Source organism: Mycobacterium sp. NS-7484 (genome assembly GCF_001953975.1).
Lineage (GTDB): Bacteria > Actinomycetota > Actinomycetes > Mycobacteriales > Mycobacteriaceae > Mycobacterium.
Window position 1 is genome coordinate 55,376 of record NZ_MBEJ01000127.1, and the last position, 114,978, is coordinate 170,353.

The window sequence follows — 114,978 nt, forward strand, 5'->3', positions numbered from 1 at the left end:
GGCGTACCGGCGAACCGGTCGAGCATGACCTCGGCGGCGAACCGGGTGGCCGCCACACCCAGCCCGGTGAACCCGGCGGCGTATCCGATGCGACCTCCGCACGCCGAGCCGAAGAACGCACAGAAACGCGTCGAGGTGTCGATCATGCCTGCCCAACGGTGGGTGAACCGGATGTCCTCCAATTGCGGGAACGTCGTGAAGAAGTGGCCGGCAAGGCGGCGGTACGTGACGTCGCGGTCCTCGTACTGCGGGCGGATCTGGCCGCCGAAGTGATAGACGGCGTCATACCCACCCCACAGGATGCGGTTGTCCTTCGACAGCCGGTAATAGTGGAACTGGTTCGACATGTCGCTGATGCCCTGGCGGTTGCCCCAGCCGATACTTGCCAGCTGGGCGTCGGTCAGCGGCTCGGTCATCAACGCGTAGTCGTACACCGGCACCGTGTGGTAGCGGTAGCGCTTCAACAGCGATGGAAATCCGTTGGTGGCCAGGATTACTCGATCCGCGCGCAGCGCCGCGCGCTCGGTACGTACGGTCAGTGCTCCACGCCGACGGTCGGGGCGGACACCGAGCACCTTGCTGTGCTCGTAGATCTCCACACCGAGTTCCACTGCGGCTCGGCCGAGTTCGCTGACCAGCTTGGCGGGGTGCACGAGCGCAGCACTGTCCTTCGACCAGAGGCCGGCCAGATACGTGGGAGAGTCGACCTGGGCCCGAACGGCCTGCCCGTCGAGGTAGACGCGCCCCGGCCTGGCGGGGGCGGCGGCCAGTTCGGCGGCCTGATAGGCCTCGAGTGCCACCGCGATGGTCCCGGTCCGTTCGAAGTCGCAATCCAGACCGAGGGCACCGACCGTGTTCTCGATGGCGTCGAGGTTCTCCATCCCGAGCCGGTCGATGATGTCGATCTCATCGGGCCACCGACTGCGCCCGTTGTCCTCACCGTGGGTCAGGGAGGCTTCGACGAATCCGCCGTTGCGCCCCGAGGCGGCCCACCCAAGGGTCTGTCCCTCGAGCAGGGCGACTCGGATACCTGGATCCCGTTGCTTGGCCAGGAGCGCCGACCACAAGCCGGTGTACCCGCCGCCGACCACCACGAGGTCGTAGGGCGACGGCCGGGTCAGAGCTGGGTAGCTGGGCTGAGCCGGCAGGTCGTCGAGCCAGAAAGGTTGCAGGACGGCGGTGGCCAACGATCGATCGACGAGGCTGCTGGCCGGGGCGGTGCGTTCGAAGACAGTTTGCACGAGTTCTTCCTGGGTGGCTGGGGACCAACTCAGTAAGACGCATCGGCAGTACTACCTCAAGGGTGTTGACGTAAGGAGCCGCGGCACCAAAATCCGGGTGTCAGGAACGAAAGACCACTCCGGATCGGCCAGGTGCCGTGCAAGTTCGTCGTCGGTCCACCACCACCCGTCGGCGACCTCCTCGGGCTGGTGACGGATGGGCCCGTCCCAACGGGCCTCGAATGCGAACAGGTGACAACGCATGGGCTTGCCGGCCCATTGCCCGTCCCACGGCGCAGATGCCAGCGGCGCCAGCGTCACTCCGGTGACGCCGAGTTCCTCGGCAAGCTCACGAGTCGCGGTCTGTAGGGGTGTCTCCCCCGGGTCGACGACGCCGCCGGCCAGGCAGTCGTGCATTCCGGCGAACACCGCTTTGGTCAGCGTTCGGCGATGCACATAGAGGCGGGAGCCATCAATGGACCGCAACAACACCCCGGAACTGGCGTGCCACAGCCCTTCTGCGTAAACCCGGGAACGGGACGCGGTTCCGATGGTGTTGCCCTCGGCGTCGTACACCGCCACCTGTTCGTCAGCCACAGCTCGACACTATCGGCCGGCGAACGTATGGCCTTTACGGAGTGACGATGTTGAACCAGAACGGGAATGTGTCCAACATGCCCACGAAGTCGTCCACCGCCTGGCGGTTGCCGTCGAGAGTGACCTTGTTCTGGTCGATGCCGTCGTTAAGTTTCAGCTTGCCCAGCTGAATCTGGTTCATCGTGTCCTTGGTCAGTTTGAGATTCGCGTTGGCATTCGGGATCGGCGCCGTCGTGTAGTTGAGCACCCCGTTTTCGACCCGCAGGCCGTACTGCTTCTTGAGGTCGGTGAAGTCCACGTTCATCGTGATGTTCTTGCCTGCGGCCTTCTGTCCGTTGAGCCGCACGGCCAGATAGTCGAACATCATCTCCGGCGGCATGGCATTGATGGTGTCCGGACTGGCGGTATCTGTGCCACCGGCATTCGGCACCCCGTTGCGCAACTCATAGGCACCCTGCAGGTACACCGACCGCCACGGCCCGGATTCGGCCTGATAACCCATCTGCTCGAAGCTGTCGGCCAGCAGGTTCTTGGCATCGGTGTTGTTCGGATTGGCGAACACCACGTGCTTGAGCACCATCGCCGTCCAGCGGTAGTTGCCTTCGTCGAAGTCCTTCTTGGCCTTCTGCAGAATGGCGTCCTCACCGCCCATGTACTCGACGTACTTCTTGCCGGCCGGCTCCGGTGGCAGGTCGTCGAGGTCGGCCGGGTTGCCGTCATACCAACCCATGTAGCGCTGATAGACCGCGCGTGAATTGTGTTTGAGCGTGCCGTAATAGCCGCGGTCGGGCCAGAAGTTGTTGAGCTCCGGCGGCATCTGGATCTCTTCGGCGATCTCCGACCCGATGAGACCGTTGTTCAGCATCCGCACGGACTGGTCGTGAATGTACTTGTACATGTCACGCTGCTTTTTCCAGTAGTCGATGATCTTGTCGTGGCCCCACATCGGCCAGTGATGGCTCTGGAATTTCACCTCGGTATTCGGGCCGTAGCGGCGGATCGTCTCGTCGATGAACTTGGCCCAGATCCGTGCATCTCGCACCTGTGCACCACGCAACGTCAACAGGTTGTGCATGGTGTTGGTGGTGTTCTCGGCCATCCACATCGCTTTGAACTGCGGGAAGAATGTGTTCATCTCCGTGGGCGCCTCGGTGCCCGGGGTGAACTGGAACTCCATGTCCACCCCGTCGATGGTCATCTTCTGTCCGGTCTGGGTGATGATGTCGGTGGGTATGATCATGCCCGCGGTACCCGTCGAGTTGGTCTGCCCCAGACCGGCATTCACGCCACCTTGCGCGTTGCGTGGCAGCAGAGCCCCGAACATGTAGATCGAACGGCGGCTCATCGCGTTACCGGCGATCACGTTCTCGCTGACGACGTCTTCGACGAAGTTGGCCGGGGCGATGATTTTCACCTTGCCCGAGTCGACGTCCGCCTGATCGACGACACCGCGCACGCCTCCGTAATGGTCGACATGGGAGTGACTATGGATGACCGCCACGACCGGACGCGCCCCGAGCTTCTCGTTCGCCAGATCCAAGGCGGCCTTGGCCGTCTCGGCCGAGACCATCGTGTCGACGAGGGTCCAACCGGTGTCACCCTTGACCAGGGTCAGGTTCGACAAGTCATACCCACGGACTTGGTAGATACGGTCGGGTACCACCTCGAACAAGCCGTATTGCATGTTCAGTTGGGCATTACGCCAAAGACTCGGGTTCACGGTATCCGGCGCCGGCTTGTCCTCGGAGATGTACTTCTTGTATTCCTCGAGGTCCCAGACCACATCGCCGTTGGCGTTCTTGATGGTCAGGGTTTCGGGGCGCTCGATCAACCCCCGTTTGGCGTCCTCGAAATCCGATTTGTCGTTGAACGGCAGCGAGTCGGCGACTTTTCGGTTGGCCGCCTTGGTGGCCTCGGTCGCGCCTTTGACACCGCTGTCGGTCTTGACTCCGTCACCGCCGGACGATGATCCACCGTTGGTCTCGTCGTTGCAGGCGGCGATCAGTGTGGTGGCGACACCCGCCACGGCCAGCCCGCCCAACACCCGGCGCCGCGGGAACTGCGCACGCGATTCGTGCAGCTTTTCGGCTTGATACGACTTCGCATTCGGATCCATGTGCGCAAATTATGCCGCCGGCCGCGGTGATCTGCGGGCAAAACACCGTAACGGCGGCGCGAAGATCGGATAACGTCACCGCCGGCATTTCCACACCGAGAATTCCGGCAGCAGAAGACCTCAAACGGTCCACCAACTCACGTCGTCGGAAATCACATCCACGGATGCGCGGTCTACCAGCAAGAATTCCGGCTCGCCGTCGATGAGCTGGCCGGCCTGAGCGTGCATTCTCACATCGGCACCGGAGTTGTTCTTGACCGTGTATCGCGAAAGGTTGTTGCGCGCAGTGGGAAATACGACCGTTGAGGCACCGGTATCGAGCAGATAGACGTAATCCACGCCGGGCGCGTTGCCGACCGTCGCCGGACCGGACAGTGTGACGACCGAACGCTGCGGCCCGGCCCGGTTTCCCGACGTATTTCCGGCGACACCCACGTTGCGTCCCTCGGCCCGGACCGGCGCCACACTGTATCCGTTGTTGTCCCATTGATTTCCGGAGATCGCGAGGTCATCGACGTACTGCGCGTCGACGGCGTAACTCCATCCGGCGCCATCGTCGGTGTTGGCGATGAAGTTTCCGGTGATGCTGAAGCCTTTGGTCCGATGCTCGGCGTCGACCGAGTAAATGCCGATGGCCGGATACGTGTTCGACGCACCCTTACCGCCATTGGTGATGTTGTTGCCGACGATCGCCACTTGTTCGTGATCGGATGTCATCCACGACGGCATGGTGAACACGATTGCCTCGCGGCGGGCGCCCTCACAGATGTTGCCGATGATCGTGAGCTGTTTGTTGCCGCGCAGCTCGATGTTGTGCTGCGGAGCTCCGTCGAGGTGGTTGGCGATGATGCGCACCGGCCCGGCCTCGATCGACAGGTTGGGGCCCGTCGAGCCGATGTTGTTGTTGACGATCCACGAGTCGTAGAAGCGATACGTGGTGTGGATGCCGTAGCCGGAGCACTGTTCGACGAAATTGTCGTCGATCCAGTTCAACAGGCCTTCGACCGCGTGGTTCAACCGCATGCCGTATCCGGTCCAGCCCAGGACCCAGCAGTGCCTGAGGTAACTCTTGTCAAGGTCGACGTCGAATCCCGGCGCACCCGCAGAGTTTGCGTCGATGACGAGATTTTCGATACGACATTCGGTCCACCGGCCGCTGATCGGTGCGACATTCGTCGTCACCCGCAGCCGAGCCGCGTGTTCACCGGCACCGAGCAGACACACATGAGCGAATCCGTCGGAACCGTTTCCGATGGTGTCCGACAATGCATATTCGCCCGCGGGGAAGAAGACGGTGCCGCCGCCGGCAGCGTCGGCCTGCCGGACCGCGCTCATCACGGCGGCGTGGTCATCGGTTGCTCCGTCGCCGACGGCACCGTGCGCCATCACATCGATCACAGCCATGGTGCCCAATGCTATTTATGTCCCCTCCTGCCGCGGTGACGATGAGAGGATGACAGTCTCAACAACCAGCCATGGATCACTGTCCAGGGGAGGTTCGATGGTTCGAGTCATCGTTCTGCTCACCGTCGCTCTCACCGTGCTGTCGGCGTGCGGCGGATCGTCAGAACCGGCCCCGGCACAGGACGCGGACGACGCGGGCCACGTCCTGTCCCAATCACCGTTGGACAACCTGGTTCCGGCACTGCGGGACGCCAGTTCCGAAGCCAAGGTGATGACGTACGCGTCGCGCAACGGGGTCAACGACGCGGTGTCGCACGTGACGGGGACGGTGTTCGTGCCCAAGGCCGATCCGCCGAAAGATGGCTTTCCGATCGTCGCCCTCGGTCATCGCACCGCGGGCACCGCAGCGGACTGCGCGCCGTCGTTGTCGCCGGACCTGCGCGGCGAGGCCGCCACGGTGGTGGCCCTGCTGAATGCCGGCTATGTGGTCACCGTGCCCGACTACCAGGGCCTGGGAAAGCCGAGTACACCCGACGACTACGACTTTCACCCCTACCTCGACTCGACCACCGCCGCATACAACATGATCGACGCCGTCCGGGCGGCGCGGACAGTCGTGCCCACCACATCCACGTCGTGGGCGGCGCTGGGCGCCCAGGAGGGCGGCCAAGCCGCCTGGGCGGCAAACGAACTCGTCGACAACTACGGCCATGGCCTCAACCTGGTGGCCACCGCGGCCTTGGCCCCCATGGCCGACATCGACGGCCTCGCCGACGCTGCCGCGGCCGGCACCTTGACCACCGGCCAGAAACTCGCGTATGTCGGCTATCTCGCGGCGTTGAAAGACCAGTACTACTACGATTTCGAGCTCGACGACTATCGGCGGGGGGCCGCCCAACAACACTGGGACGCCCTGCTCAGTTGCACCGATCCGGCGCAGCGGACAGCGTTGGCCGAGCAGATCAGTGCCGACGACCTGCGCCCGGCCACCCCCGAGGCAATGCAGGCCTTGCAGGGATATCTCCAGAAAACGAATCTTCCACAGGGGCCCACACAGGCGCCGATGTACGTCATCTACGGCGGCCGAGACGACGTGATCCCGGCGGTGTGGACAGATCGCGCGCTGGCCGACGCGTGCACGATGGGCGACGGTATCCAAATCGCTTTCTGGCCGGACAAGACACGTGAGCAGATCGAGCCCGTCGCAGCGTTGGGCTGGCTCACCGAGCGCATGAAGTCGATTCCGGCGGCAAACGATTGCCCGGCATTCCTCGCCGGCCACCACCGATGACCGACGACCGCGGAGGAACCGATGTCACTGACCAGTGGTTGGCTGCCGATCACGCTCCAGGTACTCGCGCTCGCGGCCTTGGTGTTCGCGATCGGGAGACCCCCGCGGTCGTCGCTGCTGCGATGGGCGACCACCGCGCTGCTGGCGGGTGTGCTGTTCGCGGTGATCGTGCGGGCGGTGGTGAAATACCAGGGCTGGTCGGAGCGAGCCGCCTCGGTGGGCACCGTGATCTGGGTGGTGATCATCGGATTCGCCACAGCCACGATGATTCTGGCCTGGCGGCAGAACGCGTGGAGACGGCGCATCGTCTCGGTGCTGGCCATCGCGCTCGCGGTGCTGTGCGCGTTCGCCCACCTGAACATCGCCACCGGGTATTTCCCCACCGTGCAGGCACTCTGGCAGCGCGCGACGGGATCGGAACCGCCCCAATGGATCGACGAGGCCGAGTTGGCCGCGATGCGCCAGGGCGGCGAGCAGCCGACCCGCGGAACCATCACGTGGGTGGACATCCCTAGAGATGCCTCAGGTTTCGGCCACCGCCGCGAATTGGTATACCTGCCACCGGCCTGGTTCCGCTCCGATCCCCCACCGCAACTGCCTGCCGTGATGGCGATCGGAGCGGAGTTCAGCCACCCCTCCGACTGGCCGGAGTCCGGCAGCGCCCTCAAAACCCTCGACCAGTTCGCCGCGTTCCACCACGGATACGCCCCGGTGGTGGTGTTCCCGGATGCCACCGGCGCCTTCAACAACGACACCGAATGCGTCAACGGACCGCGCGGCAACGCCGCCGATCACCTCACCGAGGACGTTCGTCCGTACGTGATCTCCCACTTCGGTGTGAGTCCCGACCCGGCGCGCTGGGGCCTGACCGGCTGGTCGTCCGGCGGCACGTGCGCCTTGATGCTGGCGGTCAAACACCCCGAGTTGTTCAGCGCGTTCGTCGCCCTCGACGGTCAACTCGGCCCCAACAGCGGGACGAAAGACCAGACGATCGCACGGCTCTTCGGCGGCGATGCCGCGGCATGGGCGGCATTCGATCCCAGGACGATCATCGAAAAGCACGGACGCTACGACAACATGTCTGCCTGGCTGGGGGTTTCGGAGAAAACCCCGACGATCCACCGTGCCGCAGGTGAAACCCTGGATGATCCGGGCGCCATCGCCGACTGGGACCAGTACTCCGAGGACCACGCAGCCAACGCCAACAAGCTGTGTGTGCTGTTGAGCGCGCACCACGCGCAATGCTCGGTGGTCGGTTATCCGGGCTCGCACACGTTCGACGCGGCCGGTGTCGGGTTCGCCAACGCACTGCCCTGGCTGGCCGGGCAACTCGGCACCCCGAACGTCGAGAAAATCCCGCTGCCCGGCTAACGCCGAACCGGCTCGTTCACCCGGTACAACCGCCAATCCGGCTGGCCGTCACCATCGTTGGGAATCTCCAACTCCAGTGTGGCAACCTCGGCACCGGTGTCGTAGAGCGTCGGATACCGCACGTTGAGGGCGTCGGCCGTGCCGCGCCCGGTCGCCGGCACCGCCAGCAGATACTTGATGCCGTTGCCGGTCGGGTCATTCAGCAGCTCGGTGAAATCGGGATCCGAGGGGATCACGAAGACCCGGGGCCGGCTCGACGCGGCCAGCACCCCGAACCCGTAGACCGTGTCGGTGATCACCGAACTGTCCGGCAGGTCCAGGTTTTCCAGATAGGCCGCGATCTTTCGTTCGGTTCCGAACGTGCGGGCGATCTGGTGCTCGATCGCCTTACGGTCGGTGACGTTGTACGGGTCCGGTGTGAGCACCGCGCCGAGCCCGTATTCCTGTGGCGCGTAATCCGGTTGGGCCATACCGAACACCGTCACCGGGATACCGACCGCCACGGTCAGGGCCACCGCCACATACCGCGTCGCAGATCGTGGCGGCGACGGATCGGGAACCACGGCCGGTGCATATCTCCCGCGCCGGGTGGGCTTGGCGAGCACGCCGTCGGGTACCGCGAGCATCGCCAGACAGGCGGTCATCGGGATCGCCGTGATGAAGAACCGCAGGAACGGGAACGTCGACCCCGAGGCGTAGCTGTATGCCTGGAATGCCAGCACGGCACCGAACATGGTCAGCGGCACGACAAGTACCTGCCAATTCGGCCGGCCCCACCGCTGGATCGCCACCCACACTGCCAGCGGAACCAGCGTCGGCGCCAACAACATGATGCAGATCAGGGAGAATTCCAGCCCGTGGGCGAAATTCGGCGCACTCTTGCCGGATTGCTCGATGATCGCGGTATTGCCGTACTGCGAAGTGAATTGGGCGAATGCCTCGCCCGTGATCAACCAACCCGCTGCGGCCCAACCGAGGAAGGCCAGCACACCCGGCCCGCTCACGATCAGCATGTCCAAGATGGCACGCCGCAACCGAGGTGGCGGTTTGGCGCGCAGATACGTCGTCACCCCGACCAGCAGCCCCGCGGAGCCGACCGAGGCCAGCGCGTCATAACGGGTCAGGTAGGCCAGACCCATCGCGATGCCGCCGGCCGCGACGAGGTGATGCACGTCGTCGTCGACCATCCACATGATGATCCGGCGCACCGCCCATGACATGAAGAAGATGAACGGTGCCTCGCTCATCCCGTTCGAGCCGTAGAACACGATCATCGGGTTCAGCGCGAACAGCAGCGTGATGGTCACCGAATAGCCGCGTGGCAGACCACGATCGGTGCCCATGCTCAAGATCTGCACCACCGCACCCGCCATGAACGCCGACGACATGATGGTGCCGGCGAAGGCCCGGACCGCCATGTCGGGCCAGAGCGGGCTCAGCGCGACCGCCGGGATCTGCACCATCGCCGCCACCGGGGTGAAGATGAACCCCAAGGCCGCCAGATGCGGATCCCGGCTGAACAGCACCGACTGGGTGGCGACCACGCGCGACAACGTGTCGCCCATGATGAAGCCGTTGCGAATCTGCAGCCAGTACCCGACGGCGAGGTAGAGCACCAGGGTGGCGAAGAAGATGGTGAGCTTCAGCCGTCGGTCCGAGCCGCCGAGGACGGTGTTCGTCATGCGGCGGCCGGTTCCCCCGAGGCGTCCTCAGGACGCGCGGCCAATCCGTGAAATGTCTTCTCCCAGTACGACGGCTGCCGAATCATCTGGTAGACGCCCTTGGCCGCGGCGACACTCATCATCAGCCAGAACAACGGCACACTCAGAGCGGCCAACAGCAGATCGGACCGGTCGTCCTCCCGCAACGCCAGCATGTTCAGATACATGACGGTGACGTTGCCGATGATCATCGCGATCAAAGCCGGGAAGTAGATGAGTGCCGGGAACACCGAGGCCACCACCGCGGGCTGGCCGAGGAACCACAGCACGGTGATGAACCAGAACAGCAGATTGAGGACCGCGATGACCGGGGTGCCCGCCAGCACCAGGGTGAAGCGGATGAAGCTTCGTAAACCCAACGTGCGGTACAACTTCAGTGGCTCACGAATGTGCACCAGCCAGGTCTGCAGGTAGCCCTTGTACCAGCGCGACCGCTGACGCACCCAGTTGATCGGATCGCTGTTGGCTTCTTCCAAGGTGTAGGAATCGATCACCGCGGTGCGATATCCGTTGGACGCGATCCGCAGACCGAGATCGGCGTCTTCGGTGACGTTGAACGGATCCCACGCCCCGATTCTGCGAAGAATGTCACGGCGGAGATGATTCGAGGTGCCGCCCAAGGGTATCGGCGACGAACTGACCATCATGCCCGGCAGCAGGTAGCCGAACCACAGGGCGTACTCGGCGGTGAACCAGGCGGTGAGCAGATTCTGGTGGCCGTTGTGGTACACCAATTTCGCCTGCACGCAGGCCACCTCGTCGGGCAGGTCGCGAAATGCCGCCACCACCCGCCGCAGCTGCAGCGGCTCGGGCAGATCCTCCGCATCGAAAATCGTCACGATCTCGCCGGTGGCGAAGTGCAGACCGTAGTTGCACGCCTTGGGTTTGGTCCGCGGATCGGCGGGCGGCACCAGCAGGATCGTGATGACGTCCGATTCGCCGCACTCTTTCGCGGCCTCGATGGTCACGTCGTCGTCCGCCTCGAGCAGCAGCAGCACCTGCAGTCGGTCCCGTGGATAGTCCAGGGCATCCATGGCCGAGATGAGGTCGGCCACCACTTCCGGCTCGTTATATGCCGGCACCAAGATGGTGTACGGCGGTAGTTCTTCGTCGGGGATGGCCCTGGCCACCTCGTCGGGGATGACGATGGGACGCGACGCCAACCCGCGCTTGAAGATCAACACCCGGTCGCCGAGGGTCAACAGATAAGCCAGGGTGCACAACCCGATCAGCACGACTGTGGTGTCCAGCGGTCGCCAGATGCCCAGTGCCACGACGACGGCCAGCAGCCCCCACAGCACCGGCTTCTGCCAGCCCATCAACGGTTGGGATGCCGAATGCAGCGGCTCGTCCTCACGCAGACCGTTGATCGCACGGTCCAGGGCATACGCGCGCTGTTGCTCGGTCGCGGCTTCCGGATCGAAGGTCTGCTCGCCGGTCATCGTGCGGCTCCGGTGTTCTCGAACTGGGCGGTGACGAACGCCCGGCCGAATTCCAGCAGCAGCTCTTCGTCTTTGAACGACGGCCGGCTCTGGATGAGCACCGCGTTCCCGCGGAACAGCACGGTCAACAGATTGCGAAGGGTCGCGGCCAGGCCACGCTGCGGATCCGGGAAGGGCGCGTCGGGCCGATGGTTGTCCACCGCGAAGATGTCGATGATCTGTTCACGTTCTTTGTCGCCCCAGGCGAACCGCAGCAGATCCCAGGTGACCAACAATCGGTCGTCGACCGCCGATATCAGCTTCGCGGTCACCCCGTGGCCGAGGTCGACCAGGCGAGGGGCGCTGAGCCGGGCTGCGGTGGTGTCGTAGAGCACCTGGCCCGGATACGCATCGAAGGAGAACGGCAATTCACTGACGATGCTGTCCACCATGAGAGTGCGCGGTGCCGCGAGTTTGTCGAACCGCGGATCACCGATGTCAGCGGTCATCCGCTGACGCACGAGCCGCGCGTCGTCACCGTAGTAGCGGCTCACGCCGACCGCGGTGTGCTCGTCGGTGATGGACCAACCCGGCGGCGCCACCAGCGCCCGCCCCGGCACCAGATCGAACGGTGCGGCGCGGCTGATCTTGGTGGTGGTGGTCAAGGCGGGCAGGGGCATCAGCGCCAGCGCGACACCGACCGCGATCACCAGCGGCACCGCCGCCCAGATCTGGCGGGCGGCAAGAGGTTCGACGAGCCGGGCGAACAATCCTTTCGTCTCATGCCGGCGCCTGCTGTACCCGTACGCCGCCCCGAGGACCATGACGAGCGACAGCAGTGAGGGGATCATCTGATAGGCGAACACGGGCGCCTCGCGAGCCACCACGGCCATGACGCCGACGATCACCAGGCCGAGCACGAAGGTGGCGCCTGCCCCGAATATCGCCCTCCTGCGCGGGCGGCCCATGGCGATCGCGGCCGCGGCCGCGGCGATCACCAGCGTCGCGGCGGCCGCGGCGAACCTGCCACCGCCCAACACGATCACCACCACCTGATACGGCAGCGCCGATGACAAGCCGAACAACAGCCACACCCAACCGAACCGCGCCACCGGCCGTATCCCGAACAACACCAGGGCACTGCTGAGGATGAACACCCCCATCGCGAAGATGTCAAGGCGCAGCAGATAGAAGAAATCCGAGTATCTCTTGAGCAGCACTCCCTGGACCATGAGCGCCAGGCCGAGACCGATGATTCCGACGATCACATCGGTCTGCCGGTCGTGGATGGGCAATTCCGCCCGGCCGCGGTAGACAATTCCGAGAGCGGCCAGGGCGGCAGCAATCGGGACCGACCACATATAGCCGATCAGGCCGCCGGCCAACGTGGTCTGCCACAGGTTGACCAGGCTGTCCCAGAACGCCACGGCGGTGAGCACGACGATCAGCGCCCAGCGGGCCCCGAGCCGGACCCCGTGGCTGAGCGAAAACCACCACTCGGCCAGCCGGGACCACTCGTCGCGGACGCCCTGCGCCGTGGTCGTCGTCACGACTGGCCCCGGGACCGCCCACGCCACGCGACCAGTCCGGCACCGAGCGCCGCGAGCACCACCACTCCGGCACCGACCCACAGCCGAAGCGACTTCTGGTGTGGGGCTGACGTTTCCACCGGAGCTACCGCTGTGGACAGCGTGAAGGGGTCGCGTCCGGGCATCGCGATCGCGGCGTTGCCGGACAAGTCAGACCATCGCGCCGTGTCGGCGTCCAACCAGCCCAACAGCCGGTCCAGTTCTCCGGATGCACCGGTCGAGGTGGCGACCAGCACGGTCCGCCCTCCGGTGTACACCGTCTGCAGTGAGCCGAAGCCCACCGACGGATCGAGCGTCACAGTCGACGAATTGCCGGACCCGTCGACGTTTTCGACGGTGATCACACCGTCGGCGCTCATCGCGACCGGCAGGGTGATCCGATCGTCGTTCCAGCCGTCGGCGCTGATCAGCAGCGCGGGGTTGGGAGAGGCGACGGCCTCGGACACCGCACGCACCTCGGCGTCGAAGGGCCGCGAACTCAGGCGCTGCAGGCCGGTCAAGATCTGGATCGCGCGCCGCAGATTGACCAGGCCGGAATCGATCCCGACCTCGATCCGCGGCATCATCGCCTGGGGCAACGACTGGAAGCCTTGCGGAACAGGAGGTTTCGCCTCTTTGCTTTCCACCGGCGTCTCGCCGTCGATCGTCAGGGTGATCGGTTGGAACTCACCGCACCGGCCGGTGTTGCCGGCGGCTTCGATCGCGATGTCGACGTTGGTGTAACGCTGCAGGCGCGAATTCGGCACGTCAATCCACCGGTCGATCCGGCCACTGGCCTCGGCCGGCCAACGGTCGATGGTCTGACCGGCGATGCTCACCACCACCTGGCCCGCGATACTGGCGGGCAGCGGGGTGTACGAGCCCTGCAGATGAACCCGCACATCGTGGACCGCTCTGCCCAGCCGCGTCTGGTCCAGCGGAACTGTCACCCTGGGATTGACCAAGGCGGTGGAGTTCACCCCGGGCTGACCCAGCTGACGGATCGTGGTGTGGTCACCGGCAAGCGCGGGCGTGTTGGACAGCGGCCCCACCACGGCCTTTGACTCCACGGCAAGCTTCGAGATGTCGCTGGACAGCAGGCGCGCCTGGTTGGTCACCTCTCCGGGCGGTCCGGAGATCAGCAGGGCCGGAACGGCATTGGGCCCCTGCAGACTCAACCCGGATTCCGACCCCTCCCGCACGATGACCTGGCGTTCCAGGGGCTGCGGCGGGGCGACCGGGCCGTCGCCGACGGCGACGACCTCGACGGCCGGATGCTGGAACCCATACCGCGCCACCACGGCCGTGGCCACCCGGATGGCCGCGTCGGATTCGGACTGCGACGGATCCGGCGGAACGAATACCGTGAGCTTGTCCAGGACGGGCGGCAGGAAATCCGCGATCGCCGTCGGCGGCATCTCCACGCCGGTGAAGCGAACGCCACCGTTGATCAGCCGCAGCGGGTTGGTCGGGTCATACGTGCAGTAGCCGTCCGGCATCGTCAGGTAACTGGTCAACTGCACGGTCACCGCGTTGTCGACCACTCTCGCCCCGGCCAGCGGTATGACGATCGGCGCCTGTTCGGCAGGCAACGGTGTACGTGACAGGACCCGCTGATCCTGGGTCACCTCGAGAGTGCCGCCACGGGTGTTGACCGGAACCTGCACCGTGGCAGTCAACTCCGCCGGAGCCAGCCCCCGTGGCACCGGGATCGTCAGTGTTTGCGAACCCTGTATGCCGTAGAGCGCGATGTCGCCGTTGACGCCGAGCGTGCGCAAATCGAGAACAGGAGAACTGACCAGCGACGGTTGATCTTCTGGCGCGGCCACAGCAACACCGGGCAACGCGGTTCCAACGGCGACGATCGCGGCGGCGAACACCGGAAGTATTCGGGCGGTCATCTGTCGAAGACTAGGCCGCACCAGCGGCGGGCACCCGCCTTCGCCGAAAAATTCATGCGTATCGCCGGCCATAGACCTTCACTTTCTCGGTGACGATGGGGCGGACTCCCCCGTGGGTGAGTCCCCTGAGGGGAACTGGGCGGCGACGAGTCCGCGGCCGAATCTGGTCAGAAGCTCTTCGTCCTTGAACACCCCGGCACCGGCGTCGAGCACCGCGTTACCGCGGAACAGCAACGTGATCAACGTGCGAAGATTCGAGGCGATGCTGAGCGACGGACCCGGAAACGGTGCGTCGGCATCGTGGTTGTCCACGGCCAGGATCGTGACCCGCTGCGCCAATCGCGAATCGCCCCAGGCGAATTGCAGGGAATTCCAGGTGACCAGCAACTCGTCGTCGACCACGGACAGCAGCAGTCCGTCCACCCCGAAACCCAGGTCGACGTGACGCAACCTGCTCAACCGTACGCTGGTCAGACCGTAGAGCACGCGGGCCGGATACACCCCGAACGTGAACGGGCGCCCACTGACGATACTGTCCACCACCACCGTTCTGGGCCGGGACAGCTTGTCCCACCGCTGATTTCCGAAGTTGGCCCGCAGGTACTGACGAACCAGCACCGCGTTGTCACCGTAGAGACGATTGACGGGATAGTCCTCGCGGGCGGTCTCCGACCAGCCTCGCGGCGCGGTCAGCTCGGAGTCGAATGCCAGCGCGGTCGGGCTCGGCCGGCTGATGGGAGCGGTGGTGACCACAGTGGGCAACGGGCACAAGGACAAGGCCACCGCGGCCACCGTCACCAACGGCACACCGGCCCAGACCTGTTTTGCCGCAAGTGGTTCGAATTTGCGGTCGAGAAGGCGTTTCGGACTGCCCCGACGCGAGCGCAGATACATGGTGAGCCCCACCAGGCAGATCGCCGACAGGGCAGGCACCTGCTGGAAAGCCAACAGCGGCAGGCCGGGCGCAAGCTGGCTCATCGCGATCAGCACGGCGAACCCCACCACCCAGGCCCCGAGCGAGCCGATCACTCCTCGTCGGAACGTCCGACCGACGGCGATGCCGGTGCCCACAGCCGCGATGAGCAGTGTCGCCGCGCCGGCTGCGAACTTCCCGCCGCCGAGCAGCACCACCGTCAGGTAGTAGGGCAGGGAGAAGACCATCGCCGAGAGCAGCCACACCCAGAAGAACCGCGTCACCGGACGGAGACCGAAAAGAACTATGCAACAGCACAAGACGAACAGCCAGGCGGCAACCAGATCCAGCCGCAGCAGGTGGAAGTACAAGGCGTACCGGTCGAGCAGCGCGGCCTGGACCATCAGCGCAAAACCCAAACCGATGATGCCGACGATGATGTCGGTCTGCCGGTCATGAATCGGCAGCTCGGTCCGGTTGCGCCGGGCCACTCCCAACGCCACCAGGGTGGCGGCGACCGGCACCGTCCAGACATATCCGCCGATGCCGCCTTCGACGGTCGTGATGACCAGGCTTTTGAAGCTGTTGTGAAATGCGAACGCCGTCAGACCGATGATCAGGGCCCATCGGATGACCAGCCGGAAAGTCGGATGGACGTCGTAGTACCAGGTGAGGAATGCGGTCAGCCCGGAAGGCGACGACGACGTGGCAGTCATCGGATCTAGATACCCCGGGCCGCCGTTAACGTATCAGTTAATAATATGGTTCGATATCCGCCACCGGGAAGCGACCGAATACCACGCCACACCTGCGCCGACATGAGCGCGATGGTATTGGACGGCCCCCGGTGAGCAAACCCATAATTGGATTCAAAGCGCAAATTGCGCGCGGACTGACGAAGGTGGCAAATCAAGCCCACACGACGTCACGCCCACTTCCCGACGGCTTTCGACCCACCGGTCAGAATGGGCGAATCTCACACCGGCCGCCGCGACAATTTCGACACGCCCCCGTCAGCAGGCCACGCTGTTGTGCGATCTTCGCCGCCGTCGTCCTCACGCCAACGAAAGCCGCGCCACCATGTCCCCCGTCGGCTGCGGCGACCCGCCCTCGGGTTCCATGGTGAACGCCAGCGCGGTCGAATCTCCGAGACCGCGCACCATGGCGGTGATCGAAGGCGTCGAGGGTGTGCCGGCCCCCATCGTCCCCGCCGACTCCGGCCCCTGATCGGTCATCAGCCACATCTGATAGACCATCCCGGGCGGTGGCGGCGCCGCGTTGTTCATCACGACGACACCGCTCCGCTCGTCGCGCGAGTACACGAACGTCGCGGTGCCCCCGGCACTGAGCTGTGCAGTCGCCGTGCGGACATCGCCTGCCGCCATCACCTGCTCGGCGGTGGTCGGCGCACTCGCCGGGCGCAGGGCCAGCCCCGCACCGAAGCCCGCTGCGGCGATCAACACCGCGGCGGCGGCACTCGACAGCCCTGTGCGCCAACGCGATCGGCCGCGATGTCCTTCGCGGGAAACCGCCAGCGCACGTTCACGCAGGGACACCGGCGGGGGCACGGCGACCGTCGACGACGCCTTCGCCATCGTCTCGCGGACCACCCGCACCTCGCCGCGGAATGCCCGCGCGGTCTCAGCGCCGGCCGCGGCCAGCCGCCGTTCGATGTCGGTACGCTCGGCGTCGGAAACCGCGTCCAACGAGTACGCGGTCGCCAGATCCGGCAGCTCCGAATCTTCTGTCATGTCACCCCCAGACAGTCACGGAGCCTGCGCAGTCCGTCGCGCATCCGGGTTTTCACCGTGCCCAGGCTCGTCGACAGTCGTTCGGACACCTGCGGATACGTCAGACCGTCGTAGTAGGCGAGCTCGATCGCCTGGCGTTGCAGGTCGGTCAGTGACCCCAGACAGTCGGCCACCTGTCGCTGCTCGTCAGAGCGGATCGCCGAGTCGGCGACCACGTCGCTGTCAGGTTCGGTGCTCACCGCGGTGTAGTGGGCCTCGCGCCGACTGGAGGCCACCTCGGACCGGACCCGGTCCACCGCGCGGCGATGGGCCAGCGTCATGAGCCAGGACAGCGCTGACCCCTGCTGCGGGTCGTAGTCCGCCGCGCGCCGCCACACCTGGGCGTAGACCTCCTGCGTGGTCTCCTCGCTGTAGCCGGGATCGCGCAGGATACGCAGAATCAACCCGTACACCCGGGCACTGGTGGCGTCATACAGCCCGGCGAACGCCTCGGCGTCGCCGCGGGCAACCCGGCGCAGTTGGGCGTCGAGCACGTTGCTCACGTCCGGCATACCTGCCATCGATGGGTAGCCTAGCGCCGAGTCGACGGTGCTCATCGCCGGTCACCCGTAGGTGAACGAAAATGCCTGGAGCCCTTGGCTCAATCGGACTTCTATCTGGCCCCGATGCACAGCGCGGTCGCTGACGATCTGCCGCAGCGTGGGCGGCCCGCCGACTGGCACGGTCGTGGTCTCACCACCCCGCACCACGGTCACGGTGCCGGTGCCACCCACGACCAGATAGACGTTCTTGGCCTGGTAGTCGAGTTTGATGGCCGAATCCGCCCCTCGGGCGGTCGCGCCCTGGTAGTCCAGATGCCAAGGCCCGTGCAGGGCGAACGAGTCCGCGGGCAGGTTCGCGGGATAGTCGAACCTCGCGTCGCCCTCGTCGTATGCGCCGCCGCCGGCGTAGTTGATCTCCTTACCGACGCCCAGATAGGTCTCGGGGGTGAGGGCCGACGTCGGCGTGACGTCCGGCGCATTCACCGGCGCCGGTAAGGGGGCGCCCTTCGCGTCCACGAGCAACTCGCGGATCAGCCGTTCGGTCACGTCGTAGCCGCCCTCACCGAACTTCACGTGCCGTACGACACCGTTCGCATCGATCAGGTACTCGGCCGGCCAGTACCGGTTCTCGTAGTTCGTCCATGTGGAGTACGAATTGTCCAGGGCCACCGGGTAAGTGATGCCCAGGTCGGCCGCACCGGCGGCGACGTTGCCGGGCACCCGCTCGAACGCATACTCCGGTGTGTGCACGCCGATCACCGTCAGGCCGGAATCCTGGTAGCGGTCATACCAGTCGACGACGTGGGGAATCGCGCGTTGGCAGTTGATGCACGAGTAGGCCCAGAAGTCGATCAGTACCACTTTGCCGCGCAGGTCTTTCAGGGCCACTGGTGCTCCGCCGGGGGCGTTGAGCCATTGGGTGATTCCGGTGATCTCCGGCGCCGGCCCGCAGTTCTGGAGTTCCTCTGCGCCCTCGGCGCATTGCGACAACGCTCCGCTACCGGTCGGGCTCAACCGGTCCGCCACCTCACCGGCGGTCGCCACCCGGTCCTGCAGTCCACTGGTGTAATCCGGAATTGCCCGCTGCAGTTTCGCCGGCACGTCGGCGGCCAGCGCCACGGCGAACACCAGCATCACCACCCCACCGATCAACCGGATCTTGCGCTGTTGCCGACGGAATGCATTGACCCGCTCGACAACTCGGCGCCCGGCGAGCGCGAAGGCGAGGAGCGGCAGCGCGGCACCGATGGCGAACGACAGGGTCAGTGCGACGGTGTTCACGCCGATCGAACCGGTCGCGCCCGCGACGACGATCGCCGCGAGCACCGGTCCCGCGCACGGCACATAGAGCACACCGAGCGCCAACCCCAAGCCGAAACCGCCACTCCCAGAGCCGAACTGCTTCTGCGGAATCCGGCTGAACGGCTTCTCCAGCAGCAACTCGACGCGTGGGAAGATCAGGCCGAGACCGATCAGTGTCAGTCCTAGCAGGCCCGCCCAGCGGAGCGCGTCCTGAGGCAGGTGCAACAACTGCAGCAAGGCCGAGCCGGCCAGCGTCACGACACTGAAGCTCAGCACCAGCCCGGCGATCACGCGATAAGGACGGGAGGTGGTGACCAATGTCGGTTTCACCGCGACGATCGTCGCGCCGTCCGACTCGGTGACGCGAGCACTCTGCGCACCGGAGAAGAAGATGACGGGCAGTACCGGCAGGATGCACGGCGAGATGCCCGTGATGAGGCCGCCGAGAAATCCGATGAGCACCAGGGTGTACATGGCCGGTATTCGGCGCCGACGGACTATCGGATTGGTCAGGATCCGAACCCATCTGCGCCGACCCCCGCACCGAATACCCACTGACCGAGAAAGTGACGGCGGTCACCGTCAATCACCCATAGGGAGTCGGAAAATGTTGAACCTTCAGTACAAGACGGCCGCGGCCGCGGCAATGGCAGCCACGGCAATGTTCGCGTTGCCGTCCTGCTCGAATGACACCGCGCAGTCCGCACCCGGCACGCCAGAGGTCACCAGTGCGTCGGCCGCTCCCATGGCCGCCGACCCGGCGGCAGACCTGGTGGGGCCGGGCTGTAAGTCCTACGCGGAAAAGGTGCCGTCCGGTCCCGGTTCGGTGGTCGGGATGGCGCAGGATCCCGTCACCGTCGCCGCGTCGAACAACCCCATGCTGACGACGCTGACCGCCGCCATCTCCGGAAAGCTGAATCCGAACGTGAACCTGGTGGACACCCTCAACGGCGGTGAGTTCACCGTATTCGCTCCCACCGACGACGCGTTCGCCAAGATCGATCCGGCCACCATGGAGGTGCTCAAGACGGATTCGGCGATGCTGACAAAGATCCTGACCTACCACGTCGTGCCCGGTCAGGCCAGTCCCGCCAAGGTCGTCGGCACCCGGCCGACCGTGCAGGGCGCATCTGTGACGGTCACCGGTTCGGGTGACGCGCTGAAGGTCAACGACGCATCGGTGGTGTGCGGCGGCGTCCACACCGCCAACGCCACCGTCTATCTCATCGACACCGTGCTCATGCCGCCTAGCTGAGAGCACCGGGCAGTCGAAGTCGCGGGCGCCCCGTCATTTTCGACATGAGGGTCGTGGCGCGGCGCAGATGCCAACCCCCATGTCGAAAACGGCGCGAGCGCGGTTGTCGAGCAGACGCAAAGTGCCCCAAACCCGACGGGTTTGGGGCACTTTCTACTACTCGCGTTGAGAAAGAAGAAGCCTTCGCTACTTCGCCTTCTCGAGAACCTCGACCAGGCGCCACCGCTTGGAGGCGGACATCGGCCGGGTCTCCATCAGCGAGACGCGGTCGCCGATACCGGCGTCGCCGTTCTCGTCATGCGCCTTGACCTTCTTGGTGGTCCGGATGATCTTGCCGTAGAGCGGGTGGCTCTTACGATCTTCCAGCTCGACCACGATGGTCTTCTGCATCTTGTCGCTCACCACGTAGCCGATGGCGGTCTTGCGACGGCCACGGGTCTCTTCGGTGCGCGGAGTGTGCCGAGGACCGGGCTGGGTGCCCTTGTCGTTTGCCATCTTTAGCTTTCCTCACCTCCGGGCCCGGAAGCCAGACCCAACTCACGTTCACGCAGCACGGTGTACACCCGTGCAATCTCCTGGCGCACGGTGCGCAGCCGACGGTTGTTGGACAGCTGACCGGTAGCCATCTGGAAGCGCAGGTTGAACAGCTCTTCCTTCGACTCGCGCAGCTTGTCCGTCAACTCGGTGTCGGTCAGTTCGCGCAGTTCACCAGGCGTAGTTCCCACTGCCATCAGAACTGCTCCTCTCGAGTCACGATGCGTGCCTTGATCGGCAACTTGTGGATCGCGCGGGTCAGCGCGTCCCGGGCGATCTTCTCGTCCGGGTAGCTGAGCTCGAAGAGCACGCGACCGGGCTTGACGTTGGCAACCCACCACTCCGGCGAACCCTTACCGGAACCCATGCGGGTCTCGGCGGGCTTCTTGGTCAGCGGACGGTCCGGGAAGATGTTGATCCACACCTTGCCGCCACGCTTGATGTGCCGGTTGATGGCGATACGAGCGGACTCGATCTGCCGGTTGGTGATGTAGGCGTGCTCCAGTGCCTGGATGCCGTAGTCACCGAAGCTCACCGACGTGCCGCCGCTGGCAATGCCACGCTGACGCGGGTGATGCTGCTTGCGGTGCTTGACCTTACGGGGAATCAGCATGGTTTAGCTCTCCGTGCTCTCAGCGGCCGGCGCTGCCTCGACAGCAGCGGCCTGCGGAGTAGTGCCTGCAGCGGCGTCGTCTCCGCCCGTCGCAGCGCGGCCGGCTTCGGTGCTCGTCGCCGTGGTGCCCGAGGAACCGCTGCGACGCGGCCGGGTGCCCGACGGACGCTCACGACGCGGCCGATCGCTGGCCGGCGCGGCAGCGGCGAGCTCACGCTTGCCACCGACGATGTCGCCCTTGTAAATCCAGACCTTCACGCCGATCCGGCCGAAGGTGGTCTTGGCCTCGTACAGGCCGTAGTCGATGTCCGCGCGCAGCGTGTGCAGCGGAACGCGACCCTCGCGGTAGAACTCCGAGCGGCTCATCTCAGCACCGCCGAGGCGACCCGAGCACTGCACCCGGATGCCCTTGACGTTCGGCTGACGCATGGCCGACTGGATCGCCTTGCGCATCGCGCGGCGGAACGCCACACGGTTGCTCAGCTGCTCGGCAACACCCTGGGCGACGAGCTGAGCCTGCGACTCAGGGTTCTTCACCTCGAGGATGTTGAGCTGAACCTGCTTGCCGGTCAGCTTCTCCAGGTCGGCACGGATGCGGTCGGCCTCGGTGCCGCGGCGACCGATGACGATGCCGGGACGCGCGGTGTGGATGTCAACGCGAACCCGATCACGGGTGCGCTCGATCTCCACGTCGGCGATGCCGGCCCGCTCCAGACCCGTGGCCAGCAGACGCCGGATGGCGACGTCTTCCTTCACGTAGTCCTTGTACTGCTTGTCGGCGTACCACCGGGACTTCCACTCGGTCGTGATACCGAGCCGGAAGCCGTGGGGATTGATCTTCTGGCCCACTACTCCGAGCCTCCCTTCGTCTCGGCAGACTTCTTCGTGGCGGTCGCGGCCTTGCTGCCCTGCGCCCGACGGCTACGAGCGGAAGTAGATGCACCCGCGCCTCCGTTGCTCTTGGGCGGACGGCTTTCGACGATCACCGTGATGTGGCTGGTGCGCTTCCGAATCCGGAACGCACGCCCCTGGGCACGCGGACGGATGCGCTTGGCGGTCGGACCCTCATCGGCGTAGACGGTGGCGACCACCAGGGTCGTCGGGTCCAGGCCCTCGTTGTTCTGCGCGTTGGCGGCAGCGCTGGCGATCACCTTGGCGACCGGCTCGCTGGCAGCCTGCGGCGCCCACCGCAAGATGTCGAGGGCTTCCTCGACGCTCTTGCCGCGGACCAGATCGATGACGCGGCGGGCCTTGCTGGCCGAGACGCGCACGAAGCGCGCCTTCGCCTGTGCAGACGGATATTCAGTGACAGTGCTCATCGACGCTTGCTCTTCCGGTCGTCCTTGATGTGACCCTTGAAGGTGCGCGTCGGGGCGAACTCGCCGAGCTTGTGCCCGACCATTGCCTCGGTGACGAACACCGGGACATGCTTGCGGCCGTCATGCACCGCAAAGGTGTGCCCGATGAAGTCGGGGAGGATGGTCGACCGACGCGACCAGGTCTTGATGACCTGCTTGGTGTTCTTCTCGTTCTGAACGTCGACCTTCTTGAGCAGATGGTCGTCGACGAACGGACCCTTTTTGAGACTACGAGGCATCGCTGCTACTCCTTCCGCGGCCTAGCGCTTCTTGCCGGTGCGCCGGCGACGGACGATGAGCTTGTCGCTCGGCTTGTTGGGCTTGCGGGTGCGGCCCTCGGGCTTGCCCCACGGGCTGACCGGGTGACGGCCACCGGAGGTCTTGCCTTCACCACCACCGTGCGGGTGGTCAACCGGGTTCATCACGACACCACGGACAGTCGGGCGCTTGCCCTTCCACCGCATACGGCCGGCCTTGCCCCAGTTGATGTTCGCCTGCTCGGCGTTGCCCACCTCGCCGACGGTGGCGCGGCAGCGCACGTCGACGCGACGGATCTCACCCGAGGGCATACGCAGCGAGGCGTAGGTGCCTTCCTTACCGAGCAACTGGATGCTCACACCGGCCGAGCGGGCCAGCTTGGCACCGCCACCGGGCCGCAGCTCCACAGCGTGGATCACGGTGCCGGCGGGGATGTTGCGCAGCGGCAGGTTGTTGCCGGGCTTGATGTCGGCGTTGGCACCGGACTCGATCACGTCACCCTGCTTCAGCCCCTGCGGCGCGATGATGTAGCGCTTCTCGCCGTCGAGGAAGTGGAGCAGCGCGATGTTCGCGGTGCGGTTGGGGTCGTACTCGATGTGCGCGACCTTGGCGTTGACGCCGTCCTTGTCGTGGCGACGGAAGTCGATGACGCGGTAGGCGCGCTTGTGGCCACCACCCTTGTGCCGAGTGGTGATGCGGCCGTGGGCGTTACGACCACCCTTGCCGTGCAGCGGGCGAACCAGCGACTTCTCCGGAGTCGAACGAGTGATCTCGGCGAAATCGGAGACGCTGGCACCGCGACGACCCGGGGTCGTCGGCTTGTACTTGCGAATTCCCATATCAGTTAAATCCTCTTAGTTCCCGGCGGGTTAGGCCGGTGCTCCGAACAGGTCGATGGGCTTGCTGCCCTCGGCCAGGGTCACGATCGCGCGCTTGGTGTCCTTGCGCTTGCCGAAGCCCGAGCGGGTGCGCTTGCGCTTGCCCTGCCGGTTGGCGGTGTTCACCGAGCTCACCTTGACGTCGAAGATCTTCTCGATCGCGATCTTGATCTGCGTCTTGTTCGAGTCCGGGTGCACGATGAACGTGTACACGTTGTCCTCGATCAGCCCGTACGACTTCTCCGAGATGACCGGGGCCAGGATGATGTCGCGGGGGTCTGTAATTGTTGCCATCAGACCGACGCTCCTTCTTTGTGGTCTTTGGTGCCTGCCTCGATGTAGGCGTTCAGAGCCTCGACCGAGAACACCACGTCGTCAGCGTTGAGCACGTCGTAGGTGTTCAGCTGATCCGGCGAGATCACGTGCACACCAGGCAGGTTGCGGACGCTGCGGGCGCCGACCTCGTCGGTGCGGCCGATGACGACCAGGACCTTCTTGTTCTCCGTCAAGGTGGCCAGGAACGCCTTGGCGCTCTTGGTCGACGGGGTCTGGCCCTCGATCAGTTCGGTGATCGCGTGGATGCGCTCGTTGCGGGCCCGGTCCGAGAGCGCACCGCGCAGGGCGGCGGCGATCATCTTCTTCGGGGTCCGCTGGCTGTAGTCGCGCGGCTGCGGGCCGTGGACGATGCCACCACCGGTGAACTGCGGTGCGCGGGTCGAACCCTGACGCGCCCGGCCGGTGCCCTTCTGCCGGTACGGCTTCTTGCCGCCACCGGAGACCTCACCGCGGGTCTTCGTCGAGTGGGTGCCCTGGCGCTTGGCGGCCAACTGAGCGTTGACGACCTGGTGCATCAGAGCGATGTTGGGCTCGACGTCGAACAGCGCGGCGGGCAGCTCGACGGAACCGTCCGTCTTACCGGCCGGAGTCTTGACGTCAATTTTCAAAGTCATTACTTCTCGCCTCGCTTGATTGCGCTGCGGACAACCACCAGACCACCGTTGCGTCCGGGGATGGCGCCCTTGATCAACAGCACGCCGTTCTCGGCATCGACCTTGTGAACCTTGAGGTTCTGCGTGGTCACCCGGTCGTTGCCCATACGGCCCGACATCCGGGTGCCCTTGAACACGCGGCCCGGGGTGGCACAGCCACCGATGGAGCCGGGGCGGCGGTGCACTGCCTGGGCACCGTGCGCGGCGCCCTGGCCGCGGAAGCCGTGGCGCTTCATGGTGCCGGCGAAGCCCTTGCCCTTGCTGGTGCCGGTCACGTCGACGTATGCCCCGTCGGCGAAGATCTCGGCCGTCAGCTCCTGGCCGACCTCGTACTCGGCGGCGGCAGCCTCATCGAGCCGCAGCTCGGCGAGGTGGCGGCGCGGGTTCACACCGGCGGCGGCGTACTGGCCGGCGACGGGCTTGTTCACCTTGCGCGGGCTGATCTCGCCGTAGGCGAGCTGCACGGCGCTGTAGCCGTCGCGCTCGGTGGTGCGGATGCGGGTCACCACGTTGGGTCCGGCCTTGACGACCGTCACCGGGACGACTTTGTTGTTCTCGTCGAACACCTGCGTCATGCCCAGCTTGGTGCCCAGGATGCCTTTTCTTGCCATCTCTTCTGGTCTCCTACTGGATGTTGACGTCGACACTGGCCGGCAGATCGATACGCATGAGCGCGTCAACCGTCTTCGGCGTCGGGTCGAGGATGTCGATCAGTCGCTTGTGGGTGCGCATTTCGAAATGCTCCCGCGAGTCCTTGTACTTGTGCGGCGACCGAATGACGCAGTACACGTTCTTCTCGGTCGGCAGCGGCACGGGGCCCACCACGCTGGCACCGGTACGGGTGACCGTTTCGACGATCTTGCGCGCCGAGGCATCAATGGCCTCATGGTCGTAGGCCTTGAGCCTGATGCGGATCTTCTGTCCCGCCACGCTTCTCCTACCTCTACTTCGTTCATCGGCCGGCCGTACCGGGAACTCGATGAAAAAACCATCGAGCCCGTCGGGCCTGGTGCCCCGGCGCGGATGCGCCGAGTATTGCCGCCGCTGTTTACCTGTCTGTGGTCCACCGATCCCCGCGGTCGGGCGTGTCGCCCTCGCGCACACATTCTCGCCTGGATATTTCCGTGCGATCTGTGTTTGGAACCGGATGCGCCCGAGGGCGCCGGTCGTATGCCCGGCCAGGTGCGTACCCGGCGCAAGGCAACCCGAACAGTATGCCCCAGATCTGGGCGTGCTCCAAATCCAGGATCAAGCAGCTCGGGATGCCTCCCGCTCACCCTCGCCGAGATTGCACGCAGGGACAAATCCGGCGCCGATTTTGTCCCTGGCTTCAATCTCGTGCGACCACCAGCGCAGCGGCCCCGAGATCGGACCTTACTGATGAGTAAGGTAGGTCGCATGACGCAGCCCAGCGCCACATACCGTGCCTGGAAGAAGATGTCCGCGCTGCCCGGCGGCACGCGGCTGTTCTCCGCCGCCGCCGTCGCGCGCGTGCCCTATTTCGCCTCGATCGTGCCGCATGTGGTGCGCATGGAACCCGGGCTGGCCGAGGTGACGGTGCCCAAATGGTTCTTCATCTACAACCACCTGCACACCGTGCACGCCATCGCGTCGTGCAATGCCGCGGAGATGGCGATGGGCATGCTCATGGAGGCCACCGTGCCGACCACGCACCGCTGGATCCCGAAAGCAATGAACGTGCAATACCTGGCCAAGGCGACGACCTCGCTGCGGGCAACCGCGCAACTCACCCCGCCGGACTTCTCCGTCATCACCGAGGGCACCGACCTCGTGGTCCCGGTCAGCATCACCGACCGCGACGGCGTCGAAGTGGTGCACGCCGACATCACCACCTGGGTGACGCCGGTCTAGAGCACCGAGCGTGCACTCAGATCGCGGTTTTCGCCGAAACCACGATCTGAGTGCACCATCGGCGCTAGTCCAAGTACGTTCCGTGCCCCTCGCGCACAAGTGAGCCGTCGAACAACAACACCTCGTTGACCAGCCCGCCGTTTTGATTGCGGTAGTGGATCACCAACGCCGATTCGCCGCGATAGGTGGCGAGCACCTCGAAGTGAAGATCCGGCATGCCCGCCAGCGCCGTCGTCCAGTAGTGGCGCAGGGAGTCCTTGCCACGCACCACTCCCCCGATCTCGGGAAAGATGCGCGCGGCGACCGGAGAACTGAACACCACGTCGTCGTGGAAATGGGCGAGCACCGCCTCCACGTCGTGCGCGTTCCACGCGCTCACCCATTCCTCGGCGAAGGCCTGCGGATCCGGTGTCGCCATCGAGTTCACTTCTCCTTCAACCCCGCCCAGAACGGGCATTGATGTTCCGACGGGTAGTCAGTGTCCACGTGGCTGCCGTCGGCCTGCAACGACATTCGTCCGCTGCCCACCTCTGGCCAATCCGGTTGACCTTCGACTGCCGGGTTGCCGTTACGCACGAAGGCGGCCCAGTAGTCGATCATCTGGTCTGAAAGTTGTTGCTGCGCCGGATTCATGGGCGGCGCCCCGCCGACGTCGAACAGGTAGCGCAGCTCCAGGGAGTGACTGGCCCCGACCGGGAACGGCAGCGTGCGCATCACCTCCGGCGCCGGTGCGGTGCGATCGTTGAACTCGTAGGCGTACACCGGACCGTCGCCGGCGAGCCCGGTGGCGATCCGATCCGACACACACGCAAACGCGCCATCGGTGACTGCCGCCGAATATGCCTGCGCCGCACCACCGTAACGCTCGATCGGATAGTGCGATCCGACCGCCGCCGCGTCCGGCCCGAACGTCTCGACCAGCAGCCGGGGATAGTCGGCCGCGGTGTAACGCTGCCCCTGCCTGAGGTATCGCAACGCCACGAAGAGCGTGAACTCGTCACGAGTGGTGCCGATCAGCACCGGCACCCGCTCGGCCCGGCCGGTGGCGAAGGCCGTCAGCGGCGCGCTGGGGATCGATGCCGACGCGGTGACCGGACCGGTCAGCTGGTCCCTGCCGATGTTGTAGTACCAGACGGGCGTCTGCAGCCGCCCGACCGGAAGCGCGCGCAGGCAGGCGGCCGCCGCGGCGGGATCCGGGCACCCCACCGCGGCCGCATAGTCCTGTGACCGACGGGCCGCCACGGCGAGATCGGCCTGGGCCTGACACGGTGCGCTCATCAGGATCGCGGCGTGGAACAAGCCCACCGATCCCGGTGACACGAGATGGTCACACACCGACATTCCACCCGCGGATTCACCGGCGACCGTGACCTTTTCGGGGTCGCCGCCGAAATCGGCGATGTTGTCCCGCACCCAGCGCAACGCCGCCTGCTGATCGGCCAACCCGTAGTTGCCGACGTCACCGCCAGGCCCCAGCGCCGGGTGCGCCAGGAACCCCAGCGCGCCCAACCGGTAGTTGATCGTCACCACCACGATGTCACCGCGCGCGGCGAGCCGTCCCGCGTCGTAGATGTCGCCGCTGCCGCCGATGAACGCTCCGCCGTGGATCCACACCATCACGGGGCGCTTCTCCTCCGAAACCGGCGGCGTCCAGACGTTCAGGCTCAGGCAGTCCTCGGCCGTGTTGGCGCCGTGTTCCGGGTCGGAATCGGGATCCTGAATGCACCGCGGGCCGGGGCGGGTGGCGTCGCGCTCCCCCGGCCATCCCGGCGCTGGAGCCGGCGGGGCGAATCGCAACGGACCAACCGGTGCGGCCGCGTACGGGATGCCGGCGAACAGCCGATGACCGGATGCCACTGTGCCGCGCAAGGTTCCGGCCGCGATCCGCACGAGCGCCGGATCCTGACTCTGCGGGTGACTCGATGCCGGTCCGGCCGGAACCGATTGGCCGTCACCGCGCGCACACCCTGCCAGCAGCGTCGCCAGCAGTGCCAGCAACACGACGACGCCACGCCCCGACCGCATGGCTGCGAGCGTACGGGGCGGATCGCGGCGAATCAGCCCTCTTGAGTGGCACCGATCACATAGGGTAAGAATTGACACCCGTCAAGAACGCGACCGGAGGAGACCGCATGAGCGCGCCGACGATGGATGAAGCCGCGAAGGTGCTGGCCGACCCGACGGCATACGCCGACGACGCACGCCTGCACGCCGCGCTGACCCACCTGCGCGCGAACAACCCGGTGGCCTGGGTGGATCAGCGGCCCTACCGGCCGTTCTGGGCGATCACCAAACACGCCGACATCATGGCCATCGAGCGGGACAACGAACTGTTCATCAGCGAGCCACGGCCGCTGCTGGCCACCGCGGCCGCCGACGATCTGGCCAAACAACAGCTGGAAGCGGGAATGGGTCTGCGCACCCTGATCCACATGGACGATCCGCACCACCGCAAGGTTCGCGCCATCGGCGCAGATTGGTTCCGGCCCAAGGCAATGCGTGCACTGAAGGTCCGGGTCGACGAGCTGGCCAAACGCTACGTCGACCAGATGCGCGACATCGGACCGGAGTGCGACTTCGTCACCGAGATCGCCGTGCACTTCCCGCTGTACGTCATCATGTCGCTCCTGGGCCTGCCCGAGGAGGACTACTCCCGGATGCACATGCTGACCCAGGAGATGTTCGGTGGTGACGACGACGAGTACAAGCGCGAGGGCGGCTCACTGCAGGACCAGCTCTCGGTGCTCCTCGACTTCTTCGCCTACTTCTCCACCCTGACCGCGGCGCGCCGCGCCAATCCGACCGAGGACCTGGCTTCGGCCATCGCCAACGGGACCATCGACGGTGAGCCCCTGTCGGATGTCGACACCGCGTCCTACTACGTCATCGTCGCCAGTGCCGGCCACGACACCACCAAGGACGCCATCTCCGGCGGGCTGCACGCCCTCATCGAAAACCCGGACCAGCTGGCCACATTGCAGGCCAATCCCGAGTTGATGGGCACCGCGGTGGAGGAGATGATCCGGTGGACAACACCGGTCAAGGAGTTCATGCGGACCGCCACGGCGGACACCACGGTGCGCGGGGTACCGATCGCCAAGGGTGAATCCGTCTATCTGGCCTATGTTTCCGGCAACCGCGACGAAGACGTGTTCGACAACCCGCACCGCTTCGACGTCAGCCGGGACCCCAACAAGCACCTGGCCTTCGGGTACGGGGTGCACTTCTGCCTGGGGGCCGCGCTGGCCCGGATGGAGATGAACAGCTTGTTCACCGAGCTGCTGGGCCGGCTGGAGTCGATCGAATTGGCCGGAAAGCCCGAGCTTTCGGCGACGACGTTCGTCGGCGGGCTCAAGCACCTGCCGGTTCGCTACTCGCTGCGCTGAGCCTGCTGAGCCTTCTCGGCCGCTGTCGGCCGGCGGTGGGTGGCCAGGAAGCCATCCACCGCGGCCCGTACGCAGGAGGTGTAGTCGAATTCGGTCAGCGTGCTCAGCTTGCCCAGCACGATCGGCCCCAACAGAAGTGCAGCGGCCTGCGTCCGATCCACCTCACCCAGTTCGGCGACGGCCTCAGGGCTGTCGAAGATCGCGTCGAACGGCAACGCGTAGTGTTCGGCCACCTGCTCCCGCAGGGTCCGCACCTCGGGGCTGTCGTCGGACCGCCAGGGCAGCTTCTCCATGTCCCCGCCCAGCGCCAGCCATGACATTGCGGTGACGCTGATCGGCGCCTCGGCGATCGAATCGGCCTGCGCCTGCACCAGGGCAATCAGCCGATCGCGCAGTGGGCCGTCCTCGGGCGGCATGGGCGCCACCGGCAGAAGCGCGCGAAATGCCGCCGCCAACAAGTCGTTTCCACTGGGAAAGTGCCGATACAACGTGGCCCGGGCCACGTTCGCGGCGCGCGTGACCGCGTCGACCGTGACCGCGCTCGGCCCGCCGGACCGCAGCAACGATGTCGCCGCCTCCAGGAGCCGGGCCCGGGAACGGGCCGGGCGCGGATCACCGCTTTCGGCCGCCATGCGTCATCACCTCCAGAAACCAGACTTACCGTCTTGCTACGAGACTGATAGTCTCAAAACTTCCCCCGACGTAGGAGCCGTGCATGTCGACCACCCTCGTCGAGTCCGGTCAGGATATCGACCCCGCGATGGCCGAACTGTCGATCCGGCGACGCTACTGGCTGTTGACGGTGGCGTGCATGGACGTCTCGATCGTCATCGCCTCGATGGTGGCCCTCAATGCCGCGCTGCCCGATATCGCCCGCCAGACCACGGCGACCCAGGCCCAACTCACGTGGGTCATCGACGGGTACACCCTGGCCCTGGCCTGCCTGCTCCTCCCGGCCGGCGCCATCGGCGACCGCTACGGCCGGCGCGGCGCGCTGTTGATCGGCCTGACGGTCTTCACCCTGGCCTCGGCCGCACCCCTGGTCTGGGACAGCCCCGTACAACTGATCGTGGCCCGGGCCATCGCCGGCGCCGGTGCCGCCTTCATCATGCCCGCCACCCTGTCCCTGCTCACCGCCGCCTTTCCGAAGTCCGAGCGCAACAAGGCAATTGGAATCTGGGCCGGCGTGGTCGGATCGGGGGCAGTTTTCGGTTTCCTGATCACCGGCGGGCTGCTGCATCTCTGGCCGTGGCAGTCCATCTTCGCCACCTTCGCCATCGCCGCGGTGGCCCTGTTCGCGCTGACCTGCACGGTGCCCTCCTCGCGCGACGAGACGTCCGCGCCCTTGGACTGGATCGGCGCGGTGTTGATCGGCGCCGCAGTGGCGGTGTTCGTGCTCGGCGTGGTCGAGGCGCCGGTGCGGGGCTGGACGCATCCCGCGGTGTGGGGCTGCCTGACGGCCGGTGTCGCGCTCGGTGCGGCGTTCACCGTGGCACAACTCAGGCATCCACACCCGCTGCTGGATGTCCGGCTGTTCGCCAAACCCGATTTCGCCACCGGCGCCGTCGGCGTGACGTTTCTGTTCTTCGCCAACTTCGGCTACTTCTTCGTCAGCATGCAGTACATCCAGCTGGTCATGGGCTACAGTCCGATCCAGACCGCATTCGCCCTGTGCCCGTTGATGATTCCGGTGCTGGCACTGGGGGCCACCACCCACCTGTACCTACCTCGGCTGGGTCTGCGAACATGCGTGTGCGCCGGCCTGCTGGTGATCGCGGTCGGCCTGCTGTGCATGCGATTGCTGGAGGTGGACTCAGGCTATCTCGACTACAGCTGGCCGTTGTTCATCATGAGCACGGGTATCGGATTGTGCACCGCACCAACCACATCGGCCATCATGGGCGCCGTACCGGATGAGAAGCAGGGAGTGGCCTCGGCGGTCAACGACACCGGCCGTGAAGTGGGCGCCGCACTGGGCATCGCGGTGGCCGGCTCGATCCTGGCCGCGCACTACCAGAACCAGCTCGCCGGAGCCCTCGACAGACTGCCCGACCTGCCCGCTGCACTGCGTGAACCGATCCTGGGTTCACTCGCCGAGGCTCTGGCCGTGGCGGGCCAACTCGGTCCGCAGGGGCCGGCGGTCGCCGAATTGGCCAAGCAGGCATTCCTGGAAGCAACCAACTCCGCGCTGCTGGTGATGGCCATCGTGTTGGGGGTGGCCGCGGTGTTCGTCGGGGTCTGGGCGCCGGGCGCCGACGGACGTCAGGCCGCGTTCGTCCGTCGGCTCAGAACGCGAGGAACTCCGCCGCCCGATGACCGATCATGGCAATGGTCGCGTGCGGGCCGCGGCTGGTGATGCTCGGCATGATCGACCCGTCCACCACCCACAGGTTCTCGACCCCCAGCACTCGGCAGGTGGGGTCGAGCACCGCGGCGGGCCCGGCTCCCATCGGCGCCGTCCCGGCCAGGTGTTGCGACGTCGACCACTGCGGCTCACCGACTTCGGCTGTGTGACAGACCAGTTCGCGCGCCAGCTCGGCGCCACGACGCAGCGCCTCGACATCCTCTGGCACTGTGTCGTAGCGGTGTTCGATGACCGGGGCCACCATCGGATCGGCCGAGACCAACCGCACGCGGCCGCGCGAGTGCGGGCGCATCAGCGCCACCCCGAGGTGCGGAAGCTCCGCGGGATCGTGCCCGGGGCCATGCACCATCGCCGAGAACCCGGCCGTGTACGGACGCACCTCGATGCCATCGGCCGTGGTGAGCACGGCCTCCAACGGTGGCAGGTCATGGGTGGGCGTCCAGGAGACGGGAAGCACCCACTCGGGGTGATCCACGGTATGCGTGCCGACCGGCAGGTCGACCACCACCGGCACACCCAGCCGCTCCAGTTCGGCTGCGGGTCCGACACCGGACAGCAACAACAGGTGAGCCGATCCGATTGCCCCGGAACACAACACGATCCGATCCGCGGTCAGGATGGAGTTGTTGTCGCAGCGCACCCCGACCGCACGGTTGGCCTGGAACTGCACCCGGTGGGCCCTGGTATCGGTCAGCAGCTTGAGGTTCGGCCGGTCCAACGCCGGTTGCAGATAGGCACCACCGGGGCCAACCCTGGTGCCACCGTTGATGTTCAGCGGCACTGCGCCCACACCGGCGGGCAGGGCCGCACCGGCATCCGAACCGTTCAGGTCATCGATCCAGCCGAACCCGGCCCGCTTGGCGGCATCGACGAAAGACGCTGTGCACCCGTCGAATTCACGTACCCGGCGAACGGTGATCGGACCACTGCCCCCGTGGAGGGCATTGTCGAAATCGACGTCGGTCTCGATCGCCCGGAAATGCGTCAGTACCTCGTCCCAGGACCAGCCAGGGACGGCCCAGGTGTCGAAGTCCGTGGGCAACCCCCGCCCGAAGTAGCCGCCGTTGACCGCCCCGGAACCGCCGACCACCGCCCCCCGGATGATCTCGGTGTGCCGAGGTGGCCGCTCGGTCAGCACCGACGCGTAGTGCCGCACCACCGAACTCGCCGCGCCGATCGGCAGGCGCAGGCCATCGGTGATCTGCGCTGCCACCCGCGGGTCGCTCGGTGCCGGGCCGGCCTCGACGACGGTGACGTTACATTCAGGATCGGCGGAAAGGCGTTCGGCCAGAATTGATCCGGCGCTGCCCGCACCGACGATCAGGACGTCCCGCCCGCGCGGAGGACGCGTTAGCCTCTGCAATTGGTCTTAGCTCCGCAGCTGCGGCTTGAGCGCACCCAGCTGGCGTTCCCGCATCACACCCGTCCACAGGCCGAGGCCATAGGCGATATCGTCGAGGCGCTTGAGCAGGATATGGGTCAGCAGACCGACGGGTTTGGTGTCGTCGTCGGCGTTGCCGCGCCGGGTCGCCCAGTCGACCACCCCGTCGAGCACCGCCGCCACCAGCACCGCATGCCTGGCCCTGCGGAACAGCAGGGCAGCGATCAGTGCCACCGGCCAGTAGTGCCGGCAGATCGCCGAGCACAGCTGCAGGGCCGAGGACCAGAGCCCGCGCGCGGTCACCGCGGCGACCTCGGTGGGTTCGGTGTCGACCGTGGACAGGGATCGGGCGATGCGCCGGCCGGTGAAGATCGCGAGCACCACCGAGCCCAGGTATCCGACACACGACCCCATTGCCAGCAGCAGCCAGACCATCAAGGTCCAGCCGGAGATCACCACCGGCGCGGTCTTTCCCGGATGCCGGACCGTCAGCGGCGCGGCGGACGTGCCATAGAAGGCCTTGCGGTGGAACCACTCTCGCAGATCGGTCCGGTGGTCGTGCGCCACCAGGGCGATCGGCTCATACCGCAGCCGGGCCCCGGACTCGACCAGCCGCCAGCACAGGTCGACGTCCTCGCCGGACTGCATGGTCTCGTCGAACCCACCCACCGCGGTCAGCGCGGACCGCCGGCAGATGATGGCCGCACTCGGCACATAAGACACCGGGCCGTAGGGCACCACCGGCGCCTCGCGCACCCCGAGGTCCAACGATGACCGCACCGCCTCGTACCGGGCCACCGCATTGTCGGCGGTGTGCAGGCCCACGATGCGGGGCGCCACGAGGGCCACGGCCGGATCGCAGAAGTGGCCGAGCAACGCCTCCAGCCAGCCGCGACGAGGTACCACATCGGAGTCCAGGAAAGCCACGAAATCGGTCTCACACGCGGCCAGGCCGGTGTTGCGGGCCGCCGCCGGGCCGTTGCTGGTCAGGTGCCGCAGCACCTGTACATCGCAGTGCATACCGGCGAACTCGGACTGCGCCACCGGGACCGCCGAACCGTCGTCGACGACGATCACCTTCAGCCCGCGCAACGCTGCGATCAACCGGTGCAGCCCGGATACGTTGTCACGCACCGGGATAATGACCGTGACGTCCCGATGTGACGGTCCGCTGGGCGGACGGGGGTGGGCCACCGTGGCGTCGAGCAAAGTCCGTGCCAATTGCGCGCTCTGCGCGTCATGGACTTCCAGCCGTCCGCCGTTGAGCATGGTCTGCGCCGTCGGCGCGAGCCGCAGCAGGCGCGTGGGCGACCCGCCCAGCAAGGCCGCGCCGGCCCCGAGCACCTTGACCCGGCGATCCACCTGCACGGCAAAACCGTCGGGCAGCCTCGGTCCGGTCATATCAGCAATCCATTCCGGTCCGGCTGCCACCGCCTCATCCGACCCACGCAGCCCTCGACCATCTCAGCAAAAATACGCCCTCCCTCGGCCGCGGTCGCGGTTGTCGGGTCACCGAGTATCCCGACTTCACTGACCGCGGCGATCCCCCCACTGCGCATCGCCGGCATGAGCTCCGCCAGCGGGGCGGTGTTCCCCGGGATCACGTCGTCGAGGACGACGAGACCGGGTGAAATATGTAGCAATACAGACGTTTCGGTATGCCCCGCATGCGCGTCGGCGTCGGCGGCGGCGCACGGGACCCAGCCGGCGTCGCGACCTTCCTCGCGCAGCTGCGGCACCGCAGCCGCCAGCGCCTCCACGTTGCCCCCGTGGCCGTTGACGAAAACCAGCCGACCGGCCCAGCTCGACGCCGAGCGCCCGTACTCCACCAGCAACGATCGCAGCGCGACGGTGCCGATCGAGACCGTGCCGGGGAACCCCTCGTGTTCGCCGGAGGCGCCGTAACAGACCGGCGGTGCGACCACCCAGTCACCCGTGGATGCGGCATCGAGACGCTGGACAACCGCGTCGGCGACGGCGGCGGCGATCCGCGTGTCGGTGTCCAAGGGCAGGTGCGGGCCATGTTGCTCGGTTGAGCCGATGGGGACGATCAACATTGGCGACATGCTGCGTAGCTGCCTCGACGTTGAGTTCCCGAGCCCGCTGGGGAAAGCCACGTGCCGATCGTAGGCCGAATTCACTTACTGTGCGCCAATTGTTGGAGCACGAGCAGCAATTGATTTGCCTCCGGTTTCCGCGGACCGGCCGCGAGCATCACGTACGTCTCTCCTGCCACCCCCGTCACGCTGCACCTCAGGGTGACGGTAAGGCCACCTCAGGCGTCGGCGCGGGGAACGCCCAGGGTCCGCAGGAAGCCCTCCGGAACGAGGATGTCATCCGGCGTCAGATCATGGATCGAGGACTTGCCCAGCCCGCGCAGCACCGAGTCGATGCCACCGGACAGGATGTCCAGCACATTCTCGACGCCCGCCTGGCCGTTGGCAGCCAGGCCCCACAGGTAGGCGCGACCGATCATCACCGCCCGGGCCCCGAGCGCCACGGCCTTGACGACGTCGCTGCCCCGCCGGATGCCACCGTCCAGCAAAACCTCCACCTGGTCGCCGACCGCCTCGGCGATGGCCGGCAGGCAACGGATCGCCGCCGGGGTGCCGTCGAGGTTGTTGCCGCCGTGATTGGACACCGTGATCGCCGAAACACCCGCATCAACAGCACGTTTGGCGTCGTCGACGCGCACCATGCCCTTCAGCAGGAACGGCGCGTCACCCCACTGCTCACGCAGCCAGGCGATGTCCTCCCAGGTCGGCGGCGGGGTGCCCATCCACTGCCCGTACGCCTCGAAGAACGGCGGCCCTGGCTCGCCACGCCGGCCCTGGTTGGGTACCCGCAGATCCGGTGGCCGCAGGTGTTTGCCGAAGCTCCACAGCCAGCGCGGCTTGGTGATCACCTCCGGCGACATCTTGATCATCGTCTTGAGGTCCATCTTTTCCGGGATCTTGGGGCTGCCCCAGTCCCGGCCGTGGCTGAAGCTCCAGTCGGTGGTGGCGATCAGGCCCTTGGCTCCGGCATCCTTCGCGCGCTGCACACGCTCGGCGATCTCGTCGCGAGACCCGAGCCAGTAGATCTGGAAGAAGATCTTGTCGTTGACGGCGGTGACTTCCTCCATCGGCTTGCTGGCAAAGGAGGACAGGCCCATCGCGGTACCACGGGCTGCCGCGGCCCGGGCCACCGCCACCTCACCGTCGGGGTCGACCGCCTGCACACCGGTGGGCGAAATGATGACGGGCATCGAAATGTCTTGCCCCATCACGGTTGTCGCCATCTCACGCTTCTCGGTGGCACCCACCACGTGCGGTGCGAAGCCGAGCTCGGCGAACGCCTCCACGTTGTCGGAGACCGTCACGCCCTTCTCACTGGCAGAGATCAGCGACGAGTATGCGGACTTGGGGAGCCGCTTCTTGGCCCGTTGCTGGGCGATGGCGACGGTCTCGAACCAGGTATCACGAGCCATGGGTTACACCGGACTTTCGTTACAGATGCGGGCGGGCGGCTTGGTCAGCAGTTTGAGCGCCACCGGGCCCTGTTTGGTGCCACGCGAATGATCACCGCTGGGCTTGGGCTTGGTGCGTTCCTGTGCGAGCGCCGGTTCGCCCCAGCCCTCGACGCACTCGGGATCCGGGCCGTCCATCGGCAGACCGGTGAAGAACTTGGCCGCCATGCAGCCGCCGCGGCAGGCGTCGTAGTGCCCGCAGCCGCTGCAAGCGCCCGCCGACTGCGGCTCGCGCAGCTCACGGAACAGCGGCGAATTCTGCCAGACGTTCTGGAAGCCCGACCCGAATCCGGTGTCTTCCAAGATGTTTCCGGCCAGGAACTTGTCATGGATGGCGAACGGGCAGGCATACACGTCGCCCACCGGATCGATCAGGCACACCACCCGGCCGGCGCCGCACAGGTTCAACCCGGCCAGCGCGCCGGGCTCGCCGAGCCCCGACAGGTGGAAGAACGAGTCTCCGGTCAGCACCCGCTCGCCGTGGGAGACCAGCCAGTTGTAGAGCTGGCGCTGCTGGTCGGCCGTGGGGTGCAGTTCGTCCCAGACGTCGGCACCGCGGCCGGAGGGACGTAGCCGGGTGATCCGCAGCGTGGCACCGTAACGGTCGGCCAGCGCCTTGAACTCGTCGAGCTGGTCGACGTTGTGCCGCGTTACCACGACGGAGATCTTGGCGTCGGAAAAGCCTGCGGCAGCGAGGTTTTCCAGCGCGCGCACGGCCATGTCGAACGAACCCTTGCCGCGCACGGCATCGTTGACCTCGGCGTTGGCGCCGTCCAGCGAGATCTGCACGTCGACGTAGTCGCTGGCCGCCAGCTTCGCGGCGACCTCGGGCGTGATGCGCACACCGTTGGTGGAGAACTTGACCCCGACGTGATGCTCGGTCGCATAGTCGACGAGTTCCCAGAAGTCCGGGCGCACAGTCGGTTCGCCGCCACCGATGTTCACGTAGAACACCTGCATGCGTTCCAGCTCGTCGATGATGTCCTTGCACTGCCTCGTCGACAGCTCGCGCGGGTCGCGCTTGCCCGAGGAGGACAGGCAGTGCACGCAGGCCAGGTTGCAGGCGTAGGTGAGCTCCCAGGTGAGGCAGATCGGGGCGTCGAGCCCGCTCTCGAATTGATCGACGAGCCTGGGCACAGGGGCAACTGAAGTCATTGTGAGTTCCCGGGGATGAGCATCTTCGAGGACACCAGCACGCTCAGCGCATGCAGGTAGGGGCCTTGGTCGGAGTCCGAGATTCCGGCCGCGCGGCACGCGGACCGGGCGTCGGGGTGGTCAGCCAGAGAGTTGACCACCTCGACGACCGTCCGGTTCTTCAGAAACGACAGCTTGCGGGTTCCGAAGTGATACAGCAGGGCGCCGAACGGTTCTGGCCGCACCGCCACCTGATGGTGCAATCGCCAGCTGACATCCGGGTCGAAGACGACGCCAGTGCGCCCAGCCGTTTCGGCGACCTGTGTGGACACCGTCAGTAAACCCCGCACATACCGTCGATCGAGACCTCTTCGACGAGCGTCTCGGTGACGAGTTGGGTTTCGGTTTCCGTCTGCGGGTTCTGATCCATGAGTCGCACCTTTCTTTCGGCTGTTCCGGTAACTGTGGGTCTCGACATTTGTGACCTGAGTCGCAAGAATATGGCATCGAGTGCACAAATGGAAGGGCGGTTTCATGCGGCAGGCATCCGGACCCCGGGTCGGTCGGCGTCCGTCCACCACACAGGACCACATCACCGACGTCGCGCTGGCCCTGTTCGCCACCCGCGGCTTCGATGAGGTCAGCGTCGACGACGTGGCCAAAGCCGCCGGCATCGCGCGCCGCACGCTGTTCCGCTACTACGCCTCCAAGAACGCCATCCCCTGGGGCGACTTCGACGCTCACCTGCAACACCTACGTGAGCTGCTGGCCGCGCTCAGCACCGACACACCGCTGGCCGACGCACTGCGCGAGGCGCTGCTGTCCTTCAACACCTACGACGCACAGGAGATGGCCCAACACCGTCTTCGTATGCGCGTGATCCTGGAAACCGCTGGGCTACAGGCATATTCGATGACGATGTATGCCGGCTGGCGGGAGGTCATCGCCACCTTCGTGGCACAGCGGATCGGCGCCGACCCCGGTGACCTGATGCCGCAGACCGTGGGATGGCTGATGCTCGGAGTCGCGCTGTCGGCCTATGAGCACTGGCTCGCCGATGAGTCGGTGTCTCTGGCCCACGCCATCGGCCAGGCCTTCGAAGTGGCCAGGCCCGGCCTGGAGGCGCTCGGCGACCGCCGCTGAAAAAACTTTCCCAGGGGGTGTCGGAGATCGGCGTCCCGCGGCGACGATAAGGGTGTGAGCGCCGAAACAGACGCTCCGCGGAAGCTACTGGCGCTGTATGACGAGGCGCTACCGGCGGTGTACGGCTACTTCGTCCGCCGCTGTGGTGACCGCGGAACCGCCGAGGACCTGACGTCGGAGACGTTCCTGGCCGCCATGGACGCGGCCCGCAAACCATCCCCGCCGCAGCTCTCGGTGCCCTGGCTGATCGGGGTGGCCCGGCACAAACTCGCCGACCACTACCGGCGCCGACACGACCGGTTCAGCGTGCCGGTGGCCGAACTGCCCGAACCGGTCGACCCGGTCGACGACTGGGATGGCGAGCTGGATCGCATTGTCGCCGAGGCAGTCCTGGCTCGCTTACCCGAACACCACCGGACGGTGCTCGCCCTGCGGTACCTCGACGACTGCACTGTGGCTGAATGCGCCGAGTTGATCGGCCGCACCGTCCACGCCACCGAAGCCCTGCTGGTGCGGGCCCGACGCGCCTTCAGGTCTCAATACCCATTCCAGAACCCGGCGCAGGAGGGAGGGACGTCGTGAACAACAGCCACGATCCGCTGACCGTGCTGAGCGGTGCGGACCACCCGGTCTCCCCCGACCCGGCGTTCGCGGCCCGACTACGGGCGCGGCTGGAATCGGCCCTCACCCTTCCCGACCACACCGAAGGAGTCGACATGAGCGGAACCGACACTGCGATCGCCGAACTGAACGAATCGACCGACAGCCCGCCGGCCCCACGCTCGGCAGTGATCCCCTATCTGGCAGCCCACGACGCCCGAGCGGCCATCGCCTGGTACGTCGACGTGTTCGACGCCGAATCCGTTGGCGAACCCGTCGTGATGGAGGACGGCCGGATCGGGCACGCCGAGCTTGCGATCGCCGGTGGAGTTTTCTACCTGGCCGACGAGTTTCCCGAGCTGGGGTTGAAGGCGCCTCGCCCACAAGAGAATTCGGTGAGCCTGATGCTGCACGTGGCCAGCACCGACGACGTGCTGCAGCGGGCCCGGACCCACGGGGCCCAGGTGCAGCGCGAGCCGTATGAGAACTACGGCACCCGCGCCGCCACCATCGTCGACCCGTCCGGGCACCGCTGGATGCTCTCGGGGCCGGTGACCGGTACCAGTGCCCGCACCGAGGTGATCCAGCACGGCGACGTCGGTTACGTCTCGGTTTGGGCCCCGGATATCGAGCGTGCCGCCCGGTTCTACGGCCAGGTGCTGGGCTGGGCCTTCGATCCGGCCACGCGCCAGGTCACCAACACCGAGCAACACATCGGCATCTTCGACGCCGACGGCCCGCCCACGCTGTTCTGCTGCTACGCGGTGGCTGATCTGGACGAGGCACAGCGGGCGATCACCGCCGCCGGCGGCACCGTGGGCGAGCCGCAGGTGCGGGAGTTCGGCACGGTGCTCGACGCGACCGACCCGGCGGGTACCGCGTTCGCGGTGTTCCAGCCGGCCACCGCGGTCCCCCGACCTGAACTCAATGGGGCTGGGCCGGGCGAACTTTCGTACCTCACCTATGAGGTTCCCGATTCGGCGGCATTCAAGGAGTTCTACGGCCAGGTGCTGTCGTGGAGCTTCGAGCCGGGGCGCGTCGACGACGGCTGGGCTGTTCAGGGCAGCCAGCCCATGTCGGGTATGGCCGGCGGTGCGGCCCGGTCCACCGCTGTGCCGATGTGGACGGTCGCCGATATCGATGCCGCGGTCGACCGGGTCCGCGAGGCCGGTGGCACCGTGCTGCAGGAGCCGTCACGACAGCCCTACGGGTTGATGGCCGAGTGCACCGACGACCAGGGATCGCGGTTCTACCTCGGCCAGTTCTGAGCGGTACCTTCTCCCCGCGAGCTCTCCGCGAGCAGACAGAAACCCGTACCTTTTCACGCGAAAAGGTACGGGTTTGCGTCTGTTCGGCAGGAAGTGTTCGGCAGGAAGTGTTGGGCAGGAAGTGTTCGGCAGGAAGTGTTGGGCAGGAAAGTCAGCCCAAGACGTCGGAGATGGGGGCGCCGGCGGCGATCTTGCCGCGAGCCTTCATCACCTTTCCGGGCATGCCGCCGCCGACCACGCCGACCACCACGCCGTCGCGCTCGTAGAAGGCCAGGAACTTGCGGCCGTCGTCCTCCACCACGTGCACGACGTCGTCGGCCACGGGCTCGCCCAGGCACTGGATCTTGACGTCGTACTGATCGCTCCAGAAGTACGGCACCGAGACCACCGGCGAGGCTTCCTGGCCCAGCATGGCCGGCACCATGGCCCGCGCCTGATCGGCGACATTGCTCCAATGTTCAACGCGCACTTGGCCGCCCACGTGATCCCGCCAGGACGCCACATCGCCGATGGCCCACACGTTCGGGGCGCTGGAGCGGCCCAGGTCATCGCAGACCACGCCGTTGTCCAGCTCGATACCGCTGCCCTCGAGCCAGTCGACCGCGGGATGCGACCCGATGCCCACCACCACCAGATCGGCGTCGACCTCGGTTCCGTCGCCCAGCACCACCTGTTCGACCTTGTCGGTACCGCGGACCTCGGTGACGCCGACACCGCAGCGCACGTCGACCCCCTCGGCCTCGTGCAGCCGGGTCACCAACGCACCGATCTTCTCGCCCAGCACAGAAGCCAGCGGCGTCGGCTGGGGCTCCACCAGCACCACCTCGACACCGAGCTTGCGCAGGCTCGCAGCCACCTCGCAGCCGATGAAGCCGGCCCCGACCACGACGGCGCGCCGAGACTTTCCGGCATCCGCACGCAGGGCCATGCTCTCGTCGTAGGACCGCAACACGTGGATCCCGGCCAGGTCGCCGAAGGACCGGATGCGCTTGGGCACCAGCCCGGTGGCGATGATGAGCTCGTCGTAGGCCACCTCGGTGCCGTCGGCCAGCGTCAACTTCTTGGCGGCGGTGTCCACTGACCGCGCCGCCGATCCGAGCCTCAACGTGATGTTGTTCTCGGCGTAGAACTCGGCCGGCTTGAGCGTGACGTCGTCGGTCTCGGCGCGCAGCACTTCCTTGGACAGCGGCGGCCGGTCGTAGGGCAGATGGTCCTCGTCACTGACGATCGTGACGGGCCCGGTGAACTCCGAACGGCGCAGCTGTTCGGCCGTCCGGGCGGCAGCCAGACCACCGCCGACGATGACGATGCCCGCCGCGGATCCCGTTGATGTAGTCACGTGGGGTTTTTACACGATCGCGGTTGAGCGTTGTGCGCCACCCTGCGTTTGTGCAGGCCATCCGCTCACGTCACGTCCGCGTCAGGCAGCCTGCGGTCGATGAGGTTGGACAGCACCACGATGCTCTCGCTGCGCTCGATGCGGGCGGTGGTGCGGATCCGTTCCAGCGCTTCCTCGAGGTGACGCATGTCGCGAGCCAGTACGTGGAGGATGGCGTCGGCGGTGCCGGTCACCGTTGCCGCGCTCACCACCTCGGGAATGTCGATCCAGGCCGCGCGCAATTGGTCCGGGGCAATGGTGCCCTGGCAGAACACCTGCACGTACGCCTCGGTGCGCCAGCCGAGGACGTTACGGTCGACGACGGTGGTGAAGCCGCGGATCACCCCGTCGGCGACCATGCGATCGACCCGCCGTTTCACCGCGGGCGCCGACAGATTCACCCGTTGGCCGATCTCGGCGAATGTCGCCCTGGCGTGCTCGGCGAGTTCGGCCAGGATTCGTTCGTCTGTGTCATCCAGCCGCTCCACGACCACCTCCACGCAACGAATGTTCGTGATAGCGAGTTTGACGCAAGATATCCCTGCAGTACAAGCAACAAGATGCGATTGATTGCGTCAGAGGTCGCTCATATCGTCGATTCATGACGATTTCGGGTGAACTCGTGAACCCCGCCGTATCCGAAACCGCCCGCCCGGCCTCGCACCCACGCACCGCGACGCCCCGCCGCTACGCCATGACCCCGCCGCGGCACTTCACCGTCGAGTACGCGATCAATCCGTGGATGGATGTCACCGTCCCCGTGGACACCGCACTTGCGCTTGCCCAATGGGAGACGTTGCGGCAGGCCTATACCGATCTCGGCCACACCGTCGAACTCGTCACGCCCCGCCCCGGTCTGCCCGACATGGTCTACGCCGCCAACGCCGGCTTCCTGATCGGCGACACCGCGGTGGTGGCCCGCTTCGCGTTTCCGCAGCGCACCGGCGAAGCCGAGGCGTACGCCGAGTGGATGGCTTCGCACGGCTACCGGTCGAGGTACACCGAGCACGTCAACGAGGGCCAGGGCGATCTGCTTCTTGCCGGGTCGAATCTGTTGGCCGGATACGGATTTCGCACCGACCGACGTGCCCACGACGAGATTGCGAGCCTCACCGGCCTACCCGTCACGAGCCTCGAGCTCGTCGACCCGCGGTTCTATCACCTCGACACCGCCCTGACCGTGCTCGACGACTCGACGATCGCCTACTATCCACCGGCCTTCAGCGCCGCCGCGCGCCAAACGCTGCGCGAATTGTTCAGCGACACCATCGAAGTGGGTTCGGCCGACGCTTATGTGCTTGGCCTCAACGGGGTGTCGGACGGGCGGCACGTGGTGCTGCCCGCATCCGCCACCGGGTTGGCCAATCAACTGCGCCACGCCGGGTTCGAGCCGATCGGCGTCGATCTGTCCGAGCTTCTCAAAGGCGGCGGCTCGGTCAAATGCTGCACCTTGGAGCTGCATCCATGACCGCCCTCGACCACGTGCAGCCGGCCACCACGACCGCCTCGGCGATCGAACTCGACAACCGCCATGTCGCACACAACTATTCACCGCTGCCGGTGGTCGCGGTCGAGGCCGAGGGAGCCTGGATCACCGATGTGACCGGCCGCCGCTACCTGGATTGTCTGGCCGCGTATTCGGCGGTGAACTTCGGCCACCGCAACGCCGAGATCATGGCCGCCGCGCACGCCCAGCTCGACCGGCTCACCCTCGTCAGCCGCGCCTTCCACTCCGAGGCACTCGGCCCGTTCGCCGAGGCACTGGCCGGGCTGTGCGGCAAGGACGTGGTGTTGCCGATGAACACCGGTGCCGAGGCCGTGGAGAGCGGCATCAAGGTGGCCCGTAAGTGGGGCACCGACGTCAAAGGGGTGCCGGCCGGCGCTGCCAACATCGTCGTGGCACACAACAACTTCCACGGGCGAACCACGACGATCATCAGTTTTTCCGATGACGACACCGCGCGCCGCGGTTTCGGCCCGTACACCCCGGGGTTCCGCTCCGTGCCCTTCGGAGACCATCGGGCAACCGAAGATGCGATCGACACGAACACCGTGGCGGTGTTGATCGAACCCATCCAGGGCGAGGCCGGCGTCATCGTCCCACCCGGCGACTTCCTGCCCCGGGTCCGGGAGATCTGCACCAGGAGCAACGTGCTGATGATCGCCGACGAAATTCAGTCCGGGCTGGCCCGCACCGGCCGGACGTTCGCCTGTGACCACTGGGACGTGGCCCCCGACGTGTACCTGCTCGGCAAGGCCCTGGGCGGTGGCGTGGTCCCGCTGTCTGCCGTGGTCGCCGATCGCGACGTACTGGACGTGCTGCATCCCGGCGAGCACGGCTCCACCTTCGGCGGCAACCCGCTGGCCGCGACGATCGGCACCACTGTGGTGGGGATTCTGCGCCGTGGCGAGTTCCAGCGTCGCTCAGCCGAACTCGGCGAGCGGCTGCACGAGCGCCTGAGACAACTCGTCGGCCACGGTGTCGATGCCGTGCGCGGTATGGGACTGTGGGCCGGCGTGGACATCGATCCGGTTCTCGGCACCGGCAAGCAGTTCGGCCTGGCGCTGGCCGAACGCGGTGTGCTGGTCAAGGACACTCACGGCTCGACCTTGCGGTTCGCGCCGCCCCTGGTGGTGACCGCCGACGAGCTCGACTGGGCCGTTGACCAATTCGCCGACACCTTGGCCGAGGCGCGCCGATAATCGGTTGATCGGCGACAAGGAGGCACGATGGCGGCCCCAGCCAACAACCTGACCGGCCAGATGTTGCGGCGCAGACCGGCCATCGGTGCACCGGTGGCCCACGGCGCCTCCGACCGCCTGCGCCGAAGCATCGGCACGTTTCAGCTCACCTTGTTCGGTGTCGGGGCAACAGTCGGCACCGGCATCTTCATCGTGCTGCAGCAGGCCGTGCCCAAAGCCGGTCCCGCGGTTCTCGTCTCGTTCGTGGCTGCCGGTGTCGCCGCCGGGTTGTCGGCAATCTGTTATGCGGAAATGGCTGCCGCCGTGCCGGTTTCGGGATCCACCTACTCCTACGCCTACACCACGATGGGCGAGTTCATCGCGATGGGCGTCGCAGCCTGCCTGCTGCTCGAATACGGCGTATCGATGTCGGCGACGGCAGTCGGCTGGAGCGGTTACCTGAACAAGCTGTTGGAGAACGTCTTTGACCGGCGTCTCCCGCACGCGCTGTCGGCGGCGCCCTGGGGTGACGACCCGGGGATCATCAACCTGCCCGCGGCGGTGCTGATCGTGATGTGTGCGCTCCTGCTGATCCGGGGAGCCAGTGAATCCGCGGCGGTCAACACGGTCATGGTGATCCTCAAGCTGTGCGTGCTCGGTATGTTCGTCGCCGTCGCGTTCACCGCGTTCAGCACCGATCATTTCGCCGGGTTCTGGGACAAGGGGTTCACCGGCATCACCGCCGCGGCCGGCACCATCTTCTTCACCTTCATCGGACTGGACGCGGTGTCGACCGCAGGCGACGAGGTGAAGAATCCACAAAAGACCATGCCCCGGGCGATCCTCGCGGCTCTGGTGGTGGTCACCAGCGTCTACATCCTGGTGGCGTTCGCCGGCCTGGGCACCCAGTCCGCCGACGCGTTCGGCTCTGACGAGCAGGCCGAGGCCGGGATGTCGGTCATGCTCACCGACATTCTGCACGGCCAGACCTGGGCGAGCACGATTCTGGCTGCGGGCGCGGTCATCTCGATCTTCTCGGTCACCCTGGTGGTGATGTACGGCCAGACCCGCATCCTGTTCGCCATGGGCCGCGACGGCCTACTGCCGCCGCTGTTCGCCAAGGTCAACCCGCGCACCATGACCCCGGTCAACAACACGGTCGTCGTCGCAGTGGTCACCGGCGGCCTCGCCGGGTTCGTGCCGTTGGACTATCTGTGGGATCTGGTGTCCATCGGCACCCTGGTGGCATTCATCGTGGTCTCGGTCGGAGTGATCATCCTGCGGGTGCGGGAGCCAGAGCTGCCCCGGGCCTTCAAAGTGCCGGGATACCCGGTAACCCCAGTTCTTTCCGTGCTGGCCTGCCTGTTCGTGCTCTACGGCCTGCCATCCGTCACCTGGCTGTGGTTCGGGCTCTGGGTCGCGTCGGTGTTGACCTTCTACCTGTTGTGGAGCCGGCATCACAGTGCGCTCAACGACGGAGGTGACGGCAACGTCCCCGGCCCCGCGGCCGGTGCCGGTGCGGCCCGGCGGAACCTCAGTACTTGAGCACGCCGCGATCGACCGCGATCTGACTGCCCGACAACGTGGCCGACCCGTCACCGGCCAACCACGCCACCACATCGGCAACTTCCTCGGGCGCCATGAACGCCGCGAGTCCTTCGTTCTTGCCGTCGGTCACCTTGTGATACGGCATCGGCGCAAAACTGTGCAGGAAGCTCGGGAACTTGGCGAAGATCTCGGCCATCGCCTCCGGTTCGATCATCGGAGTGTCGATCGAGTAGGGATGGATCGAGTTGACCCGAATACCGTACTCGCCCACCTCCAGCGCCAGGGTGTTGGTCAACGCCACCAGGCCGTGCTTGGAGGCCGCGTAATGACCGTTGCCCGGAGTGGCTTTCACTCCCGCCGACGAGCTGACGATGATGATCGACCCGCCGTTGCCGGCGTCGATCATGGCCGGAACCGCCGCGCGGATGGTCCGCCAGGTGCCGTTGAGGTTGACGTCGATGACGGTGTCGAACTGTTCTGGGCTGAGCTCCCACAGCCGGCCCCAGCTGAGCACACCGGCATTGGCCACCACGATGTCGAGCCGGCCGAACTGCTCGACACCGTCGGCCACGACCTGCTGCTGGGCGGCCAGGTCCCGGATGTCGACCTCGCGCGCGAGTACCTTGCGGCCGGCGGCCTCCACCGCGGCGACCGTCTCGGCCAGTTCCTCCGATGTGGCGGCCGGGTAGGTGATGGTGTCATCGACCGGTCGGCATACGTCGATCGCGATGATGTCGGCGCCCTCGTTGGCCAGCCGCACCGCGTGGGCCCGCCCTTGACCGCGTGCAGCGCCGGTGACAAACGCCACCCGGCCTTCCAACGACGTTGCCTTACCTGCCGCCATGCCAGGGTCCTTTCTGGAGTCTGGGCACAGGCTAACACCAGAAGTAGAACGTGTTCCTGGACTGGGGCCAGTCAGTGGGACAACCCAAAATCTAGAGCTCGGCGATGATCTGCTGCCGCTTCGCGGTGTACTCGTCTTCGCTGATGGCGCCCGTCGCGCGCAAGGTTTCGAGCTCCTGGAGACGTTGCGCCGTCGAGGGTGCCGGCGGCACGAGCAACGGTGCGCCCGGTGCCGGGGACGGCGCCGCAGGCGCTGCAGGCGCCGCCTCGGCCGCCGCGCGCCGAACCACAGCCTGAACCTGTTGGCGCGCCGAAGGATTGGACCGCAGATCGATCATGTTGTTGATCCCGATGCCATGTGCCTTGAGGATCTGCAGTATCTCCATCAACGGGCCGGACTGACCGGTCAGGTCGTAGGTCTTGTTCTCCTCGGCGATGGCGAACGTCGCTGGCATCAGCCCACCGATCAAACCGCTTCTCTCCCAATCGATCCGGTACTCGTTGGTGGTCGGGTCGACGAGGGCGACCAACTTGCGGTTGGTGATCATCGGAAGCCGTGACACCGAGGCCAGTACTCGATCCTGGCTGGCGAACGGCGCGAGGCCGGGCCCGGAGATCTGCAGGTCCAATTTCACCAAAGGCTGTTCGTTGATGCGGGTTCCGGTCTCGTGGATACCGGTGACCTGGGCCAGTGCCAGCACGCCGACCTCTTCCAGCCGGCTGTTCTGCGCGACCGACCTCGACCCGGCGGCGGTGATCCCCAACGCGATCAGCACGTCGACCGCGGTGATCAACAGGCCCGTCCAGAACATCCACTTCATCATCGGATCACCGCCGGTGACGAAGTAGATGGTCAAGAAAATGGGGCCGACGATGCCACACATCAGCACGAAAGCCTGAATACGTACGTAACGCCAGAAAGTGGACATCGCGCGCTCCCGTCGTCGGCTGGGCGCCATCAGATTAACGCCCGCAACCGCCCAGGTCAGGAGTGAACGACGCCATCGGCCGCGACGGCCGTCGGCACCACCTGCTGCATCGGCGACGGACCCAGCAGCCCGTACAGCGGTCGGGTCCACCGGTACCCTCCGCTGCTGGAGCGGGCGTAGCTGGTGTGCACGGCGATTGCGGTGGCCGTCACCTCGTCGGCGTCCGGATCGTAATCGCAGACTGCGTCGCCGCGGTCGCACACGCTGATCGTGCGGTTGCCGATCGAGGCGGGCAGCGGGCCCGGGGCATGGGCCAGGATCGGCCAGTCCTGCGCCACACCTTTACCGGCTCCGCGTATCGCGGTCGCCGTGCCGAGGTTGAGCGTCGGATCGGTCGGCAACCGGTCGCCGTCGGCGACCAACAGGGCGGCCGCCAGATTCGGGCTACCGGCCAGAGCCGCCAGATTTCGGTGTACCACCATCGCACCCTGCGAATAGCCGGCCAGCACCACCTTGGTCGACGGGCACTGCTGGGTGAACGCCGCATACTGGTTGGCCAGCGCCGCCACCCCGGCGTCCACACTGCTCATGAAACCGCCCCAGCCCAGCAGGTCGCCGTCGGCGGGGACCGGCGCGGCGGGATAGACCACGGCCTCGGCAGTCATCGTCCGGCCGTCCTGCTGCACCCACCCGCCGAGGTCTCGCAGAGAGTTGTAGACCACCCGGCCCATGCCGGCATCGGCCGTCGGATCGTCACGCTCACCGGAACCGGCGACGCCGATCCAGTGGACATCCGGGCAACCGGGCGCCGCCTGTGCTGGGCTCGCGGCCAGCCCGACCGCCGACCCACCGAGCACGGCGGCCGCCGCCAACGCCCACATCTGTCGCAACATGTCGTCCCCAACCCGTGTAGCTCGTCTATGCAATAGAGATCGGCTCAGCTGTCACACGCGTTACACCGAACGAGAATCCAGGCCAACGCACGAAACGGCGCCCACCACATGGGAGGGATCAGAACGGGAGCCCGATCGCCCGGGTGATGCTCGGCAGCTTGGCGAACGGATCCTCGAAATGCGGCAGCTGCGGCGGCGGGATTTTCGTCCAATCGATCGGCGGGAGCTGCGGTGGTGGGATCTTCGTCCAATCAATCGGCGGCAGCTGCGGCGGGGGGACCTTCGTCCAGTCCACCGCAGGAAGGTTCGCACCGGCTGCAACGGCCGGGCCCAGCATCAACGCCGATAGCCCGTCCGCCGGAGGTACCGCCGGATTTCCCCAGGGATTCTGGCGGTTCTGGTTGTCCCACGCGATGAGGAAGTTGGCCAACACGTTCAGTGCCCCGTTGCCGACCCACCCCGTCGTCCCGGTCACGGCACTGATCAACGCGTCGATACCGGGCTGTGCGTTCGCCGCCGCAACGGCGGACTGCCAGGCGGGGTTCACCGGTCCGAGGCCGAAGTCGAGAGCCGGCCAGGCCGGTGCGGCGGCCGATGCTGGGGGCACGGCAGCAGGAGCCGCCGACACAGCCGGGACCGGCGGAGCCGGCGAAACGACCTTGGCCGGCGGCACGGTCGGGACGGCGAAGATGTCGGCCAGTCCCCCACCCGAATCGATCGCAGGTGTGGCCGCAGCGACGGGCTTCGGGGCGGAGGCCGACGGTGACGTCGGCAGAAGTGCTTCCAAGTTGGGTGCGACCGAGTGGGCGGCAACCGGTTTCGCCGGTGCCGGTGCCAGCGCTGGCGCTGGCGCCGGTGCCGCGGGCGACGACGCGGCGACGGCCGGGCCCGTGTTCTCGGCCGGCGCGGTCTCCGGCCGCTTTGTGGTCACCCCGATCAGAGCCGCTACCGCGACAACGGCGACTGTCGTCGAGATGCCCGCGACGATTCGCGACGGGGTCAGCTGACCGCGGATCTGTTCGGCGCGCGCCGTCACCGTCGGCGTCGGTTCGGTTACCTCGACGTCCACGTCATACCTCGGCTTTCGGCGGGAGCTCGTAGCCGTCAACTCTTTCGCCATCGGCTAATGGCGCACTATATCGAGTCCCCACGTGTCCAGGCCAGAAGTCCGTGGAATAGCAAACGGCGCCCACCCTTTCGGGTGAGCGCCGTTCGTCGTGCTAGGTCAGATCATCACTTGATGATCTTGGTAACCCGGCCGGCGCCGACGGTACGGCCGCCCTCGCGGATCGCGAAGCGCAGGCCCTCGTCCATGGCGACGGGCTGGATCAGCTTGACGGAGATGTCGGTGTTGTCACCGGGCATCACCATCTCGGTGCCCTCGGGCAGGGTCACCACGCCGGTCACGTCCGTGGTACGGAAGTAGAACTGCGGACGGTAGTTGTTGAAGAACGGCGTGTGGCGGCCACCCTCGTCCTTGGACAGGATGTAGACGCTGCCCTCGAACTCGGTGTGCGGGGTGGTGGTGCCGGGCTTGACCACAACCTGGCCACGCTCGACGTCCTCGCGCTTGATGCCACGAACCAGCAGACCGACGTTGTCGCCGGCCTGGCCCTGGTCGAGCAGCTTGCGGAACATTTCCACACCGGTGACGGTGGTCTTGGTCGTGGTCGGGCGGATGCCGACGATCTCGACCTCTTCGTTGACGTTGATCACGCCACGCTCGACGCGACCGGTCACCACGGTGCCACGACCGGTGATGGTGAAGACGTCCTCGACGGGCATCAGGAACGGCTTGTCGGTCTCACGAACCGGATCCGGGATCGACTCGTCGACGGCCTCCATGAGGTCCTCGACCGACTTGACCCACTTGGGGTCACCCTCGAGCGCCTTCAGCGCGGAGACCCGGATCACCGGGGCGTCCTCGTCGAAGTCCTGGGCGGCCAGCAGTTCGCGGACCTCCATCTCGACGAGCTCGAGGAGCTCCTCGTCGTCGACCATGTCCGACTTGTTCAGCGCCACGAGGATGTAGGGCACACCCACCTGACGGCCCAGCAGCACGTGCTCGCGGGTCTGCGGCATCGGGCCGTCGGTCGCGGCGACCACCAGGATCGCGCCGTCCATCTGGGCGGCACCGGTGATCATGTTCTTGATGTAGTCGGCGTGGCCGGGGGCGTCCACGTGTGCGTAGTGGCGCTTCTCGGTCTGGTACTCAACATGCGAGATGTTGATGGTGATACCGCGCTGACGCTCTTCAGGCGCGTTGTCGATCTGGTCGAATGCGCGCGACTCGTTCAAATCGGGGTACTTGTCGTGCAGAACCTTGGTGATTGCTGCGGTGAGCGTGGTCTTGCCGTGGTCAACGTGACCGATGGTCCCGATGTTGACGTGCGGCTTCGTCCGCTCGAACTTCGCCTTCGCCACTGTGGTGTCCTCCTGGACTGTGTTGGTGCTTGTACTTAAGCAGTGTTGATGTGTTCAGTTGTGATTCCGCTGAGGGGCGGGCCAGAGCTTACTGACCCGTCGCCTTCGCGATGATCTCCTTCGACACGTTCGCCGGAACCTCGGCGTACGAGTCGAACACCATGGAGTAGTTCGCCCGGCCCTGGGTCTTCGACCGAAGGTCGCCGACATAGCCGAACATCTCCGACAGCGGCACCTGTGCCTTGACGACACGCGCACCGCTGCGCTCCTCCATGGCCTGGATCTGACCACGGCGGGAGTTCAGGTCGCCGATCACGTCGCCCATGTAGTCCTCGGGCGTCGTGACCTCGACAGCCATGATGGGCTCCAGGATGACCGGCTGGGCCGCCTGAGCGGCCTTCTTCAGCACCTGCGAACCCGCCACCTTGAACGCCATTTCCGAGGAGTCGACCTCGTGGTAGGCGCCATCGAGCAGCGTCACCTTCAGGTTCACCAGCGGGTAGCCGGCGAGCACACCGTACTGCATCGCGTCCTGCGCACCGGCATCCACCGACGGGATGTACTCACGCGGGATGCGGCCACCGGTGACCTTGTTCTCGAACTCGTAGGTGGCACCGTCCTCGCCGACGAACGGCTCGAGGTCGATCAACACCTTCGCGAACTGGCCCGAGCCACCCGTCTGCTTCTTGTGGGTGAACTCGACCTTCTCCACCTTGCGGCGGATGGTCTCGCGGTAGGCCACCTGCGGCTTGCCGACGTTGGCCTCGACCTTGAACTCGCGACGCATACGGTCGACGAGGATGTCGAGGTGCAGCTCGCCCATGCCGCCGATGACGGTCTGGCCGGTCTCGGCGTCCAGGTGCACCTTGAAGGTGGGGTCCTCTTCGGCGAGCTTCTGGATCGCGGTGCCCAGCTTCTCCTGGTCACTCTTGGTCTTGGGCTCGATGGCCACCTCGATCACCGGATCCGGGAAGGTCATCGACTCGAGCACGACCTGCTGGTTCGGATCGCACAAGGTGTCGCCGGTGGTGGTGTCCTTCAGACCGATCACCGCGTAGATGTGACCAGCGGAGGCCGACTCGACGGGGTTCTCCTTGTTGGCGTGCATCTGGAACAGCTTGCCCAGCCGCTCCTTCTTGCCCTTGGTGGCGTTGATGACCTGCGCACCGGACTCGACCTTGCCCGAGTACACCCGGACGTAGGTGAGCTTGCCGAAGAAGGGGTGCACGGCGATCTTGAATGCCAGTGCGGCGAACGGCTCGTCGACCGACGGCTTGCGCAGGACCTCGTCGTCCTCCTTGCCGGGGACGTGACCCTTGACCGACTCGACGTCCAGCGGCGAGGGCAGGTAGTCGATGACGGCGTCCAGCATCGGCTGCACACCCTTGTTCTTGAACGCACTGCCGCACAGCACCGGGTACAGCTCGCTGTTCACGGTCAGCTTGCGGATGGCGCCCTTGATCTCATCGATGGTGAGCTCTTCGCCACCGAGGTACTTCTCCAGAAGTTCCTCGTCGGTCTCGGCGACGGTGTCCAGCAGCTCGCTGCGGTACTGCTCGGCCTTCTCGACCAGGTCGGCCGGGATCTCGACGGTCTCGTAGCTCTCACCGAGCTTCGTCTCGCCACGCCACACCTTGGCCTTCATCTCGACCAGGTCGACGATGCCCTCGAAGTCGTTCTCAGCACCGATCGGCAGCTGGATCACCAGCGGCTTGGCGCCGAGGCGGTCCTTGATGGTCTGCACGGTGAAGTAGAAGTCCGCACCGAGCTTGTCCATCTTGTTGACGAAGCAGATCCGCGGCACGTCGTACTTGTCGGCCTGACGCCACACCTGCTCGGACTGCGGCTCGACACCTTCCTTGCCGTCGAACACGGCGACGGCACCATCGAGCACGCGCAGGCTGCGCTCCACCTCGACGGTGAAGTCGACGTGCCCGGGGGTGTCGATGATGTTGATCTGGTTGCCGTTCCAGAAGCAGGTGACGGCGGCGGAGGTGATGGTGATACCACGCTCCTGCTCCTGCTCCATCCAGTCGGTCGTGGAGGCACCGTCGTGCGTCTCACCGATCTTGTAGTTGACGCCGGTGTAATAGAGGATGCGCTCTGTCGTCGTCGTCTTGCCGGCGTCGATGTGCGCCATGATGCCGATGTTGCGGACCTTGTTCAGGTCAGTCAGCACGTCCTGTGCCACGGAAGTCTTCCCAACTCTTTCGCTTGCTTGATTAGGTGTTCGATTACGCGCCCGCCTGCACCCGACGCTGGATGCCGGGCGCGGGTATCACCAGCGGTAGTGCGCGAAAGCCCGGTTCGCTTCGGCCATCTTGTGAGTGTCCTCACGACGCTTCACAGCGGCACCGAGGCCGTTGCTGGCATCCAGGATCTCGTTGGCGAGGCGCTCGACCATGGTCTTCTCGCGACGGGCCTTGGAGAAGCTCACCAGCCAGCGCAGGGCCAGCGTGGTGGAGCGATCGGGGCGCACCTCGACCGGCACCTGGTAGGTGGCACCACCAACGCGACGGCTACGCACCTCCAGGGCGGGCTTGACGTTGTCCAGCGCGCGCTTGAGGGTGACGACCGGGTCGGTACCGGTCTTGTCGCGGGCCTGCTCCAGCGCACCGTAGACAATGCGCTCGGCCAGCGACTTCTTGCCGTCCAGCAGAACCTTGTTGACCAGCTGGGTGACCAGCTGCGACCCGTAGACCGGATCGTTGACCAACGGACGCTTCGGCGCGGGTCCCTTGCGCGGCATCAGCTCTTCTCCTTCTTCGCGCCGTAACGGCTACGGGCCTGCTTGCGGTTCTTGACGCCCTGGGTGTCGAGCGACCCGCGGATGATCTTGTAGCGAACGCCGGGGAGGTCCTTCACACGACCGCCGCGCACCAGCACCATCGAGTGCTCCTGCAGGTTGTGGCCCTCACCGGGGATGTAAGCGGTGACCTCGACCGCGCTGGTCAGCTTCACGCGTGCGACCTTGCGAAGCGCCGAGTTCGGCTTCTTCGGGGTGGTGGTGTACACGCGGGTGCACACGCCGCGGCGCTGCGGGCTGCCCTTGAGAGCCGCCGTCTTCACCTTGGCGACCTTGTCGCGGCGACCCTTGCGGACCAGCTGGTTGATGGTTGGCATGTACCGGCTTTCTCTGTGTTGCTTCTTGCTGTTTAAGTCTCTGTACTGCAGTTATCCCCCGACCGCGTACCCCGCGTCCGGGCGTGTCGCACGTTCCTACACCGGCGGAATTCCGATGCGTGATAGACATGCAGAGTGGCCCGGCGTGCGGGCACGCTTGCGAAGCACTCAGCCGCGTGCGCCTTCCGGCCAGGCACGATCTACCACAATACCAGGGCTGGCCGTGCCGAACCAAACCCGCTCACGACGACCTATTCCCAGGTCAGACGCTACGACCCCGTTTGCCCCATACCGGAGGCCAACCGCCGAAGCATATCGGTGAACACCGCATCGGTGTCGATGTCATCCATCACACCCGTCATTTCCAGCAGCACGAAACCGTGCAGGGCCGACCAGAACTGCAGGGCGGCGTAGAACGCGTCCTCCCCCTGCAGCCCGTAGGAGGCCAGGACCTCGATCACCGGTCCGGCCGCGGCCCGGGTGGCTGCCGAGTATTCAGGGTCGTCGCCGCCGAACGGCATGCGGGTGAACGCCGAGTAGCGGCCCGGATGGTGGTGCGCATAGCTGCGGTAGGCACTGGCCATCACCGACACCGCATCATCGCGGGTCCGGCCGGCGCCGACGGTGTTCAACATTTCGATGATGTCGTCGATGACCCGCATGCGCACAGTCCGGCGCAGGTCGTCGAGGCTGTGCACGTGGTTGTAGAGCGACGGCCCCTTGGTGCCGAGCTGCCCGGCGAGCGCATTGATCGTCAGCGCATCCCAACCTTCACGGTCCAGAAACGTCAGTGCCGCGTTGACGATGGTCTCGCGGCTGAGCTTGGTGGTCCGCGCCGGCCGTACCTGGGCACGTTTGGTGCCAGCCGCCTGGGGCTCCGGCCGAGCTGACATGTGGGCACTGCCTTCGGGTCGAGGGGATCTTGGGGTTCACGTATACGGCCCCCGTGGGGTCGCCGTGAAACTCTAGCCCCTCAGGCAGGTCAGATCAGTTCACCCGGCCCTGACTGAGCCGGGCGAGTTTCTCAGTGATCTGACACAGATCGGGCAGCGTGGCCGGGTTCATCGTCTGGATCGACCAGGTGACGACGTCGTCGCCCTTGGCCACATAGATGCTGCACACGTTCGCGTCCGCGGCACGGAAACCCTTGTTCCCGTCGATCGTCAGCTCCGTCAGAGTCCGTCCGGCTCGCGTCTCCAACGTGCGCTCGGTGTCCATGTCACTACCCCGGTACCACCAGGTGGAGATGCCCATGCCCGCACCGAAGGTGCCCAGCATCGAGTTCTCCTGCCAGAAGCAGCCGGTGTCGCTGACCACGGCCTTGCTGAACATCGACGAGCCCACCGCCTCGACGATGTCGGCATCGGTGATGCCGTTGCAATCCGCGCCGTGAAAGCCCCCGCCGATGGATTCCGGCTCCGGGGGCGGCGCGGTGTCGGACCGACCACAGGCGGCCAGCGTCATCAGCCCGGCCGCCACGGCGGCCAGGCACAACGCAGTGCGGGAGCGGTGCGCCACGTCAGAGTTCCGATTGCAGGGTGGCCGAAAGCAGCTTCTTGGCGTCGCGGCACGGGTCGCCCTTGCCGACGCTGCCGGCGCCCCGGAACTGCACCCACCAGCTGATCACGCCTGATCCGGCGGCCGCGGTCGCCGAACAGGCCGCACCGGTGACGTCCCGCCGCGCCAGGAACGCCTGGTGCCGTTCCACCACGACATCGGTGATCTCGGCGTTGCGGCTGCGGGCCACCGCCCGCTCACGCGCCAAAGATCCCTCCTCGAACCACGCGAAGATGACGTCGAGCATCGCCAGCGATTCGGAATCCGGCCCGGCGCCGGGGTTCAGCTTGCGTGACAGCACGTACTGACACACCGCGCCGCTGTAGGGCCGGACGATGTTGTCGGCGGTGAGAATCTCCTGGATCGTGCTGTCGACCAACAGCCCACACCGGTCGTCGACGTATCCAAAGCTGCGGTCTGGATCGGCGGTGTCAGTCGACGCACGCTGAGCCGCCCCGTCGATGGTGTGCGCACACCCCGCGACGGTCACCACGGCCGTGACCGCCACGGCAGCAGCCCGAGCAACACACCGACGCATTGCTGACCACGGTACCCAGCACGGACACCGCCCGCGACTCGTCGGCGCCGCCCGCGTCAAACTGGGCAACACCTGCCGCGGTGCCGAGGCCGCCCCGTACTCTTCGTTGCAGCGGACTGTGCGTTGCAGCAGAGTCGCAGCGGATCGGAAGGGGATCTCACCGTGAATTGGACAGCTGTGGGACGGACGAAGCTCGTTGGGCTGGCCGTCGGTGTGCTCGCATTGCCGCTCGCCTCGACCGTCGGGGTGCCCAGCGCAGCAGCCAAGAACGGCGACACCCACATCACCGGCCAGGGCCTCGAACAAACGTTGGACTGCAACAACTCCACGCTGTTGGTGAACGGCACCGGTAACCGGATCAACGCGATGGGTACCTGCTGGGCCGTGACGGTGCAGGGGTCCTCCAACGTGGTGATCGCGGAGAACGTCATCAACGACATCACCGTGTACGGCTGGGATCAGACGGTTTTCTTCAAGAACGGTGACCCGGCGCTGATCGACCGCGGCCGTGAACTGGCGTTGGTCAACCAGATCAGCCGCGTACCCGCGTGAGGAAGCCTGAGGAAGAAAGTAGAGACAGACCCGTGATCGCCCGTTTTCGCCCCGCCCCGTTGATCCTCGGCGCCGGTGCCGCCGTTGCCGCGCTCACGCTTGCGGCGTGTGGCTCGGAAAGTTCGGACACCACCAGCCCGAGTGCCACCGCCGGATCCTCCGGCGTCAACGTGGAGGTCGGCAACACCATCAACTACATGTCGGTCGGCACCACGACGGAGATCGACTGCGCGGACGGCAAGTCGCTCACGGTCGGCGGCACCAACAACACGCTGACGGTCAAGGGCACCTGCGCCAACGTCAACGTCGGGGGATCCGACAACAAGATCACCTTCGAACGGATCGACAAGGGCCTGACCATCGTCGGGCTGAACAACACCATCAGCTACGCCGCCGGCGACCCCAAGGTCAACAACACCGGCAGCAACAACACCGTCAACAAGGGTTAGTCGCCGCGGGGTTGGTCGGCGCGAGCCCCGTGCCGACCGGCGCCGGCGGCGAACCGGCCCGCCCCGTGGGCGGCCTCATCCTGCACACCGAAGATGCTGGCGAACTCGAATTCCATTGCCGCCTCTTCGGTCTCGCCCCATTGGTGCAGTGCCGAGAGCCGGTCGGCCCGCAGACACTGCTGCGGTAACCGGGCCAGTTCGGCGGCCAGCTCCTCGGCATGGGCGCGAGCTTGCCCCTTGGGCACGACGCGGTTGGCCAGACCGATCGCCTGGGCCTCGGTCGCGTCGACGGCACGCCCGGTCAGAATCAGGTCCATCGCCCGGCTCTGCCCGATCAGGCGCGGCAACCGGACGGTGCCACCGTCGATCAACGGCACGCCCCACCGGCGGCAGAACACGCCCATCACGGCGTCCTCCTCGACCACCCGAAGGTCACACCACAGCGCCAGCTCCAGACCACCGGCCACGGCATGCCCGCTGATCGCGGCGATCACCGGCTTGGACAACACCATTCGACTCGGGCCCATCGGACCGGGCCCGGCGCGGTGCAGCTGGTTCATCTGCGGGGTGCCGAACGCCTTGAGATCGGCTCCGGCACAGAAGGTGCCGCCGGCACCGGTCAGTACCGCAACCGCAGCGTCGTCGTCGGCGTCGAACTGCTCGAACACGGCGAACAGGGCCGCGGCCGTGGGACCGTCGACCGCGTTGCGGGCATGTGGGCGGTCGATGACGACGGTGGTCACCGCACCGTTGCGTTCGACCCGGACTGCGTCGCTCACGTGGCCTCCAGGAGTTCGGTCTGGTCGCGTCGCGCGACGAGTTCGGCGGCGAAGTCGGTGTAGGCCTTGCGCAATTCGGCCCCCGGCCACCGGTCCGGCAGTAGCTCGTCGGGAAGCACCGGGTCCGCCAGCAGGTGACGCACGATGCCCGCCGCTGCGACGAACCGACCCGGGACGTCGGTCGCAGCCGAAATCTGTTGCAGCAATTGCTCGCCGGTGTGACGCCACCCCGGAAGGTCCCACAGCGCGCCGGCCAGCCCGGCTGGATCGGCGTCACGGGCCTGCAGCAGCCGGGTGCGGGAAACGATCTCCTGCGGCAACACCTGGTCGAGGTTGTCCGGGCGCATCCACACACCCTCCCGCAACTCACCGAACCGGTACTGCTGCAAGGCGTTGCGCAACGAGGCACGGGTACGGGCATCGGTGCCGATACTGGTGATCACCAGCATCGACCACTGCCCGTCATAATCCCGCAGCCGCGGATCGATCGCGTCGTCCTGCCGACGTTGCCGGGTCAACAGCCGGTCGGACAGCCGATAGCCGTCCTCGGAGCGCACCAGGTCACCGGCACTGACCATCCGGGTCAGCGCCACCCGCAGCGTGGACTCTTTGATGTCGAAATCGGCTGTCAGCCGGACCAGTTCGGCCGCGCTCGCCCACGCTGGATGCGCACCCAACAGCACGCTCAACACCACTGAGCGGGCCGTCATCCGTGTGAGCGCCGGCATGTCAGACCCCGGAAGACCGGCGTCCGAAGTCACCCATCGGCTCGTCGCGGTGACGCACCGCTTCGCGGAAGCCGTGCTGAACCGCATCGGCGACGAACGCGTGCCCCTCGGGAGTGTGCCGGGCGATGCCGTCGAACACGGTGCTGACCATCCGGCTGGTCGCCACCCCCTGTTGCAGCAGTGCGGTGTTGCACGCCAGCTTGGCCATGATGAGCTGGTTTACCGGCATGGCCGCGATGCGCTCGACGAGCCGCTCGGTGCGTTCATCGAGGTCTTCGGGTGCCGGTGCTTCGACGGCCAAACCCCACTCCGCCGCCTGTGCTCCGGTGAGGCAATCCCCGGTGAACAGAAGACGTTTGGCACGTTGATCGCCGAGCCGGTGGGCCCATAGTCCGGCGGCCGGAACACCCCACACCCGCATCGGCGGATAGCCGATCTTGGCGTCGGCCGCAGCGATCACCTGGTCGGCATGCAGTGCGATGTCGGTGCCACCGGCCACGCAGTAGCCGTGGATCTTGACCACGGTCGGCTTGTCGGCGTGCATCAGACTGGAGAAGCCACGCACGAATCGGCTCATCATCTGGTAGTCGACCATGGGGTCCCATGGCTGGTCCGGAAGATGGTTGATCGCTTGGGTTTTCCCGGCCAGCACGGTCCCGTCATACCGGGCTCCGCCGGCCTCACCGGTCCCGTCGGCGTAGGCGGACAGGTCGAATCCGGCGCAGAAACCCTCGCCCCGGCCGGACACCAGGATCACGTGGACATTGGGGTCCAGATCCGCCCGCTCCACCAGGGCCTGTAGCTCGAGCGGCGTGTCGGCGACGATCGAGTTGCCTTTTTCCGGACGGTTGAAGGTGATTCGTGCGACCCGGTCGGTGACCTCGTAGGTCATGGTCTTGAGATTGTCGACGTCCACTAGCTCCCCTTTGCCCCCACGTTCTCCCCGCGAGCAGACATAAAACCGCACTCTATTGGGTGATTTCGGGCGGGTTTGCGTCTGCTCGGCAGCGCAACTGTCACCCCTTGACCAACGCTCGCTCGAGGATCGGTGCCAAGTCCAGCCCGGTCGGCAGGGTGCCGAACGCCTGACCCCACTGCCCGCCGAGCCGGCTGGCCAGGAACGCCTCGGCCACCGCCGGATGGCCGTGCCGCACCAGCAGCGCGCCCTGCAGCGCCAGCGAGATGTCCTCGGCCACCTTGCGACCGCGGTACTGGATGGTCTCGAAGTCACCCAGGTCGGTCTGCAGTGTGGTGACGTGGCGGTCCAGCCGCGGATCTTGTCCAGCGGTCTGGGCGAGCTCGTCGAACAGCACCTCGACACTTTGCGGCCGGGTTGCCATGGCGCGCAAGGTATCCAGCGCACTGACGTTGCCCGAGCCTTCCCAGATACCCATCAGCGGCGCTTCGCGATACAACCGCGGCAGGCCAGAATCCTCGACGTAGCCGTTGCCGCCCAGGCATTCCATCGCCTCGGCCGCGTGTGGTGTGGCGCGTTTGCACACCCAGTACTTGCCGGCCGCCAGACCGATGCGGCGCAGCAGGGCCTCCCGCTCGTCACCACGGACGGCCTTGTCGGTGGCACCAGCCATCCGCATCGCGAGCATGGTCGCGGCCTCGGCCTCCACCGCCAGGTCGGCGAGCACGTTGCGCATCAACGGCTGGTCGATCAGGTAGGCGCCGAAGGCCTTTCGATGCTGGGCGTGGTGCACGGCGCGGGTCAGACCGCTGCGCATGCTGGTGGCGCTGCCCAACGTGCAGTCCAGGCGGGTGAGGTTGACCATCTCGATGATGGTCGGCACACCGCGGCCCTCCTCGCCGACCAGCCAGGCCGTGGCGCCGTCGTATTCGACCTCGCTGGAGGCGTTCGCGTGGTTGCCGAGCTTGTCCTTGAGCCGCTGCAGAAACATCCGGTTGCGGGTGCCGTCGGGCAGGATGCGCGGCAGGAAGAAACAGCTGAGTCCGCCGGGGGCCTGCGCGAGCACGAGGAAGATGTCACCCATCGGGGCCGAGGTGAACCATTTGTGCCCGGTGAGGCGGTAGGTGCCGTCGCCGTTGGGGGTGGCCTGGGTGGTGCCGGCGCGGACGTCGGAGCCCCCTTGCTTCTCGGTCATCGACATGCCCGCGGTGATTCCAGCCTTCGTCGTGGCGAGCTTGAGTTCCGGATCGTAGACCCGGCTGGTCAGCAGCGGCTCGTAGGTCGCGGCCAATTCCGGGTTGAACCGCAGCGCGGGCACCACGGCGTAGGTCATCGAGATCGGACAGACATGCCCGGGCTCGACGGTCCACACCGACATCTTGGCGGCGCGCACCACGTGCGCCCCTTCGCGCTCGTCGGCCCACGGGGCACCATGCAGGCCGTGGGTGACGGCCACATTCATCAGCTCGTGGTAGGCCGGGTCGTATTCCACCTCGTCGACCCGATGCCCGTAACGGTCATGGGTGTGCAGCACCGGCCGGTTGCGGTCGGCCAGCTCACCCCAGCGTTGGGCTTGCGCGCTGCCGTTGATGGCGCCCAGGTCGTGAACCTCGTCGACGCCCCACTGGCCGCCTTCGCGGATCAGGGCCTCGGAGAGCACGGGCGAGGTAGCCGGGTTGTAGTCCTCCAGTGGGGGGACCTGATTGGTGACGACGTGAGTATCGACCATGCACCCAGTGTTACAAATCTCCGACAACCGCACAATAGTTGTAATGCCACGGCTCAAGGAGTCGGCGCCTTTCGCGGCGGCGGCACGTTGTCGGCCCCGCGTACGCCGTTCAGCACCGACTGCCCCTGTTGATCGATGAGCCTGGTGAACAACTGCTGCGCATAACCGAACACCAGGCCCCAGGCCAGGATCTGGGCCGAGGTGTCCAGCGCATTCAAACCCGGCACGAACTGGCCCCGCATCAGCAGCAGCCCGAGGAACGCCGTCAACGCGCCCGTCGGCAACTTGAGCGCGGCCAGCGCCACGGGGATGCCATAGCGTTCCGACGAGCCGCGGACATGACTGATCGCGGCTGCCGCGGCAATCGCCGCGGCGACGAGACCGATCAGCTCGACCACGATGATGTCCGTGGGTTTGGCGGTATCTGCCACGACGTCGTCGATGTCGATTCCTTTGCCCGGCGCCCCGGCCCGAAGCGGGGTGAACGGTGCGGACTGGTTGGTCGGGCACACCACCATCTGCTCGGAGGCGTCCTGCGGCGCGAAACAGAGCGGCATCAACGTCGGGTTTCTCAGGCCGATCACCGCAAGCGCCACCACCAACATCGACAGCAGCACTGTGGTGCTGACGACGATGTTGCGGAAACTGCGCAACCGGATGTTCTCCCGTAATGCCGCCGAGCTGGCCGCCCGCACCGTCGCCACGATCTGGTCGCGCGCGGCGTCAACCTTCTCCAGCGCCGTTGCGCGGTCGGTGTTCACGTTGCGCACCAAGCGCTCGAATTCCTGCCGCCCCGGATCGCTCGAGCGGAGATGACGCTGCACGTGCCGGGTGAGCGAGGGCATTTGACCCAGCAGATAGTCCGCGGGTGCGAGGTTGAGCAATTGCGCCTCGGCGGCATCGAGGTTGCTCATCGCGCGTTCGAGCAGAGGACCGTTGCGCGACAGGCATATTCGCCTGCCCAACTCGGGTTTACGACCCGTCGCCGCGTCTCTGGCCGCGTTGAGGTGACATTTGATCGCCTTCGACAGCGCGGCATCGACGTCGCGTGAGCTGGTCTGGGCCAGGAAGTCGGTCAACGTCTCCAGTTCGTAGGCGCGGGTCAACGTGCCTTCCCGCCACGCCACCCACACCGGTCCCCCGACCGGCCGGACGGCATCGATGCGGGGCAACGGCTTCGGCGTCGCTCGCGGCGCCTCGGTGGTGATCACGATCTGCCTCCTCACCCGCTCGGCGATGCAGGTGAGCGTAAGTTCCACCGGTCTCGATCAGCACGCGTAGTGCACTACTCGATGCGGCCGGTCAGCGTGATGTGCCCGCCGGTTCCGGGCCGGGATCCTTCAGCAGGTCTTCCGCTACCTTGGGATCGGCCACCGAAGTCCGCATCCTCCGCGCTTCGTAACGATGGAGCGCAAACAGCACCACCCCCGCCAAAGCCCAGCCGAGCAGGATGTCGATCACGTAGTGCTCGGCGGTGTACACCAACGTGAAGGCCATGATCAGCGGATAGGCCACCAAAAACGGCCGCCAGCCCCGGTTGACCCGGTTCCACAGGAACACCGCGACCGCGGCGGTCAGGCCCGCGTGCAGTGACGGGATCGCCGCGACCAGGTTCACGCTGGCCTGGCCCTGATCGATCAGAGCCGTGGCGGTGTGCAGGTTCAGCTTGCCCCAGCCACGCGTGACGATCCGTTCGATCCAGTCGTGAGCGCCGTTCTGGCTGTCCTGCATGGCGCCCAGCAGACCGCCGTCGGCGGCCTCCCGCGCCGAGCGGAACATGCATCTGGGTCCGGACGGTCCGCCGTCGCCGTCGTCGGCGGTGCAGCGCGCCGCAGCCCACGGCGGTGCTGCCGGCAGCAGCGCGTAGATGGCTAGCGCCGCGAACGACAACCCGACGAACAACCGCACGAACCGCTTCCACTCCTCACGGTCACGCAGCCAGAGCACCCCGGCCACGACGTACGGGAGGATGAAGAACGACATGTAGACCGTGCTGATCACCACTTCCCACCAGGGCGGGTGCAGTTGCTTCAACCGCTCCTGCAACCACACCGTGGGCACGGTGCCGAAGAACAGCCAACGATCGGCATCGACCTGCCAGTGCCACAGCGTCGGCCGCCCCACCAGGGTGGCCGCGCCGCGGCTGAGGTCGTAAGCGGCCAGCACGACAGCGAACGGCAACCAATCCCGGATCACGTAGAGCATCCGGCGCCCCTGGCCGATGCTGGCGGCCAGCAGGCCGGTGGCGATGTAGAGCAGCAAAAGCTCGCGGTTGAACGCGAAGCCGTCGGTGACGGTGCGGTAGACGACGACCGCGGCCCACGTCAGAATCGCCGCATACCGCAGCATGCGCAGCCGGCGAGCACGCGTGTCGGTGCTCCATGGCGCTGACGCTTCGTCAGGGGCCTCGTCGGTTACCGAGTCGTCAACCGCGGTCACAGAGGTGACGTTAGTTCACCTAGACGTCACGACGCGGTTGAAAACGGTTCAGGTTCTCTAATGCGGTCAGCCGGCGTGCTCGCGCAGGAAGGCGATGTCGTCCTTGCGTCCGGCCTCGGCGGTCTCGCAGATCACCGGCGCGTCGGCCGCTTTGACCACCGCGGCCAGCAACTGCGGATCGATCTGGCCGGCACCGAAGTTGGCGTGCCGGTCGGCGCCGGAACCGGCCGCGTCGCGAGAATCATTGCAGTGCACCAGATCGATGCGCCCGGTGATGGCCTTGATCCGGTCCACCGCGTCGATCAGGGCCTCCCCCGCCGCCCAGGCGTGGCAGGTGTCCAGGCAGAAACCGATCCCCTTGTCCCCGATGCTGTCCCATAATCTGGCGATGGTGTCGAAATGCCGGGCCATGGCGTGGTCGCCGCCGGCGGTGTTCTCCAGGTACACCGGCACGTCGGTGTTCAGGTAGTCCAGCGCCTTGGCCCAGCGCTCGAACCCGGCCTCCATGTCGTTGTCATCGGCATGCCCACCGTGCACGATCACCGCCGTCGCCCCGATCTCGGCAGCCGCGCCACAGGTGTCCTGCAGAATCTTGCGCGACGGGATCCGGACCCGGTTGTTGGCCGAGGCCACGTTGATCAGGTACGGAGCATGCACGTACAACGGCACGGTCGACGCCTTGAGAGCTTCGGCGTCCTCACGGGGCTTGGGCTTCTTCCAGCTCTGCGGGTTGCCGAGGAAGAACTGGACGACGTCGGCCCCGTCGGCGGCAGCCGCGGCCAATGGGTCGGTGTTGTCTACATGCGAACCGATGAGCACCCCGCCAAGTCTAGAGAGGGCCTTTCGCGACATCACTTCCATCAGCTGTCGGTGGGTGGCCACACCACCGTTGACGGCGAACACCTCATCGATGAACACCCTCTGATAGTCATTGCACTTCCACCGCTGCGAAAGTTTCCGGCCGCGCAGCCTGGGGATAACTTGCCGACCAGACGCAGATGTCCCCGACACGCCGGGCGTGCGGGGACATCTGTGTCTGCTCGCGCAGCTACGCGCTAGCGGTAATCCGAGTATCCGTAATCGTCCAGCGGCACCGCAGCACCGGTGGCCTGGCCGAAGTCCGGGCTGTAGTACTGATCCTCATAGGACGGGATCGTGTACGCCGCAGCGCGGGCCTCTTCGGTCGGCTGCACCTGGATGTTGCGGTAACGGTTGATACCGGTACCGGCCGGGATCAGCTTGCCGATGATCACGTTTTCCTTCAGACCCTGCAGCTTGTCGCTGCGGCAGTTGATCGCCGCATCGGTCAGCACGCGGGTGGTCTCCTGGAACGACGCCGCCGACAGCCACGAATCCGTGGCCAGCGATGCCTTCGTGATACCCATCAGCACCGGACGTCCGGCCGCGGGCTCGCCGCCCTCGGCCACCACGCGACGGTTCTCCGACTCGAACTCGGCACGCTCGGTCAGCGAGCCGGGCAGGAACTCCGTCGAACCCGAGTCGATGATCGTGACGCGACGCAGCATCTGCCGGACGATGACCTCGATGTGCTTGTCGTGGATCGACACACCCTGGGCCCGGTAGACCTCCTGGACCTCCTTGACGAGGTGGATCTGCACCTCGCGCGGGCCCTGGACACGCAGCACCTCGTGCGGATCGGCGGAGCCTTCCATCAGCTGGTCACCGACCTCGACGTGGTCACCGTCGGACAACACGCCTTCGGAGCCGTCCTCGTGGGTGATCACGCGCAGGCGCTGACGCTTGGAGAGCTTGTCGTAGACAACTTCCTCGCCACCGTCGTCGGGAACGATGGTGATCTTGAAGAACTTGTCGCTCTCCTCCAGCCGGACCCGGCCCGCGACGTCGGCGATGGGCGCCTTGTTCCGCGGAATACGGGCCTCGAACAGCTCCTGCACACGCGGCAGACCACCGACGATGTCGGCGCCACCGGTAACACCACCCTGGTGGAAGGTACGCATGGTCAGCTGGGTACCGGGCTCACCGATGGACTGGGCGGCGACGATGCCGACGGCCTCGCCGATGTCGACCAGCTTGCCGGTGGCCATCGAGCGGCCGTAGCACTTGGCACACACGCCGGACGCCGAGGCGCAGGTCAGCACGGAGCGGACCTTCACCTGCGTGATGCCGGCCGCCAGCAGCGCGTCGATGGCCGGGTCGCCCAGGTCATGGCCGCGCTCGATGACAACGTTGCCCTTGTCATCGACGGCGTCGGTGGCCAGGGTGCGCGCGAACGCACTGGTCTCGACGTGGGCGTCGCGGATCAGCGAACCGTCCGGACCGCGCTCGGCCAGCGTGACGATGATGCCGCGCTCGGTCTCACAGTCGGTCTCGCGCACGATGACGTCCTGCGAGACGTCCACCAGACGACGGGTCAGGTAACCCGAGTCGGCGGTACGCAGCGCGGTGTCGGCCAGACCCTTACGGGCACCGTGGGTGTTGATGAAGTACTCCAACACCGTCAGGCCCTCACGGAACGAGGACTTGATCGGGCGCGGGATGAACTCACCCTTCGGGTTGGTCACCAGACCCTTCATGCCGGCCAGGGTGCGGGTCTGGGTGAGGTTACCCGTGGCGCCCGACTTCACGATCGTGATGATCGGGTTGTCGGCCGGGTAGTACTCCTCCAGCGCCTTACCCACCTCTTCGGTGGCGTCCTGCCAGATCTTGACCAGCGACTCGTTGCGCTCGTTGTGGTTCAGCGCGCCGCGCTGGTACTTGCGCTCGATCGCCTCGGCCTCAGCCTCGTGCCGCTCCAGGATCTCCTGCTTCTGCGGCGGCACCAGCACGTCGGCCATCGAGACCGTGACACCCGAACGGGTGGCCCAGTGGAAGCCGGCGTCCTTGAGCTTGTCGACGGTCTGCGCCACCACGATCATCGGGAAGCGCTCGGCCAGATCGTTGATGATCCGGGCCTGGACCTTCTTGTGCATCTGCTCGTTGACGAACGGATAGCCCTTGGGCAGCAGCTCGTTGAAGAGCACCCGGCCCAGCGTGGTCTCCGCGGTCCAGGCGTCCCCCGGCTTCCAGCCGTTCTCGAACAACTGCGCCTCGAGGTCGGCCGGCGGACGCGCATCGGTCAGCCGCACCTTGATCTTGGCGCGCACCGACAGCGCACCACGGTCGAGCGCCATGATGGCCTCGGCCGGGCTGCTGTAGACGCCCTGCTCGGCGGCATCCTTGGCGGCCGGCACGTACTCGCCTTTGTCCCCCTCGACGAGGGTGGTCAGGTAGTACAGACCGGTCACCATGTCCAGACGCGGCATGGCCAGCGGCTTGCCCGATGCCGGGGACAGGATGTTGTTCGACGACAGCATCAGGATGCGGGCCTCGGCCTGCGCCTCTGCCGACAGCGGCAGGTGCACGGCCATCTGGTCACCGTCGAAGTCGGCGTTGAACGCCTCACACACCAGCGGGTGCAGCTGGATGGCCTTGCCTTCCACCAGCTGCGGCTCGAAGGCCTGGATACCCAAGCGGTGCAGCGTAGGTGCACGGTTCAGCAGCACCGGGTGCTCGGCAATGACCTCTTCGAGGACATCCCACACCTGGGGACGCTGACGCTCCACCATGCGCTTGGCGCTCTTGATGTTCTGCGCGTGGTTCAGGTCGACCAGACGCTTCATCACGAACGGCTTGAACAGTTCCAGCGCCATCAGCTTGGGCAGACCACACTGGTGCAGCTTGAGCTGCGGACCGACCACGATGACCGAACGGCCCGAGTAGTCGACGCGCTTACCGAGCAGGTTCTGACGGAAGCGGCCCTGCTTACCCTTGAGCAGATCGGACAGCGACTTGAGCGGACGGTTGCCCGGCCCGGTGACCGGACGGCCACGACGGCCGTTGTCGAACAGCGCGTCGACCGACTCCTGAAGCATGCGCTTCTCGTTGTTGACGATGATCTCGGGCGCGCCCAGATCGATCAGTCGCTTGAGCCGGTTGTTGCGGTTGATCACGCGGCGGTACAGGTCGTTCAGGTCGGAGGTGGCGAAGCGGCCACCGTCGAGCTGAACCATCGGACGCAGCTCCGGCGGGATCACCGGAACGGCGTCGAGCACCATGCCCAGCGGCGAGTTGCCCGACTGCTGGAACGCGGCGACGACCTTCAGACGCTTGAGCGCACGCAGCTTCTTCTGGCCCTTGCCGCTGCGGATGGTCTCGCGCAGCGACTCGGCCTCGGCCTCGATGTCGAAGGTCTCGATGAGCTTCTTGATCGACTCCGCGCCCATGGCACCGGTGAAGTACTCGCCGTAGCGGTCCTGCAGCTCGCGGTAGAGCACCTCGTCGACGATCAGCTGCTTCGGGGCCAGCTTGGTGAAGGTCGTCCAGATCTCGTCGAGCCGGTCCAGTTCACGCTGGGCCCGGTCGCGGAGCTGACGCATCTCACGCTCGCCGCCGTCGCGCACCTTGCGGCGCACGTCGGACTTGGCACCCTCGGCCTCGAGCTCGGCCAGGTCGGCCTCGAGCTTCTGGGCCCGGGCCTCCAGGTCGGCGTCGCGCTGATCTTCGACGGCCTTGCGCTCGACGGCCATCTCGGCCTCGAGCGTGGACAGCTCGTTGTGGCGCATCTCGTCGTCGACCGAGGTGATCACGTAGGCCGCGAAGTAGATGATCTTTTCCAGATCCTTCGGGGCCAGGTCGAGCAGGTAGCCCAACCGCGACGGGACACCCTTGAAGTACCAGATGTGCGTGACGGGTGCGGCCAGCTCGATGTGGCCCATCCGCTCACGACGCACCTTGGCACGGGTCACCTCGACGCCGCAGCGCTCACAGATGATGCCCTTGAAGCGGACGCGCTTGTACTTGCCGCAGTAGCACTCCCAGTCGCGAGTCGGTCCGAAGATCTTCTCGCAGAACAGGCCGTCCTTCTCCGGCTTGAGCGTGCGGTAGTTGATGGTCTCCGGCTTCTTGACCTCGCCGAAGGACCAGTTACGGATGTCGTCCGCGGTGGCGAGGCCGATGCGGAGTTCATCGAAGAAGTTGACGTCTAGCACGTAACTCCCTTTCCCCTTGCGGGTGTTGAAACTTGACTAGGCCAGGTCTTCGACAGATGCGGATTCGTTGCGGGACAGGTTGATTCCGAGGTTGGCAGCGGCACGCTCCAAGTCCTCGTCGTCACCGTCACGCATCTCGATCGCAGCACCGTCAGAAGACAGGACCTCGACGTTGAGGCACAGCGACTGCAGCTCCTTGAGAAGCACCTTGAACGACTCGGGGATACCGGGTTCGGGGATGTTCTCGCCCTTGACGATGGCCTCGTACACCTTCACGCGGCCCACCGTGTCGTCGGACTTGATGGTCAGCAGCTCCTGCAGCGTGTAGGCCGCGCCGTAGGCCTGCATGGCCCAACATTCCATCTCACCGAACCGCTGACCACCGAACTGCGCCTTACCACCGAGCGGCTGCTGGGTGATCATCGAGTACGGGCCGGTGGAGCGGGCGTGGATCTTGTCGTCCACCAGGTGGTGCAGCTTGAGGATGTACATGTAGCCGACCGTCACCGGGTACGGGAACGGTTCGCCACTGCGGCCGTCGAACAGCGTCGCCTTGCCGTCGGCGTTCACCATGACGTCGCCGTCACGGTTGGGCAGCGTCGAGCCGAGCAGGCCGGCCAGCTCCCCTTCCTGGGCGCCGTCGAACACCGGGGTGCTGACGATGCTGTCGGCCGGGGCCGAGTACAGGTCCTCGGGCAGCTTGCCCGCCCAGTCCGGCGTCCCGGCGGCAACATCGATGTTCCAGCCGGCCTTGGCCACCCACCCGAGGTGAGTTTCCAGGATCTGGCCGATGTTCATACGACGCGGCACACCGTGGGTGTTCAGGATGATGTCCACCGGGGTGCCATCGGGCAGGAACGGCATGTCCTCGACGGGCAGGATCTTGCCGATGACGCCCTTGTTGCCGTGGCGTCCGGCGAGCTTGTCGCCGTCGGAGATCTTGCGCTTCTGGGCCACGTACACGCGGACCAGCTCGTTGACGCCGGCAGGCAGCTCGTCGTCATCCTCGCGGCTGAACACGCGGATGCCGATGACCTTGCCGGACTCACCGTGGGGCACCTTCAGCGAGGTGTCGCGAACCTCACGGGCCTTCTCACCGAAGATGGCACGCAGCAGGCGCTCTTCCGGGGTCAGCTCGGTCTCACCCTTCGGGGTGACCTTGCCGACCAGGATGTCGCCGTCGCGGACCTCGGCACCGATGCGGACGATGCCGCGCTCGTCGAGATCGGCCAGCACCTCGTCGGAGACGTTCGGGATGTCCCGGGTGATCTCCTCGGCGCCCAGCTTGGTGTCGCGGGCATCGATCTCGTGCTCTTCGATGTGGATCGAGGTGAGCACGTCCTCTTCAACCAGACGGTTGGACAGGATGATCGCGTCCTCGTAGTTGTGGCCTTCCCACGGCATGATCGCCACGAGCAGGTTCTTGCCCAGGGCCATCTCACCGTTCTCGGTGCACGGACCGTCGGCGACGACCTGGCCGGCCTCGACCCGCTGCCCGGCGTCCACGATCGGACGCTGGTTGGCGCAGGTGCCATGGTTCGACCGGGCGAACTTGCGCATCCGGTAGGTGTGCCGGGAGCCGTCGTCGGCCATCACGGTGATGTAGTCGGCGCTGACCTCTTCGACCACGCCGGCCTTCTCCGAGACGATGACGTCGCCGGCGTCGATCGCGGCGCGCAGCTCCATGCCGGTACCGACCAGCGGGGCCTCGCTGCGCACCAGCGGAACCGCCTGGCGCTGCATGTTGGCACCCATCAGGGCACGGTTGGCGTCGTCGTGCTCGAGGAACGGGATCATCGCCGTCGCGACCGACACCATCTGGCGCGGTGAGACGTCCATGTAGTCGACCTGGTCGGCCGCCACGAACTCGACCTCGCCGCCCTTCTTGCGGACCATGACGCGGTCTTCGGTGAAGCGCCCGTCGGCGTCGGTCGGCGAGTTGGCCTGCGCCACGACGTGGCGGTCCTCCTCGTCGGCGGTCAGGTAGTCGACCTGGTCAGTAACGACCCCGTCCACAACCTTCCGATACGGCGTCTCGATGAAGCCGAACGGGTTGACCCGGGCGTACACCGACAGCGAGCCGATCAGACCGATGTTCGGACCCTCAGGGGTCTCGATCGGGCACATGCGGCCGTAGTGGCTGGGGTGGACGTCGCGGACCTCAAGGCCGGCACGCTCACGGGACAGACCGCCCGGGCCCAGCGCCGACAGACGACGCTTGTGGGTCAGACCCGACAGCGGGTTGTTCTGGTCCATGAACTGCGACAGCTGGCTGGTGCCGAAGAACTCCTTGATCGCCGCCACGACGGGACGGATGTTGATCAGGGTCTGCGGCGTGATCGCCTCGACGTCCTGGGTGGTCATGCGCTCACGCACGACGCGCTCCATGCGGGACAGGCCCACGCGGATCTGGTTCTGGATCAGCTCGCCGACGGTACGCAGACGACGGTTACCGAAGTGGTCGATGTCGTCGACTTCGACCGGGACCTCGACGCCGCCCGGGACGGTCATCGTGGTCTGGCCCTCGTGCAGGCGCACCAGGTACTCGATGGTGGCGACGACGTCTTCCTCGGTCAGGGTGGTGGAAGTGAACGACTGGGCACCGTCCTTCCCGTGCAGGCCCAGCTTCTTGTTGACCTTGTAGCGGCCGACGCGGGCCAGGTCGTAGCGCTTCTCCTTGAAGAACAGGTTCTCCAGCAGGGTCTGCGCGGACTCCTTGGTCGGCGGCTCGCCCGGACGCAGCTTGCGGTAGATGTCCAGCAGCGCCTCGTCGGGACCGGCGGTGCTGTCCTTCTCGAGGGTGCCCATCATGATCTCGGAGAAGCCGAAGCGCTCGGTGATCTGCTCGTTGGTCCAGCCCAGCGCCTTGAGCAGCACGGTGACCGGCTGACGACGCTTGCGGTCGATGCGCACGCCGACGGTGTCGCGCTTGTCGACGTCGAACTCCAGCCACGCACCGCGGCCGGGGATCACCTTGACGCTGTGCAGCGTCTTCTCGGTGGACTTGTCGATGCTCTCGTCGAAGTACACACCGGGAGAGCGCACGAGCTGGCTCACCACGACACGCTCGGTGCCGTTGATGATGAAGGTGCCCTTCTCGGTCATCATCGGGAAGTCACCCATGAAGACCGTCTGGCTCTTGATCTCACCGGTGTTGTTGTTGATGAACTCGGCCGTGACGAACAGCGGGGCCGCGTACGTCATGTCCTTGTCTTTGCACTCGTCGACCGGAGCCTTGACCTCGTCGAAGCGCGGGTCGGAGAAGCTCAGCGACATCGAGCCCGAGAAATCCTCGATCGGGGAGAGCTCTTCGAGCACCTCTTCGAGCCCGCCCTTGGGGTCGGTCTCACCGCGATCGACGGCCTTCTGCCGCCATTCGTCCGAACCCACGAGCCAGTCGAAAGAATCGGTCTGAACGTCCAGAAGCCCCGGAACCTCAAGCGGTTCACGGAGCTTGGCAAATGAAACTCGGTTCGGTGCTCCTGGGACGGAGTTATTGGTGTTAGCGTTCGCTGTGCTCTGGCTAGAGACTGCCAAGATGCATCCTTCCAGCACCTCATGCGACTGTCCGGAGCGCTTCCGAAAATCCGGTTGCCGGTCCGTTAGGCCGCGATTCTGCGTCGGTTCGGCTGGCTACTTCCTGCTTCAGCCTGTCCGAAACCCATACGCACGGCACTAAGGACTAGGTGCTGAGCAATGCTCAGGCTAGAACTACGATGTGCAGGTCAGGTGAGATGGGCAGGATGCAGCCAGCGCAACGTCCAACGATAGCGCACGTCCGCCAGTTATTCAACGAGCATTCCTCGACCACCACACATCCACTGCATGAAACGGATCACTCGGCGCTGGCTGGCGTCCCTCAACCCTTCACGCATTCTGCCCAACAGATTGGCCTGTCCGGGGCCTTCCGTCAAGGGGTGACGCGCGGTTTCATGCGGCGAAATGTTGTCTGAACTGCAGTTCCCGCGCCGACCGACTGCCTACCGCCGCCCCGTGGGCTCCGGCCGCAGGTCAGCTCCTGCTCCACGACACAAATCAGGCCGGGCCCGCGGGCCCGGCCTGATTGACGAAACTCAGCTCTGCTGCGTCTGCTGCGGTACTTCGATGGCGCCGGTCGGGGCGTCGTCCTCGACCACGCGGTGGTGGCGCGTCGTCGGCTCGTCACCGAACTCGTGCACCGCGTACTTGTGGGTGCCGTCGAGGTCGTCGAGGATCGCGGCCTGGGCAGCCGGCGGCAGGGTGTGCAGGATCTCGCGCACCCGGGCCTGACGGCGGGCCACGCCCTGGCGCTCGGGCATACCCGGGGTGGCGGTCAGCTGCGGCGGCACGCCCTCGATCTCCTCGACACCACCGTCATGCTGGCCACGGTCGAGCATGGCCTGCTCGGCGGCCGCGGTGGCCTCGTCCTTCTCCTCCGACATACCGATCGGGCCGATGCGGCGGCCGTTGAGGAACTGCTTGACGACGGGCTCCTCGCTGGTCAGCAGCACCTCACGCGGGCCGAACATGACCAGCTGCTTGCGGAACAGCATGCCGATGTTGTCGGGCACGGTGCGGGCGATGTTGATGTTGTGCGTCACGATCAGCACCGTGGCGTCGATCTGGGCGTTGATGTCGATCAGCAGCTGGCTCAGGTAGGCGGTACGCACCGGATCCAGACCGGAGTCCGGCTCGTCACAGAGGATGATCTGCGGATCGAGCACCAGGGCGCGGGCCAGGCCGGCACGCTTGCGCATACCACCGGAGATCTCGCCGGGGAACTTGTGACCGTCGTTGGGCATACCGACGAGCTCGAGCTTCTCCATCACGATGTTGCGGATTTCGCTCTCGCTCTTCTTCGTGTGCTCACGCAACGGGAAGGCGGTGTTGTCGTAGATGTTCATCGAGCCGAACAACGCGCCGTCCTGGAACAGCACACCGAACAGCGTGCGGATCTCGTAGAGCTCCTTGGCCGAGCACTGCAGGATGTCGGTGCCGTCGATGACGATCGAGCCGCGCTCGGGGCGCAGCAAGCCGATCAGGGACTTCAGGAACACCGACTTACCGGTACCCGACGGGCCCAGCAGCACACTGACTTCGCCGGCGGGAATCGACATCGTGACGTCTTCCCAGATCTTTGACGATCCGAAAGATTTACTCAGTCCCGTCACATCGATTTGGACGCCCATCAAAGATCCTTCCGCCTACGGCTCACCCCGCCACCTGCTGCGGCCTGTGGCTTGAGTCACCATAGCGCACGGCGTACCACCCACACGTGCTTGTCCCTATATACCCCGTGCACTTTCAGTCCAATCCGGCGTGAACAGCAAAGAACCCCCGAATCCGAGGGGATTCGGGGGTTCTCGCAGTCCAGTGGTGAACTACTTGACGGTGACGCTGGCGCCGGCGGCCTCGAGCTTGGCCTTGGCGTCCTCGGCAGCCTCCTTGGAGACCTTCTCCAGCAGCGGCTTGGGAGCGCCGTCGACCAGATCCTTGGCTTCCTTCAGGCCCAGGCCGGAGACGATCTCGCGGACGACCTTGATGACACCGATCTTCTTGTCGCCGGCACCCTCGAGGATGACGTCGAATTCCGACTGCTCCTCGGCGGCCTCGGCGGCACCGCCGGCGTGGGCACCCGGGGCAGCGGCAACGGCGACCGGAGCGGCCGCGGTGACCTCGAAGACCTCTTCGAACTGCTTCACGAACTCAGAGAGCTCCAGCAGGGTCATTTCCTTGAAAGCGTCGAGCAGTTCGTCGGTGGACAGCTTGGCCATGGTGATGGTCCTTCCTGATTTTTCTTACAGATGTGTGGGTGGATTGTGCGGTTAAGCGGCTTCTTCGCCGGCCTTCTTCTCCTGCAGCGCCGCGGCGAGGCGGGCCACCTGAGAAGCGGGAGCGTTGAACAGGCCTGCGGCCTTGGACAGGTTGCCCTTCATGGCACCTGCCAGCTTGGCGAGCAGCACCTCGCGGGATTCGAGATCGGCGATCTTCTCGACCTCGGCGACGGACAGCGCCTTGCCGTCCATGTAGCCGCCCTTGATGACGAGCGCCTTGTGGTCCTTGGCGAACTTCTTGATCGCCTTGGCGGCGTCAACGGGCTCACCCTGGACGAACGCGATCGCCGTGGGACCGGCGAACAGCTCGTCGAGACCTTCAATGCCGGCTTCGGACGCAGCGCGCTTCACCAGAGTGTTCTTGGCGACGGTGTACGTGGCGGAGTCGCCGAGGGAACGACGCAGCTCAGCCAGGTTCGCCACAGTCAGCCCGCGGTACTCGGTGACGACGGTGGCCGTCGACGCCTTGAACTGCTCGGCAATGTCGGCAACCGCCGTGGCCTTTTCAGCCTTGGCCATGCATGCCTCCTTGTGGTGGGTATCGGGCGTCCCGCCTCGAACCGCCAACCGGGTGCCGGCCCGGAAATGACGAACGCCCCGACGCAGACAGGTCGGGGCGCACAGATACCCAGCACGAAACTGGTCTAGCCTCGTCCTCCTGCGTGGGCCGCCCGGATATCCAGGACCTTCAACCAATTCGCGCAAGCGCTCACTGGTGACCGACGGTCTTCGGTGGAACTCGACCAGAGTAGCCGAACACCTACCGATCAGCCAAAACGCGTCACCCCTCGGCGTCAGCGTGCGCCCGCGACCACCAGCAATACAAACGCCGTCGCCAGCAGTCCGACTCGCACCCAGTGCAGACGGTCCCAGCGACGCACCCACTCGTGGAAATGCGCCACGTCGGTGTCACTGTCCCTGTCACCCCAGGAGCCGGCAGCGACGCGGTTGTTGATCGGCACCAGCGTGGTGAGTGTGATCACGACGATCAGACCCATCAGCACGATCGCGGTGATGAGCAACGGGGCCGGGTTCCAGACCGCCGCGGCGATCATGAGCCCCACCGCGCCCAGGTACCAGAACGGCATCACCGTCCCGAGGATCCGGCCTCCGCTGCCGCGAGCCTGCCGGTAAGCGGTGTCAGGCAACCGCTGCAGGATCGGGTTGGTGAACGCGGCCACGCCGAACTCGACGCCGACGAGTGGGCCGAGGACGACGACGGCGAGTATTTGTAGCGCTTCTTCCATACATCGACAGTGGTCGCTAAGCTGACAAAAAACAAGGTACTGACAAATTAGTCAGTAAGGAGAGCGATGGCGGTTTCGAAGAAGGAGATCGGCGAGTGTCCGATCGACGCGACGCTGTCGGTCATCGACGGCCGGTGGAAGGGCACGATCCTGTGGCGGTTGACCGACGGGCCGATGCGCACCGCCGAGTTGCGCCGCAGCATCCCCGACATCACCGAGCGCATGCTGATCCGGCATCTGCACGATCTCGTCGACGCCGGGATCATCGACCGTCATGACGCGGGGACGGTGCCACCCTGCGTGCACTACTCGATCTCCGACTACGGGATGACACTGGCGCCGGTCCTGCAGGCGCTGTGCGACTGGGGCCGCACCCACATGCAGAAGCAGCGCGATCAGCCGCGGGCCAGGGCCGCCGCACCCACCAGGCCGGCATCGCCGCCGAGCTCGGCGGCCACCCGGCGCAGCCCACGCAGGAAGTCCAGCCCGGCGTAGTGCGCCAGCGCTTTTCGTAGCGGATCGAATAGCAGGGCCCCGGACTTGACCACTCCCCCACCGATCACCACGAGGTCCAGGTCGCACACCGCGGCCACCGACGCGATCATCGCCGCGACCGCCCGCGCACCGCGATCAAAGGCCTTGAGCGCCAACTGATCTCCAAGGCCGGCTGCATCGCCCAGCGCCTTCGCATCGGTACCGGTCCACCCCTGTCGCCGGGCCCACCGCACCATGCTGGGGCCCGATGCAACGGTCTCAACGCAGCCGTGCCCACCGCACGTACACGGCTCACCGCCGTCGGGGTCGACGACGACGTGGCCGACGTGCCCCGCGTTGCCGGTGCGGCCGTCATACGGCATCCCGTCGAGGACCAAACCCCCACCGATCCCGGTCGACACCACCATGCCGAGCAGGAATTGTGCGCCCCGGCCCGCACCACGCCATTGCTCCCCCAGCGCCATACACAGCCCGTCCCCGCCGAGCCGCACCGGCAACCGCGTCACGGCTGCCACCCGCTCGACAATCGGAAAGTCCTGCCACTGCGGGATGTTGATCGGGCTGATGGTGCCGTTGAGCAGGTGGATCGGTCCGGCCGAGGCGACGCCGACGCCGGTGACCGCGCCACCGGCAATCCGCGAGGTCTCGGCGAGCAACGTCTCGACCACACCCCACACCGTTTCCGCGTCCCCGTCGGGCGTCGGCAGTTGCGACCGATGGACCAGTTCACCGTCCGGGTCGACCAGGCCGGCCGCGATCTTGGTGCCGCCGATGTCGAGGGCCGCTGTGAGTGTCATGCAGGGTCACCTTCAGTGCTTGTGCGTGTTGTCGGGCTGGCGTGGATCACCGGGATGTTCGTAGCCGGGGGCCAGTTGCACCAGTGCCGCACATTGCGCGTCGAGCCATTGCCGAAACGCCTGCCGGCGCACGGCGGCACGCAGGTGCGAGGAAATCTGGTCACGGACCGCGTCCAGCGCCAGCGCGACGGGCGCAGTGTGCCAGCCGTTCGGCCCGCGCCCCGCGATAGCGAAGCGCAGTGGATTCCGGGCGTGATACGCCGCCACCTGCGACTCCGAAACCCGCACTGCCGCAGTCACTTCAGTGAAGACCGCACGGGCCAGGGGGTCCGCCAGCACCGCCGCGGCGACGCTGCCGATCTGCAACCGGGCGGACGTGTCGGGCAGCACCGCCTCCAGCGCCGGGGCACCATCGGCAGTCAGGCCGCGCACTGCCGCCTCCTCGGCCACCACCCGTTCGGCGGTCACCAGCTGTGTGAGCCAGCGGCGCAGTTGACGCCCCTCGCTGGTGCCCGCCCGCGGCAGCGCTGCCGCCCGGTTACCGGCCCGCACCGCGGTTTCCCGATCGTCGATCTCCTTGACCCACACCGGCTTTCCAGCCACCTGGGCCGCCCACGCCGTGTTCATCGCACCGTCACCGTGACCGCCGACGAATAGACCAGCCGTCCGGCACATCCCACCCGGACCAGTGCCCACCATTGCCCCGGCTCCAGCCACGGTGGCGGTGCGACGTCGAACACGATCTCGGCGGTACCGGCCGCGGGGATCTCCGTGCCCACCGCGGCCGGTCCGATCCATTCCCAGGTGCCCCACGGGCTGATCACATGGGCCTCGGCGGACAGGCTGCTGTGCGCGTCGGTGCCGACGGTGACCGACAGCTGCGCGGTCTCGCCGGCCTGGACGTCGACCGGTTGCGGCTCGGAGACGAGGGTGAGCACGTGGTGGCCCGGTTCGCCGACGGTGACGATGCAGACGTCCTCGACCACCTGGCGCCAGGACTGCGGCAAGGCCTCCGCACCGCTGCCGGTCACCGAGAGTTCGGCGCGCAGCGGGTACAGCCCTGGTTCGACAGTGGCCGGGACGCGCAGCAGCACATCGGTTTCCAGATGCTCACCGGGCGGCAGCAGGTAGGGCAGTTCGGTGGGCTGCACCGCCCATCCTGCCGGCGCGTGTAGCCGGATCTGGCCGTGCAGGGCGGCGTCGGTGCAGTCGCTGGCCGCCGTCAGTCGCAGCGTCACATCGGTGCCGGCTTGCGCGGTGACGCCGTCAGGATGCAGGTAGGCGACGGCCGGCAGGCCACCCAACGGGGCGGGGCCGCGGTTGTGCAACCAGTACCGGGCGTAGAGCGGCTGCGCCGTCTCGGCTTCGGGAGCCAGCTGCTGGTGCTCGCGCCGCAGCACCTGCGGCAGGTTCAATTCCGTCGATATCGTGGCGATCTGGTAGCCGTGCAGGCTCAACCGGTCAGGCTGGTCGGGCACAGGCTCTTCCAGCAGGTTCAGGTTCACCGCGGTGGACACGGTGCGCAGTCCGGAGCGCAGGGTCACTTCGGTGGCCTTGCCGGTGATCTCGATCAACCGGGCAGTTACCCCCGCGGCCGGGTCGGCGCTGCGCGCACTGCCCGACGCCAGCGGATTACCGGTGGCTTTGAGCGCACCGAGTTGCACGACGCCGGCCGGCTCGATCTCCAGCAGTGAGCCCCAGGGCGGCAGCCCGCCGACCTCCTCGGATTGCACGACCACCGGCTGCAGCGGCCGGCTGAATTCCGCGGCGCTCGATGCCACTCCGACCGTGCGCCAATCCCCGATACCGGTGACCAGGGCGTAGTCGAATGTGTGTGTCCAATGCTGCAATTGGAAGTTGGAGCCGTCCGGCGCAGTGCGCCGCGGCGGGTCGATCCACGTGCCCGACGGCCAGCCCGTACAGGACCGCATGAGCGACGTGTGCAGTGTGCCGTCGGGCTCGACGGCGAAGCTCGGCACTCCGCGGTTGAGCAGGGCGACCGTGCGGTCGTCGAACGATTCGACCGCCGACGGCGCCTGCTGGGTGACGGCGATCTCTGCGTCGGCCAACTCGTCCACGGCCGCGTCGAGGTCGCCGGCCAGGATCAGCACCGGCAACGCGCGCACACCGCGCAGATCAGCACCGGGCACCCAGTGGTCGGTCAGGGCCGCCGCGGCGGGCACCCACACTCGCGCTGAGCCGGTCTCCTCGAGCTGCCGTTTGACCTCATCGGCGTAGGACACATCGGCTTCTGCGAGAACTGCGGCAGTGAACGGGTTTTCGTCCGGACCGCCGAGCGAGAAGCGGGCATCGGGCAGGTTCGAGTCCACGCTGAGGTCACCGTAGCGGGGTTTGTCGGCGGCACTGCACGTCGCGGTCACCCCGGCCCGCACCAGGGCCACCATCAGGTTCCGCGGGTCCACTCCCTCGGCGTCGGGGGCGATCACCTCTGCCACTGATACGGCGCGGACATCCGAGCCGATGCGTATCCGCACGGCCGAGGACAGTCCGAACCAGCCGTAGGCCGGATTGTCCAGCGTCCAGGGATGCTGTGCCGCGTCGACGGCAGTGTCGGCGCCGTGTGCGTGCATCAACCCGAACCCGCGCCCGATCACCGCGTCGCCGACCTCACTGACCGGCAGCGCCCCGGGCACCGGGCACGGCCAGCGCAGGCGTACCAGTCGGTCGGCTCCGGTGAACTCGTCGATCGTGGTGCGGCAGTCGACCCGGTCCACGCCGTCCCAGAGCGTGAGGATCTGGGTGTAGCGCAACAGATCTCCGATCCGGCCACGCACGATCACCCGTTGCCCCAGTGCACTGCGGTAGCACTGCACGGACTCGGCCGGGAAGGCCGACGAGCATTGCACGCCCCCGGTGGGCAACAGGTGCCAGGGGCCCTCGCCGGCCTCCGGGTGGGCCGGATACTCCTCGTACACGGCCAGTTCGTTGCCGACGCCACCGTCGGAGATGAGTTCTGTTCCGTCGTCGGCGAGCGAGCACACCCCGCCGCCGCGGGCCGCGTCGACGCGTAACCGGTAGCGCTCGTTGGCGATCAGATCGCCCGCCATCGGCTGCCAGCCGTGCGCCGTCCCGGCGGCGAACCGGTAGGACCGCCACCCCAGTGAGGGAACATCACGGGCCAACCAGCTCACCGTCGCCCCATCATGCTCGACCAGAACGGGCACCTCATCGCCGTCGCTGTCGAGGAGCTTGCCGGGGAAGGGTTGCTCCAGGTGCACGGTGACGATGTCGGACCGGTTGTGCGCCAGCGTGTTCCACACCACCACGGAACCGTCGACCACTTCGGAGAGCAGGCGCAGTGAATTGTCGCGCGCCGTGACGCCCAATTCCCAGGCGTCCCGCCAGCCCGTCAGCAGGTCGAGATACACCTGATCGGACTCCGAGCCGGTGATGGCGTCGTGGTGGGCGCCGTAGGCCAGTTGCACCCAGGCCTTGGCCAGTGCCGCCTGCGGATAGTCGGCGCCGCCGAGCAGCCCGGCGAACACGGCGAATTTCTCCGCGTCGAGCACCGCGTCCTCGGCGGCCCGGTTGGCCTGCTTGGTGTCGATGTAGGAGACGTCTTTGCCGGTGTAGATCGGGTTCATGTCGCGGGTCTGCGGCGAGGGCGTGATGCCCCGGCACGCGGCCTCCTCCCGCACCGCCGCGAAGAACTCCGATGGCAGCGCACACACGAACTTGGGCCAGGCGTATCGCGCGTTCCAGTCCCGGTGGATCTGGGTGACCCACTTGTTGGGCGGCGTGTAGTCGGTGCCGACGGGCAACAACACGTTGCGGGTCAACGCAACTCGTTTGAGTTTGGCGAACAGCGCGTACGTGGACCCCTCCGCGTCGGCCAGACAGGCGGCGGAGTCCATCCACCATCCGGCCGAGTAGTGCGCGGGCATGTAGTGGGTCAACAATCCGCGGCCCGACGGGGCAATCCACTCGAACTCGCTGGCGAACTGCATCCGCTCGGGGTCACCGTCATGTTGCATCGGCCCCCACTGATGATGTGGCCCGCGCGCCCAAGAACTGGAGGTCAGCCCGGCGTCGGCGGCCATCCCGGGAAACTGCGGATCATGCCCGAACACGTCGAGTTGCCACGCGGTGGCCGGCTTGGCACCCAGTACATCGCGCTGAAAACCCATGCCGTGCACGAAGTTCCGGATGGCAGTCTCGGGACTGGTGAGGTTGGTGTTGGGCTCGTTGTAGGTGCCGCCCATGATCTCGACGCGCCCCTCGGCGATGAACCGGCGAAGGTCGGCCCGGTCCTCCGGGCGGGCGTCCCAGTAGGGCTTGAGGTAGTCCACCTCGGCGAGCACGAACTTGTATTCCGGTTCGCGACGGGCCATTTCCAGGTGGGCGTGGACCAGGTCGAATCCGTTGGTCTGCCGGCACTGGCCGGGCGGGTCTTCGGTCCATACGCTCGTGTAGGCGGCCTGGGTGTTCCACCAGACCGGGTCGTAGTGGAAGTGGCTGATCATGTACATGGTCCAGCCGGGCTCGGCGACGGTGAATTCGAAGTCGGTCGTGTTCACCCGGGCCTGCCGGACCTGCCCCGGCACGCCGCGTTCGACATCGACCGGGACCTCGACGATGCCTTCCCCGGGCGCCGCGACCGCCTCTCCGGACAGTCCGTCGCCGCTGATCCGCACCGGCGTCGGCGCCGTGCAACCCGCGTAGCGCACCCGGACCAGCTGCCGAGGCGCGTCGTCGGGCCCGGCAAACAGCTCCGTCGTCTCCACTGACGTGACGTGCATCGGAAAACCCTACGGCTTGGCGGACACCGGGATGTCGACAACCAACGCCCGGTGATCCGAGATCGCCAGACGCGGTGCGGTGCAGTCCCCGGCGGTCAGGCTCGGATCGTCGGTGAGGATGTGGTCGAGTTGCGTCGTGGGCTCATCGGCCGGGAATGTCGGTGCGCTGCCGAGCGGATGCCAGCGGGCCGGCCGGCCCGGTCCCATGTTGAGGTCCCCCATGAGCAGGCGCGGACCAGGGAAACCCCGCAGATCCCGCACCAGGTGGCGCAGTTGCACCCGGTTCCAGTTCGGGACGAACGACAGGTGGGTGTTGGCTACCGTCATCGGGCCCAGCGGGGTGTCGACACGGGCAACCACTGCCGCCCGCGGTTCCTCGTGGATGATCCGGAACTGCTGGATTCCCGAGACGTACATCGGGAATCGGAACGGAATGCGCGGCAGCCGTACCACCTGCCAGTTCTCCACCGGATACCGCGACAGCAGGGCGATACCGTAGGCGGCGGTTCCGGGCTGTTCGCTGCCGGTGGCGGCCATCCAGGTGGCACCGGGTGTTCCGGAGATCGCGGCGACGAACCGGTGGTTCACGGCGTTCATCGCCTCGGCCGCCACGGCGGTCAGGTCGGCCTTTCCCGAACGGGGCTGATCACAGTCGACTTCCTGCAACGCCAGGATGTCGGCGTCGAGTTCGGCCACCGCGTCGGCCAATCGGCTCAGGTCGACGTCGCCGTCGTGAACGCTTCGTCCGTGCAGAATGTTGAAAGTTGCCAGCCGCATGGGTACTCCATACCCACAACTGCATCCGACCACCATGACGATGCCCGAGACCCCGGGATGGCACCGTGCTCGACCGCAACGATGACCTGCGTGACGCGCTCAAACGCGCGGCCTCGGCATTCAAGACGCACGGACCCGACTTCGCGCTGGCCGGTAGCTATGCGTTGTGGGCTTACGGCGCACCCGAGCCGGTGCACGACGTCGATTTCGTCGTGTCCGAAACCGACGCCGAGGCCGCCGAGGTGACGCTCCGCAAGGCCGGATTTCAGATCGTGCACGTGCCTGAAGATTGGTTGTTCAAGGCCTATCCCGACGACGACGTCCTCGTCGACGTGCTCTACCAACTCAACGGGAAGTCGGTGGGCCCCGAACTGCTCGGTTCGGCCGAGGTGCTCGACGTGCTGGCGATCCGGATGCCGGTGTTGCCACCGACGGTGGTGGTGTCGGAGAAACTCCGGTCGCTCAATGAGCACCATTGCGATTTCGCGGCGCTGCTGCCGGCCGCCCGCGCGGTGCGCGAACAGGTGGACTGGGATGCGGTGCGGATCGCGACGGCCGACAACGATTTCGCCGCAGCGTTCCTGATGCTCATCGACCGGCTCGGCATCACCTGATTTCTCCCGCCGAACAGACGCAAACCCGCACAACTTCGGCGGAATTTGTACGGGTTTACGTCTGCTCGCGAGGGGACGCGCGGTGCAACCGGGTCGCGACGGTGCGCACCGCCTCGATCACCTCGGGCGGTTCGAGCACCTCGAAGTCGTGCCCCACGGTGGCGAAGTACAACACCATACGTTCGGGGTCGTCGGCTCCGGCGGTGACGATGCAGGCATCGGGTCCGTCGGGTTCGACCGTGACCGACGCCGGAGGAAACTGTTGTGACACAACGTCATGGGGCGCAAAGTAGCGCACCCGAGCGACGTAGCGGTAGGGCGAGGAACTGATCGCCCGCCGTACGTAGTCGGCCGCGTCCGGGGCTTCGCGCGGAGTAAAGATACTGCCGCGGGCTGTCACCGACGACATCCGGTCCAGCCGCAGGGTGCGCCAGTCCACGCGGTCGCGGTCATGGGCCATCAGGTACCACCGCCGCCCGGTGGTCACCAGTTGGTAGGGCTCCAGTCGGCGCTGCGTCTGATTACCCCGGATGTCGGTGTAGTCGAGGCTGACGTGTTCATGGTCGCGGCAGGCCCGGGCCAGCGTCATCAGCACATCCGGTTCCACCGGCCGGTCCGACGAGTTGGGCGCCAAGGTCACGGTGGCGTCGTGCACCGCAGCGACCTGCGAGCGCAATCGGGCCGGCATGACCTGGTCGAGTTTGGACAGGGCCCGCAGGGCGGATTCCCCGACGCCCGCGACGCTGCCGCCGGCGGCCAGCCGCAGACAGACGGCCATGGCAACGGCTTCGTCGGAGTCGAGCAGCAGCGGCGGCAGTGCCGCTCCCGCACCCAGTTGGTAGCCGCCGCCGTGGCCCTTGCTGGCGTGCACCGGATAGCCCAGCTCACGCAATCGCTCGATATCCCGACGGACGCTGCGGGTGGTGACGCCGAGACGTTCGGCCAATTCCTGACTTGTCCAGGCCCGACGCGATTGCAACAGCCCGAGAAGGTGCAGCACGCGGCCGGTGGTTTCCGACATGGCCACAGTGTCGCGCACTTTTAGGACCGAAACTGTCCTATAGGCGTGAGACGGTATCCGTATGTGGACCAACCTGCTGGCCGAGCAACTGGACTTCCACTGGACGCATCAACTCCGCGGCCGCCTGGACGGCCTGACCGACGAGGAGTATTTCTGGCAACCGGTACCGAACTGCTGGACGGTGCATCCCGACGGCGCCATCGATTTCCGTTATCCGGCGCCGCAACCGGAACCGTTCACCACCATCGCCTGGCGGCTGGCGCATGTGATCGTCGGCGTGTTCGCGATGCGCAACCACTCCCATTTCGGCGGCCCGCCCGCCGATTACGGGTCATGGCCGTACGCCACCGACGCGACCACCGCGCTGACCCAACTCGATGACACCTATCGACATTGGATCGACGGGGTCCGCGGGCTCGACGAGGATGACCTGAACCGTCCGTGCGGGCCGGCCGAGGGGCCCTACGGCAACGAACCGATGGCCACGCTGATTCTGCACATCAACCGCGAAGTCATCCATCACGGTGCAGAAATCGCCTGCATCCGTGACCTTTACGCACACACCAACACCACCGAGGAGAACTGAACATGCCAGGAATGCCGCCACCCGCCGCCGACGAGCGCCACACGCTGATCGAGTTCCTCGCCTTCCAGCAGAACGCCTTTTTCGCCGTGGCCCACGGGCTGACCGACGAGCAGGCCCGGTCCACCCCGTCGGTCAGCGCGCTGTCGGTCGGCGGCCTGATCAAACACGTCACCGCCGTGCAGAAGAGCTGGGCCGCCCGGGTCGAACACGGACCGCAGTTCCCGCCGGCCGATCCCCGGCCGTTCGAGGAACAGGCAGCCGAGTACGCCGACATGCACGTGATGCGCGAGGACGAGACCCTGGCCGGCCTGCTTGAGGCGTTCAAGGCCCAGAACGCCGAGACGCTGCGGGCTTTCGCCGAGCGCGATCTCGACACCGCCGTCCCGGTCCCCCACGATGTGCCATGGTTTCCCCAAGACGTCGACTCCTGGTCGGTGCGGTGGGTGGCCATGCATCTGATCGAGGAACTCAGCCGGCACGCCGGGCATGCCGACATCATCCGCGAATCCGTCGACCGCGCAACGATGTACGAGCTGTTGGCGGCCGAGGAGCAGTGGCCGGAGACCGAATGGATCAAGCGCTGGCGGCCGGCTTCTACCTAACTGGCGGCACCGCCGCCTGCCTAACGGCCCAACACCAGCCGCAGCGCATGGTCCACCACAACCTCCAGATCGTCACCGAGGTTGCCGGTCAACCATTGCTGGGCCAGCTCGGCCATCGCCCCGGTGTACATGGCCGCGCCCACCTGCGCGGCCACCGGGTCGGAGTTCGGGCTGAGCCGGCCACCTTCGGACAACACGGCCTCGCGCAGCAGGTCCTGGGTGGCGGCCCGGCGTGAGGCCAGCACGGGGTTGGCCCGGGCGTCGGTGAACAGCACCCGTCCCCGGCGTGAGTCGGCCGAGCTGAAACCCAGCACGGCGGCGATCCCGGCGCGGGTCCGGGCCCGTACGGAGTCGCCAGCCCCGACCATCGCGGCCTCGACGTCGGTGGCCAGGTCCGCGCTGACCTCGTCGTAGACCGCGCCCAAGAGGTCGTCGGTGTCGGCGAAGCTCTCGTAGAAATACCGGGTGTTCAGCCCGCATTCGCGGCAGACCGAGCGCACCGAGAGCGCGGCCTCGCCGCCGTCGCCGAACAGCCGAAACGCCGCGTCGATCAGCAGCGCACGGCGTTCGGCACGGCGGTCGGTCAGCGGCACGCCGGCCCATCGCGTCGGGCTGGACGCTTCTGGCATTGCCACAGCTTAAGTCTGGTCACACCTGTACCCAAAATGTATTCTGGCTACAGACGTAACCAGAAAGGGGCGCGCGGTGGACATGCCACACCAGATCCTCGAGCAGATGCTGCAGCGGAAGTTCGACAAGGACGTTCGTCAGCACTACTTCCGAGGCATGGAGTTCGCCGGGCCGGCCGGCGATCCCGGTTGGTTCGGCCCCGGCAGCGCGGTCTGGCATGTGCATTCCCACACCGAGGCGCTCATCTTCGGCCTGCAGTGCGCGGCGTACATGGAACGGCTCGATCCCTCCATCTACTGGATGGGCATGCACCATTCGCGATTGGTCAAGCGCGATCCCGAGACCGGTATCGCCGTACCGCAGATCGACCCGCAGGGTGCGGCGGTACGCCTCGGCCACTCCATCGCGTTCTTCATCGGCACCGCCTACGGCAACACCGAGACCGCCGAACGAGTCTCCAAGACGGTCCGCTCCATGCACCACACCATCAAGGGCACCCGTCCCGACGGCGCGGCCTACGACGCCGACGATCCGGACTGGCTGCGCTGGAACTACGCCACCGTGGTGTGGGGGCTGGCCACCGCGCACGAGATCTATCATCCGAACCCGTTGCGCGGCAAGAAACTTGACCGCTATTACGGTGAGTTCATCCGGGTGGGCCACGCCCTGGGCGGCACCGACCTGCCGGCCACCAAGGCCGAGACACTGGAGTGCCTGGAGTCCTACCTACCCAAGCTGGCGCTCACCCACGGCGCGGCGATGGCCACCGGACCCAATCTGCCGATGCCGCAGAGCGCAGTGGACTGGGCCATCCGCGACACCATGCCGAAGTGGGCCAAGCAGCTGATCGGGCACACCGATCCGAACCCGATCGAGCGGGCGGCGCGGCGCGCGCTCGTGTGGTCGATCATCAATGGTCTGCACACCGCGGCCGGCGCCACGCTCGAGTTCCGGCAGGCGCAGAAGCGCGTCGCACATGGCACCACCGTGCCCCACACCGAGCCGACCTACGTGCGCGGCAGCGACCCGGTTCTCAGCCGTGAAGAGATCGAACACGACTTTGCATCGGTGTGACGCACGGCACAGATATTTTTCGCGCGACCGCGGGCTTTGAGACACTGCAGCTATGAGCACTACGCCGCCGAAAACCAAGCACCGTGAGGTCGCCAGGTTGAGCCGGGTGCCCTTGCCGGTGGAGGCCGCCCGCATCGGTGCCACGGGTTGGCAGATCACCCGGACCGGGGCCCGCGTCGCCGCCAACATGTTCGGCCGCGGATCCCTGCAGCAGAAGATCATCAAGCAGGTGCCGCAGACCTTCTCCGACCTGGGCCCCACCTACGTCAAGTTCGGCCAGATCATCGCCTCCAGCCCCGGCGCCTTCGGTGAACCGCTGAGCCGTGAATTCCGCGGCCTGCTCGACCGGGTGCCCCCGGCGAATGCGGAAGCTGTACACCAGCTTTTCAAAGAGGAGCTCGGCGACGAGCCCTCGAACCTGTTCAAGAGCTTCGACGAGAAGCCCTTCGCGTCGGCCTCGATCGCGCAGGTGCACTACGCCACGTTGCACAGCGGCGAAGAGGTCGTGGTCAAGATCCAGCGCCCGGGTATCCGCCGCCGGGTCGCTGCGGACCTGCAGATCCTCAAGCGCGGCGCCCAACTGGTCGAGTTGGCCAAGCTGGGCCGGCGGCTCTCGGCCCAGGACGTGGTCGCCGATTTCGCCGACAACCTGGCCGAGGAGCTGGACTTCCGGCTGGAGGCCCAGTCGATGGACGCGTGGGTGTCGCACATGCACGCCTCACCGCTGGGCGAGAACATCCGGGTGCCGCAGGTGTACTGGGATCTGACCAGCCAGCGCGTGCTGACCATGGAGCGGGTCACCGGGGTACGTATCGACGATGTCGCCGCGATCCGCAAGAAGGGCTTTGACGGCACCGAGCTGGTGAAGGCCCTGTTGTTCAGCGTGTTCGAGGGCGGCCTCAAGCACGGCCTGTTCCACGGCGACCTGCACGCGGGCAATTTGTACGTCGACGACGACGGCAAGGTCGTGTTCTTCGACTTCGGCATCATGGGCCGCATCGACCCGCGCACGCGCTGGCTGCTGCGGGAGCTGGTGTACGCCCTGCTGGTCAAGAAGGACCATGCCGCGGCAGGCAAGATCGTGGTGCTGATGGGGGCCGTGGGGACGGTGAAACCCGAGGGGCAAGCCGCCAAGGATCTGGAGGCGTTTGCCACTCCCCTGACCATGAAGTCGCTGGGCGATATGTCGTACGCCGAAATCGGCAAGCAGCTCTCCGCGCTGGCCGACGCCTACGACGTCAAGCTGCCCCGCGAGCTGGTGCTGATCGGTAAGCAGTTCCTCTATGTCGAGCGCTACATGAAGCTGTTGGCACCGAAGTGGCAGATGATGAACGATCCTCAGCTCACCGGCTACTTCGCGAACTTCATGGTGGACATCAGCCGGGATCACAAGGATTCAGCCGACGAGCGCTTGCGCGAGGAGAATTCAGCCCAGGGGATCGAGGACTGAGTGGCCGGCATGAAGGTGCGCAGCGGCTACGCCAAGTCGGGCGCCAATCCCGGCGATGTCGATCTCTACTACGAGGACATGGGCGACCCCAACGATCCGGCCGTGCTGCTGATCATGGGCCTGGGTGCGCAGATGTTGTTGTGGCGCACCGGGTTCTGCGAAATGCTGGTCAATCAGGGGTTGCGGGTCATCCGGTACGACAACCGTGACGTGGGCCTGTCCACCAAGCTGTCCGGCAAGCGCGTCGACACCCCGCTGGCGCTGCGGATGGCCCGGTCGTTCCTCGGCCTGCGCAGCCCGGCGGTCTACACGCTCGAAGACGTCGCCGACGATGCCGCTGCGCTGCTCGATCACCTCGGCGTCGACGACGCGCACATCGTGGGCGGTTCGATGGGCGGGATGATCGCCCAGGTGTTCGCCGCCCGGCACGCCCAGCGCACCAGGTCGCTGGCGGTGATCTTCTCCAGCAACAACCAGCCGTTGTTGCCTCCGCCGGGCGTGCGGCAACTGCTGTCGATCATCACCGGACCGCCCGCGGGCTCGTCGCGGGAAGCCATCATCGACAACTCTGTTCGGATCAGCCGGCTCAACGGCAGCCCGGCCTATCCCACCCCGGAAGAAGAGATCCGCGCCCAGGCCGCCGAACTGTACGACCGGGCCTACTACCCGGCCGGGATCGCCCGGCATTTCGATGCCATCCTCGGCAGCGGCAGCCTGCGCCACCACGACAAGTTGATCACCGCCCCCACCGTGGTGATCCACGGTCGCGCGGATCGGCTGATGCGTCCGCACGGCGGACGTGCGGTGGCCCGGGCGATCGCCGGCGCCCGCCTGGTGCTGATCGACGGGATGGGACACGAGCTGCCCGAACCGGTGTGGGACGAGGTTGTCGGGGAGCTCAAGACAAACTTCGCCAACGCCGGCTAGGTTTTCGCGTACGCAACGTTAATTGGGCCCTCGATGATTTGCTGGGCACAAAACGCTCGGTAGCTGGCCGATGTCGCTCTACAGTGGCTGCAGCAGTCTGGGGGGGCGGCTAGGTCAAGACGTGGCTTGGTGCGGCTCCGCCCGGTCGGTTTCTGCCCCCCCAAGAGGTGCCTCTGTGGCCAAACATCCGGTCAAGCTCAAGCCCCATTTCGACGACGTACAGGCTCATTACGACCTGTCCGACGATTTCTTCGCCCTGTTCCTGGATCCGACGCGGACCTACAGCTGCGCGTACTTCGAACGTGACGACATGACGCTCGAAGAAGCCCAGCTCGCCAAGATCGACCTGGCGCTGGGCAAACTGGGGTTGCAGCCCGGGATGACCCTGCTCGACGTGGGATGCGGCTGGGGCGGGACGATGATGCGCGCGCTCGAGCGCTATGACGTCAACGTCGTCGGGCTGACGCTCAGCCGCAACCAGGCCGACCACGTGCAGCAGCGCTTCGACAACTCCGGCAGCACGCGCAGCAAGCGGGTACTGCTGGCGGGTTGGGAAGAGTTCGACGAGCCGGTGGACCGGATCGTCTCGATCGGGGCATTCGAGCATTTCGGGCCCGACCGCTATGACGATTTCTTCCGTTTCGCCTACCGCGTGTTGCCCGACGACGGGGTGATGCTGCTGCACACCATCACCGCGATGCACCCGCGCTACGCGAAGGAGCGGGGCATCCCGCTGACCTTCGAACTGGCGAAGTTCATCAAGTTCATCCTCACCGAGATCTTCCCGGGCGGTCGGTTGCCTTCGGTCGAGATGGTCGAGGAGCACGCCGGCCGGGCCTCGTTCACGTTGACGCGCCGGCAGCCGCTGCAGCCGCATTACGCGCGCACCCTCGACATCTGGGCGGCGAACCTGGAGGCTCACCACGACGAGGCGGTCGAGATTCAGTCTCAAGAGGTCTATGACCGCTACATGCGGTATCTCACTGGTTGCGCAAACCTCTTCCGGGTCGGATACACCGACGTCAACCAGTTCACCCTGCAGAAGTAACCGTGTCGTCGGGCTTCGCTACCGCAGCAGTCTGCGGTGAATTTCGGCGGGAACCGCTGGCCAGCCCATTGACCGCGTCAGCCACCGAATTTGCCGACGCGACACTTTGACACTTGTCAGGCCGCGCTGATAGTCACCTGTTGTAGGCTGACGACTCGGCGGGGAGAACTCTAACGCTTGGAGCAATTCGAATATGTCGAAGTTGACACCCAAATATGAAGAACTGCAGTCGATCTACGACATTTCAAACGAATTCTACGAACTGTTCCTGGGTCCCACAATGGGCTACACGTGCGGCTATTACGAACGTGAGGACATGACGGGCGCCGAGGCGCAGATCGCCAAGTTCGACCTGGCACTGGGCAAGCTCGGCCTGGAGCCCGGCATGACCCTGCTGGACATCGGCTGCGGCTGGGGCGCCTGCATGGCCCGGGCGATCGAGAAATACGACGTCAACGTCATCGGTCTGACCCTCAGCGGCGAGCAGCGGGAATACGCCATCGAAAAGCTCTCCCAGGTGCCCACCAACCGCAATATCGAGGTGCGGCTGCAGGGCTGGGAGGAGTTCACCGACAAAGTCGACCGCATCGTGTCGATCGGTGCCTTCGAGCATTTCGGATTCGAGCGGTATCCGGCGTTTTTCGAGACCGCCTACAACGCGCTGCCCGACGACGGCGTCATGCTGCTGCACAACATCACCGGATTCGACCTCCGTCAGGGCCAGAAGCTGGGCCTGCACATGACGTTCGAAGACGCTCGGTTCGCCCGGTTCATCATGACCGAGATCTTCCCCGGCGGCCGGTTGCCCTCGGTCGAGATGGAGAAAGAAAAGGCGCTCGAAGCCGGCTTCAAGCTCACGCAGCTGCAGGAGATCGGCCCGCATTACGTCCGGACGCTCAAGTACTGGGCCGACGCCCTCGAGGCGCACAAGGACGAGGCGATCGCGATTCAGAGCCAGGAAATCTACGACCGCTACGACAAGTACCTAAACGGCTGCCAGAAGTACTTCGCTTCGGGCCACATCAGCGTGCACCAGTTCACGCTGCAGAAGTAGTCGCCGAAACTTTTCTCGGCACGCTGTCGGATCTCGCCGACGCCGCTCGTCGGTTGGGTAGAGAGTGGAACAGACGGTTCTGCTCACTGCCCACCGGAGGACGACGATGCTGTACTTCGCTTTATTGATCAGCCCGGACGTGGAGCTCACCGCGGAGCAGCGGGCTGAGGGAATGGCCGCCTTCGAGGCATTTCACGCCAAGGCCCGGTCGGCGATACGGGCCGGTGACGCGCTGGACAAGGCCGCTGCCGCCACGCGGATCAGCGGCGGGCCCGACGCGCCCGTGGTCACCGACGGTCCGTTCGCCGAGGGCGCCGAGGTGGCTTGCGGCTACTACGTCTTCGAGGCCGACAACCTCGACGAGGTGCTGGCTCTGGCGCGGGACATCCCGGTCGCCCAATTCGGCGCGGTCGAGGTGTGGCCCATCGTCCACTGGCAGGCACCCGAGCAGCCGCTCGGAAACGATTGGCTGGCACTGCTGCTGGAACCGCCGGAGCTGGTGAACACTCCCGGCACCGACGAATGGAACGCCCAGGCGGCCCAGCACGTCGAACTCGCCAAGACCATCGGCGATCAGACGCTGGCCGGTGCGCCGTTGCATCCGCCGTCGACGGCGACCACCGTGCGCGTACGTGAGGGCAAGGTGATGATCACCGACGGCCCGTATGCCGAAGGCGCCGAAGTGGCCAACGGCTTCTATGTGTTGCGGGCCGCCGATCGTGACGAAGCGGTCAAGCTGGCGTCGATGATTCCGGCGTCGGCCGTCGAGGTTCGGCGGTTGTCGGGGCTGGCCGGTCTGTAATCGCCGATGACCCGACTGGACGGCATCTTTCGGCGCGAGTGGGGTCCGGCGGTAGCCGTCATCGCTCGTTGGTCGGACGATCTCACGGTGGCCGAGGATGCCGTCCAAGAGGCCTGCGCACAGGCCATCCGGGTATGGCCGGACCAGGGAGTCCCGACCAATCCCGGGGCGTGGCTGACCACCGTGGCGCGTAATCGGGCGCTGGACCGGCTGCGACGTGAATCTGCGCGCGCCGGAAAGGAATTCGCCGCCGCGTACGAACGGGTCGGGACGTCAGAGGAGATCGAGTTGCATCCCGTGCGCGACGACGAACTGCGGATGATGTTCACCTGCGCGCATCCGGCATTGGACCGCAGCTCGCAACTGGCGCTCACCCTCCGGCTGATCTCCGGGCTGACCGTCACCGAGATAGCTCGTGCCCTGTTACAGAGCGAAGCGGCCGTCGGTCAGCGAATCACCCGTGCCAAGAACAAGATTCGACAAGCCAACATCCCGTTGCGGGTTCCGCCGCCAGAGCTGCTGGGTGAGCGCACCCCGCATGTCCTCGGCTGTGTGTATTCGGTGTTCACCGAGGGCTACTGGTCGACGGGCGGTCCATCGGCGATCCGCGATGAACTGTGCGACGAAGGTGTACGGCTCGCACATGAACTGTGCGATCTGATGCCGGACAACCGCGACGCACATGCGCTCGCCGCCCTTGTGCTGCTGCATGATTCGCGTCGGAGGACCCGGGTCGACGCCACCGGCGCCCTGGTGCCGCTCGATGAGCAGGACCGTGACCGTTGGGACCGTGGCCGTATCGCGCGGGGTCTGGAACAGCTGCGGCTCGCAGAAGGCGCACCCGGAACATATCTTCCGCAAGCGGTGATCGCGGCCCTGCACGCGACGGCGCCGGCCTGGCCGCACACCGACTGGGCCACAATCTGCCTGGCCTATGATCGTCTGCTCGCCCTGACCGACTCGCCGGTGGTCCGCGCAAATCGCGCGCTGGCCATCGGGTTTCGTGACGGGTTCGATGCCGGTCTGGCTGCGCTCGACGAGGCCGGCACGGACCCGCGGTTGGCCAGGACGAACACGGTGGCCTCCATCCGCGCCGATCTTCTCCGGCGAGCCGGCCGACGCGTTGAGGCGCAGCGGTGGTACCGGATCGCGCTGGAGGCCGAGAACGTGTCCGCACCCGCGGCGGCATTCCTGCGCCGTCGCCTCGCGGAGTGCGTCGGCTGTTGATGCCCAACAGACACAAACCTGCCCCTTTTCAACCGAAAAGGGGCAGGTTTGTGTCTGCTCGCGCAGGAAAAACTAGGCCGCGGTGCCGAATGGTCGGCTCCGCAAGCTACGCCTCGGTGAAGTTCCGGGTCACCGCCGGGTCAACCGGGATACCCGGACCGGTGGTGGTGGAGACGGTCACCTTCTTGAGGTAACGACCCTTCGAGGACGACGGCTTGGCCCGCAGCACCTCGTCGAGCGCGGCGCCGTAGTTCTCGGCCAGCTTGGCCTCGTCGAAGGACGCCTTGCCGATCACGAAGTGCAGGTTGGCCTGCTTGTCGACACGGAAGTTGATCTTGCCGCCCTTGATGTCGGCCACAGCCTTGGTGACATCGGGGGTGACGGTGCCGGTCTTGGGGTTCGGCATCAGACCGCGCGGGCCCAGCACGCGGGCGATCCGACCGACCTTGGCCATCTGATCCGGGGTGGCGATGGCGGCGTCGAAGTCCAGGAACCCGCCCTGGATCTTCTCGATGAGGTCGTCGCTGCCGACCACGTCGGCACCGGCGGCCAGCGCCTGCTCGGCCTTCTCACCGACGGCGAACACGGCGACGCGGGCGGTCTTACCGGTGCCGTGGGGCAGGTTGACGGTGCCGCGGACCATCTGGTCAGCCTTGCGGGGGTCAACGCCGAGGCGGATGGCGACCTCGACGGTGGCGTCCTGCTTCTTGGAGGAGGTCTCCTTGGCCAACTTCGCCGCCTCAAGCGGGGTGTAAAGCTTGGTCCGGTCGACCTTCTCCGCGGCTTCGCGGTATGCCTTGCTGTTCTTGCTCATTGAATCTCCTTGACAGAAGTTGTGGTTGGCGGGCCGAAGCTGGCCCTCCCACACGTGCCTTATTCGACCGTGATACCCATGGACCGGGCGGTGCCGGCGATGATCTTCGACGCAGCGTCGACATCGTTGGCGTTGAGATCGGCCTTCTTGGTCTCGGCGATCTCGCGCACCTGGTCCCAGGTCACCTTGGCGACCTTGGTCTTGTGCGGCTCGCCCGAACCCTTCTGCACACCGGCTGCCTTGAGCAGCAGCTTGGCGGCGGGCGGGGTCTTCAGTGCGAACGTGAAGCTGCGGTCCTCGTAGACGGTGATCTCCACGGGGATGACGTTTCCGCGCTGCGACTCGGTCGCGGCGTTGTACGCCTTGCAGAACTCCATGATGTTGACGCCGTGCTGGCCAAGTGCAGGACCGACCGGCGGGGCGGGGTTGGCCTGCCCGGCCTGGATCTGCAGCTTGATGAGCCCGGCGACCTTCTTCTTCGGGGCCATGCTTGTGGTGTTCCTTACTTGCTCATCCGTGGGCGCCGAAACGCCCGGTTACTAGCCGCTGTGGCGACTAAATCTTGGAGACCTGGTTGAAGGTCAATTCGACAGGTGTCTCGCGACCGAAGATGGACACCAGCACCTTGAGCTTCTGCTGCTCGGCGTTGACCTCGCTGATGGAGGCAGGCAGCGTCGCGAACGGGCCGTCCATGACGGTGACGGACTCGCCGACCTCGAAGTCGACCAGGATCTCCGGCCGTTCGAGCGTGGCTTCGGTGCTGGCACCGGCCGCGGCGGCGGCAGCGCTGGACTTGGCGGGCTTCTTGGCCGCACCTTGGGGGAGCAGGAACTTCACCACGTCGTCCAGCGACAGCGGCGACGGACGTGAGGTGGCGCCGACGAAACCGGTGACGCCCGGGGTGTTGCGCACCGCGCCCCACGACTCGTCGTTGAGTTCCATGCGCACCAGGATGTAGCCCGGCAGCACCTTGCGGTTGACCTGCTTGCGCTGGCCGTTCTTGATCTCGGTGACCTCTTCGGTGGGCACCTCGACCTGGAAGATGTAGTCGCCGACGTCCAGGTTCTGCACGCGGGTCTCGAGGTTGGCCTTCACCTTGTTCTCGTAGCCGGCGTAGGAGTGGATGACGTACCAGTCGCCGGGCTTGAGGCGCAGTTCCTTCTTGAGGGCGACTGCCGGATCCTCGTCTTCCTCGGCGGCAGGCGCCGCGTCGGCGGCTTCTTCGGCCGGGGCCTCGTCGGTCTCGTCGGCCGCGCCGGCGGCCTCCTGGTCTTCGGTCAGATCGTCGGTCTGCGACTCGACGCCGTCGACGTCAACGATCTCGTCGGCAACGGTCTCGTCGCCGTCGAACGTGGTCACGTTGTCAGTCCTCTCTCAAATTCCAGATCAGGTGCCGAACACCAGCGACACCAGCTTCGCCAGGCCGAAGTCGGCGCCGGCGATCAGCGCCACCATGAACGCCAGGAAGACCAGCACCACGGTGGTGTAGCTGACCATCTGCTTGCGGTTGGGCCAGATCACCTTGCGGAGCTCGGCCACGACCTGTCGCAGGTAGGTGACAACGAACATGATCGGGTTACGCGACGGCCCGGTCTTCTTGGCCTTCGCGGTCTTCTTGGCCTTACCGGAGTCGGCCTTGGCATCGCTCGACGCTGTGTCGTCCTCGACGGCCTCATCGCTGTCGGTCTCGGCGACCGCACCGCGTCGGCTCCGCTTGCCGGTCGGGCGCAGCGGCCGGGTCACCACGGCGGTCTGACCGTGGCTGGTGCCGGTTGCCTCGGTGCCGGTGCCGGCGTCGGTTCCAGTGTCGTCTGCGGAGCCGGCACCTTCGCGCTCGTCGCTCACCGCATGCCTTTCATCCTGGGTTGTGTGTCACCTTCCAGTGTCCACACGCTGTCGAGTATTCAGTTTGAAGCAGGGGCGACAGGACTTGAACCTGCAACCTGCGGTTTTGGAGACCGCTGCTCTGCCAGTTGAGCTACGCCCCTCTGTCGGTGACATGCTGGCGCTGTCGTCACCGTACTGCGCCGAGGCTTACACAATTCGCGCGCGGCCCGCTCGACTGGTCAAGCCGACGGACAGCGCGCTGAAATGGGAAAAACCCCGAGAGCCGAGTGTACCCCGGCGTGGGTGTCATCTACTAATCGTGCGCGCGGCTGACACCCCTGCGGCAATCACTCGCCGGCGGCCTTGCGCACCACCTTGCCGGTCTCCGGATCCCACTTGACCTGGATCGAATCGTCGCCTTCATGGCCCATCATCGTGGTGAAGGCTTCGAGGACCACTTCCCCGTCGTCGTTCGTGCAGACGTTGTGGGTGACGACGATGTCGGCACCGAACCGCTCGTCGACGGACTGGATCGTCATGACCGCGTGCAGCTGATCGCCGGCCTTGAGCGGCTTGCGGTACAGGAACTTCTGGTCGACCTGGACGATCTGCATGGTCTCCATGCCGACGTCCACGTTCTGGAAGAAGTGTTCCTGCACCAGCAGCGCCAGCGTGGAGGCGAAGGTCAGCGGGGCGACCAGCGCGTCATGGCCGAGTTCGGCGGCGGCCGCCTCGTCGTGGCTGGCCGGGTCCATGGCCTTGACGGCCTTGGCGTACTGACGGATCTGCTCTCGGCCGATCAGGAAGGGGTGCGGATATTTCCAGACCATTCCCCGGATGTCGGTTTTGAGCGCCATGGCGCCGGACCTCCCTAAGCCAGTTTGGCGGTTGCGACGGCGCGGCCGAAGATCTTCTTTCCTCCGGCGGTGGCCGAGATGGCGATGGTCACCAGCTTGTCGTCGGGGTCGACGGACTTGACCCGACCGTTGAACACGATCTCGGCGCCGACGCCGTCGTTGGGCACCGGCACCACCGCGGTGAACCGGACGTTGTATTCGGTGACCGCGGCCGGGTCGCCGACCCAGGAGGTGACGTAGCCGCCGCCGAGGCCCATGGTGAGCATGCCGTGGGCGATCGCGGTGTCCAGACCGACCTGCTTGGCGATCTCGTCGTCCCAGTGGATCGGGTTCAGGTCACCGGATACACCGGCGTAGTTGACCAGGTCGCCGCGGGTCAGAGGAATGACCTTCTCCGGAAGCGTGTCACCGACCTTGACCGAGCTGAACTCACGCAGAGCCATCAGAAAAACCCTCTTCTCCGTCACCCGAACGACCCGCCAGGGTCGTGTAGGACTCCTGGACCAAATCACCGTTGTCGTTGGTGATGATGTTCTTCGTCACGATGATGTCGGTGCCGTGCGCCTTGCGAACGGAATGCACGGACACGTCGCAGTACAGTTTGTCGCCGGCCTTGATCGGCTTGACGAACTTCAGTTCCTGATCGACCTGGACGATCTGGGCGTCCTGGATGGCGATGTTCGCATGCTCGAAGAACGCCGACTGCGCCTGGTATCCGAAAATGCAGATGAAAGTCAGCGGCGCGGGTAGCCGGTCGTGTCCGATCTCGGCTGCAGCGGCCTCGTCGTGAAAAAAGGCATCGTCGTTCTTGACTGCGATGGCGTGTTCGCGAATCTTCTCGCGACCCACCTCGTAGTGCTCGGGATACCGGTACTGCATCCCGACGATGCTTGTCGACAGACCCACGAGCCCAGGGCTACCGCGACTCTTTGTGCGGCTGATGGGTACCGCAGTTGGGGCAGAACTTCTTGATCTCGAGCCGGTCGGGATCGTTGCGGCGATTCTTCTTGGTGATGTAGTTGCGGTGCTTGCACACCTCGCACGCCAAAGTGATCTTCGGCCGTACGTCGGTACTCGACGCCACGTCAGTTCTCCCTGCTCAAAATCACGCTCTGCTTTTGATGTTCCAGTAGCGGTGGGGGGACTCGATCCCCCGACCTCACGATTATGAGTCGTGCGCTCTAACCAGCTGAGCTACACCGCCCCGATGATGCGAGTCGGCGCACCGCCTGCTCGTCCACCGAGCCCCCTAACGGAATCGAACCGTTGACCTTTTCCTTACCATGGAAACGCTCTGCCGACTGAGCTAAGGGGGCCTGTTGCGCGTCCGTACCCGCGCAGCCTTAAAGAGGGTACAGCCTCCCCGGCGGCCGCACCAAACCGCAGGTCAGCACGGCCGTCGGGGAGTTATTTCGCCTGGTCGTTAGTCCAGGAGCCAATCGTTGGGGGCGAACAGCTCGCAGTGCATCCGCTCTGCGACGACACCGCGGTCGCCCAGTTGGGTGCGCACCGCCTCGACGAAACCGGGTCCGCCGCACAGGTAGTACGCGGCGTCGGCAGGCAGCTCGATGCCGTCGAGCTTGAGCAGCCCGGCGTGCACACCGGCGGCGCCACCGGTGACGCCGTCCTCGTACCAGAGGTCGAGGCTCGCGTTGGGCAGCGCGTCGATCAACTCGTGCTGACGCTCCCGCAGCGGATGGGCGGTGTCGCTGCGGTCGGCGTGCAGCACCCGCACATGGGTGTCGGGCGCCTCGGCGGCCACGTACTCCAGGATGCCGACCATCGGGGTGATCCCGATACCGGCCGACACCAGCACCAGCGGCCCGTCGGGCAGACCGCCGGTGTAGAGGTCACCGAACGGCACCGTGACGTCGAGCAGGTCGCCGACGCACAGGTTGGCCCTGATCCAGCTCGACACCTCGCCGGCGGGTTGGGTCTCGACGGCGTCGACCGGCTTGACCGCGAACGTCAGGTCGGTCGATCCGGCGACGTTCACCAGGCTGTACTGGCGCAGCTGACGGGCCCCGTCGGGCAGGGTCACCCCGACCGAGACATATTGTCCGGCCACGAAATTGACGGGCTCCTCGGAACGGACGGTGACCAACACCGCGCCGGAGGGGTCGTCGACCCGGGACACGACACGCAGCCGCCGGTAGACGTCACCGGGTTCGACGCCGGCCGCGGCGTACAGGTCACGCTCCAGGGCGATCAGGGTGTCGGCCATGATCCAGTACACGCGGTCCCAGGCCTCGGCCACCTCGGGCGTGACGGTGTCGGCGCCGAGCACTTCCACGATCGCGGCGAACAGGTTGTCGTGCACGATCGGGTACTGGTCGGCGGTGATGCCCAGCGACGCGTGCTTGTGCCCGATGCGCGACAGCAGCGCCGAGGGGTGCGGCAGGTCCGGGTTGACCAGGTGGGTGGCGAACGTGGCGATCGAGGCGGCCAGGGCACGCTGCTGGGCGCCCTGAGCCTGGTTGCCGCGGTTGAACAGGTTGCGCAGCAACTCGGGGTGGTTGGCGAACAGCCTGCGGTAGAACTCCGAGGTGATCTCGTCGATGTGCGCGCCGATGAGAGGCAGTGTCGCAGAGACGATTTCGGCGTGCTTCGGCTCGAGTTCGTCGCGTACCGCAGACGGCTCAGGGCTGGTGACGGTCATCGGAGATTCCCTTCGGTTGTGAGTTGTAAAACAATCGGTAGGCGGTTGTCCGCCGTGAGGTCGGTGACGGTGTAGCGGTCGAGTTCGCGATAGAACGCCTCCTTCGCGTCGGCCAGCACCCGGCGCAGCCGGCAGGCCGCGATCAGCGGGCAGGGCGAATCCCCGCCGCAGTCGATGACCTCGCGGTCGCCTTCGAGCTCACGCACCAGCCGGCCGATCGAGGCGGTGCGTCCGGCGTCGGTGAGCACCAGTCCCCCGACCCGGCCGCGGCGGGCGTGCACCATGCCGAGTTCGGAGAGCTTGGCCACGGCCTTGGCGACGTGGTGCTCGGACGCGTCGGCGCCGGCGGCGATGGTCCGGGTGGTGATGCGCCGGTCCTGGGATTCGCCGGCGGACAGCAGCATCATGGTGCGCAGTCCGAGGTCGGTGAACCGGGTGAGGTGCATGGCTTTGACGCTAGTAATTCCGCATTTTTGAGGCGAGTTTTTTCCGTGTGGGCTTAAACACGCGATGACGTGCGCTTTTTGGACCTGCGAGGATGCTGAGTGCCGGGCTGTCCGACGGTCCGCGGCGCCGCTGTCGCGCCGCCAAATACGCTGGGCGCATGTCCCAGCCCAAGGTTGACGATCGCTTGTATTTCCGCCAGTTGTTGTCGGGCCGCGACTACGCGGCCGACGACGTGATCGCCCAGCAGATGCGCAACTTCTCCTACCTGATCGGAGACCGCGAGACCGGCGATGCCGTCGTGGTCGATCCGGCGTATGCGGCCAACGATCTGGTGGACGTGCTCGAGGCCGACGACATGCGTCTGTCGGGCGTGCTGGTCACCCACCACCACCCCGATCACGTCGGCGGCACGATGATGGGCTTCACCCTGGCCGGCCTGGCCGAACTCCTGGAGCGCCAGAGCGTGCCGGTACACGTGAACACTCACGAGGCCGAGTGGGTCTCGCGGGTCACCGGGATCGCACCGAGCGAACTGACCGCGCACGCACACGGCGACAAGGTCGCGATCGGCTCGGTCGAGATCGAGCTGCTGCACACCCCGGGGCACACCCCGGGCAGCCAGTGCTTCCTGCTCGACGGCCGCCTGGTCGCCGGCGACACCCTGTTCCTCGACGGCTGCGGTCGCACCGACTTTCCTGGCGGCAACGTCGACGACATGTTCCGCAGCCTGCAGGCGCTGGCCCAGCTGCCCGGCGATCCGACCGTCTTTCCCGGGCACTGGTACTCGGCCGAGCCGAGCGCTCCCCTCGATGAGGTCAAGCGCAGCAACTACGTGTACCGGGCGTCGAACCTCGACCAGTGGCGCATGTTGATGGGCGGTTGATGAACCGCTCCAGATGACACACATGCGGAATCCACTGAATTTACCGATTCCGAACGGGGCTATTCCACGTTGCGACGGCCCTACTGCCACGGATTTCGTTGCCTAACCTGTTGCATTGGGAACGATCGGCCGCTGCGGGCGATTCGAGTAGTGCGATACTCAGGACATCCGCCTGCGAACCCGGCAAACTGTGAGTCAGCACATTTTTGACAGTTTTGCCGGGGGTCGCCGTGAAGAACATCGTGCTGTGCTTCGACCACACAGATGAACAACCCGGGCTCCGTGACGCGTCGAATACCGAAATGCTGTTTCGGTTGCTGGACGGCACCGAACAGCTGACCTGGTATCACAGCGGCACGGCGATGCGCCCCGGCAGACGCCTGACGCAGGGCTTTCGCGGTGACTCCGTGAGCGCGGCCCGCGCCGCCATCGTCGAGGCCTACCGGTTCCTCGGCGAGGCCTGGGATCCCGGGGATCACATCTTTGTTTTCGGCGGGGGCGACGGCGGACACCGCGCCGGGGAGCTGGCCACCCTGCTCGGCACGGTCGGCCTGCTGCCGGCACACTCCGATGACGTCCTGGACTACGCGTTGGCCACCTATGTCCTGCCGCGCACCGCCCGCACCCCGCAGGACTGGCGCCAGATCCGGGTGCTGGCTGCGCAACTGTTCGGCGATCGCGATCCGGCCGTGCCGGTGCGGTTCGTCGGCCTGTGGAACGCAACCGCAACGCCCGGTACGAAACAGCACATGGGTCCGTTACCCACCGTGGAAGCCGGGCGGCATGCGGTGGGGGTGGACGGCGGGCGCCGCACGATCCGGTACTTCGAGAGCCTCGACGAGGTGTGGTTCCGGGGCACGCGGTGCGACGTGACCGGGGGCAACGACGCCTGCTGGCCGCTGGCCGACATCGCGCTGGACTGGGTCCTCGACGGCGCGATCGCCGCCGGTCTGCAGGTACTCGAACGTGGGTCGTGCCCCACCGATCTCGACGCATTGGCCGGAACCGCGCCGGTGATCGGCCGGTGCCGGCCGCCGCTGGACGCCAAGGTGCACGCCAGCGTCGAGGTGTACCTGCGGTCGCATCCGCATTATTGGCGGCGGTTGCCCGCGCGTATCGAATGGGCCGATGCCGAGTGGCTGGCCCGCGGCGAACGGTTGGTGCACACGCCGGTCACTTCGACCGTCGCCCGCGATGTGCTCACCGCCGTCGCGTCGTGATTTCGGTAGGAGTTTGCTGAACCGGACCGCTGCCCACGCCGAAAGTCCGTGATATACCCACTTGGTGGGGATCATCGATGCGGTCACGGAGCGGGGGCGGGAGTTGGCCAGTTTCGAACCGGGTGCGTGGACGGCACTCGCGGCGTGGGTGGCGATCGTCGTCGTCGTCATCGCACTCATCTACGCGTGGCGACAGTATCTGAAAGCCCGGGAGCGACGGGCCGAGCTGACACAGCCGAATGTGTCGATGTTCATGGAACCCAGCAGCACCGACTGGCATCTGGTGGAGTTGGTGGTGCGCAATTTCGGGCAACGCCCGGCCTACGGTTTGCGGTTCGAGTTCGCGAATCCGCCGACGGTCGGCAAGTACGAAAGCTCTTATGACGACAACTATGTCGACATCGTGCCGCTGAACCTGCCCGCCGAGATCCCGTATCTGGCGCCGGGCCAGGAGTGGCGCATCGTGTGGGATTCGGCGCTGGATCGCAAGGAACTCGGTGAGGCCATCGCATCCCGGTTCGACGGTGCCGTCACCTATTACGACGAGCCACCCACAGCGGGCAAACCCAGCGGCCGCAAGCTGCGCAACACCGCGGTGCTGGACTGGGCGACGCTGCCGCCGGTGGACCGCATGGAGTTGTTGACCACGCATGACCGGGCCCGGCGCGAAAAGCAGAAGCTGGAGTTGTTGCGCGGAGTGCTCACCTATTTCCAGTACGCCGCCAAGGAGACCGACGAGCAGAAGCTGCGCTCGGAGATCAACCGCATCAACGCGATGGGCGCCGAGCTGCGCTCACGCTGGCGTGATCGGTACGAAGCCACCCATGACGACGATGACGACGACGATTACGACGACGATCCCGAGACCGATCTGATCAAGCCGGCAACCTCCGGCAGCCGTCATCGGGCCTGAGCAGACTCGCTACCATCGTGCGATGAGTCCCCTGGTGAGCTACGAGCTCAACGACGCCGTCGCCACGATCACGATGGACGACGGCAAAGTCAACGCCCTGTCTCCTGCCATGCAAACCGAGCTCAGCGGTGCGCTGGACCAGGCAGCCCAGGCGGCCGCCGGCGGCGAGGTGAAAGCCGTTGTGTTGGCCGGTAATTCAAAGGTGTTCAGCGGCGGGTTCGACTTGAGCGTGTTCGCGGCCGGCGACGCGGCGGCCACCCTGGGCATGCTCGCCGGCGGGTTCGAACTGTCGGTGCGCTGCCTGACCTTCCCGGTGCCGGTGATCATGGCCGCGACCGGACACTGCATCGCGATGGGCTCGTTTCTGATGTTGTCCGGCGACCACCGGGTCGGCGCGTCGACTGCGCGGTGCCAGGCCAACGAGGTGAAGATCGGGATGACGCTGCCGATCGCCGCGATCGAGATCATGCGGATGCGGTTGACACCGGCCGCTTTTCAGCGGGGCATCTCGATGGCCGCGACGTTCAGCGGTGACGACGCGGTCGCGGGTGGCTGGCTCGACGAGATCGTCGAGGCCGACGCGGTGCTCGAGCGGGCCCAGCAGGTGGCCGCCGATGCCGCCGCGACGTTGAACGCCGGCGCCCATGTGGCCAGCAAGCTCAAGGCCCGCGCCGGAGCATTGACCGCGATCCGGGCCGGGATCGACGGGCTGGCAACCGAATTCGCGGGCTAGACCGCCCTGACCCCCGCTCGCGGGGGTCGCACTTTTCACTCCAGCCCCACCGCCCGGGCCATCCGCTCGCGTATGAAGCGTGGTGGAGATTTTCCGGCCATTTTTCCGCCACCACGCTACATACGCGAAGCCCAGGCCTTGGCAAGCCGACCGAGCACGTTGGCCGCACCATCCCGGCTGGTGACTCGAATGACGATCCAATCCATCTCGATCATCTCGTCGATCCGGGCGATGTCCTTGCGGAGTTGCTCCGGATCGGTGTGATGACGGCCTTCGTATTCCAGCGCGATCTTCACTTCCGGCCACGCCAGGTCGACCTCGCCGATCAGTGCGTTGTATTCGTTGCAGACGGGGTACTGCGATTCCGGGCGAGGATAGCCCGCGCGAATGACCAAGAGCCGCAACCAGGTTTCCTGCGGCGACTCTGCCCGCGGGTCCACCAGTGCGATGCTGGCGCGCGCCCGCTTGATGCCTTTGCGTCCCGCGTGGCGCTCGGCGGCCAGTTCGATGTCGGCCACCTTCATCCGGGTGGCCCGGGCCAGGGCGTCGATCGCAGGAACCGCGATGTCCTCGGGCAACTTGCAGGCCAGATCGATCGCGGTGCGCTCAGGTGTGGTGAGGCGGATGTCGCCGATCGAACAGATCTCGTCGTCGGCGATCGCGTCGGCCCATGTGACGATCCCCCGGACCGGCCTCCGATTGTTGGTGTCGATGACGTAGGCGGGCAGGCTCGCGTCGATCCATCGCGCTCCGTGCAAGGCCGATGCGGAGTATCCGGCCAGGATTCCGTGGCCGCGGGATCGCAACCAGCAGGCCCGCGCCCGCAGAAGTGCGGTCGGTTTGGTGCCCTTGGCGACGTAGATGTCGTGATGGATGGCCACGAAGCGGGTTCGTAGTTCATGTCGGGTCAGAGTGCCCGCGGCCAGCGCTTCGCTTCCGATGAATGGATCCCCCATGTGCGGAGTGTGCCGGGGCCTACCGACAGCTTCACACGACGAATCTTTGATCAATATATGTATGTGCTATGCATATATAGTGCCCCGCTACAACGACCTCGATGAACTGCTGGTCCGTGTCCACATCCTCCGGCAGCGGCCGGGGTGGCGGCGCCGGCTCATCGACGCGTCGGGCAGCGTGCCGTCCCTGTCGACGCTGCGGGTGTTGCGCGCCGTGGAGCAGCGGGAAAAGGCCGGGCTCAGCGCCTCGATCGGCGAGGTGGCCGAGTACATGGCCGTCGAGCACTCGACCGCCAGCCGTACCGTCGCCAATGTGGTGAGTGCCGGTCTGCTCACCAAATCGATGGACCCTGACGATCAACGCCGCTGCGTGTTGACGCTGACCGAGGAAGGCCGCCAGGCACTGGCCCAGGTCACCGAACGACGCCAACAGATGGTCGCCGAGACGGTGGCCGACTGGCCCGAGGACGAGGTCGACAAACTGGTCGACCTGTTGCAGCAGCTGGTCACCGATTTCGAGCGGGGTGTGTGCTCGTGACGGCCCAGACCACTGCCCGTCTGCAACCTCGCGGAGCCCTGCGGCTGATGTTCGACCCGGTTTTCGGAGCCTTGTTCTGGGGCAAGATGTTCTCGGTCGTCGCGGTCTGGACGCATGGCATCGTGGCGGCGATCGTGATCTTCGACGCGACGGGCTCGGCGGTGATGGTCGGGCTGGTCGGCGTCGCGCAGTTCCTCCCCCAACTCATCCTCAGCCCGACCAGCGGCAAGTGGGCGGATATCGGTGACCCGGCCCGCCAGATCCTGTGGGGCCGCGTGCTGTGCATCATCGGTTCGGGCTCGACGGCCGTGTGGCTGGCCGCGGCACCCGACCTGCAGGGCACTGCCGCGGCGATTCCGGTGCTCGTCGGCTCGACCCTCGTCGGCTTCGGTTTCGTCATCGGCGGTCCGGCCATGCAGTCGGTGGTGCCCAGCCTGATCCGCGACGGTGAACTGCCGACGGCCATGGCGCTCAACAGCATTCCGATGACCATCGGCCGCATCCTGGGCCCGGCCATCGGCGCCTTCCTGGCCGCCCGCCTGGGTGCGGCGCCGGGCTTCGCGATCAGCGCGGGCCTGCACCTGGTCTTCGCGATCTTCCTGCTGCTGGTCACCTTCCCGGTCCGGCCCGACCGCAGTCCCGACGGCGATTACCGGGTGCGCGCGGCCCTGGCCCATGTGTGGCGCGACCGCCCGCTACTGCTGGCGCTGCTCGCCGTGACGACGGTCGGGTTCGCCTCCGACCCGTCGATCACGCTCACCCCGTCGATGGCCGAAGACCTCGGCGGCGGCGCACATCTGGTCGGTGCGCTGTCGGCGGCGTTCGGCATCGGCGCGGCGCTCGGCATGGTGGTGCTGGCCGCCATGCGTGGTCGGTTGCCCGCCGCCCAGGTGTCGACGATCGGGCTGTGGCTGTTGGTCGCCGGTAGCGGACTGCTGGCGCTGGGCACCGTCACGGCGGTGGCGCTGGGCGGGTTCGCGATCGCGGGGCTCGGGTTCGGCTGGGCCATGACGGGGTTGAGCACGGTGGTTCAGGAACGTGCGCCCGAGCAGCTGCGGGGCCGGATCATGGCGCTGTGGCTCGTCGGGTTCCTCGGATCGCGACCGTTTGCCGCGGCCCTGCTCGGCGGTGCGGCCGACCTGTTCAACGTGCGGGTGGCCTTCGTCATCGCCGGCGCGATCACCCTCGCCGTCGCGCTGGCCGCCCGGCCCAGGGCACTGTCGGGGCCAAACGCCGCACCCCGCTAAGCCGGTCTCCTATCGTGTCTGTCGATGGCAATGCACCTGCACCGGGCCGAGCGCACCGATCTGCTCGCCGACGGGCTGGCAGATCTGCTGAGCCGATCCCCCGCTGACCCGTTCGCCCAGGAGCTGGTGCTGGTGCCCGCCAAGGGCGTCGAGCGCTGGCTGAGTCAGCGGTTGAGCAACCGGCTGGGCGTGTGCGCGGCCGTCGAGTTCCGCAACCCCCGCTCGCTGATCGCCGAGCTGACCGGCACCGACGAAGAGGATCCCTGGTCGGCCGACGCCATGGCCTGGCCGCTTCTCGCGGTGATCGACGAGAACCTCGACCAGCCGTGGCTGCAGGCGGTGGCCACGCACCTGGGCCATTTCGAGATGGGTGACGAGCATGAGCTTCGCCAGGGCCGACGCTACGCGGTGGCCCGACGGTTGGCGGGGTTGTTCGCCTCCTACGCGCGGCAACGCCCGCAACTGCTTGTCGATTGGGACGGCCTGCCCGCCGACCTGGCGTGGCAGGCCCCGCTGTGGCGGGCACTACTGGAGCGCGTCGACGCCGAGCCGCCGCACGAGAGGCACGCGAAAACCCTTGCCCGCCTGACCGAATCACCCAGCGATCTGCCCGAGCGGTTGTCGCTGTTCGGCCACACCCGCCTGCCGGTCACCGAGATCGAACTGCTCACCGCGCTGGCCACCCACCACGACCTGCACCTGTGGCTGCCGCATCCCAGCGACGTGCTGTGGCAGTCCCTGAGCGCACACACCGGCCCGCTGCCCCGCCGCCAGGACACCAGCCACCGCGACGTGCAGCATCCGCTGTTGGCCACCCTCGGCCGTGACCTACGGGAGCTGCAGCGGACCCTCCCAGTCCCCGACAGTGACGAATACCTCAGCAGCACAAGCCATCCCGATACCCTGCTGGGCTGGCTGCAGTCCGATATCGCCGCCAACGCCGTCCGCCCGGCCGGACGCATCCATCGGCGCGACGACCGCTCGGTGCAGGTACACAGCTGCCACGGCCCGGCGCGGCAGATCGAGGTGCTGCGCGAGGTGCTGCTGGGCCTGCTCGCCGACGATCCGACGCTGGAGCCCCGCGACATCCTGGTGATGTGCCCCGACATCGAGACCTATGCCCCGTTGATCACGGCCGGGTTCGGGCTGGGTGATGTCATCAGAGGTGCGCACCCGGCGCACAAGCTGCGGGTGCGGCTGGCCGATCGCGCGCTGGTGCAGACGAATCCGCTGCTGTCGGTGGCCGCATCGGTGCTGACGCTGGCCGGTGGGCGGGCCACCGCGAGTGAGGTGCTCAACCTCGCGGAGTCCGCGCCGGTGCGGGCCCGGTTCACCTTCACCGACGACGATCTGGAAGCCGTCACCGCGTGGGTGCGGGAAGCCAACATCCGGTGGGGTTTCGACCAGGAGCACCGCCGCCCGTACGGGGTCGAATTCCTGCACAACACCTGGCGTTTCGGCCTCGACCGGGTATTGGCGGGGGTGGCGATGTCCGACGACTCGCACGCGTGGTTGGGCACCACGCTGCCGCTGGACGACGTCAGCAGCAACCGCGTCGAGCTGGCCGGCCGGTTCGCCGATTTCGTCGACAAACTGGCGCACACCGTCGGTCAGCTCAGCGGCGTACGTCCCCTGCACGAGTGGTTGACGGCACTGAGCACCGGGATCGAGGCGTTGGCGTATTCGGACGAGGAGTGGCCCGCCGCCCAGGTGCAACGCGAGTTCGCCGAGATCGAAGAGGCCGTCGGCGCGGCGGCAACCCCCATGCGGCTCAGTGATGTTCGGGCACTGCTGGATCGGCATCTGGCCGGCCGACCGACGCGGGCCAACTTCCGCACCGGCACGCTGACAGTGTGCACCATGGTGCCGATGCGCTCGGTGCCGCACCGCGTGGTGTGTCTGGTGGGGCTGGACGACGGCGTCTTCCCGCGGTTGGGTGCGGTCGACGGTGACGACGCGCTGGCCCGCGATCCACGCACCGGCGAGCGCGACATCCGCTCGGAGGACCGCCAGTTGCTGCTCGACGCCATCGGTGCGGCCACGCAGACGCTCGTCGTCACCTACACCGGCGCCAACGAATACTCCGGGCAGGCCCGTCCGCCCGCGGTGCCCCTGGCCGAGCTGATCGACACCCTCAAGATCACCGCCGAGCAACCGGTGGACGTCGTCACCACACACCCCTTGCAGCCCTTCGACATTCGAAACGTCACCCTTGGCGCCCTGCTGCCGGAAGGGCCGTTCACGTTCGACCCCACCGCGCTCACCGCGGCGCAGGCCAGCGCCGGGCGGCGCGCCGACCGGCCGGCGTTCTTCGCCGAGCCCTTACCGCCACCCGTAGCCGGAGACGTCGCGCTCGAGGATCTCGTCACCTTCTTCAAGGATCCGGTGAAGGGCTTCTTCCGTGCCCTGGACTACACGTTGCCGTGGGATGTCGACGGCGTCTCGGACGTCATGCCGGTGGACATCGATGCCTTGGAGGAGTGGACGGTCGGCGACCGCATGCTCAGCGACATCCTGCGCGGCATGACCCCGGCCGACGCCCAACAGGCCGAGTGGCGCCGCGGCACGCTGCCACCGGGGCAGTTGGGTTGGCGGCGGGCGATCGCCCTGCGCGATCGATGTGCCTTGCTGGCCACCGAGGCGCTGCGCTTCCAGACCCACGATCCGCACGCCCATGACGTCGACATCGACCTCGGTAGCGGGCGCCGGCTGACCGGCACCGTCTCCCCGGTGTTCGACGACCGGCTTGTATCGGTCACCTATTCCAAGCTCGACGGCAAACACCTGCTGCAGTCGTGGATCCCGTTGTTGGCGTTGGCCGCCGGATATCCGGATCGCGACTGGTCGGCGGTGTGCATCGGCCGGCCGCGCCGCGGTGACACCCCGCGGGTCACCGGGCTGGGGCCCCCGGACAATCCGGTGGAGCTGCTGGCGGATCTGGTGGCGATCTACGATGCGGGCCGTCGCGAACCGCTGCCGCTGCCCGTCAAGACCTCCTATGCGTGGGCGGCAGCACGCCATGCCGGTGACGATCCGGAGCGTGAAGCCGGATACCGCTGGCGCACCGGCAGATTCCCCGGTGAGGACGAGGCACCGGCGCACGTGCGGGCCTGGGGTCGTGGTGCGCCGTTGAGCCGGCTGGTCGGGTTGGGGGAATATTCCGAGCGGTTGTGGCTGCCGGTCCTTCGCGCCGAAAGGCACGTCCAGTGAAGGTTTTCGATCTGCTCGGCCCGCTGCCGCAGCCCAACAGCACCACCGTGCTGGAGGCCAGCGCGGGCACCGGCAAGACGTTCGCGCTGGCCGGGTTGGTGACGCGGCTGGTGGCCGAAGGCGCAGCGACCCTGGACCAGATGCTGCTCATCACGTTCGGCCGGGCGGCCAGCCAGGAGCTGCGGGAGCGGGTCCGAGCACAGATCGTCGCGGCACTGGTGGCGTTGGCCGACCCGACCCGCGCCGACAACGACCTGTTGCAGTACCTGGTCGCCGAGGATCAGCAGGCCCGCAGTCAGCGGTTGCGTGACGCCCTGGCCGGTTTCGACGCCGCAACGATCGCGACCACGCATCAGTTCTGCCAGATCGTGCTGAAATCCCTTGGCGTGGCCGGGGACAGCGATTCGGGGGTGACGCTGGTCGAGAGCCTGGACGAGTTGGTCTGCGAGATCGTCGACGATCTGTATCTGGCGCACTTCGGTGCCCAGCGGGACTCGCCGGAGCTGGGGTATGCCGAGGCGCTGCGGCTGGCCCGCGTGGTGGTGGCCAATCCGGCGACCGAACTGCGGCCCGCCGATCCCGAACCGGAGTCCCCGGCGGCGATCCGGTTGGGATTCGCCCGGGCGGTGTGCGCGGAGTTGGAGATTCGCAAGCGTCGCCGCGGCGTGCTGGGCTATGACGATCTGCTGACCCGGTTGGCCGACGCGCTCGAACCCGAAGGCTCGGCGGCCCGGGTCCGGATGGCACAGCGTTGGCCGATCGTGATGGTCGACGAGTTCCAGGACACCGACCCGGTGCAGTGGCAGGTGATCGAGCGGGCGTTCTCGGGACGGTCCACCCTCATCCTGATCGGTGATCCCAAACAGGCGATCTATGCGTTCCGCGGCGGGGATATCGACACCTACCTGCGGGCGGCGGCCACCGCCGGGGACAAGCAGACCCTGGGCACCAACTGGCGCAGTGACAGCGCGCTCGTCGACCGGCTGCAGGGGGTGCTGCGTGGCGCCGAGCTCGGCGGTCCCGACATCGTGGTGCACGATGTGCAGGCGCACCATCAGGGTCACCGGCTGGCCGGAGCTCCACACAACGACCCGTTCCGGGTGCGGGTGGTCCCGCGGAAACGCAAGGACGCCAAGGTGATTCCGATCGCCCAGCTACGCAACCACATCGGCAAGGACCTGGCCGCCGACATCGGCGCCCTGCTGGCCAGTGGGGCAACCTTCGCCGGTGAGAAACTTCAGGCCCGTGACATCGCGGTGATCGTCGAGACCCACAAGGATGCCCGGGCCTGCCACGCCGCGCTGCTCGACGCCGGCATCCCGGCGGTCTACACCGGCGATTCGGACGTCTTCAACTCCGAGGCCGCCGAGGACTGGCTGTATCTGTTGGAAGCCTTCGACCAGCCGCACCGTCCCGGGCTGGTCCGGGCCGCCGCGGCCACGATGTTCTTCGGCGAGACGGCCGAAACCCTTGCCGCCGGCGGGGATGCGCTCACCGACCGGGTCGCCGAGACGCTACGCACCTGGGCCGGGCATGCCCGGGAACGCGGGGTGGCGGCGATCTTCGAGGCGGCGCAGCTGGCCGGCATGCGCAAGCGGGTGCTGTCCTGGCAGGGCGGTGAGCGGTTGATGACCGATCTGGCCCACATGACCCAACTGCTCGGCGACACCGCGCACCGCGAGGGATTCGGGCTGCCCGCGCTGCGGGACTGGTTGCGCACCCAACGTTCCGAGGGCGGCGCGGCCGCCGAGCGTAACCGGCGTCTGGACAGTGACGCGGCCGCGGTGCAGATCATGACGGTGTGGGTGAGCAAGGGCCTGCAGTTCCCGATCGTGTATCTGCCGTTTGCGTTCAATCGCTATGTGCCCGAACCAGATCTGGTGCTGTTCCATGACGAGGGGATGCGCTGCCTTCAGGTCGGGGGTCCGGACCCGGCCGTGACGCGGGCCGGGCGCGCCGAGGCGGCCGCCGACGACAGCCGGTTGACGTATGTGGCGATGACGCGGGCCCAGTCTCAGGTGGTGGCGTGGTGGGCGCCGTCGAACGACGAACCGAACGGCGGGCTGTCGCGGCTGCTGCGCGGGCGTGCCCCCGGCCAGTCCGCGGTGCCCGATCGGTGTGCCCCGGCCAAGATCTCCGACGACGACGCGCTGGCCCGGCTGCGGGCTTGGGAGGCCGCGGGCGGTCCGGTGCTGGAGGAATCGGTGATCGACGCGGTGCCGCCCATCCCGCGCCCGGGAATTCCAGATGATCTGGCGGCCCGGCACTTTCACCGGTCCATCGACACCGCGTGGCGGCGCACGTCGTACTCGGGTCTGCTGCGTGCAGCCGAGGAGGACGGCACCTCCGGGGTGTCCAGTGAGCCCGAGGTCGCCGAACTCGACGACGAGTCCACCGACCTCGCCGTCGTCGCCCCGGCACAGGGCGCCGACGTGCCGTCGCCGATGGCGGCGCTGCCGACCGGTGCGGCGTTCGGCTCGCTCGTACACGCCGTGTTGGAGACCGCCGATCCGCTGGCCGCCGATCTGCAAACCGAACTACGGGCCGAGGTGGAAAGACATGCGGCGCGTTGGCCGGTCGAGGTCGGCACCGACGAGTTGGCTGCCGCGCTGCTGCCCATGCACGACACCCCGTTGGGCCCGTTGGCGCCGGGCATGACGTTGCGTCAGATCGGCTTACGAGACCGATTGTGCGAAGTGGATTTCGAGTTCCCGATGGCCGGCGGCGACCTGCGCGGCGGCGAGTTCGCGCGACTGGCCGACGTGGGGGCGCTGCTCGACGAGCACCTGCCGGCCACGGATCCGATGGCGGTGTATGCCGAGCGGTTGTCGACCGGGCTTCTGGGCCGCCAGCCGTTGCGCGGGTATCTGTCCGGGTCGGTGGATGTGGTGCTGCGGATCGGGCAACGGTTCGTCGTCGTCGACTACAAGACCAACTGGCTCGGCACCGGGGACACGTCGCTCACCGCGGCCGATTATGGGTGTGAGCGCCTGGTCGAGGCCATGCTGCATTCGGACTACCCGCTGCAAGCCTTGTTGTACAGCGTTGTGCTGCACCGGTTCCTGAGCTGGCGGTTGCCCGGCTACGATCCGGCGACGCATCTGGGCGGAGTCATGTACCTGTTCGTCCGGGGCATGTGTGGGCCGCAGACACCCGTCATAGACGGACACCCGGCCGGGGTGTTCAGCTGGGAACCACCGGCCGCGTTGGTCATCGCCCTCTCGGACCTGCTGGACAAGGGGGCGCGGTGATGTTGGAGGCCTTCGCCGAGATCCTGGAACCCGCCGATGTGCAGGTGGCCCAACGGTTGAGCACCCTCGCCGAGGAAACGGACCCTCGGGTCGAGCTGGCTCTGGCGCTGGCGGTGCGGGCGCTGCGTGGGGGTTCGGTGTGTGTGGATCTGCGCGCGGTCGCGGCCCAGACGCAGCTACCGGAGTTGCCGTGGCCGCCGGTCGAGGAGTGGCTGGCCGCGGTGGCGGCGAGTCCGCTGCTGGGAACGCCGCCGGTGCTGCGGTTGTTCGGCGATCTGCTGTACCTCGACCGGTACTGGTTGGAGGAGCAGCAGGTGTGCGAC

Annotated in this window: 110 protein-coding genes and 3 tRNA genes (2 of these 113 only partly in view); 34 read left to right on the forward strand and 79 right to left on the reverse strand. The window is 66.5% G+C overall.

All coding sequences use genetic code 11. The annotated features are described in order from the left end of the window. The 4 genes from A5733_RS23070 to A5733_RS23085 form a co-directional block, all read right to left on the reverse strand. A protein-coding gene (locus tag A5733_RS23070) for an FAD-binding oxidoreductase (RefSeq protein ID WP_076241796.1) crosses the window boundary here: on the reverse strand, positions 1-1,241 show its 5' portion. The gene continues 181 nt to the left of window position 1, outside the view; 1,241 of the gene's 1,422 nt are visible here — the first part of the coding sequence; it begins with the start codon at positions 1,239-1,241; its stop codon lies beyond the left edge, outside the window. Between the two features lie 51 nt (positions 1,242-1,292). Further along, positions 1,293-1,817 (reverse strand): NUDIX domain-containing protein, encoded by a 525-nt coding sequence (locus A5733_RS23075; RefSeq protein WP_076241797.1) that lies wholly within the window; start codon positions 1,815-1,817, stop codon positions 1,293-1,295. A gap of 34 nt (positions 1,818-1,851) precedes the next feature. After that, positions 1,852-3,933: an alkyl/aryl-sulfatase gene (locus tag A5733_RS23080; RefSeq protein ID WP_233152761.1), complete on the reverse strand. Its 2,082-nt coding sequence runs from the start codon at positions 3,931-3,933 to the stop codon at positions 1,852-1,854. 120 nt (positions 3,934-4,053) lie between these two features. Beyond that, a complete protein-coding gene (locus A5733_RS23085) occupies positions 4,054-5,337 on the reverse strand; it encodes a glycosyl hydrolase family 28-related protein (protein ID WP_083666397.1) in 1,284 nt (427 codons plus the stop codon). A 97-nt stretch (positions 5,338-5,434) separates the two neighbouring features. Here A5733_RS23085 and A5733_RS23090 point away from each other — a divergent pair, with 97 nt between their 5' ends. Next, positions 5,435-6,628, forward strand: coding sequence for a lipase family protein (locus A5733_RS23090; protein ID WP_076241799.1), 1,194 nt, complete (start codon positions 5,435-5,437; stop codon positions 6,626-6,628). 21 nt (positions 6,629-6,649) lie between these two features. Further along, complete coding sequence (locus A5733_RS23095; RefSeq protein WP_076241800.1) at positions 6,650-7,999, forward strand: alpha/beta hydrolase family protein; 1,350 nt, start codon at positions 6,650-6,652, stop codon at positions 7,997-7,999. On the opposite strand, the gene A5733_RS23100 is transcribed toward A5733_RS23095, so the two are convergent. The 8 genes from A5733_RS23100 to A5733_RS23135 all read right to left on the reverse strand — a co-directional run bounded on the left by A5733_RS23100 (position 7,996) and on the right by A5733_RS23135 (position 19,592). After that, positions 7,996-9,681: a glycosyltransferase family 39 protein gene (locus A5733_RS23100; RefSeq protein ID WP_076241801.1), complete on the reverse strand. Its 1,686-nt coding sequence runs from the start codon at positions 9,679-9,681 to the stop codon at positions 7,996-7,998. The two genes, A5733_RS23095 and A5733_RS23100, sit on opposite strands and share 4 nt — an antisense overlap. After that, positions 9,678-11,162: a glycosyltransferase gene (locus tag A5733_RS23105; RefSeq protein WP_076241802.1), complete on the reverse strand. Its 1,485-nt coding sequence runs from the start codon at positions 11,160-11,162 to the stop codon at positions 9,678-9,680. The genes A5733_RS23100 and A5733_RS23105 overlap by 4 nt, the downstream gene beginning before the upstream one ends. Next, positions 11,159-12,691 carry a hypothetical protein gene (locus A5733_RS23110; protein ID WP_142254175.1) on the reverse strand — a complete coding sequence of 511 codons (1,533 nt, stop codon included), beginning with the start codon at positions 12,689-12,691 and terminating at the stop codon, positions 11,159-11,161. Before A5733_RS23110 ends, A5733_RS23105 begins: the two co-directional genes overlap by 4 nt. Then, positions 12,688-14,610 (reverse strand): hypothetical protein, encoded by a 1,923-nt coding sequence (locus tag A5733_RS23115; RefSeq protein WP_076241803.1) that lies wholly within the window; start codon positions 14,608-14,610, stop codon positions 12,688-12,690. Before A5733_RS23115 ends, A5733_RS23110 begins: the two co-directional genes overlap by 4 nt. Before the next feature lie 78 nt (positions 14,611-14,688). Continuing rightward, a complete protein-coding gene (locus A5733_RS23120) occupies positions 14,689-16,239 on the reverse strand; it encodes a hypothetical protein (protein ID WP_076241804.1) in 1,551 nt (516 codons plus the stop codon). A gap of 339 nt (positions 16,240-16,578) precedes the next feature. Further along, positions 16,579-17,274 (reverse strand): anti-sigma factor, encoded by a 696-nt coding sequence (locus A5733_RS23125; protein ID WP_076241805.1) that lies wholly within the window; start codon positions 17,272-17,274, stop codon positions 16,579-16,581. Next, positions 17,271-17,834 carry a sigma-70 family RNA polymerase sigma factor gene (locus A5733_RS23130; protein WP_083666415.1) on the reverse strand — a complete coding sequence of 188 codons (564 nt, stop codon included), beginning with the start codon at positions 17,832-17,834 and terminating at the stop codon, positions 17,271-17,273. The genes A5733_RS23125 and A5733_RS23130 overlap by 4 nt, the downstream gene beginning before the upstream one ends. A gap of 42 nt (positions 17,835-17,876) precedes the next feature. Further along, complete coding sequence (locus A5733_RS23135; protein WP_076241807.1) at positions 17,877-19,592, reverse strand: cytochrome c biogenesis protein DipZ; 1,716 nt, start codon at positions 19,590-19,592, stop codon at positions 17,877-17,879. Positions 19,593-19,863: 271 nt separating this feature from the next. Here A5733_RS23135 and A5733_RS23140 point away from each other — a divergent pair, with 271 nt between their 5' ends. Continuing rightward, positions 19,864-20,373, forward strand: a complete 510-nt coding sequence (locus A5733_RS23140; protein ID WP_369806648.1) for a fasciclin domain-containing protein — start codon at positions 19,864-19,866, stop codon at positions 20,371-20,373. A 186-nt stretch (positions 20,374-20,559) separates the two neighbouring features. Here A5733_RS23140 and rpsQ read toward each other — a convergent pair whose 3' ends face one another. From rpsQ to rpsJ, 11 genes are read right to left on the reverse strand one after another with little or no spacing between them, the layout of a single operon-like run. Continuing rightward, on the reverse strand, positions 20,560-20,868 hold the full coding sequence (gene rpsQ / locus A5733_RS23145) for a 30S ribosomal protein S17 (RefSeq protein ID WP_067765270.1): 309 nt from the start codon (positions 20,866-20,868) through the stop codon (positions 20,560-20,562). A 2-nt stretch (positions 20,869-20,870) separates the two neighbouring features. Beyond that, positions 20,871-21,104: a 50S ribosomal protein L29 gene (gene rpmC, locus A5733_RS23150; RefSeq protein WP_067765272.1), complete on the reverse strand. Its 234-nt coding sequence runs from the start codon at positions 21,102-21,104 to the stop codon at positions 20,871-20,873. Beyond that, on the reverse strand, positions 21,104-21,520 hold the full coding sequence (rplP, locus tag A5733_RS23155) for a 50S ribosomal protein L16 (protein ID WP_065461613.1): 417 nt from the start codon (positions 21,518-21,520) through the stop codon (positions 21,104-21,106). Before rplP ends, rpmC begins: the two co-directional genes overlap by 1 nt. Positions 21,521-21,523: 3 nt before the next feature. After that, complete coding sequence (rpsC, locus tag A5733_RS23160) at positions 21,524-22,369, reverse strand: 30S ribosomal protein S3 (RefSeq protein WP_003883478.1); 846 nt, start codon at positions 22,367-22,369, stop codon at positions 21,524-21,526. Continuing rightward, positions 22,369-22,839 carry a 50S ribosomal protein L22 gene (rplV, locus tag A5733_RS23165; protein ID WP_067765274.1) on the reverse strand — a complete coding sequence of 157 codons (471 nt, stop codon included), beginning with the start codon at positions 22,837-22,839 and terminating at the stop codon, positions 22,369-22,371. The genes rpsC and rplV overlap by 1 nt, the downstream gene beginning before the upstream one ends. Next, positions 22,836-23,117, reverse strand: a complete 282-nt coding sequence (rpsS, locus tag A5733_RS23170; protein WP_003883480.1) for a 30S ribosomal protein S19 — start codon at positions 23,115-23,117, stop codon at positions 22,836-22,838. Before rpsS ends, rplV begins: the two co-directional genes overlap by 4 nt. Before the next feature lie 21 nt (positions 23,118-23,138). After that, positions 23,139-23,975, reverse strand: a complete 837-nt coding sequence (rplB, locus tag A5733_RS23175; RefSeq protein WP_066901425.1) for a 50S ribosomal protein L2 — start codon at positions 23,973-23,975, stop codon at positions 23,139-23,141. A gap of 30 nt (positions 23,976-24,005) precedes the next feature. Then, a complete protein-coding gene (gene rplW, locus A5733_RS23180) occupies positions 24,006-24,308 on the reverse strand; it encodes a 50S ribosomal protein L23 (protein WP_067765279.1) in 303 nt (100 codons plus the stop codon). Continuing rightward, positions 24,308-24,964: a 50S ribosomal protein L4 gene (gene rplD / locus A5733_RS23185; protein WP_076241808.1), complete on the reverse strand. Its 657-nt coding sequence runs from the start codon at positions 24,962-24,964 to the stop codon at positions 24,308-24,310. Before rplD ends, rplW begins: the two co-directional genes overlap by 1 nt. Next, positions 24,964-25,614 (reverse strand): 50S ribosomal protein L3, encoded by a 651-nt coding sequence (gene rplC / locus A5733_RS23190; RefSeq protein ID WP_067765285.1) that lies wholly within the window; start codon positions 25,612-25,614, stop codon positions 24,964-24,966. The genes rplD and rplC overlap by 1 nt, the downstream gene beginning before the upstream one ends. 13 nt (positions 25,615-25,627) lie before the next feature. Then, positions 25,628-25,933 carry a 30S ribosomal protein S10 gene (gene rpsJ, locus A5733_RS23195; RefSeq protein ID WP_003883485.1) on the reverse strand — a complete coding sequence of 102 codons (306 nt, stop codon included), beginning with the start codon at positions 25,931-25,933 and terminating at the stop codon, positions 25,628-25,630. 468 nt (positions 25,934-26,401) lie between these two features. Between rpsJ and A5733_RS23200 the strand changes: the two genes are divergently transcribed. Next, entirely contained in the window at positions 26,402-26,875 is a 474-nt protein-coding gene (locus tag A5733_RS23200; protein ID WP_076241809.1) for a hotdog fold domain-containing protein, read from the forward strand. A 64-nt stretch (positions 26,876-26,939) separates the two neighbouring features. Here the strand turns inward: A5733_RS23200 and A5733_RS23205 are convergent, their stop codons facing one another. Then, entirely contained in the window at positions 26,940-27,293 is a 354-nt protein-coding gene (locus A5733_RS23205) for a nuclear transport factor 2 family protein (protein ID WP_076241883.1), read from the reverse strand. A 5-nt stretch (positions 27,294-27,298) separates the two neighbouring features. Continuing rightward, a complete protein-coding gene (locus tag A5733_RS23210) occupies positions 27,299-28,900 on the reverse strand; it encodes a carboxylesterase/lipase family protein (RefSeq protein ID WP_076241810.1) in 1,602 nt (533 codons plus the stop codon). A gap of 107 nt (positions 28,901-29,007) precedes the next feature. Between A5733_RS23210 and A5733_RS23215 the strand changes: the two genes are divergently transcribed. Continuing rightward, the gene (locus tag A5733_RS23215; protein WP_067765293.1) at positions 29,008-30,261 is read left to right on the forward strand and encodes a cytochrome P450; all 1,254 of its coding nucleotides are present in this window, start codon (positions 29,008-29,010) and stop codon (positions 30,259-30,261) included. Here A5733_RS23215 and A5733_RS23220 read toward each other — a convergent pair. Next, the gene (locus A5733_RS23220; protein ID WP_067765296.1) at positions 30,246-30,893 is read right to left on the reverse strand and encodes a TetR/AcrR family transcriptional regulator; all 648 of its coding nucleotides are present in this window, start codon (positions 30,891-30,893) and stop codon (positions 30,246-30,248) included. The genes A5733_RS23215 and A5733_RS23220 overlap by 16 nt on opposite strands. Positions 30,894-30,976: 83 nt before the next feature. Here A5733_RS23220 and A5733_RS23225 point away from each other — a divergent pair, with 83 nt between their 5' ends. Beyond that, positions 30,977-32,617, forward strand: coding sequence for an MFS transporter (locus A5733_RS23225; protein ID WP_076241811.1), 1,641 nt, complete (start codon positions 30,977-30,979; stop codon positions 32,615-32,617). On the opposite strand, the gene mftG is transcribed toward A5733_RS23225, so the two are convergent. The 7 genes from mftG to mftA form a co-directional block, all read right to left on the reverse strand. Continuing rightward, positions 32,547-33,989: a mycofactocin system GMC family oxidoreductase MftG gene (mftG, locus tag A5733_RS23230; protein ID WP_076241812.1), complete on the reverse strand. Its 1,443-nt coding sequence runs from the start codon at positions 33,987-33,989 to the stop codon at positions 32,547-32,549. The genes A5733_RS23225 and mftG overlap by 71 nt on opposite strands. Before the next feature lie 6 nt (positions 33,990-33,995). After that, positions 33,996-35,408, reverse strand: coding sequence for a mycofactocin biosynthesis glycosyltransferase MftF (gene mftF / locus A5733_RS23235; protein WP_076241813.1), 1,413 nt, complete (start codon positions 35,406-35,408; stop codon positions 33,996-33,998). Next, positions 35,405-36,148, reverse strand: coding sequence for a mycofactocin biosynthesis peptidyl-dipeptidase MftE (mftE, locus tag A5733_RS23240; RefSeq protein WP_076241814.1), 744 nt, complete (start codon positions 36,146-36,148; stop codon positions 35,405-35,407). The genes mftF and mftE overlap by 4 nt, the downstream gene beginning before the upstream one ends. Before the next feature lie 134 nt (positions 36,149-36,282). Next, complete coding sequence (gene mftD, locus A5733_RS23245) at positions 36,283-37,476, reverse strand: pre-mycofactocin synthase MftD (RefSeq protein ID WP_067765308.1); 1,194 nt, start codon at positions 37,474-37,476, stop codon at positions 36,283-36,285. Positions 37,477-37,479: 3 nt separating this feature from the next. Further along, entirely contained in the window at positions 37,480-38,670 is a 1,191-nt protein-coding gene (gene mftC / locus A5733_RS23250) for a mycofactocin radical SAM maturase (protein ID WP_076241815.1), read from the reverse strand. Then, positions 38,667-38,981, reverse strand: coding sequence for a mycofactocin biosynthesis chaperone MftB (mftB, locus tag A5733_RS23255; protein ID WP_076241816.1), 315 nt, complete (start codon positions 38,979-38,981; stop codon positions 38,667-38,669). The genes mftC and mftB overlap by 4 nt, the downstream gene beginning before the upstream one ends. Before the next feature lie 2 nt (positions 38,982-38,983). Further along, the gene (gene mftA, locus A5733_RS23260) at positions 38,984-39,079 is read right to left on the reverse strand and encodes a mycofactocin precursor MftA (protein ID WP_076241817.1); all 96 of its coding nucleotides are present in this window, start codon (positions 39,077-39,079) and stop codon (positions 38,984-38,986) included. A 104-nt stretch (positions 39,080-39,183) separates the two neighbouring features. Between mftA and mftR the strand changes: the two genes are divergently transcribed. Genes mftR through A5733_RS23275 form a run of 3 tightly spaced genes read left to right on the forward strand, consistent with a single transcriptional unit; the run spans position 39,184 to position 41,660 of the window. Continuing rightward, entirely contained in the window at positions 39,184-39,792 is a 609-nt protein-coding gene (mftR, locus tag A5733_RS23265) for a mycofactocin system transcriptional regulator (protein ID WP_067765424.1), read from the forward strand. A 54-nt stretch (positions 39,793-39,846) separates the two neighbouring features. After that, entirely contained in the window at positions 39,847-40,374 is a 528-nt protein-coding gene (locus tag A5733_RS23270; RefSeq protein WP_067765317.1) for an RNA polymerase sigma factor, read from the forward strand. Further along, a complete protein-coding gene (locus A5733_RS23275) occupies positions 40,371-41,660 on the forward strand; it encodes a VOC family protein (RefSeq protein WP_076241818.1) in 1,290 nt (429 codons plus the stop codon). The genes A5733_RS23270 and A5733_RS23275 overlap by 4 nt, the downstream gene beginning before the upstream one ends. A 151-nt stretch (positions 41,661-41,811) precedes the next feature. On the opposite strand, the gene A5733_RS23280 is transcribed toward A5733_RS23275, so the two are convergent. Both A5733_RS23280 and A5733_RS23285 read right to left on the reverse strand, forming a co-directional pair. Further along, positions 41,812-42,999, reverse strand: a complete 1,188-nt coding sequence (locus A5733_RS23280; protein WP_067765320.1) for an NAD(P)/FAD-dependent oxidoreductase — start codon at positions 42,997-42,999, stop codon at positions 41,812-41,814. A gap of 65 nt (positions 43,000-43,064) precedes the next feature. After that, positions 43,065-43,526, reverse strand: a complete 462-nt coding sequence (locus A5733_RS23285) for an Lrp/AsnC family transcriptional regulator (protein WP_067765427.1) — start codon at positions 43,524-43,526, stop codon at positions 43,065-43,067. Positions 43,527-43,639: 113 nt separating this feature from the next. On the opposite strand from A5733_RS23285, the gene ddaH reads away from it, so the two are divergent. From ddaH to A5733_RS23300, 3 genes are read left to right on the forward strand one after another with little or no spacing between them, the layout of a single operon-like run. After that, positions 43,640-44,506, forward strand: a complete 867-nt coding sequence (ddaH, locus tag A5733_RS23290; protein ID WP_083666403.1) for a dimethylargininase — start codon at positions 43,640-43,642, stop codon at positions 44,504-44,506. Then, positions 44,503-45,741, forward strand: coding sequence for an ornithine--oxo-acid transaminase (gene rocD / locus A5733_RS23295; RefSeq protein ID WP_076241820.1), 1,239 nt, complete (start codon positions 44,503-44,505; stop codon positions 45,739-45,741). The genes ddaH and rocD overlap by 4 nt, the downstream gene beginning before the upstream one ends. A 27-nt stretch (positions 45,742-45,768) precedes the next feature. Next, complete coding sequence (locus A5733_RS23300; RefSeq protein ID WP_076241821.1) at positions 45,769-47,265, forward strand: amino acid permease; 1,497 nt, start codon at positions 45,769-45,771, stop codon at positions 47,263-47,265. Here the strand turns inward: A5733_RS23300 and A5733_RS23305 are convergent. The 11 genes from A5733_RS23305 to A5733_RS23355 all read right to left on the reverse strand — a co-directional run bounded on the left by A5733_RS23305 (position 47,255) and on the right by A5733_RS23355 (position 57,575). Next, entirely contained in the window at positions 47,255-48,112 is an 858-nt protein-coding gene (locus A5733_RS23305) for a mycofactocin-coupled SDR family oxidoreductase (protein WP_067765334.1), read from the reverse strand. The two genes, A5733_RS23300 and A5733_RS23305, sit on opposite strands and share 11 nt — an antisense overlap. 91 nt (positions 48,113-48,203) lie before the next feature. Further along, entirely contained in the window at positions 48,204-49,040 is an 837-nt protein-coding gene (locus A5733_RS23310) for an SHOCT domain-containing protein (RefSeq protein WP_076241822.1), read from the reverse strand. Positions 49,041-49,096: 56 nt separating this feature from the next. Beyond that, positions 49,097-49,933, reverse strand: a complete 837-nt coding sequence (locus A5733_RS23315; RefSeq protein WP_233152762.1) for a cutinase family protein — start codon at positions 49,931-49,933, stop codon at positions 49,097-49,099. 118 nt (positions 49,934-50,051) lie between these two features. Continuing rightward, entirely contained in the window at positions 50,052-51,002 is a 951-nt protein-coding gene (locus tag A5733_RS23320) for a hypothetical protein (protein WP_076241823.1), read from the reverse strand. Positions 51,003-51,166: 164 nt separating this feature from the next. Then, on the reverse strand, positions 51,167-52,357 hold the full coding sequence (gene tuf, locus A5733_RS23325; protein WP_067765353.1) for an elongation factor Tu: 1,191 nt from the start codon (positions 52,355-52,357) through the stop codon (positions 51,167-51,169). Between the two features lie 88 nt (positions 52,358-52,445). Then, positions 52,446-54,548: an elongation factor G gene (fusA, locus tag A5733_RS23330; protein WP_067765357.1), complete on the reverse strand. Its 2,103-nt coding sequence runs from the start codon at positions 54,546-54,548 to the stop codon at positions 52,446-52,448. Positions 54,549-54,635: 87 nt separating this feature from the next. Then, a complete protein-coding gene (gene rpsG, locus A5733_RS23335; protein ID WP_018601866.1) occupies positions 54,636-55,106 on the reverse strand; it encodes a 30S ribosomal protein S7 in 471 nt (156 codons plus the stop codon). After that, the gene (rpsL, locus tag A5733_RS23340) at positions 55,106-55,480 is read right to left on the reverse strand and encodes a 30S ribosomal protein S12 (RefSeq protein ID WP_066901499.1); all 375 of its coding nucleotides are present in this window, start codon (positions 55,478-55,480) and stop codon (positions 55,106-55,108) included. The genes rpsG and rpsL overlap by 1 nt, the downstream gene beginning before the upstream one ends. A 269-nt stretch (positions 55,481-55,749) precedes the next feature. Next, positions 55,750-56,373 (reverse strand): TetR/AcrR family transcriptional regulator, encoded by a 624-nt coding sequence (locus A5733_RS23345; RefSeq protein ID WP_067765361.1) that lies wholly within the window; start codon positions 56,371-56,373, stop codon positions 55,750-55,752. Between the two features lie 94 nt (positions 56,374-56,467). Then, positions 56,468-56,944, reverse strand: coding sequence for a DUF3558 domain-containing protein (locus A5733_RS23350; protein ID WP_076241885.1), 477 nt, complete (start codon positions 56,942-56,944; stop codon positions 56,468-56,470). 55 nt (positions 56,945-56,999) lie between these two features. Continuing rightward, entirely contained in the window at positions 57,000-57,575 is a 576-nt protein-coding gene (locus tag A5733_RS23355) for a DUF3558 domain-containing protein (RefSeq protein WP_067765364.1), read from the reverse strand. A gap of 162 nt (positions 57,576-57,737) precedes the next feature. On the opposite strand from A5733_RS23355, the gene A5733_RS23360 reads away from it, so the two are divergent. Next, complete coding sequence (locus A5733_RS23360; protein WP_076241824.1) at positions 57,738-58,127, forward strand: DUF3060 domain-containing protein; 390 nt, start codon at positions 57,738-57,740, stop codon at positions 58,125-58,127. 32 nt (positions 58,128-58,159) lie between these two features. After that, positions 58,160-58,576: a DUF3060 domain-containing protein gene (locus tag A5733_RS23365; protein ID WP_076241825.1), complete on the forward strand. Its 417-nt coding sequence runs from the start codon at positions 58,160-58,162 to the stop codon at positions 58,574-58,576. Here A5733_RS23365 and A5733_RS23370 read toward each other — a convergent pair. The 13 genes from A5733_RS23370 to A5733_RS23430 all read right to left on the reverse strand — a co-directional run bounded on the left by A5733_RS23370 (position 58,573) and on the right by A5733_RS23430 (position 77,236). Next, entirely contained in the window at positions 58,573-59,355 is a 783-nt protein-coding gene (locus A5733_RS23370; protein WP_076241826.1) for a crotonase/enoyl-CoA hydratase family protein, read from the reverse strand. The genes A5733_RS23365 and A5733_RS23370 overlap by 4 nt on opposite strands. Beyond that, entirely contained in the window at positions 59,352-60,083 is a 732-nt protein-coding gene (locus A5733_RS23375) for a PaaX family transcriptional regulator C-terminal domain-containing protein (protein ID WP_076241827.1), read from the reverse strand. The genes A5733_RS23370 and A5733_RS23375 overlap by 4 nt, the downstream gene beginning before the upstream one ends. A gap of 1 nt (position 60,084) precedes the next feature. After that, complete coding sequence (locus A5733_RS23380) at positions 60,085-60,999, reverse strand: crotonase/enoyl-CoA hydratase family protein (RefSeq protein ID WP_076241828.1); 915 nt, start codon at positions 60,997-60,999, stop codon at positions 60,085-60,087. A 100-nt stretch (positions 61,000-61,099) separates the two neighbouring features. Beyond that, positions 61,100-62,728, reverse strand: coding sequence for an acyl-CoA dehydrogenase family protein (locus A5733_RS23385; RefSeq protein ID WP_076241829.1), 1,629 nt, complete (start codon positions 62,726-62,728; stop codon positions 61,100-61,102). Between the two features lie 53 nt (positions 62,729-62,781). Further along, positions 62,782-63,939, reverse strand: a complete 1,158-nt coding sequence (locus A5733_RS23390) for a hypothetical protein (protein WP_231965553.1) — start codon at positions 63,937-63,939, stop codon at positions 62,782-62,784. A gap of 91 nt (positions 63,940-64,030) precedes the next feature. Continuing rightward, positions 64,031-65,167 carry a phosphatase PAP2 family protein gene (locus tag A5733_RS23395; protein ID WP_369830963.1) on the reverse strand — a complete coding sequence of 379 codons (1,137 nt, stop codon included), beginning with the start codon at positions 65,165-65,167 and terminating at the stop codon, positions 64,031-64,033. Between the two features lie 66 nt (positions 65,168-65,233). Continuing rightward, positions 65,234-65,986, reverse strand: a complete 753-nt coding sequence (locus tag A5733_RS23400) for a deoxyribonuclease IV (protein ID WP_076241886.1) — start codon at positions 65,984-65,986, stop codon at positions 65,234-65,236. A gap of 236 nt (positions 65,987-66,222) precedes the next feature. Continuing rightward, positions 66,223-70,176 (reverse strand): DNA-directed RNA polymerase subunit beta', encoded by a 3,954-nt coding sequence (locus tag A5733_RS23405; protein WP_067765378.1) that lies wholly within the window; start codon positions 70,174-70,176, stop codon positions 66,223-66,225. Positions 70,177-70,212: 36 nt separating this feature from the next. Further along, complete coding sequence (locus A5733_RS23410; RefSeq protein WP_067765381.1) at positions 70,213-73,731, reverse strand: DNA-directed RNA polymerase subunit beta; 3,519 nt, start codon at positions 73,729-73,731, stop codon at positions 70,213-70,215. A gap of 518 nt (positions 73,732-74,249) precedes the next feature. Next, the gene (locus tag A5733_RS23415) at positions 74,250-75,344 is read right to left on the reverse strand and encodes an ABC transporter ATP-binding protein (RefSeq protein WP_067765384.1); all 1,095 of its coding nucleotides are present in this window, start codon (positions 75,342-75,344) and stop codon (positions 74,250-74,252) included. Positions 75,345-75,536: 192 nt separating this feature from the next. Then, positions 75,537-75,929, reverse strand: coding sequence for a 50S ribosomal protein L7/L12 (gene rplL / locus A5733_RS23420; RefSeq protein ID WP_076241830.1), 393 nt, complete (start codon positions 75,927-75,929; stop codon positions 75,537-75,539). 51 nt (positions 75,930-75,980) lie between these two features. Then, positions 75,981-76,508 (reverse strand): 50S ribosomal protein L10, encoded by a 528-nt coding sequence (gene rplJ / locus A5733_RS23425; protein ID WP_067765391.1) that lies wholly within the window; start codon positions 76,506-76,508, stop codon positions 75,981-75,983. 275 nt (positions 76,509-76,783) lie between these two features. Continuing rightward, positions 76,784-77,236, reverse strand: coding sequence for a DUF1772 domain-containing protein (locus A5733_RS23430; protein ID WP_076241831.1), 453 nt, complete (start codon positions 77,234-77,236; stop codon positions 76,784-76,786). Positions 77,237-77,302: 66 nt separating this feature from the next. Here A5733_RS23430 and A5733_RS23435 point away from each other — a divergent pair, with 66 nt between their 5' ends. Further along, positions 77,303-77,731 (forward strand): helix-turn-helix domain-containing protein, encoded by a 429-nt coding sequence (locus A5733_RS23435; RefSeq protein ID WP_076241832.1) that lies wholly within the window; start codon positions 77,303-77,305, stop codon positions 77,729-77,731. On the opposite strand, the gene A5733_RS23440 is transcribed toward A5733_RS23435, so the two are convergent. From A5733_RS23440 to A5733_RS23455, 4 genes are read right to left on the reverse strand one after another with little or no spacing between them, the layout of a single operon-like run. Then, positions 77,632-78,528 (reverse strand): ROK family protein, encoded by an 897-nt coding sequence (locus A5733_RS23440; protein ID WP_076241833.1) that lies wholly within the window; start codon positions 78,526-78,528, stop codon positions 77,632-77,634. The two genes, A5733_RS23435 and A5733_RS23440, sit on opposite strands and share 100 nt — an antisense overlap. 12 nt (positions 78,529-78,540) lie before the next feature. After that, positions 78,541-79,155 (reverse strand): malonyl CoA-ACP transacylase, encoded by a 615-nt coding sequence (locus tag A5733_RS23445; RefSeq protein WP_076241834.1) that lies wholly within the window; start codon positions 79,153-79,155, stop codon positions 78,541-78,543. Next, complete coding sequence (locus A5733_RS23450; protein ID WP_076241835.1) at positions 79,152-83,288, reverse strand: NEW3 domain-containing protein; 4,137 nt, start codon at positions 83,286-83,288, stop codon at positions 79,152-79,154. The genes A5733_RS23445 and A5733_RS23450 overlap by 4 nt, the downstream gene beginning before the upstream one ends. A 9-nt stretch (positions 83,289-83,297) precedes the next feature. Then, complete coding sequence (locus tag A5733_RS23455) at positions 83,298-84,065, reverse strand: endonuclease/exonuclease/phosphatase family protein (RefSeq protein ID WP_076241836.1); 768 nt, start codon at positions 84,063-84,065, stop codon at positions 83,298-83,300. Positions 84,066-84,130: 65 nt separating this feature from the next. Here A5733_RS23455 and A5733_RS23460 point away from each other — a divergent pair, with 65 nt between their 5' ends. Further along, on the forward strand, positions 84,131-84,679 hold the full coding sequence (locus A5733_RS23460; protein WP_067765413.1) for a hypothetical protein: 549 nt from the start codon (positions 84,131-84,133) through the stop codon (positions 84,677-84,679). Positions 84,680-84,734: 55 nt separating this feature from the next. Here A5733_RS23460 and A5733_RS23465 read toward each other — a convergent pair whose 3' ends face one another. Continuing rightward, on the reverse strand, positions 84,735-85,700 hold the full coding sequence (locus tag A5733_RS23465) for a YafY family protein (protein ID WP_076241887.1): 966 nt from the start codon (positions 85,698-85,700) through the stop codon (positions 84,735-84,737). A 61-nt stretch (positions 85,701-85,761) separates the two neighbouring features. Between A5733_RS23465 and A5733_RS23470 the strand changes: the two genes are divergently transcribed. After that, on the forward strand, positions 85,762-86,286 hold the full coding sequence (locus A5733_RS23470; protein ID WP_076241837.1) for a DinB family protein: 525 nt from the start codon (positions 85,762-85,764) through the stop codon (positions 86,284-86,286). A gap of 2 nt (positions 86,287-86,288) precedes the next feature. Beyond that, positions 86,289-86,888 (forward strand): DinB family protein, encoded by a 600-nt coding sequence (locus A5733_RS23475; RefSeq protein ID WP_076241838.1) that lies wholly within the window; start codon positions 86,289-86,291, stop codon positions 86,886-86,888. A 20-nt stretch (positions 86,889-86,908) separates the two neighbouring features. Here the strand turns inward: A5733_RS23475 and A5733_RS23480 are convergent, their stop codons facing one another. Then, positions 86,909-87,517 (reverse strand): TetR/AcrR family transcriptional regulator, encoded by a 609-nt coding sequence (locus tag A5733_RS23480; protein WP_076241839.1) that lies wholly within the window; start codon positions 87,515-87,517, stop codon positions 86,909-86,911. 76 nt (positions 87,518-87,593) lie between these two features. On the opposite strand from A5733_RS23480, the gene A5733_RS23485 reads away from it, so the two are divergent. The 7 genes from A5733_RS23485 to A5733_RS23515 all read left to right on the forward strand — a co-directional run bounded on the left by A5733_RS23485 (position 87,594) and on the right by A5733_RS23515 (position 95,100). Further along, positions 87,594-88,592, forward strand: coding sequence for an oxygenase MpaB family protein (locus A5733_RS23485; protein WP_076241840.1), 999 nt, complete (start codon positions 87,594-87,596; stop codon positions 88,590-88,592). Positions 88,593-88,644: 52 nt separating this feature from the next. Next, positions 88,645-90,042 carry an AarF/ABC1/UbiB kinase family protein gene (locus A5733_RS23490; protein ID WP_067777251.1) on the forward strand — a complete coding sequence of 466 codons (1,398 nt, stop codon included), beginning with the start codon at positions 88,645-88,647 and terminating at the stop codon, positions 90,040-90,042. Positions 90,043-90,051: 9 nt separating this feature from the next. Then, a complete protein-coding gene (locus A5733_RS23495) occupies positions 90,052-90,969 on the forward strand; it encodes an alpha/beta fold hydrolase (RefSeq protein WP_076241888.1) in 918 nt (305 codons plus the stop codon). 175 nt (positions 90,970-91,144) lie between these two features. Then, a complete protein-coding gene (locus tag A5733_RS23500) occupies positions 91,145-92,017 on the forward strand; it encodes a cyclopropane mycolic acid synthase family methyltransferase (protein ID WP_067777249.1) in 873 nt (290 codons plus the stop codon). Between the two features lie 193 nt (positions 92,018-92,210). Continuing rightward, on the forward strand, positions 92,211-93,071 hold the full coding sequence (locus tag A5733_RS23505; RefSeq protein WP_067777247.1) for a cyclopropane mycolic acid synthase family methyltransferase: 861 nt from the start codon (positions 92,211-92,213) through the stop codon (positions 93,069-93,071). Positions 93,072-93,177: 106 nt separating this feature from the next. Continuing rightward, positions 93,178-93,873, forward strand: a complete 696-nt coding sequence (locus A5733_RS23510; RefSeq protein ID WP_076241841.1) for a YciI family protein — start codon at positions 93,178-93,180, stop codon at positions 93,871-93,873. Between the two features lie 6 nt (positions 93,874-93,879). Then, positions 93,880-95,100 carry an RNA polymerase sigma factor gene (locus A5733_RS23515; RefSeq protein WP_076241842.1) on the forward strand — a complete coding sequence of 407 codons (1,221 nt, stop codon included), beginning with the start codon at positions 93,880-93,882 and terminating at the stop codon, positions 95,098-95,100. A 106-nt stretch (positions 95,101-95,206) separates the two neighbouring features. On the opposite strand, the gene rplA is transcribed toward A5733_RS23515, so the two are convergent. From rplA to A5733_RS23580, 13 genes are all read right to left on the reverse strand, one after another. Further along, the gene (rplA, locus tag A5733_RS23520; protein ID WP_036389122.1) at positions 95,207-95,914 is read right to left on the reverse strand and encodes a 50S ribosomal protein L1; all 708 of its coding nucleotides are present in this window, start codon (positions 95,912-95,914) and stop codon (positions 95,207-95,209) included. Between the two features lie 59 nt (positions 95,915-95,973). Continuing rightward, positions 95,974-96,402: a 50S ribosomal protein L11 gene (gene rplK / locus A5733_RS23525; RefSeq protein WP_067777244.1), complete on the reverse strand. Its 429-nt coding sequence runs from the start codon at positions 96,400-96,402 to the stop codon at positions 95,974-95,976. Between the two features lie 67 nt (positions 96,403-96,469). Continuing rightward, positions 96,470-97,273, reverse strand: coding sequence for a transcription termination/antitermination protein NusG (gene nusG / locus A5733_RS23530; protein WP_067777242.1), 804 nt, complete (start codon positions 97,271-97,273; stop codon positions 96,470-96,472). Positions 97,274-97,300: 27 nt separating this feature from the next. Further along, positions 97,301-97,759: a preprotein translocase subunit SecE gene (secE, locus tag A5733_RS23535; RefSeq protein ID WP_067777239.1), complete on the reverse strand. Its 459-nt coding sequence runs from the start codon at positions 97,757-97,759 to the stop codon at positions 97,301-97,303. A 70-nt stretch (positions 97,760-97,829) separates the two neighbouring features. Next, a tRNA-Trp gene (locus A5733_RS23540) sits at positions 97,830-97,902 on the reverse strand. Positions 97,903-98,088: 186 nt separating this feature from the next. After that, the gene (hadC, locus tag A5733_RS23545; protein WP_067777236.1) at positions 98,089-98,598 is read right to left on the reverse strand and encodes a (3R)-hydroxyacyl-ACP dehydratase subunit HadC; all 510 of its coding nucleotides are present in this window, start codon (positions 98,596-98,598) and stop codon (positions 98,089-98,091) included. A 14-nt stretch (positions 98,599-98,612) separates the two neighbouring features. Continuing rightward, entirely contained in the window at positions 98,613-99,041 is a 429-nt protein-coding gene (gene hadB, locus A5733_RS23550) for a (3R)-hydroxyacyl-ACP dehydratase subunit HadB (protein WP_067777233.1), read from the reverse strand. Further along, on the reverse strand, positions 99,028-99,504 hold the full coding sequence (gene hadA / locus A5733_RS23555; RefSeq protein WP_067777230.1) for a (3R)-hydroxyacyl-ACP dehydratase subunit HadA: 477 nt from the start codon (positions 99,502-99,504) through the stop codon (positions 99,028-99,030). The genes hadB and hadA overlap by 14 nt, the downstream gene beginning before the upstream one ends. A gap of 10 nt (positions 99,505-99,514) precedes the next feature. Continuing rightward, positions 99,515-99,682: a 50S ribosomal protein L33 gene (gene rpmG / locus A5733_RS23560; RefSeq protein ID WP_003881823.1), complete on the reverse strand. Its 168-nt coding sequence runs from the start codon at positions 99,680-99,682 to the stop codon at positions 99,515-99,517. Between the two features lie 46 nt (positions 99,683-99,728). Then, positions 99,729-99,802 (reverse strand) — tRNA-Met (locus A5733_RS23565). Between the two features lie 39 nt (positions 99,803-99,841). Further along, positions 99,842-99,914, reverse strand: a tRNA-Thr gene (locus tag A5733_RS23570). A gap of 107 nt (positions 99,915-100,021) precedes the next feature. Next, the gene (locus tag A5733_RS23575; RefSeq protein ID WP_076241844.1) at positions 100,022-101,257 is read right to left on the reverse strand and encodes a globin domain-containing protein; all 1,236 of its coding nucleotides are present in this window, start codon (positions 101,255-101,257) and stop codon (positions 100,022-100,024) included. Beyond that, positions 101,254-101,703, reverse strand: coding sequence for an Rrf2 family transcriptional regulator (locus tag A5733_RS23580; protein ID WP_067777225.1), 450 nt, complete (start codon positions 101,701-101,703; stop codon positions 101,254-101,256). The genes A5733_RS23575 and A5733_RS23580 overlap by 4 nt, the downstream gene beginning before the upstream one ends. A gap of 158 nt (positions 101,704-101,861) precedes the next feature. Here A5733_RS23580 and A5733_RS23585 point away from each other — a divergent pair, with 158 nt between their 5' ends. The 4 genes from A5733_RS23585 (at position 101,862) to A5733_RS23600 (ending at position 105,453) form a co-directional block, all read left to right on the forward strand. Then, entirely contained in the window at positions 101,862-102,587 is a 726-nt protein-coding gene (locus A5733_RS23585; protein ID WP_076241889.1) for an MBL fold metallo-hydrolase, read from the forward strand. A gap of 230 nt (positions 102,588-102,817) precedes the next feature. Next, positions 102,818-103,807, forward strand: a complete 990-nt coding sequence (locus A5733_RS23590; RefSeq protein ID WP_076241845.1) for a DUF2235 domain-containing protein — start codon at positions 102,818-102,820, stop codon at positions 103,805-103,807. A gap of 64 nt (positions 103,808-103,871) precedes the next feature. Next, positions 103,872-104,720, forward strand: coding sequence for a hypothetical protein (locus A5733_RS23595; RefSeq protein ID WP_076241846.1), 849 nt, complete (start codon positions 103,872-103,874; stop codon positions 104,718-104,720). A gap of 22 nt (positions 104,721-104,742) precedes the next feature. Further along, complete coding sequence (locus A5733_RS23600) at positions 104,743-105,453, forward strand: crotonase/enoyl-CoA hydratase family protein (protein ID WP_076241847.1); 711 nt, start codon at positions 104,743-104,745, stop codon at positions 105,451-105,453. Between the two features lie 116 nt (positions 105,454-105,569). Here A5733_RS23600 and A5733_RS23605 read toward each other — a convergent pair whose 3' ends face one another. Next, positions 105,570-106,409 (reverse strand): hypothetical protein, encoded by an 840-nt coding sequence (locus A5733_RS23605; protein WP_076241848.1) that lies wholly within the window; start codon positions 106,407-106,409, stop codon positions 105,570-105,572. Positions 106,410-106,470: 61 nt separating this feature from the next. On the opposite strand from A5733_RS23605, the gene A5733_RS23610 reads away from it, so the two are divergent. The 5 genes in view from A5733_RS23610 to recD are tightly spaced (at most 24 nt apart) and all read left to right on the forward strand, a layout consistent with a single transcriptional unit that may run on beyond the window. Then, on the forward strand, positions 106,471-106,947 hold the full coding sequence (locus A5733_RS23610) for a MarR family winged helix-turn-helix transcriptional regulator (RefSeq protein WP_076241849.1): 477 nt from the start codon (positions 106,471-106,473) through the stop codon (positions 106,945-106,947). Continuing rightward, positions 106,944-108,194, forward strand: a complete 1,251-nt coding sequence (locus A5733_RS23615; RefSeq protein ID WP_076241890.1) for an MFS transporter — start codon at positions 106,944-106,946, stop codon at positions 108,192-108,194. The genes A5733_RS23610 and A5733_RS23615 overlap by 4 nt, the downstream gene beginning before the upstream one ends. 24 nt (positions 108,195-108,218) lie before the next feature. Further along, the gene (recC, locus tag A5733_RS23620) at positions 108,219-111,404 is read left to right on the forward strand and encodes an exodeoxyribonuclease V subunit gamma (protein WP_076241850.1); all 3,186 of its coding nucleotides are present in this window, start codon (positions 108,219-108,221) and stop codon (positions 111,402-111,404) included. Next, complete coding sequence (recB, locus tag A5733_RS23625; RefSeq protein WP_076241851.1) at positions 111,401-114,655, forward strand: exodeoxyribonuclease V subunit beta; 3,255 nt, start codon at positions 111,401-111,403, stop codon at positions 114,653-114,655. Before recC ends, recB begins: the two co-directional genes overlap by 4 nt. Beyond that, positions 114,655-114,978 carry the start of an exodeoxyribonuclease V subunit alpha gene (recD, locus tag A5733_RS23630; protein WP_076241852.1) on the forward strand. Its footprint extends 1,338 nt past the window's final position, so only the first 324 of its 1,662 coding nucleotides appear in the window; it begins with the start codon at positions 114,655-114,657; the stop codon falls past the right edge of the window. Before recB ends, recD begins: the two co-directional genes overlap by 1 nt.

What these genes read in the sequence shown, in the direction of transcription:
- A5733_RS23080 (WP_233152761.1), bottom strand. Translation starts at nt 3,933, where the DNA reads ATGGATCCGAATGCGAAGTCGTATCAAGCCGAAAAGCTGCACGAATCG.
- A5733_RS23085 (WP_083666397.1), bottom strand. Translation starts at nt 5,337, where the DNA reads ATGGCTGTGATCGATGTGATGGCGCACGGTGCCGTCGGCGACGGAGCA.
- A5733_RS23090 (WP_076241799.1), top strand. Translation starts at nt 5,435, where the DNA reads ATGGTTCGAGTCATCGTTCTGCTCACCGTCGCTCTCACCGTGCTGTCG.
- A5733_RS23095 (WP_076241800.1), top strand. Translation starts at nt 6,650, where the DNA reads ATGTCACTGACCAGTGGTTGGCTGCCGATCACGCTCCAGGTACTCGCG.
- A5733_RS23100 (WP_076241801.1), bottom strand. Translation starts at nt 9,681, where the DNA reads ATGACGAACACCGTCCTCGGCGGCTCGGACCGACGGCTGAAGCTCACC.
- A5733_RS23105 (WP_076241802.1), bottom strand. Translation starts at nt 11,162, where the DNA reads ATGACCGGCGAGCAGACCTTCGATCCGGAAGCCGCGACCGAGCAACAG.
- A5733_RS23115 (WP_076241803.1), bottom strand. Translation starts at nt 14,610, where the DNA reads ATGACCGCCCGAATACTTCCGGTGTTCGCCGCCGCGATCGTCGCCGTT.
- A5733_RS23120 (WP_076241804.1), bottom strand. Translation starts at nt 16,239, where the DNA reads ATGACTGCCACGTCGTCGTCGCCTTCCGGGCTGACCGCATTCCTCACC.
- A5733_RS23125 (WP_076241805.1), bottom strand. Translation starts at nt 17,274, where the DNA reads ATGACAGAAGATTCGGAGCTGCCGGATCTGGCGACCGCGTACTCGTTG.
- A5733_RS23130 (WP_083666415.1), bottom strand. Translation starts at nt 17,834, where the DNA reads ATGGCAGGTATGCCGGACGTGAGCAACGTGCTCGACGCCCAACTGCGC.
- A5733_RS23135 (WP_076241807.1), bottom strand. Translation starts at nt 19,592, where the DNA reads ATGTACACCCTGGTGCTCATCGGATTTCTCGGCGGCCTCATCACGGGC.
- A5733_RS23140 (WP_369806648.1), top strand. Translation starts at nt 19,864, where the DNA reads ATGGCCGCCGACCCGGCGGCAGACCTGGTGGGGCCGGGCTGTAAGTCC.
- rpsQ (WP_067765270.1), bottom strand. Translation starts at nt 20,868, where the DNA reads ATGGCAAACGACAAGGGCACCCAGCCCGGTCCTCGGCACACTCCGCGC.
- rpmC (WP_067765272.1), bottom strand. Translation starts at nt 21,104, where the DNA reads ATGGCAGTGGGAACTACGCCTGGTGAACTGCGCGAACTGACCGACACC.
- rplP (WP_065461613.1), bottom strand. Translation starts at nt 21,520, where the DNA reads ATGCTGATTCCCCGTAAGGTCAAGCACCGCAAGCAGCATCACCCGCGT.
- rplV (WP_067765274.1), bottom strand. Translation starts at nt 22,839, where the DNA reads ATGAGCACTGTCACTGAATATCCGTCTGCACAGGCGAAGGCGCGCTTC.
- rpsS (WP_003883480.1), bottom strand. Translation starts at nt 23,117, where the DNA reads ATGCCTCGTAGTCTCAAAAAGGGTCCGTTCGTCGACGACCATCTGCTC.
- rplB (WP_066901425.1), bottom strand. Translation starts at nt 23,975, where the DNA reads ATGGGAATTCGCAAGTACAAGCCGACGACCCCGGGTCGTCGCGGTGCC.
- rplW (WP_067765279.1), bottom strand. Translation starts at nt 24,308, where the DNA reads ATGGCAACAATTACAGACCCCCGCGACATCATCCTGGCCCCGGTCATC.
- rplD (WP_076241808.1), bottom strand. Translation starts at nt 24,964, where the DNA reads ATGACTTTGAAAATTGACGTCAAGACTCCGGCCGGTAAGACGGACGGT.
- rplC (WP_067765285.1), bottom strand. Translation starts at nt 25,614, where the DNA reads ATGGCAAGAAAAGGCATCCTGGGCACCAAGCTGGGCATGACGCAGGTG.
- A5733_RS23200 (WP_076241809.1), top strand. Translation starts at nt 26,402, where the DNA reads ATGACGCAGCCCAGCGCCACATACCGTGCCTGGAAGAAGATGTCCGCG.
- A5733_RS23205 (WP_076241883.1), bottom strand. Translation starts at nt 27,293, where the DNA reads ATGGCGACACCGGATCCGCAGGCCTTCGCCGAGGAATGGGTGAGCGCG.
- A5733_RS23210 (WP_076241810.1), bottom strand. Translation starts at nt 28,900, where the DNA reads ATGCGGTCGGGGCGTGGCGTCGTCGTGTTGCTGGCACTGCTGGCGACG.
- A5733_RS23215 (WP_067765293.1), top strand. Translation starts at nt 29,008, where the DNA reads ATGAGCGCGCCGACGATGGATGAAGCCGCGAAGGTGCTGGCCGACCCG.
- A5733_RS23220 (WP_067765296.1), bottom strand. Translation starts at nt 30,893, where the DNA reads ATGGCGGCCGAAAGCGGTGATCCGCGCCCGGCCCGTTCCCGGGCCCGG.
- A5733_RS23225 (WP_076241811.1), top strand. Translation starts at nt 30,977, where the DNA reads ATGTCGACCACCCTCGTCGAGTCCGGTCAGGATATCGACCCCGCGATG.
- mftF (WP_076241813.1), bottom strand. Translation starts at nt 35,408, where the DNA reads ATGACCGGACCGAGGCTGCCCGACGGTTTTGCCGTGCAGGTGGATCGC.
- mftD (WP_067765308.1), bottom strand. Translation starts at nt 37,476, where the DNA reads ATGGCTCGTGATACCTGGTTCGAGACCGTCGCCATCGCCCAGCAACGG.
- mftC (WP_076241815.1), bottom strand. Translation starts at nt 38,670, where the DNA reads ATGACTTCAGTTGCCCCTGTGCCCAGGCTCGTCGATCAATTCGAGAGC.
- mftA (WP_076241817.1), bottom strand. Translation starts at nt 39,079, where the DNA reads ATGGATCAGAACCCGCAGACGGAAACCGAAACCCAACTCGTCACCGAG.
- mftR (WP_067765424.1), top strand. Translation starts at nt 39,184, where the DNA reads ATGCGGCAGGCATCCGGACCCCGGGTCGGTCGGCGTCCGTCCACCACA.
- ddaH (WP_083666403.1), top strand. Translation starts at nt 43,640, where the DNA reads ATGACGATTTCGGGTGAACTCGTGAACCCCGCCGTATCCGAAACCGCC.
- rocD (WP_076241820.1), top strand. Translation starts at nt 44,503, where the DNA reads ATGACCGCCCTCGACCACGTGCAGCCGGCCACCACGACCGCCTCGGCG.
- A5733_RS23300 (WP_076241821.1), top strand. Translation starts at nt 45,769, where the DNA reads ATGGCGGCCCCAGCCAACAACCTGACCGGCCAGATGTTGCGGCGCAGA.
- A5733_RS23305 (WP_067765334.1), bottom strand. Translation starts at nt 48,112, where the DNA reads ATGGCGGCAGGTAAGGCAACGTCGTTGGAAGGCCGGGTGGCGTTTGTC.
- A5733_RS23310 (WP_076241822.1), bottom strand. Translation starts at nt 49,040, where the DNA reads ATGTCCACTTTCTGGCGTTACGTACGTATTCAGGCTTTCGTGCTGATG.
- A5733_RS23315 (WP_233152762.1), bottom strand. Translation starts at nt 49,933, where the DNA reads ATGTTGCGACAGATGTGGGCGTTGGCGGCGGCCGCCGTGCTCGGTGGG.
- rpsG (WP_018601866.1), bottom strand. Translation starts at nt 55,106, where the DNA reads ATGCCGCGCAAGGGACCCGCGCCGAAGCGTCCGTTGGTCAACGATCCG.
- rpsL (WP_066901499.1), bottom strand. Translation starts at nt 55,480, where the DNA reads ATGCCAACCATCAACCAGCTGGTCCGCAAGGGTCGCCGCGACAAGGTC.
- A5733_RS23345 (WP_067765361.1), bottom strand. Translation starts at nt 56,373, where the DNA reads ATGTCAGCTCGGCCGGAGCCCCAGGCGGCTGGCACCAAACGTGCCCAG.
- A5733_RS23350 (WP_076241885.1), bottom strand. Translation starts at nt 56,944, where the DNA reads ATGACGCTGGCCGCCTGTGGTCGGTCCGACACCGCGCCGCCCCCGGAG.
- A5733_RS23355 (WP_067765364.1), bottom strand. Translation starts at nt 57,575, where the DNA reads ATGCGTCGGTGTGTTGCTCGGGCTGCTGCCGTGGCGGTCACGGCCGTG.
- A5733_RS23375 (WP_076241827.1), bottom strand. Translation starts at nt 60,083, where the DNA reads ATGCCGGCGCTCACACGGATGACGGCCCGCTCAGTGGTGTTGAGCGTG.
- A5733_RS23385 (WP_076241829.1), bottom strand. Translation starts at nt 62,728, where the DNA reads ATGGTCGATACTCACGTCGTCACCAATCAGGTCCCCCCACTGGAGGAC.
- A5733_RS23415 (WP_067765384.1), bottom strand. Translation starts at nt 75,344, where the DNA reads ATGGGCGTCCAAATCGATGTGACGGGACTGAGTAAATCTTTCGGATCG.
- rplL (WP_076241830.1), bottom strand. Translation starts at nt 75,929, where the DNA reads ATGGCCAAGCTGTCCACCGACGAACTGCTCGACGCTTTCAAGGAAATG.
- rplJ (WP_067765391.1), bottom strand. Translation starts at nt 76,508, where the DNA reads ATGGCCAAGGCTGAAAAGGCCACGGCGGTTGCCGACATTGCCGAGCAG.
- A5733_RS23430 (WP_076241831.1), bottom strand. Translation starts at nt 77,236, where the DNA reads ATGGAAGAAGCGCTACAAATACTCGCCGTCGTCGTCCTCGGCCCACTC.
- A5733_RS23435 (WP_076241832.1), top strand. Translation starts at nt 77,303, where the DNA reads ATGGCGGTTTCGAAGAAGGAGATCGGCGAGTGTCCGATCGACGCGACG.
- A5733_RS23440 (WP_076241833.1), bottom strand. Translation starts at nt 78,528, where the DNA reads ATGACACTCACAGCGGCCCTCGACATCGGCGGCACCAAGATCGCGGCC.
- A5733_RS23445 (WP_076241834.1), bottom strand. Translation starts at nt 79,155, where the DNA reads ATGAACACGGCGTGGGCGGCCCAGGTGGCTGGAAAGCCGGTGTGGGTC.
- A5733_RS23450 (WP_076241835.1), bottom strand. Translation starts at nt 83,288, where the DNA reads ATGCACGTCACGTCAGTGGAGACGACGGAGCTGTTTGCCGGGCCCGAC.
- A5733_RS23455 (WP_076241836.1), bottom strand. Translation starts at nt 84,065, where the DNA reads ATGCGGCTGGCAACTTTCAACATTCTGCACGGACGAAGCGTTCACGAC.
- A5733_RS23465 (WP_076241887.1), bottom strand. Translation starts at nt 85,700, where the DNA reads ATGTCGGAAACCACCGGCCGCGTGCTGCACCTTCTCGGGCTGTTGCAA.
- A5733_RS23470 (WP_076241837.1), top strand. Translation starts at nt 85,762, where the DNA reads ATGTGGACCAACCTGCTGGCCGAGCAACTGGACTTCCACTGGACGCAT.
- A5733_RS23475 (WP_076241838.1), top strand. Translation starts at nt 86,289, where the DNA reads ATGCCAGGAATGCCGCCACCCGCCGCCGACGAGCGCCACACGCTGATC.
- A5733_RS23480 (WP_076241839.1), bottom strand. Translation starts at nt 87,517, where the DNA reads ATGCCAGAAGCGTCCAGCCCGACGCGATGGGCCGGCGTGCCGCTGACC.
- A5733_RS23490 (WP_067777251.1), top strand. Translation starts at nt 88,645, where the DNA reads ATGAGCACTACGCCGCCGAAAACCAAGCACCGTGAGGTCGCCAGGTTG.
- A5733_RS23495 (WP_076241888.1), top strand. Translation starts at nt 90,052, where the DNA reads ATGAAGGTGCGCAGCGGCTACGCCAAGTCGGGCGCCAATCCCGGCGAT.
- A5733_RS23505 (WP_067777247.1), top strand. Translation starts at nt 92,211, where the DNA reads ATGTCGAAGTTGACACCCAAATATGAAGAACTGCAGTCGATCTACGAC.
- A5733_RS23510 (WP_076241841.1), top strand. Translation starts at nt 93,178, where the DNA reads ATGCTGTACTTCGCTTTATTGATCAGCCCGGACGTGGAGCTCACCGCG.
- A5733_RS23515 (WP_076241842.1), top strand. Translation starts at nt 93,880, where the DNA reads ATGACCCGACTGGACGGCATCTTTCGGCGCGAGTGGGGTCCGGCGGTA.
- rplA (WP_036389122.1), bottom strand. Translation starts at nt 95,914, where the DNA reads ATGAGCAAGAACAGCAAGGCATACCGCGAAGCCGCGGAGAAGGTCGAC.
- rplK (WP_067777244.1), bottom strand. Translation starts at nt 96,402, where the DNA reads ATGGCCCCGAAGAAGAAGGTCGCCGGGCTCATCAAGCTGCAGATCCAG.
- hadC (WP_067777236.1), bottom strand. Translation starts at nt 98,598, where the DNA reads ATGGCGCTCAAAACCGACATCCGGGGAATGGTCTGGAAATATCCGCAC.
- hadB (WP_067777233.1), bottom strand. Translation starts at nt 99,041, where the DNA reads ATGGCTCTGCGTGAGTTCAGCTCGGTCAAGGTCGGTGACACGCTTCCG.
- A5733_RS23575 (WP_076241844.1), bottom strand. Translation starts at nt 101,257, where the DNA reads ATGACCGTCACCAGCCCTGAGCCGTCTGCGGTACGCGACGAACTCGAG.
- A5733_RS23580 (WP_067777225.1), bottom strand. Translation starts at nt 101,703, where the DNA reads ATGCACCTCACCCGGTTCACCGACCTCGGACTGCGCACCATGATGCTG.
- A5733_RS23585 (WP_076241889.1), top strand. Translation starts at nt 101,862, where the DNA reads ATGTCCCAGCCCAAGGTTGACGATCGCTTGTATTTCCGCCAGTTGTTG.
- A5733_RS23600 (WP_076241847.1), top strand. Translation starts at nt 104,743, where the DNA reads ATGAGTCCCCTGGTGAGCTACGAGCTCAACGACGCCGTCGCCACGATC.
- A5733_RS23605 (WP_076241848.1), bottom strand. Translation starts at nt 106,409, where the DNA reads ATGGGGGATCCATTCATCGGAAGCGAAGCGCTGGCCGCGGGCACTCTG.
- A5733_RS23610 (WP_076241849.1), top strand. Translation starts at nt 106,471, where the DNA reads ATGTGCTATGCATATATAGTGCCCCGCTACAACGACCTCGATGAACTG.
- recC (WP_076241850.1), top strand. Translation starts at nt 108,219, where the DNA reads ATGGCAATGCACCTGCACCGGGCCGAGCGCACCGATCTGCTCGCCGAC.